Origin of the sequence: Streptomyces olivoverticillatus, assembly GCF_014203555.1 — a bacterium.
Lineage (GTDB): Bacteria > Actinomycetota > Actinomycetes > Streptomycetales > Streptomycetaceae > Streptomyces > Streptomyces olivoverticillatus.
This window is the reverse complement of record NZ_JACHJH010000001.1, coordinates 711800-822307: the sequence shown is the minus strand read 5'-3', so window position 1 is coordinate 822307 and position 110508 is coordinate 711800. Positions and strand designations below refer to the sequence as shown.

Below are 110508 nucleotides of genomic sequence, written 5' to 3'. Positions count from 1 at the left end.
ATCCACGTCGACGGGGTGTGGCGTGCCGCCGCGTCCGGCGCTCAGCGGGAGGTGCTCGACCCCGCCGACGCCACGGTGCTGGCGGAGGTGTCCGAGGGCGGATCCGACGACACCGACGCGGCCGTCGCCGCGGCCCGCAGGGCGTTCGACGGCGGCGCGGGCCCCTGGCCGTGCACGCCCGTGGCCGAGCGCGCCGCGCTGCTGCGGCGCGTGGCGGACCTGCTGCAGCGCGACCGCGAGCCGCTCGCGCTGATCGAGAGCCGCGACACGGGCAAGACGCTGGAGGAGGGCCGGGTCGACGTCGACGACGTCACGAATGCCTTCCGCTACTTCGCGGACCAGATCCTGGCCGAGGGCGGCGGCCGCGTCGTCGACGCGGGCTCGCCGGACGTGCACAGCGTGGTCGTCCACGAGCCGGTCGGCGTCTGCGCCCTGATCACCCCGTGGAACTACCCGCTGCTCCAGGCCAGCTGGAAGATCGCCCCGGCGCTCGCCGCGGGCAACACCTTTGTCGTCAAGCCCAGCGAGGTCACCCCGCTGTCGACCGTCTACCTGATGCGGCTGCTGGGCGAGGCCGGGCTCCCGGCCGGCGTCGGCAACCTGGTGACGGGCGCGGGCGACCCGGTCGGCGCGCGCCTGACCGAGCACCCGGACGTGGACCTCGTCTCCTTCACCGGCGGCCTCGCCAGCGGCACCAAGGTGATGCAGGCCGCCGCGCCCAGCGTGAAGAAGGTCGCCCTCGAACTCGGCGGCAAGAACCCCAACGTCGTCTTCGCCGACGCCTGCGCCACCGAAGAGGACTTCGACACCGCCGTCGACCAGGCCCTCAACGCCGCCTTCATCCACAGCGGCCAGGTCTGCTCGGCCGGCTCCCGGCTGATCATCGAGGAGCCGGTGCGCGACCGGTTCGTCGCCGAACTCGCCCGCCGCGCCGAGCGCATCAAGCTCGGCCGCGGCACCGAGCCCGGCGTCGAGTGCGGTCCGCTGGTCTCCGCTCAGCAGCTCGTCAAGGTCGAGGCGTACGTGGCCTCGGCGCTCGCCGAGGGCGCGGCCCTGCGCTGCGGCGGCAAGCGGCCCGAGCCGAACGCGGTCCGCCCGGCGGACGGCTACTTCTACGCCCCCACCGTCCTGGACCTGTGCCACGGCGCGATGACGGTCGTCCGCGAGGAGACCTTCGGCCCGATCCTCACCGTCGAGACCTTCCACACCGAGGACGAGGCCGTGGCGCTGGCCAACGACACCGAGTACGGGCTCGCGGGCGCCGTGTGGACCAAGGACGCCGGGCGGGCGCGCCGGGTGGCCGGACGGCTTCGGCACGGCACCGTGTGGATCAACGACTACCACCCCTACCTGCCGCAGGCGGAGTGGGGCGGCTTCGGCAAGTCCGGGATCGGCCGCGAGCTGGGCCCCTCGGGCCTGGCCGAGTACCGCGAGGCCAAGCACGTCTACCAGAACCTCGACCCGAAGCCGGTGCGCTGGTTCGCCGGCTGATCGCGGCCCGCCAGCGAAGAACGTCCCCTGCCGCAGAAGGAGTTCACCCCATGCCCGTCTACGACTACGTTGTCATCGGCGGCGGAACCGCAGGCTCAGTCATCGCCTCCCGCCTCACCGAGGACCCGGACGTCACCGTCGCCGTCATCGAGGGCGGCCCCACCGACGTGGACCGCGAGGACGTCCTGACGCTGCGCCGCTGGCTGGGCCTGCTCGGCGGCGAGCTCGACTACGACTACCCGACCACCGAGCAGCCGCGCGGCAACTCCCACATCCGGCACAGCCGCGCCCGGGTGCTCGGCGGCTGCTCCTCGCACAACACCCTGATCTCCTTCAAGCCGCTGCCCGGCGACTGGGACGAGTGGGCCGAGGCGGGCGCCGAGGGCTGGGACGCGGCATCGATGGACCCGTACTTCGCCCGGCTGCGCAACAACATCGTCCCGGTGGACGAGAAGGACCGCAACGCCATCGCCCGCGACTTCGTCGAGGCCGCGCGGACGGCCGCGGACGTGCCGCGCGTCGAGGGCTTCAACAAGAAGCCCTTCCACGAGGGCGTCGGCTTCTTCGACCTCGCCTACCACCCCGAGAACAACAAGCGTTCCTCCGCCTCGGTGGCCTACCTCCACCCCTTCCTCGACCGCCCCAACCTCCACCTCATGCTGGAGACCTGGGCGTACAGACTGGAGCTGGACGGGCCCCGGGCCACGGGCGTGCACGTACGGACCAAGGACGGCGAGGAACTGCTCGTCGAGGCCCGGCGCGAGGTGCTGGTGTGCGCGGGCGCCGTGGACACGCCCCGGCTGCTGCTGCACTCCGGCATAGGCCCCAAGGCCGATCTGGAGGCGCTCGGCATACCCGTCGTCCTCGACCTGCCGGGCGTGGGCGAGAACCTGCTGGACCACCCCGAGTCCGTCATCGTCTGGGAGACGGACGGGCCGATCCCCGAGAACTCGGCGATGGACTCCGACGCGGGCCTCTTCGTCCGCCGCGATGAGGACAGCCGCGGCCCGGACCTGATGTTCCACTTCTACCAAATCCCCTTCACCGACAACCCCGAGCGGCTCGGCTACGAAAAGCCCGAGCACGGCGTGTCGATGACCCCCAACATCCCCAAGCCGCGCAGCCGTGGCCGGCTCCACCTCACCAGCGCCGACCCCTCCGTCAAGCCCGCCCTGGACTTCCGGTACTTCACGGACGAGGAGGACTACGACGCCCGCACCCTCGTCGACGGCATCCGCCTCGCCCGCGAGATCGCGAAGACGGAGCCGCTGGCGGGCTGGCTCAAGCGCGAGGTCTGCCCCGGCCCGGAGATCACCTCCGACGAGGAGATCAGCGAGTACGCGCGCAAGGTCGCGCACACCGTCTACCACCCGGCGGGCACCTGCCGCATGGGTGATCCCACCGATGAACTGGCCGTAGTGGACCCGCAGTTGCGCATTCGGGGGCTCAAGAGTATCCGTATCGCGGACGCGTCGGTGTTTCCGACGATGACGGCCGTGAACCCGATGATCGGCGTGCTGATGGTGGGGGAGAAGTGCGCCGAACTGTTGGCCGAGGCCGCGACCCTAGGGGGTGAGGCATAAAAATGCCCACTGTCGATAAGAACGACGAGACTCCCGTTTTCTCCGTCCGCAACCTGTGGAAGGTCTTCGGCCCGAAGGCCGACCGCGTGCCGGGCAGCGAGCTGGCCGGCCTCTCCGCCGCGGAACTGCGCGAGCGGACCGGCTGCACGGCCGCCGTGCGCGACGTCTCCTTCGACGTCCGGCCCGGCGAGTGCTTCGTGGTCATGGGCCTGTCCGGCTCCGGCAAGTCCACGCTCGTCCGCTGCCTGACCCGGCTCATCGAGCCCACCGCCGGCACCATCGCCATCGACGGCGAGGATGTGTGCGGCATGGGCAAGGGCGCCCTGCGCGATCTGCGCAGGCACCGCGCCGCCATGGTCTTCCAGCACTTCGGGCTGCTGCCGCACCGCACCGTCCTGGACAACGTCGCCTACGGCCTGGAGATCCAGGGCATGGGCAAGGGCGAACGCCGCGCCAAGGCCGCCGAAATGGTGGAGAAGGTGGGCCTGACCGGCATGGAGGAGCGCCGTCCGGCCCAGCTCTCCGGCGGTCAGCAGCAGCGCGTCGGCCTGGCCCGCGCCCTGGCCGCCGACCCCGAAGTGCTCCTCTTCGACGAGCCGTTCAGCGCCCTCGACCCGCTCATCCGCCGCGACATGCAGGAAGAGGTCGTCCGGCTCAACCGCGACGAGGGCCGCACGATGGTCTTCATCACCCACGACCTCAGCGAGGCGCTGCGCATCGGCGACCGCATCGCGCTGATGCGCGACGGCCGCATCGTGCAGTGCGGCACCCCCGAGGAGATCGTCGGCTCCCCGGCCGACGACTACGTCCGCGACTTCGTCCGCGACGTGCCGCGCGAGCAGGTTCTGACCGTGCGCCGCGCCATGCGGCCCGCCCGCGCCGGCGAGGCGGACGCCGGCCCCGCCCTCGACCCCGCCAGCACCGTCGCCGACGCCATCGAGGCCGTCGCCCGTACCGGCGGCTCGGCCCGCGTCGTGGACCAGGGACGCTGCGTCGGCGTCGTCGACTCCAAGTGCCTCCTGGGCATCGTCGCGGGCCTGGACCGCGACGGCCCCGCCGACGGGGTCCGCACCGTCGAGAAGGCAGCCGCATGAGTTCCAGTACCACCAGCCCCGCCAGCTCGACCGTGGCCCTGCCGAAGACCGGCATCACCGTGCCCGTCGCGGCCCGCAAGCTGATGCTGCTCGTCGCCCTGACCGCCGTGGCGGCGCCCCTCGCCGCCGCGCGCTGGGGCAGCGGCAGCTGGCCGGAGGCCCTCACGGTCTCCCTCAAGGGCCCGCTGACCACGGCCAACAACTGGATCATCGACAACCGCGACAGCCACTGGGTCTTCCTGTACTTCTTCGGGCACATCAGCAACGCCATCATCTCGGCGGTGCGCGGTGTGTACGTGGTGCTGCTCGCCCTGGGCTGGGCGGGCGTGACGGCCGGTGCCTCGCTGCTCGCCTGGCGCCTGGCCGGCGTACGGGCGGCGGTCACCGCGCTCGCCTCGTTCGCCGTGTGCGGCGCGCTCGGCATGTGGGTGCCGACCATGCGCACCCTCGCGCTGATGATCGTCGCGGTGGCGGCGTCCGTGGCGGTGGGCGCGCTGCTGGGCCTGGCGGCCGGGCTGTCGGACCGGACCTTCCGGGTGCTGCGGCCCGTCCTGGACACGATGCAGGCGCTGCCCGCCTTCGCCTATCTGCTGCCGGTCGTGCTCGTCTTCGGCATCGGCGTGGCCCCGGCGGTGCTGGCCACGGTCGTCTACGCGGCCCCGCCCATGGCCCGGCTCACCGCGCTCGGACTGCGCGGCACCGACAAGGGCGTCCTGGAAGCCGTGGACTCCCTCGGCGCCACCGCCCGCCAGCGACTGCTGACCGCACGGCTGCCGATGGCCCGGCGCGAACTGCTGCTGGGCGTCAACCAGAGCATCATGATGGCCCTGTCGATGGCCGTCATCGCCTCGGTCATCGGCGCCGACGGCCTGGGCGACCGCGTCTACCAGGCCCTGTCGACGGTGGACGTGGGCGCAGCCCTGACAGCGGGCATCCCGATCGTCCTGCTGGCGATAGTCCTGGACCGCACGACATCGGGCCGCGGCCCCCGGTTGTGGGCAGGCGTTCCGCAGGCTGGGGGCACCCCCGGCCGGAGGCTGGGGGAGGGTGGGCACAACCGACCGCGCAGCCGCACCCGAACGGCAACCACGTGGGCGGTAGCTGCCGCCGCGGTCGTGGCCCTGGGCCGCCTGGCCGGCACCTCCTGGCCGGACGGCTGGACCGTGGCCATCGCCGCGCCCGTCAACCACGCCAAGGACTGGATGGTCGACCACCTCTACAGCGGCATCCCCGGCATCGGCGGCTCCGCCGACTGGGCCGCCCACTACACGGGATGGATCCTCGACCCCCTCCGCAACGGCCTGCAGGCACTGCCCTGGTGGGGCACGATCGTGATCGTCGCCGCCCTCGCCTGGCTCATCGGCACCTGGCGCACCACCCTGACCGCCGTCCTCTCGCTCGCCGCGATCGGCGTGCTGGGCCGCTGGGACCCGGCCATGGACACCCTCTCCCAGGTCCTGGCCGCCGTCGCCGTCACCCTCGTGCTGGGCTTCGCCGTGGCCGTCGCCGCGGCCCGCAGCCCGCGCGTGGACCGGCTGCTGCGGCCCGTCCTGGACGTCTTCCAGACGATGCCGCAGTTCGTCTACCTGATCCCCGTCGTCGCGCTCTTCGGCGTCGGCCGCGCCCCCGCGGCTGCCGCGGCGGTCGTCTACGCGCTGCCCGCGGTCGTCCGGATCGTCAGCCAGGGCCTGCGCCGGGTGAACCCGGGCGCGCTGGAGTCCGCCCGCTCACTGGGCGCCACCGGCGGCCAGCAGCTGCGGCAGGTCCAGTTCCCGCTCGCCAGGCCCGAGTTGCTGCTGGCCGTCAACCAGGCCGTGGTGCTGGTGCTGTCCGTCGTCATCATCGGCGCCCTGGTCGGCGGCGGTGCGCTCGGATACGAGGTCGTCTTCGGCCTCGCCCAGGGAGACCTGGCCACCGGCCTGGTGGCGGGCACGGCGATCGCCTGTCTGGGACTGATGCTCGACCGGGTGACCCAGCCGGTGAAGGCGAAGGCGAAGGAGGCCTGAGATGGCACGCAGAAAACTGATCACCACCGTGGCCGTCACCGGCCTGCTGGCCGCCGCGGCCACCGGCTGCGGCGCGGCCGACATGACCAAGCAGGCCTCGCCCTACGCCAACGCGGCGGGCGCCAAGACCGTCACCCTCTCCGTGCAGTCCTGGGTGGGCGCCCGCGCCAACGCGGCCGTCGCCCAGTACTTGCTGGAGCACCAACTGGGCTACCGCGTGGACACCGTGCAGGTCGACGAGGTCCCCGCCTGGGACGCGCTCAGCCAGGGCCGCGTGGACGCCATCCTCGAGGACTGGGGCCACCCGGACCAGGAGAAGCGCTACGTCCACGACAAGAAGACGGTCACCGACGCCGGCCCGCTCGGGGTCACCGGCCACATCGGCTGGTGGGTCCCCAAGTACTTCGCCGACGCCCACCCGGACGTCCTCGACTGGAAGAACCTCAACAAGTATGCGGCGCAGCTGCACACCCCCGAGAGCGGCGGCAAGGGCCAGCTCCTGGACGGCTCCCCGTCCTACGTCACCAACGACAAGGCGCTGGTGAGCAACCTCAAGCTCGACTACCAGGTCGTCTTCGCCGGTTCCGAGGCCGCCCAGATCACCCAGATCAAGCAGTTCGCCAAGGACAAGAAGCCGTTCCTCAGCTACTGGTACGAGCCCCAGTGGCTCTTCAACGAGGTGCCGCTGGTGGAGGTGAGGCTCCCCGAGCACACCCAGGCCTGCGACGACAAGGGCACCAAGGACCCGTCGACCGTCGACTGCGCCTATCCGACGACCCCGCTCAAGAAGTTCCTCAACACCGGCTTCGCCGACAAGGGAGGCAAGGCGGCCCGGTTCCTGGAGAAGTTCCACTGGACCAAGGCCGACCAGAACGAGGTCTCCCAGATGATCGCCGAGGACAAGCTGTCCGCGGACGAGGCGGCGAAGCGGTGGGTGCAGCGCCACCCCGACGAGTGGAAGGCGTGGATGCCGTAACCAGGCCTTAGGACAGGTGGCCCACGGGCGTCCGCAGCGTCACGTTGATGCGGTTCCACACGTTGATGACGGAGATGAGCGGGATCAGCCGGGCCAGCTCCGCCTCGGTGAAGTGGGCGGCCGCGCGCTTGTAGACGGCGTCGGGCACGAAGCCGTCGGTGAGGACGGTGACGGCCTCGGTGAGGGCGAGGGCGGCCTGCTCCTTCGGCGTGTAGACGTCGCCCGCCTCCTCCCAGGCGTTGAGCAGGTAGATACGCTCCTCGCTCTCGCCCGCCTTGCGGGCGTCCTTGACGTGCATGTCGATGCAGAACGCACAGTGGTTGAGCTGCGAGGCGCGGATCAGCACCAGCTCGATCAGCGCCGGGTCGAGGCCCTTCTTCGACGCCTGGCTGAGCTTGATGATCGCCTCGTAGACGTCGGGAGCGTGCTTGAGGAAGCTGCCGCGGGGACCGTGCGCGTGGCCGGTGGACTCGGTGTTCATGGGGTGAGCCTAAGCGCCCGGTAGCCCACCGGTATGGTCCATTTCCATGCCGGAAAAGCGGGCCACTTCCCGGGCCGTCCCAGGGGTCGACCTCCACCTCGACCTGCGTACCGGCCCGTGCGGGCGGCGCGCCACCCTCGTCCGCGCCCTGCGCGAGGCCGTCCGCTCAGGACGGCTCGCCCCCGGCACCCGGCTGCCCTCCTCCCGCGCTCTCGCCGCCGACCTCGGCCTGGCCCGCAACACCGTCGCCGACGCCTACGGCGAGCTCGTCGCCGAGGGCTGGCTCACCGCCCTCCAGGGCTCCGGCACGCGCGTGGCCCGCCGCGCCGCGCCCCGCCCGCCCGCGCCCCGCCCGGCCCCCGCCCCGGATGCCGCCCGTCCCGCCCACGACCTGCGCCCCGGCGCCGGCGACGTCTCCACCTTCCCGCGCGCCGGCTGGCTCTCCGCCGCCCGCCGCGCCCTGGCCGCGGCCCCGCACGAGGCGTTCGGCTACGGCGACGGGCGAGGCCGCCCCGAGCTGCGGGAGGCCCTCGCCGACTACCTCGCCCGCGCCCGCGGGGTGCGCACCGACCCTGGGCGGATCGTGGTGTGCGCGGGCTTCATCCAGGGCCTCGCACTGCTGGGCCGGGCCCTGCGGCGGCGCGGCGTGCGCGAGCTGGGCATGGAGTCGTACGGCCTCTGGTACCACCGCGACACCGTCGAACGGTCCGGCCTGCGCTCGGTGCCGCTGACCGTCGACGGGCTCGGCGCGGACGTCGGGCAGCTGGAGGGGCTCAAGACCGTCAAGGGCGTGCTGCTCACCCCCGCCCACCAGTTCCCCACCGGCGCCCCGCTGCACCCCGCCCGCCGGGCCGCGGTCGTCGACTGGGCCGCCCGCACGGGCGGTGTGATCGTGGAGGACGACTACGACGGCGAACTGCGCTACGACCGCCAGCCCGTGGGCGCCCTCCAAGGGCTGGCCCCCGACCTCGTCGTCTACTGCGGCACCGTCAGCAAGTCGCTCGCGCCCGGCCTGCGGCTGGCGTGGCTGGTGCTGCCGGAGGACCTCGTCGCGGACGTACGGGCGGTGAAGGCCACGGGGGAATGGACCTCGGGCGCCCTCGACCAGCTCACCCTCGCCGAGTTCATCACCGGCGGCGGCTACGACCGGCACGTACGCTCCGTGCGCCTGCACTACCGGCGCCGCCGCGACCAGCTCGTCGCCGCCCTCGCCGAGCACGCCCCCCACATCCGCGTCACCGGCATCGCCGCCGGGCTGCACGCCGTCCTCGAACTGCCGCCGGGCACCGAGGAGGCCACCCTCCGGGCCGCCGACCGGCAGGGCCTCGCCCTGGAGGGCCTGGCCCCCTTCCGCCACCCGGCCGCATCCGGCCCGGCCGCCCCCGACGGCCTGATCGTCAACTACGGCTCCCCGCCCGCGCACGCCTTCTCCGGCGCCCTCGACTCGCTGCTGCGGGTGCTGCCGCCCGCACCCGCGGACACGCCCTAGATCCGGTCCAGCCGCCACAGCCGCCAGATGCCCGTGCCGTCCGACAGGTACTGCGTGCCGGAGATCGACGACTTGCTCAGCACGTAGTCCTTCTTCTGCCACAGCGGCACCATCGGCACGTCCTCCGCGACGATCTTCTGGATGCTGCGGAAGTCCTCGGTGACCCGGCTGCGCTGGTCGTTCTGCTGCGTGGCGCGGATGAGGCGCTCGATGCGCGGGTCGGAGTAGCCGGAGTGCAGGGCGTTGCCGTTGCCCACCAGGGGCGTGGTGAAGGTGTCCGGGTCGGGGAAGTCCGCCACCCAGCTGACGCAGTACGCGTCGTACGCACCCTTGGCGTAGCCCTCCTGGAACTCCTGCCAGCCCACCCGGCGGGTGGTGATCCTGAACAGGCCCGTCGCCTCCAGCTGCTTCTTCAGCAGCGCCGCCTCCTCGTCCGTGGCCGCGCCCTGCGAGTAGGCGATGCCGAAGCGGACGGGCAGGGGGATGCCGGCCTGCTCCAGCAGGCGCCGCGCGCGCTCGGGATCCGGCTGCGGGTAGGCGTCGTAGAAGGAGGTGGTGTGGCCGGTGAGGCCCAGCGGGATGAGGGAGTAGAGGGGTTCGACCGTGCGCAGGTGCACGTCGCGGGCGATCGCCTCGCGGTCGACGACGGCCGCCACCGCCTGCCGTACGGCCGTCTCCTTCAGCGGGGAGCCGTCGCGCACGTTGAAGACCAGGGAGCGCGTGTTGGCCGCGGTGGTCTCGCTGACCCTGACGCCGGAGTCCGAGGGCGAGAGCTTCGCCAGGTCGGCCGGCGGCATCGAGCGCGCCGCCACGTCCACCGAGCGCTGCCGCCACGCCTCGCCCAGCCGGTCGGGGTCCGCGTAGTAACGGACCGTCACCGCCCCGCCGACGTCCTTGACCGCGCCCTCGTAGCGGTCGTTGGGCTCGAGCTCGGCCAGCGCGCCCGGCCGGTAGTCCTTGAGCGTGTACGGACCCGAGCCGTCCGCGTCGTGGCCGGTGCGCAGCCGGTCCGCCGGGTAGCGCTCGCTGTCCACGATCGAACCGGCGCCGGTGGCTATCTTGAACGGGAACGTCGCATCCGGCACCCGCAGCCGGAACGTCACCTCGTCCTCGCCGGACACCTCCACCTTCGCCAGCGTCTCCAGCAGCGGCGCCGGGCCCTGCTGCGAGTGGATCCGGGTGATCCGGTCGAAGGAGAACTTCACGTCCTTCGCCGTCAGCGCATGCCCGTTGCCGAACTTCAGCCCCGGGCGCAGGGTGCACACGTACGTCCGTAACCCCTCGCCCCGGAAGCCGCAGCGCCGCGCCGCGTCCGGCACCGGCGTGCTGGAGCCGGGGGTGAAGGTCAGCAGGGACTGGTAGACGTTGCCGTACAGCGCCCAGGAGCCCGCGTCGTAGGCGCCCGCCGGGTCGAGCGCAGTGACCGTGTCCGTCGTGCCGACCTCGATCGGCTCCCGGTCATCCCCGGAGGTCAGCCGGCAGCCGCCGGCCCCCGCCGCGAGCACCGCCAGACACACCGCACCCGCCACACCCGCACGTACCCGGACCCCACGCATCCCCGTGCCCCTCCCGCCCAGTGATGCGCATCACCGTAAACACGCGAACGCGCGTACGTCCCGGAAATCGGCCAAGTGATCGCGGGAGAAATGACCGAACTCGCCTATGAGGTACGCCGCAACGCCCGAACGCCACGCAACCCGATCAAGCCGACGCCCGTCCCCAGAAGAAACGAGGTGATCGCGAGCAGCAGGTGCACCCAGAAGTACGCGGTCGGGTCACCCGCGTCGTCAAAGGCGAGCCCACTGCCGTCCTTCCATAGATTCTTGACGAAAGTGACCCAAATGACCCAGCTCCAGACGCCGAACGCGAGCAGGAACCAGGACACGGGGCGCGAGAGGGTCGCGGCGGCCGGAGGGGTTGGAGGGGTCGCTTCCCCGGAAGAATTCACCATGGGTTTCAGTATGCGTTCGGGGTCCGGGACTGGTCCTATCGGGTCCTCGCGGTCCGCCCGCCGTGAGGCGCCCTCCTCCGGGCAGGGGGGTGGCGGTACGTTCACCTCCGTGCCGACGACGACATCACACTTCACCCGGTACTCCGCGACGCGCCGCCGGGGCGCGGCGGCGCTGCTGGCCGGCGCCTCGCTGCTGCTGCCCCTCGCCACGGCCGCCCCCGCCCTCGCTGCGCCCGCACCCGGCCCGGCCGCTTCGAAGAGCCCGGGCGCCGACGCCAAGGGCAAGCCCCCGATCCAGCCGCCCGCCCACATGTCCACCGTGGGCGGCGAGCTGCTGGGCAAGCCCGGCACCCAGGTGCAGCTCGGCCCCGGCGCCCCCGACCTGCCCAAGGAGCTCAGCGGCAACTCCTGGATCGTGGCCGACGCCGAGTCCGGCGACGTGCTGGCGGCGCACAACGCCCACTGGAAACTGCCCCCCGCCTCCACGCTGAAGATGCTCTTCGCCGACACCGTGCTGCCGAAGTTCCCCAAGGACAAGGAGCACAAGGTGGCCCCCGCCGACCTGGAGGGCATGGGCGAGGGCAGCAGCCAGGTCGGCATCAAGGAGGGCTCGACCTACAGCGTCCACGACATGTGGCTGGGCGTCTTCCTCAAGTCCGGCAACGACGCGGTGCACGTGCTCTCCGCCATGAACGGCGGCGCCTCACAGACAGTCCAGGACATGCAGGCCCACGCCGATGCGCTCCAGGCCCGCGACACCCACGTCATCACCCCCGACGGCTACGACGCGGAGGGCCAAGTGTCCAGCGCCTACGACCTCACCCTCTTCGCCCGCTCCGGCCTGCAGAAGGCGGATTTCCGCGAGTACTGCGCGACCGCCACCGCCCAGTTCCCGGCCGAGGAGAAGAAGGGCAAGAAGCGCGAGACCTTCGCCATCCAGAACACCAACCGGCTGCTCACCGGCCAGGGCGTGCCCGCCTACAAGGGCATGGCGGGCGTCAAGAACGGCTTCACCACCAACGCCGGGAACACCTTCACCGGCGTCGCCCAGCACGACGGGCGCAAGCTGCTGGTCACCGTCATGAACCCGCAGAGCAACGAGGGCTACGACGTCTACAAGGAGTCCGCCCGCCTGCTGGACTGGGGCTTCGAGGCGGCGGGCCACGTCAAGCCGGTCGGCGTGCTCGTCCCGCCGGAGGGCGGCACCGACAAGCCCGGCGCCGACGGCGGCCAGGGCGGCGGCGCGGGTGCCCAGGCGTCGGCTGCCGGCGGCGGTGACGACGGGATGTGGACGGCGGTCGGGATCACGGCCGGGGCGCTGGTGGCGCTGGCCGCCGCGGGCTTCGTGGTGCACCGCCGTCACCCTTTGCCGGAGCTGGTGCGGCGTCGCCCGAAGGAGTGAGCTCGTCGTCGCGGTGCCGCGTGGCCGTCCACGCGGCACAGTAGAGCAGCAGCTTGGTCATGAAGTTGATCCACAGCAGCAGCGCCACGGGCGTGCCGAACGCCCCGTACATGCTCTTGGCCGCGACGCCCCGCAGATAGCCGCTCATCACGAGCTTGAGCGCTTCGAAGCCGACCGCGCCCATCAGCGCCGCGACCAGCAGCCGGCGGCGCGGCGGCAGCACGCCGGGCAGCCGGGACAGTACGTAGAGCATCAGCAGGAAGTCGGCCAGCACGGCGGCGCAGAACCCCGCCGCCGCCAGCAGCACGCCCCCGGCGCCGCCCTGCGGGATGCCCATCTCCTTGGCGGCCCAGTCCACCGCGGCCGAAGCGAACGCCGAGCAGCCGGCCGACAGCACCGCGACCGCGCCCAGGCCCACCAGCACGGCGGCGTCCTTCAACCGCAGCAGTATGGGGTTGCCCGGGCTCTCCTCCAGCCCCCACACCGCCCTCAGGCACTCCCGCAGCGACCCCACCCAGCTCACGCCGGTGAGCAGCAGCAGGGCGCCGGCCACCAGGGAGATCGTCCCCGCGTTGTCCACCAGCGCGCTCAGGTTCAGGCCGGCGGCGATCCCGGGCACCTGTTCGGCCATCCGGTGCTCCAGCTCCCGGGTCTGGCTGTCGCTGAGCACGGACGCGGCGACGGCCGCGCCCAGCGTGAGCAGCGGGAAGAGCGCGAGGAAGCTGGTGAAGGTGATCGCGGCGGCGAGCCGCGTCCACTTCACACGATCGAGGGTCTCGTAGGAGCGCCAAGCGTGCGTGCGCATGCCGCGGGCCACGGCGGGGCCGATCAGCGGCAGGCGGGTGAGCCAGTCCATGGCCCTACGACTACCCCATATTCCGAGGTTGAGGGGGCCGGGGCCGGGGTCGCGCGGTTACTGGAGGGGACCTGAAAGGGGGAGGGACACCCCGCCCTGCCGCGGCAGGGCGGCCGGCTGCGCGGTCACGTCCGGCCCGCTCCCAAAGGGAAAGTCGCGCTCGAGGCGCCAGATACCGTCCTCTCCCTGCTCGTACAGCGCGAAGCCGTCGATGGTCCAGGACGCCTCGTACCCGGCGAGCTCCTCGAAGGCCCGGTCCATCGCCTCCTCGGCGATGCCGTGCGCCACCGTCACGTGCGGGTGGTAGGGGAACTGCAGCTCCCGGGCCACCGGTCCCGAGGCGTCCCGCACCCGCTTCTGCAGCCAGGCGCAGGAGGCCGCGCCCTCGACCACGTTCACGAAGACGACGGGGGACAGCGGCCGGAACGTGCCCGTACCCGAGAGCCGCATCTCGAAGGGCTGCCCCTGCGCCGCCACCTCGGCCAGGTGGGCCTCGATCGCGGGCAGCGAGGACGACTCCACCTCGGTCGGCGGCAGCAGGGTGACGTGCGTGGGAATCCCGTGTGCGTGCGGGTCGCCGAAGTCCTCACGGCGCTTCTGGAGGAAGCTGCCGTACGGCTCCGGGACCGCGATCGAAACGCCGAGCGTTACGGTCCCCACTGCGTTCTCCCTCCTGTGCGCCTGTACGTCCCCGTGGTCAGTGTGGCGGCTGGGCCGCGTCCGCTGCCAGGTGCCCTGGTCCCCGGCCCGCGGGACCAAGGGCCCGCGCGCCGGGAAGACTGCCCGAACGGCTCAGTGCTTCGCGGGCAGGAAGCCCACCTTCTCGTAGGCCCGGGCCAGCGTCTCCGCGGCGACGGCACGGGCCTTCTCCGCGCCCTTGGCCAGGACCGAGTCCAGCGTCTCGGGGTCGTCCAGGTACTCCTGGGTGCGGGCGCGGAACGGTGTGACCCACTCCACCATCACCTCGGCGAGGTCGGTCTTGAGCGCACCGTAGCCCTTGCCCTCGTACTTCTGCTCAAGTTCCGCGATTGTGGTGCCGGTGAGCGTGGAGTAGATGGTCAGCAGATTGCTGACGCCGGGCTTCTTCTCGGCGTCGAAGCGGATCACCGTGTCGGTGTCGGTGACCGCGCTCTTGATCTTCTTCGCGGAGACCTTGGGGTCGTCCAGCAGGTTGATCAGACCCTTGGCCGTGGCCGCCGACTTGCTCATCTTGGCGGACGGGTCCTGCAGGTCGTAGATCTTCGCCGTCTCGCGGACGATGTGCGCGGCCGGCATGCGGAAGGTCTGGCCGAAGCGGCCGTTGAAGCGCTCGGCGAGGTCGCGGGTCAGCTCGATGTGCTGGCGCTGGTCCTCGCCCACCGGCACGGCGTCGGCCTGGTAGAGCAGGATGTCGGCCACCTGCAGGACCGGGTAGGTGAACAGGCCGACGGTGGTGCCCTCGGCGCCCTGCTTGGCGGACTTGTCCTTGAACTGCGTCATGCGGGAGGCCTCGCCGAAGCCGGTGAGGCAGTTCATCACCCAGGCGAGCTGCGCGTGCTCGGGCACGTGGCTCTGGATGAACAGCGTGCAGCGGTCCGGGTCCAGGCCCGCGGCCAGCAGCTGCGCGGCGGCGATGCGGGTGTTCGCCCGCAGCTCCTTCGGGTCCTGCGGGACCGTGATCGCGTGCAGGTCGACGACCATGTAGAAGGCGTCGTGGGTCTCCTGCAGGGCCACGTACTGACGGACGGCACCGAGGTAGTTCCCGAGGTGGAACGAGCCTGCGGTGGGCTGGATACCGGAGAGAGCGCGCGGACGATCAAGGGCCATGCACACATTCTCTCAGGTGCGGAATCCGGACTCGGTCCAGCCGTGCGGATCGGGGTGTAGAAAGGCGGACGGCAGCATGCCCCGACACGAACGGAGCACACGTTGACGTCCACGGAACGCAGCATCGCCGCAGCCGAGCAGCACAGCGCACACAACTACCATCCGTTGCCGGTCGTCGTGGCGACCGCACAGGGTGCATGGATGACCGATGTCGAGGGGCGCCGCTACCTCGACATGCTCGCCGGGTACTCGGCGCTGAACTTCGGGCACGGCAACCGCCGCCTGGTGGCCGCCGCGAAGGCGCAGCTGGACCGGGTGACCCTGACCTCGCGGGCCTTCCACCACGACCGGTTCGCGGAGTTCTGCACGGAGCTGGCGGCGCTGTGCGGCATGGAGATGGTGCTGCCGATGAACACCGGCGCGGAAGCGGTCGAGACGGCCGTGAAGACCGCCCGCAAATGGGGCTACCGCGTCAAGGGCGTGCCGGACGGCCGGGCGAAGATCGTGGTCGCCGAGAACAACTTCCACGGCCGCACCACGACGATCGTCAGCTTCTCCACCGACCAGGAGGCACGGGCCGACTTCGGCCCCTACACCCCCGGCTTCGAGATCGTCCCCTACGGCGACCTGGCGGCGCTGGAGGCGGCGGTCGACGAGCACACGGTCGCCGTCCTCCTCGAACCGATCCAGGGCGAAGCGGGTGTCCTGGTCCCGCCGCCCGGCTACCTGGCGGGCGTCCGGCGCCTGACCACCGAGCGGAACGTGCTCTTCATGGCCGACGAGATCCAGTCCGGGCTGGGCCGCACGGGCCGGACGTTCGCCTGCGAGCACGAGGACGTCGTGCCCGACGTCTACATCCTGGGCAAGGCCCTGGGCGGCGGCGTCGTCCCCGTCTCGGCGGTCGTCTCCTCCCGCGAGGTGCTGGGCGTCTACCAGCCCGGCGAACACGGCTCGACCTTCGGCGGCAACCCGCTGGCGTGCGCGGTGGCCCTGGAGGTCATCGCCATCCTCAAGTCCGGCGAGTACCAGCAGAAGGCGGCAGAGCTCGGCGAACACCTCCACCGCGAACTGGCCCTGCTGGCCGGCGCGGGCCTGGTCACCGCGGTCCGCGGCAGGGGCCTGTGGGCGGGCATCGACGTCCCGCCGGCCGTGGGCACGGGCCGCGAGGTCTCGGAACGCCTGATGACCCAGGGCGTCCTGGTCAAGGACACCCACGGCGCCACGATCCGCATCGCCCCGCCCCTGGTCATCACCAAGGAGGACCTGGACTGGGGCCTGGCCCGGATCCGGGAGGTACTGGAGGGCTGAGCCGCCGGGGCGGGGTGGCACCCGCCCGTTTGACGAGCCGGGTGGCCGGCACCGTCTCGGCCTCCCGGACCCCGGGCAGGGCGCCGATGCGGGTGGCCAGGTAGTCGTACAGGGCGTCGGCGTCACGGCAGACGACGTACGCCACCATGTTGGCCGCACCGCTGACCGCCCCGGCGAAGGCGACCTCGGGGTGGCCGGCGAGCGCCGCCGCCACCCCGTTCAGCTCGCCGGGGGCGACCTTCAGCCACAGGACGGCCTCGCACGTGAAGCCGTACAGCAGCGGGTCGACGTCGACGTCGAAGTACAGCAGCCCGCTGCGGCGCAGCTCCTCCAGGCGGCGCCGCACGGTCGACTCGGACCAGCCCGTCGCGGCCGCCAGCTCCGCCGCGGCCGCCCGGCCGTCCCTGGCCAGCACCGGCAGCAGCAGCCGGTCCGCCGCGGTGAGCCGGGCGGCGCGGCCCGGACCGGCCGGGCGGGCCAGGGCCGCGGCCTGCTCCGGATCGAGCCCGGTCAAACGGCCGGGCCAGCCGGACTCACCGGCGACGATCCGCAGCAGGCACTGGGCGGTGACCGCGGTGATCCGCGAGGTGCGGGGCAGCTTCGGCAGCAGCAGGCTGCCGCGCACGGGGCCCGCGTGCGCCCGCATGACACAGGTGATCTCCGTGCCGCCGCTCGCCAGGCCCACCCACGAGGTGTCCTCCCGCTCCACCAGCGCCGCGGCCACGGCCGGCGCCGCGTCGGGGGTGCACCGGATCCGTACGAACCAGTCGGCCATCCCGATCTTGCGGGCATCCGGCAGCCCGACGACGCGCAGCACCCCCGCCGACCTCAGCCGGTGATAGCGGCGGGCGACCGTACGGTCCGAGGCGCCCACGACCTCGGCGACGCGGCTGAACGGCACCCGGCCGTCGATCTGGAGCGCGTGCAGCAACTGCCGGTCGAGTGCGTCCAGTTCGACGGCTTCCGTTTCGTCGGATTCCATCAGAACACCGTACTGCGTGCCGGAAAACGCCGAAGCAGCCCGATCCTGTGCCGTGGGCGCCCCGCATCGGCGAGTGTCGTCCTCACAACGGCACCCACCACCGAACGGAGCCCGTCCGATGCCCTGCACCCTCGACCCCGTCGCCCGTACCGCCCGGCTGACCGCAGCCCTGCGCGCCCGCGAATCCGCCCGCCCCGACCGCCTCTTCGACGACCCGCTCGCCGCCTCCCTGGCGGGCGACACCGGCCGCGCCCTGCTGGACGAGTTCGGCGACGTCCCCGCGATCGCGGTCCGCACCCGCTTCTACGACGACGCCCTCACCCGGCTCTGCACGGCGGACGACGGCCCACGGCAACTGGTGCTCGTCGCCGCGGGCATGGACTCCCGCGCCTACCGGCTCGACCTGCCGGCCGGCACCACCGTCTTCGAGCTCGACCGCCCGGAACTCCTGGCCGTCAAGGAAACCCTCCTGGCCGACGCCGGTGCCCCTCCCGCCCGCTGCCCGCGTCACCCGGTCGCGGTCGACCTCGCCGCCGACTGGACCGGCCCCCTCCGAGCCGCGGGCTTCCGCGCGGACCGGCCCACGTGCTGGCTGGCGGAAGGGCTCACCCAGTACCTCGAAGAGCCCGCTGTCCACGGCCTCTTCGACAGGATCACCGCACTCTCCGCACCGGGCAGCACGCTCCTCACCGACTTCGTCGGCCGCTCGATGCTCGACGCCCCCTGGGCGCGCCCGATGCTCGGCCTCCTCGCCGAGTGGGGCTCGCCCTGGCACTACGGCACGGACGACCCCGCCCCCCTCTTCACCGGCCGCGACTGGCAGGTGGAGGTGACGGCCTTCGAGACCGTGGCAGCCGACCTCGGCGTCCGCTGGCCGTTCACGCCCGCACTCGGTACCGCGGGCGGCTCGATCGTCGAGGCGCGTCGCCGGTCGTAGCGTCCACGTTCGTTGACGGATCCGGCGGCGTCAGAGGATCACGTGCGGTACGAACCGTGCGTACTCGTCGGTGACCAGGCCCGCCGACTCCCTGATGCCCAGCCCTGCCGCCTCGTCCTCGACCACCCAGGCGCCCAGCACCACGTGGTTGCCGTCGAAGTCCGGCAGGGGGGCCAGTTCCTGGTAGCAGCAGGGCTCGTCGCGGAGGGTGGGGGCGGTGCCCGGCGGGTGCAGGGTGACGCCCGCGCCTTCCCGGCCGAGCAGGGGCTTCGCCACATAGCCGTTCGTGCGGGCCAGCTCCCTCGGGCCGTCCAAGTAGGCGGGCAGCAGGTTCGGGTGGCCCGGGAAGAGCTCCCACAACACGGCCAGCAGCGCCTTGTTCGACAGCAGCATCTTCCACGCGGGCTCGATCCACAGCGTGGACCCCGTGCCCCCGCCGTTGTCCAGCGTGTCGAGCACCTGCGGGCCGAAGTCGTCGGTGGCCAGCCACTCCCACGGGTAGAGCTTGAAGCAGGCCCGGACGAAACGGAGCCGGTCGTCCACGAAGCGGCCGGCGAGGCGGTCCCAGCCGATGTCCTCCACGGAGATCGCCTCCGTGGCGATCCCCGCCTGCTCGGCGGTCTCGCGCAGGTAGGCCACCGTCATCAGGTCCTCGCCGAGCTCGTCGCCCACCGAGTGGGCGAAGTGCACGGGCGCGCCGGGCGGCAGCAGCGCGGCCTGCCGCTTCCAGGCCTCGACGAGCCGCTCGTGGAGGGAGTTCCACTGGTCGGCGTGCGGCACGTCCGCGAAACGTTCCTCCATCCAGAACCACTGCGCGCTCGCCGCCTCCACCAGCGAGGTCGGCGTGTCGGCGTTGTACTCCAGCATCTTCGCCGGGCCGCCGCCTGGCCGCCCGTCGTAGTGCAGGTCGAAGCGCCCGTAGAGGGAGGGGAGTTCGGCGCGCCGCCGCCAGGACTCGGCGACCAGGGCCGCCAGGCGGCGGTCCGTGATGCCGAGGTCCGCGAAGCGGTCGTGCTCCACGATGTGCTCGGCGGCCGCGAGGCACAACCCGTGCAGCTCCTCGACGACCTCTTCGAGCGCCTCGACCTCGGGGAGAGTGAAGGAGTAGTACGCGCTCTCGTCCCAGTACGGGCGCAGCGACCCGTCCGGGTGCCGGCACAGGGGGTAGATCAGGCCCTGCTCCTCGACGGTGTCCTGCCAGCCGGGGCGCGGGGTGGTGCGGTGGCGCTGCACGGCGGGCTCAGCCGCCGCTCGAACCGGAGTGGCTGCTGGAGGAGGAGCAGCCGAAGCCGCCCCGGGAGACGGCCTTGTTCTTCTCGAACGTGCCGCTCTTGGCGTAGCCACCGCCGTTGTCCGAGCCGTAGTACCAGGTGCCCGGCGCGACGCCGCCGCTCTTGTTCGAGCAGGACTTGGAGTCGAGGATCTTGTAGCCGCGGGCCGCGTCGTAGCTCCTGCCGTCGACGCAGCGCTTGTCGGGCTCGGATCCGCAGGAGGTCAGGGCGGCGGCGAGGACGCCCATGCCGCCGAGTATCACGGTGCTCGAACGCAGCCGTCGCCGGGTTTGTGGTGCTGTTGGTGCTGTTGGTGCCATGTGCGTGACGCCCCCGTCGGTGGAAAGTCCGTACACCCTAAACACGCCCGCTGTGGGCCCTACAGTCGGGACCGTGATCCTCGGCATGCTCTGCGCGCTCGGCTCGGCGGTCAGCTACGGCACCGCAACCGTCCTCCAGGCCGTCGCCACCCGGGCCACCGCCCCGGGCGGCGGTTCGGGCGTGGACCCCCGTCTGATGATGCGGGCGATGCGTCAGTGGCGTTATGTGGCGGGGCTGGGGCTCGACGGGCTGGGCTTCCTGCTGGAGCTGGTCGCCCTGCGCTCGCTGCCCATCTACGTGGTCGGCGCGGCCCTCGCCGCGAGCCTGGCGGTGACGGCGGTGGTTGCCTCCTGGGCGCTGCGGGTCCGGCTGAGCCGCGTGGAGTGGCTGGCGGTGGGCACGGTCTGCGGCGGGCTGGCCATGCTGGGCCTGGCCTCGGGTGCGGAGGGCGCCGGTACGGGCTCCATGGCGCTGCGCGTGGGGGCGCTGTGCACGGCGGTGGGCGTCTTCCTGTTCGGCGCGGTCGCGGGCCGGCTGCCGGGCCGGGCCCGCGCGGCGGCGCTGGGCCTGGGGGCGGGCATCGGCTTCGGGGTGGTGGAGGTGTCCGTCCGCCTGGTCGACGGCCTCTCGCCCGGCGCGCTGCTGGCCAACCCCGCCGCGTACGCCCTGCTGCTCGGCAGCGTCGCCGGCTTCCTGCTCCTGACGTCCGCCCTGCAACGCGGCTCGGTGACGGCCGCGACGGCGGGCATGGTCATCGGCGAGACCCTGGGCCCGGCCTGGGTGGGCGTCCAGTGGCTGGGGGACCGCACGCGGGAGGGCCTGATGCCGCTGGCGGTGGTGGGGTTCGTGCTGGCGGTGGCGGGCGCGCTGGTGCTCGCGCGCTTCGGGGAGGCGCCGGAGGATCAGACGGCGGAGTGACCGCTTCTGGCAGATCTCGCGGACCTTGCGGTCAGGGGCGGGGGCGGCGGGACGACCTTGACATCCTTGCGGGCTCGGCGCCGCTCGGTGGATATCGCGGTGCGTATTTCGCCGACGAGGATCGACGCCATGTAGACGATGGCCATGGCCCTCATCAGGAAGGGCGTGTGCGTCCTTCCCATGAGAAGGACCGCCAAGAGGATCTTCGCCGTGTTTTCCAGTATCTCGCCCGCCACATACGCATAACGGAACCTGCCGGGGCTCGCGATCTCGCCGGGCAAGCACGGTTCCAGGCTTGCGATGAACGGTTCGATCTGGTGGCGGACCATGGCACGGTTCCGTCTGCGCGGCCCGCCCGCCTCGGAGGCGGGATCGAAGGCGGTGAATTCCCCTTTCCATGTGTCGTCGAATTGCACGACGCCCCGGAGGGGATGCCGCCACTGCGAGCCGGACATGGCAGGGTGATCGGGCAACACCGGCAGCGTCAGCGCTGGTTCGCCCACACCGATCAGCCGCTTGGACCGTTCCTCGAACGCTTCGGCGGCCGCGTCACAGAAACGCCGGTAGTCGTCGGGGCTGCCGCAGACCAGCAGGAGCAGCCGGGAGGGCGGCAGCAGCCGCACGGCCTCCGTGAACTCCCACAGAGTGCCGCCGGCGCTCTTCGCGTTCTCGCCGATGCCCGCCACGAGCAGGACGAGGCGGGCGCTGCGTATGCCGTTGCTGACTTCCTGTTTCCAGCCGTCACCGGGCAGGTAGAAGCGTTTCGCTCCGGGAAAGGCGAATTCCTCGCCGGGCCGGCCGACGGCGACGACCTCGCCGCGCGGGCGGAAGAGCCCGACGATCTGCTCCTCCCAACTGTCCTCGGTGTCCGCGAAATCGCCGAACCCCAGCATCCGCGCGTAGGGGAGGCCGGCTCTGTCGCCCACGAGCGGATCGATCGCCGACAGCCTGCTGTCCTCGGCGAACGGGCGGAGGTAGAGCAGGTACGTCATGGCGTGGAAGTGCCGGAGCGAGGGCAGCACCGGCTGGTCCTGCCGCCTGGCCGTCGCGATGTGCCGCCGGGCCGTCCACAGCGCGATCAAGAAGCCCAGGACCGACAGGGGAACGAACAGCATGGACACCCAGTCGCCGTCCAAGGCGAGCCCGATGCCTGTCATCGCGAAGCTCATGGAGTTGACCGCGAGAATGACGGCAACCCAAGCGGCAAGGGTGTACTTGATGCGCCTTCGTCTCCCGGAAGCCGCACCGGACGCTGGAGCGGTCAATTCTTCCCGGACCCCCATGAATTCCGAAGCGCTGGTTCCGAAATGCCGATCCGCCTCATATGTGAATATGAGCGTCGCTACTGTAGCGCCCTCACTGCGCCCCTGCCGCCCTTTCGCTCAGTTGCCGTGCTCGCCCGCCCCCGCCCCCGTGCGCCGCATGATCAGCGCCTCCAGCCCGTCCAGGATCCGCTCCAGACCGAAGGTCAGCGCCTGGTCCTGCCCCTGGCCCTGCGGCCCGGCGGATGACGTCATCGCGGACACCACGGACGGGTAGGCATCGCCGTGTTCGCGCAGCACCTTGCCCAGGGCCGCCACGAACTGGGCCTCGGGCCCTTCTGCCCCGGCCGCCGCGCGCGACTGGAGGGCGATGCCGCGTACGTGGCTGGTCAGCAGGACCACCGCGTCCATGCGTTCGGTGCCCGTGAGGCCCGTGCCGTCCAGTGCGGCCAGGGCCTGTTCCATCCAGGCCAGCTCGTTCGGGCCCAGCAGGCGGGCGCCGACCGTCGCGTCCAGCAGCCAGGGGTGGCGGGCGAAGACCTCGGCGAGGGCGTGTGACCAGCCCGTCAGCCGGGTGCGCCAGTCGCCGGCCACCGGCTCCGGCGGGGTGGTGATGGCCGTCTCCACCATCAGCGCGACCAGTTCCGCCCGGCCCGGCACGTAGCGGTACAGCGACATCTTGGTCTTGCCGAGCTGCTCCGCCACCCGCTGCATCGACAGAGCCGCGAGGCCCTCCGTATCCGCGATGCCGACGCCCGCGCGTGCGATGCCGCCCCGGCTCAGCGCCGGCTTGGGGCCGCGCTTGGGCTGTGGATGCGGGCCCCAGAGCAGCTGCATCAGTTCGTCCGCCATGACCTCTCGACCTCTCCGCTTGCCAAGTCCAGAAACTGTGTCTACCGTACACAACAAGAAACCGCGTCCGACGGACGCAATTACAAAGAGGGTGGGTCTCATGGGTCTCAAGGGCAAGAAGGTTCTGATCTCGGGTGCGAGCATCGCCGGTCCCGCGCTGGCGTACTGGCTCGGCCGCCACGGCTTCGAGGTGACTGTCGTCGAGCTGGCCCCGAGCCTCCGCGAAGGCGGGCAGGCCGTCGACTTCCGCGGGGACACGCACCTGACCGTGCTGGAGCGCATGGGCGTCCTCGACGACCTCCGCCGGCTGCGGACCGGCGGCAGCCCCATGGTCTTCGTCGACGAGCAGGGGAAGACCGGGCTGCGCCTGCCCGCCGACTTCGCCGGCGGCGACATCGAGGTGCTGCGCGGCGACCTCGCCCGCGTCCTGTACGAGCACAGCCTGCCGTACGCCGACTACGTCTTCGGCGACTCCATCAGCGAACTCCGGCAGGACGCCGACGGCGTCCACGTCCGCTTCCGCAGCGGCGGGGCCCGCACCTTCGACCTCGTCATCGGCGCCGACGGGCTGCACTCCAACGTCCGCCGGCTCGCCTTCGGGCCCGAGGAGCAGTACGTCAGCCACCTCGGCTACTACGCCGCCACCTGGAGCCTGCCCAACTACCCCGGACTCGGCTTCGGCGAAGGCTCCGTCGGCGTCAACGTGCCCGGCCGCTACGCGAGCGTCGGCACCGACAACCGCAACCCGGAGACGGCCCGCGCCTTCTGCGTCTTCGCCGCCGACCGGCTGACGTACGACCGCCACGACCAGGAGCAGCAGAAGGCGATCATCGCCGAGGCCTTCGCCGGCGTCGGCTGGGACGTACCGCGGCTCCTCGCGACCCTGAACGACGCGGACGAGCTGTACTTCGACTCCATCAGCCGGGCCGACGTCCCGAACTGGTCCAACGGCCGCGTCGCCCTGGTCGGCGACGCGGCCTGCGGGGCCACCATCGGCGGCATGGGCACCGGCACCGGCATCGTCGCCGCATACGTGCTCGCCGGCGAACTGGCAGCGGCCGACGGCGACCACGCCACCGCCTTCGCCCGCTACGAGCACGTCCTGCGCGAGTACGCCCAGGGCTGCCAGAAGGGCGGCGACCGCACGGGCAAATTCCTCGCCCCCGGCAAGCTCGGCATCCGCATCCGCAACTGGATGCTCAGCCGCCCCCGCATCCTCAACTGGATGCTGGAGGAGGGCAAGAAGGCCACGAGCCTCGACCTGCCCGACTACCGGCTGCCGCGGCCCGCTCAGCCGTCGAAGTCGGTCCCCCTGCTCACCGCCTCCCAGCTGTGAGCCTCCTCGCGGGCGGCGTCGTACGCCGTCGTGATCGCGTCGAGCGCATCATTGCCCAGTGCGAGCCTCAGCGGGGTCCTCTCCGCGTCCAGCGCGGCCAGGATCGCGGCCGCCGCCTTGGCCGGGTCACCGGGCTGCTTGCCGTCACTATCCGGGAGCCCGGTGCGAACGGCGCCGACCGTGTCCGCGTACGCATCGAGGGCACCGGTCTGCTGCAGCGCCCCACCACCGGCGAACCCGGTCCGGAAGGCTCCGGGCTCCACGATCAGCGCCTTGATACCGAACCCGGCGACCTCCTGGGCGAGCGCCTCGGTCAGCCCCTCCAAGGCGAACTTGGTTGCCGAATAGGCCCCGACGCCCGGGAGCGACATCCGCCCGCCCATGCTGCTCATCTGCACGATGGCCCCGGACTTGCGGTCGCGCATGTGCGGCAGCACGGCCCGCGTGAGCGCGGCCGGTCCGAAGAAGTGCAGCTCCATCAGGTCGCGCAGCTCGGCATCGGTCGTCTCCTCGACGGCGCCGACGAGACCACGGCCCGCGTTGTTCACCAGCACGTCGATCCGGCCGAACCGCTCGACGACCTCGTCCACGACGGCTCTGATACGCGCCGCATCGGTGACGTCCAGGGCGACCGGCACCAGACGGTCGGGGTGCGCGGTGACCAGGTCGCCGAGCACCTCGGGCCGACGAGCGGCGGCCACCACCGTGTCTCCGGCGCCGAGGGCGGCTTCCGCGATGGACCGCCCGAAGCCGGACGTCGCACCGGTAATGAGCCAGACGCGGTTGTTCTCGATCGTCATCGCAACTCCATTGCTGGGGGCTGTCACGCGGTGGTCCGCCGCGCGTAAACCTCGATCTCGATCTTCATGTCGGGGTCGGCGAGGCCGCACACGAGCATCGTGGCCGCCGGACGGACCTCGCCGAAGCAGCGACGCAGGACCGGCCAGCAAGGCTCGAAGTCGGCCCGGTCAGGCAGCAGATACCGTACGCGCACGACATCGGCGAAGGTGCACTCCGCCTCGGCCAGCGCGGCCTCGATGTTGCGCAGGCACTGCTCGGCCTGCTCCACCACGTCGTCGGAGATCGTCATGGTCGCGTAGTCGTAACCGGTCGTCCCGGACACATGCACCCAGTCGCCGTCGACCACAGCACGGGCATAGCCGATCTGCTCCTCGAACGTCGATCCGCTGAGAATGGCACGTCGCTCTGTCATGCGCCGAACGTAAGTGGCCGGAACAGGTACGTCTAACTCCACTTCCGCCCCGGGAGCCTGGGCGCTTACCCGCAGTCGCCCAGGACCACCCTCGACGCGGCCGACGAGTACGTGGCGTACAGCGTGATCAACTCCATCGGAATCGTCAGCACATTGAGCCACACGCCGATGCAGGCGACCAGCCCCGGCTTCGTCTCCCGCAGCCGGACGCCGTACCGCCGGCGGATTCGCTTGGCGAGCAGTACGTATACAACCACTGCCGTGACGCCGAGGGCCGCGCCTGCCCACGCGGCGGCGTATTCCGTCTTCGGAAAGGGCATGTGCCGGCATGCTTCCTGCTGCCGGTGGGCCCAGTCGAGTTCGACGTCCTGTACGTACCAGGGGCTGACCGCGCCGGCAACGGTCACGAGCGGTACCAGCAGCGCCACGACCACTGCGCCGGGCGTGAGGGGGCGCTTCTGCGTGGTGTCGTCGGACGTGGCGGAAGAGGGTGGGGTAGCCATCAGTACCAATTCGGACTCGGTCGGACGATGCGGATGCGCTGCTCACCGTGGTTGTTGGTGGCGACGTGCTCCCTGGCGGCCAGGCTCACGTTCTGGAACGAGCTGGTGTGCTGGGTCAGTTTGATGTCGCCGTCAGGGGTGACCGAGGTGACCACGGCAGCGTGATGGGACTCGCCCTGGGCCGTCTCATGGTCGGGAGCCACCTGCTCGTAGAAGACGATGTCACCGGGGCGCGCTTCCGACCTCGGGACCTCCTTGCTGCCGTTGTGCAGCAGGAAGTTTTGCAGGCCTTCGGCCCGTGCCCATGACTTGGAGTGGTACGCGTGCTTGTCGGCCCAATCCCACCCGATGCCCAGGCCGGACTCCCGGCCCCAGGTGTTGTCGCCGAGCAGGCCCAGCCAGGGGTCGATTTTCTTCTGCATGCCGCCGGCTTCGAGGCTCGACGACACGAAGTTGGTGCAGTTGCCGACCGGCCCGTAGTCCAGTTCATCCTTCTTGTTCCAGTGGTCCAGCGCGTAACGCACCATCTCGACCCGGTCGATCTTCCCGTCGAGCCCCCGGAGCTCCTTCCCGACGTCCGGAGGGAGCCCCTTGAGGTCGGCGATGGTCACGGGATCGGCCCGCATCAGGGCCTTCTGCTGCTCGGACGTCAGCCCGTCCCACCACGCGCGGACGAGGTGGGGGTCCTTCCCGACCGGGATGTCCCCTCTGAGGATGTCGATTTCGATGTGGGCGGTCTCGGTCTCGATGTCGTTGTGTGCCTGGCTGGGACTGGCGACGTTGATCGTCTTCGCCAGCTTGGCCAGCTCGGCGGAGGCCTTCGCATCCGCCTGGGAGGCCTGCCGCAATGATTCCTCGATCAGACCGTCGACCTCGGATATGTGTGCCGACTCCTTGGCGTAGGCGTCGCGTACGTTCTGCGGGACGTTGGGGCCCGTGGGGGCGGCGCCGGAGTACGCGCCGATGGCGCGGCCGTCCTGGATGCGCAGGCCGTATTCTCTCGCCAGCTCGGCTGCGTGGAACAGGGTGCGCTGGGACCACTCCATGGAGTAGGCCAGTGCGTCGAGCACCATGGCCACGCCCTTGATGATGTCGCCCCCGGCCTCCAGACGGTTGGCGATGTCCTCCAGACGCTTGCCGGCCTTTTTGCCGGTGGCGTCCGCCCAGTGTTCGTCGAGCGGCATCTTGCCCTGCGCGCGTACGTCGTCGGCGGCGGCGAGGGAGCGCCGGGAGAGGGCGATCCAGTCGTCGGCCGCCTTCTTCCACTGGTCGACATGGCAGCCGTACAGGTCGTGATAGGAGACCACGGTCAGTTCCTGCCGAAGTCGGAGAGGCCGTGCTGGAGCCTGCTCATGGCTTCCTTGGCCTGATGGTCCGTGGTGTCGTAGGCGTTCGCCGAGCCGTGAAGGTTCTCGGCCATGGTGTTCATCTGCTTCGCCAGGTCGACCATGTGGTTCTCCCAGGCGGTCGCGCACTGCTTCAATGCCGCTGCCGAGGCCCAGCCGTGGTGACCGTCGGCGGCCGTGTCGCTTGAATCGAGGGATCGGCGGAGGTTCTCCAGCGCTGCCTCGGCAGCCGACTGGGTCCCCCCGGCGCCTTGCCGCACGTATTCCGTCTTGATGTTTATGTCCATCAAATCCCCCCTGAGTTGCCCGAACAGCCTAGTCGGACATCAATGGTGAGGGGTCAGCGGCGAGCGGCGGGCGGCCTACCCCCAGCAAGTGCGGCGACATGACCGAAGGCACCCACGGCGACGACGCTGCGTGTCGTGACCAGCGGCGAGCGTGGGCTGGTCATCGGCGGTCTAGCTGCCGAACCCCGCTATCCCGTAGCCCTCCTTCGACCTTGCCTGGCGCATCCAGCCCACGCACGACTCGATCGCCTCCAGCACCTCAAAATCGAGCCGCTGCCGCTGCTCATCCGTGCTCGCCTCCCACTGGGCGAGGCCCTGGGCGCACTGCTCCGGGGTCCATTCGCCGTAGCCGGGCAGTTCCGCCCGCGGCAGCGGGCGCGGCAGCGAGTACATGAACGGGCTCACCGACACTGCCGTCATGCCGAGGCTCGTCAGGCCCTCGTCCACGTGCATCAGCCAGGCGCTGCGGAACGGGCTGAAGCTGTTGCCGTCGAGCCGGTCACCATACGCCTCGCAGATGCGCTTGTACGCGTACCCGTACTGGAACGCGTGCTCCTTGTCGAACGGACCGCCCTCTACGACCGCCCGCAGGGCCTCGTGGCCGGTGGGGGCGCCCTTCGCGATCTCGTAGGCGAAGTACTCGTCGTCCCGCGTGATGTGCTGCCCGTACGTCTTACCGATCATGTCCAGCAGCTGCTTGCTTCCGCACCCGATGGCACCGCGCGCGAGGGTCAGGTCGACGGCGTAGAGGCTCAGTCCGTAACTCATGCCCTTCACGGTAGGGGCAGCCACTGACAAGACGAGCGTGGTGCGCCTAGGCCATTCTCAAGGCCGCCCGCACCGCCGCCATTCCCCGTTCCGTGGCCGCGACCGCGCCCGACGTGTCGTGGACTGCCGCCGCCGACTCCCGGCGGCACTCACGACAGGCCGTTTCGTCCGCCACGGGGCGGATGATGCGCCCGCAGCCGCCCTCGCAGGCGCGCAGTGGCTGAGGGCGAGGCCGCGGCTCCGGGGCCGGGTCCGGGTCCGGAAGTTTGCGCAGGAGGCGGTTGCGCAGCAACCCCCGCGCGGAGCGCACGGGTTGGGGCAGATCCGCGGTCAGCGCCTCGCGGAGGTCCATCAGCGTCGCACCGCGCTGCAGCCACTCGGCCGCCAGGGGCGCCAGGGCGCTGACGTCCCGGCTGCTCAGCCGCAGCCGCCGTTCGCCCCGCGTCACCGCCGTCAGCGCCTGTGCGGCGCGGTCAGCCAGTGGATGGTGGGGAGGGTGGGAAGTGTTCTCCCCAGTCTTTTCTTGGGAGCGGCCGACCGCCGGAGGGGTCGGGGCACCGATGGCCGGGGCGTCGACGGTCGGCGGCGTGGGCGCCGGGGGTACGGGCACAGGCGCCCGGCCCGCTTCGCCGGCGCCGTCGCGTACGGCTCGGGCCTCTTCGGCCGTCAGGGGGACGTTTGAGATGAGCTGGGTCGTGGCCCAGCGGCCGCCGTTGGTCTGGCGACGCCACTCGTGTACGTAACCCTCGGCCCTCAGCTCGTTCTTGGCGCGGCCGAAGGCGGTCTTCTTGATCCCGGCTCGGCCGGCGGCCTCGGAGAGCGACAGGTCGACGCCGGGCGGAAGCGCGAGCTGGAAGAGAAGGAGGCCCTTCGCGGCGAGGGAGAGGCGAGGGTGGCGGATGATCTCGTTCGGGATCTGGGTGAACGAGCGCGCGGGGGCGATAACATGCTTCAACATCTTGCTGAGGTTCCTTGATCCTTGACCTCGCGGGTGTAGACCCCCTTCGCCGGTTGCAGCCGACGTCGGGGGTCGCCTCGTTTACGCACGAAGCAACCCGATGTCGCGCACGCTACTGCATGCACAGGACTTGTGGAGGGCGCTTCACACCTCCAACACCCGTGCGATTACCGGGCTTTAGCGGCAAGCACACCCGTGCGGGTGAGTGATCCCCCGAACCGCCCCGGAGGGCACCCCGCCTCGCGCACCATGCCGCACGTGACGAACTGCCAGGTGTGCCGCAATCCGATGTGGTGGGACATGACACCGCCCTACGCGCCGATCTGGTACTGCGCAGTCTGCAACCACCCGCCCGAGCGCCGGATCAACTCCGCCGCGACCCCGCCCCCATGCCCCGCGGGCTGCTCGAAGCCGGTCACGGACATCCTGCGGGACGGGACGCGTCGGTACATCTGCCACTAGCGGCCACCGGCGCTCACGTGCCCGGAATGAGCTGCGCGGCCGTGAGGCTGTTGTAGACCTCTTCGAGGTGGGACGTCTCGGTCCGGGCCGGGTTGGCGCCCTTGGAGACGGGGACGATGACACCGTCCAGCGGATTGTCGTCGCGCGGCTTGTCCAGGGTCAGCACCTCCCCGAAGCCCGGGGCCGCATCGTCACGTGCGGTGAGCGGGGGCACGCCCCAGCGCTGTTCGACCGTCTTGAGTATCGACGTGTGGTCCAGCGGCACGCTGCCGTCGGGGACGCGGAAGACGGTTCCGGGCGCGATGAGCGGGGAGACGAGCACGGTGGGCACCCGCACCCCGAACCGGGTGTAGTCGAAGCCGAAATCCACCACCTTGTCGTCGGGCGGCGTCGCACCGGCGGGCGGAGCCACGTGGTCGTAGCAGCCGCCGTGTTCGTCGTAGGTGATGACCAGCAGGGTCTTGTCCCAGTCCGGCCCGGTGCGCAGCGCGTTGTAGACATCGCAAATGAGCTGCTCGCCCAACGCCACGTCGTGGTTGGGGTGCTGGCTGTTGCTGGTGGTGGACCAGCCCGGTTCCAGGAAGGTGTAGGCAGGCAGGGAGCCGTTGGTGGCGGCGTTCTTGAAGTCGATGAACTGGCCGAAGTGGTCCGTGGAGGCCTGCTGGGTGTCGGGGAAGTTGCCGCTGGTCAACGGCGCCTGGTGGTACCCGTAGATCATCCAGGGGACGTTGCCGTCGCTCAGCCGGCCGAAGATGCTGGGCGTGTCGAACGTGTGCGCCGTCTTGTCGAGCAGGTGGCCAAGGCTGGTCCCGGCGCAGACGAAGGCCCGGTTCGGCATGGTCTGGGTCGGCACCGAGCAGTACCAGTGATCGCACACCGCATAGCCCCGGGCCAGCCCGGACAGCACCGGCAGTCCTTCCGGAGTGAAGCAGCCCATGATGTCGCTCGGGACGACGCCCGGGGAATTGCCTCTCCTGGTCGGAATGATCTGCGTGTAATCCGCGACGAATCCATCGTTGGTCGGGGCCGGGGCGGGTATGGATACATCAGTCGTGCCGAACAGCTGGATATTGACCTGCCGGTATTCCTCACCGGGGATGGAGCCGGGCATGAAGTACGCGCCGGTTTCGGCCGGGTCGATCCGGAAGACGGAGACCTTGCTGCCATTCCCGTCCGGATTGGATTCGTCGCCGGTCAGGCCTTCGAAGGGCTGGCCGGACGGGGAGCGATTGCCCTGGTCGGTGTAGAGGAATCCCAGCATGGTGTCAAGGGAGCGGTTTTCGAGCATCAGAACCACGAGGTGGTCTATCCGGTCCATGGGTGTGGCGGCCGATGGCATTTGGCACCTCCCGCAAGTTGTGCGACTGGGGGAGCGGGGCCCTGGCGCATGGCCGGGCCCCTTCTCCCACCGTAGGCCGGAGCCCCCTACCTTGCTCGGCGGCGTCATGCACCCCACATTTCCGCCCCCGCCTGTGCGCCATGCTGGCGAATCGCGCCCGCGGACCGGGAGATCCGCACCGCCCCGTGGGACGGAGAGCGATATGGGAAATCACGCCTGCTTCTGCACCATCGTCCCGCCCCACATGGTCGACGCCCTGGCCCAGGCCGACGACCCCGAACTCCGCGAGATGGGCCTGCAAACCCAAGAACTCTCCCACCAGCAACGGCAGCAACGGGTCCAGACGGTCCCCGCCGCGCCCACCGTAGCCGCGATGGAGGCCGCGACCGACCGGCCCGACCGCACCGTCTTCGACGCCCGCCAGGGCTCGGACCTGCCCGGCAACCGCATCAGAGGCGAGCAGGACCCGCCGTCCGCCGACCCGGCGGACAACCAGGCGTACGACAGCCTGGGGGCTACTTTCACGTTCTACTACGAGGTCTTCCAGCGCCGCTCCATCGACAACGCCGGACTGCCGCTCAATGCCACCGTCCACTACGGCCAGAACTTCAACAACGCCTTCTGGAACGGCGAGCAGATGGTTTTCGGCGACGGGGACAGGCGCACCCTGCAGAACTTCACCGGATGCCTGGACGTCATCGCGCATGAACTCACCCATGGCGTCACCCAGTATTCCGGGGGCCTGGACTACGAGGGCCAGGCCGGTGCGCTCAACGAGTCGATCTCCGACGTCTTCGGCTCCCTGGCCAAGCAGTACGCCCTGCGCCAGACCGCCGACCAGGCCGACTGGCTCATCGGAGCAGGCGTTCTCGGACCCGGCATCAAGGGCGTGGCACTGCGCTCCATGAAGGAGCCCGGCACCGCCTACAACGACCCGCTCTTCGGCAAGGACCCCCAGCCCGCCGTAATGGCCCACTACGTGAACACCGAGCGTGACCACGGCGGCGTGCACATCAACTCGGGAATTCCCAACTACGCGTTCTACCTCGTGGCCGACGCGCTGGGCGGATTCGCCTGGGAAAAGGCCGGACGGATCTGGTACCAGACCCTCACCTCGGGCAGCCTGCCTTCCAGCGCCGATTTCGCGACGTTCGCCCATGCCACCACGGAATGCGCCCACTCCCTGTTCGGAGCGGGAGCCGAGGAGGACGCGGTACGCAAGGCTTGGGCGCAGGTCGGTGTCAACAACAACGGCTGACCCCGGACGCCCGCACGGCCCGCTCGGAGAATTCCCATGCGCATCCGCCTGACCCGGAGCGGCGGCTTCGCGGGCCTCACGCGGCACGCCGAACTGGACACCGCCGACCATCCGGACGGGGCCGAACTGGAGCGCCTGGCGACGGAGGCGATCGCCGCCGGGCACCCCAAGCCGCCTTCCGGTGTGCCCGACGGCTACCAGTACGAGCTCACCGTGGACGACCACACCGCGCACTGCGCGGACCCGCACCTCACCGGCGCCCAACGCCAACTGATGGAGCGCCTGCTCCAGGAAGGGGCCTGATCACACCGATTGACGGTTTCAGAGCCCGTGCCGCTCCAGGAACGACAGGATCAGCTTGTTCCACTCGGCCGAGCGCTCGACCATCACCGCGTGCCCCGAATCGATCTCCGCGTACTCGGCACCGCGGATGCCCGCCGCAAGGATGCGGGAGTGGCGCGGGGAGACCAGAGCGTCGCGGGTGGTGGATATGACGAGCGTGGGGACCGTGATGCCGGGAAGGTCCTGCGTCGTGTCCGCCCCCGCCGCGCGGATCACCTCCGCCTGGTCCCCGGCGCCCGCCGGGACGCCGCGGGCCACGATGGAGAGGAAGCCGCGGACCTGGCCTTCCGGAATGCTGTTGAAGTAGTCCTCGGAGAAGCCGTTGAGGACGACGAAGCGGGCGAACATCTCCAGGTCGCCGTCGTCCAGCAGCTTCCGCCAGAGGTCGAGCGAGGCGCGGAGCCGGTTGTCCGGCCGGGCCAGACCCGCGGTGAGGACGAGGCCGCGTACGCGCTCGGGGTGCCGGGCCGCCGCGCGTACGGCCACCATCGTGCCCATCGAGTAGCCGAGGACGGTGAAGGTCTCCGCCCCGGCCGCCGTGGCCGACTCCACCAGGGCGTCGGCCAGGCCGTCCAAGGTCAGGGGCTCGGTCGCACGGGGGGTCTTCCCGGAGCCGGGGTAATCTGGAGCGACCACGGTGTGGTGTTCGGCAAGGGCGGCGATGGTCAGCCCGTAATTGCCGGCGATGCTGCCGCCCGCGCCATGCGCGAGCAGGACGGCGGGGCCGGAGCCGGTGACAGTGGTGGCGAGGTTCGCGGATATCCGTGTCATGGCCAAAGATTGTCAGCCGCCACCCGTGCGAGGGCCCGAGGGCCATGACTCGGAGGGGATTCACCACAGTGTCCGTAGAGCGCGACGCCGCCATATCCGACCGGACCCGCCTCGACCTGCAAGGCGACTGCGGCAACTGCTTCGGGCTGTGCTGCGTGGCCCTGCCCTTCGCCGCCTCGTCGGACTTCGCGGCCGACAAGGCCGCGGGGAAGCCCTGCACCAACCTCCAGCAGGACTTCCGGTGCGGCATCCACACCCGGCTGCGCGAGCGCGGATACTCCGGCTGCACCGTCTACGACTGCTTCGGCGCGGGCCAGAAGGTGTCCCAGGTCACCTTCGGCGGCCGCGACTGGCGGAGCGCGCCGGACACCGCCCGGCAGATGTTCGACGTCTTCCCGGTCGTCCGGCAGCTGCACGAGCTGCTGTGGTATCTGGCCGAGGCGCTGGCGCTGCCCGCCGCGGGCCCGCTGCACGCCGAGCTCCGCCGCGTCCTCGACGAGACCGAGCGCCTGGCCGGGCAGTCCCCCGACGCCCTCCAGGACGTGGACGTGGCCGCCCATCGGCAGGTCGTCAACGTCCTGCTGCTGCGCACGAGCGAGCTCGTACGGGCGGAAGTGAAGGACCGGTCTTCGGAGAAGCCGGCCCGCCCCGCCAAGGGCGGCCGCGGCAAGCGCGGCCCCAAGATCCGCCCCGGCGCCGACCTCACCCGCGCCGACCTCTTCGGCGCGAGCCTCAAGGGCGCCGGACTCCAGGGCGCCACCCTGCGCGGCGCCTGCCTGATCGCCGCCGACCTCACCGGCGCCGACCTGCGCACCACCGACCTGATCGGCGTCGACTGCCGCGACGCCGACCTCGCGGGCGCCGACCTCACCGGCAGCTTCTTCCTCACCCAGCCGCAGCTCAACGCGGCCAAGGGCGACGCGGCCACCAAGCTGCCGCCGTCCCTGACCCGCCCCTCCCACTGGGCGGCCTGAGGAACGCCCGTACCGGCGTCCACCAGTACGGGCACCGGCTGCGGTGACCTCTTTCGGCGACGAGCGTTAGGCCGCCCGACGTACGTACAAGGTCTGCTTTTCCGACCGTAGACGCGACGTCGACATAGCCCGTAGCTCCACTCCCTCAAAGGAGTCGCAATGACGCTTGTCGTCCGACGCGCGGCCGCCGCCGTCGCCGGTGCCGTCTGTCTCACCCTCGGCAGCCTGACCGCCGCCTACGCGGCGCCGTCAGTGGCACACGACCACGCACACGACCACCAGCAGCACCACAAGCACGCCACCGTGCTCACGCTGGACCTCGCCAAACAGTCCCTGCTGGGTACCCACCAGGTGCTGCGCGCCTACCTGACGGACGCCAACGGGGAGCCGGTCCGCGGGGCGCGGATCCACATGTTCACACCGGGGCACCAGAACCTCTGCTCGCAGTCGACCGACGCCAACGGCGAGGCGGTGTGTGACGCGCCGCTCGCCGCCCCGACCGAGGTCGCCAACGAGGTGGTCAACGGCTTCGACGCGCGCTTCGACGGTTCGGACGAGCTGCTGCCGTCACAGGCCCACGCGCCCTCGACGCTGGTGGTCGGCGACATCTGATCCACAACGCGAAAGCCCCGCTTCCCGGAAGGGAAGCGGGGCCGTCGTGCGTATCCGTGAGGCGATCAGAAGCGGCGCGTGATCAGCGCCCGCTTCACCTCCTGGATCGCCTTGGTGACCTCGATGCCACGCGGGCAGGCGTCCGTGCAGTTGAACGTCGTGCGGCAGCGCCACACGCCGTCCTTGTCGTTGAGGATCTCCAGGCGCTGCTCGCCCGCCTCGTCACGCGAGTCGAAGATGAAGCGGTGCGCGTTGACGATCGCCGCCGGGCCGAAGTACTGCCCGTCGTTCCAGAACACCGGGCAGGACGACGTGCACGCGGCGCACAGGATGCACTTGGTGGTGTCGTCGAAGCGCTCGCGGTCCTCGGCGGACTGCCGGCGCTCGCGCGTCGGCTCGTTGCCCTTGGTGATCAGGAAGGGCATGACGTCGCGGTAGGCCTGGAAGAACGGCTCCATGTCGACCACGAGGTCCTTGAGGACCGTGAGGCCCTTGATGGGCTCGACCGTGATCGGCTTGCCGGGGTTCAGGTCCTTGATCAGCGTCTTGCACGCCAGCCGGTTGCGGCCGTTGATGCGCATCGCGTCGGAGCCGCAGATGCCGTGCGCGCAGGAGCGCCGGAAGGTCAGCGAACCGTCCAGGTCCCACTTGATCTTGTGCAGGGCGTCGAGCACGCGCTCCTTCGGGTCGATCTCGACCTCGAAGTCCTGCCAGGTCGCCTCGCCCGAGACCTCCGGGTTGAACCGGCGGAGGCGGAAGGTCACCTTGATGTAGGGAGAGGCCTGGGAGTTGGCCTCGACCTTGTCGAGAGTCGCGGTGCTCATCAGTACTTACGCTCCATCGGCTGGTAGCGGGTCTGCACGACCGGCTTGTAGTCGAGTCGGATGCTGTCCTTGCCGGAAGCGTCCGTCTCGCGGTACGCCATGGTGTGCCGCATGAAGTTGACGTCGTCGCGGTTGGGGTAGTCCTCGCGGTAGTGACCGCCGCGGGACTCCTTGCGCGCCAGCGCGGACACGGCCATCACCTCGGCCAGGTCGAGCAGGTTGCCCAGCTCGATGGCCTCCAGCAGGTCGGTGTTGAAGCGCTTGCCCTTGTCCTGGACGGACACGTTCTTGTAGCGCTCGCGCAGCTCGGCGATCTTCTCGACGGCCGTCTTGATGGTCTGCTCGGTGCGGAAGACCATCACGTTGGCGTCCATGGTCTCCTGCAGCTCCTTGCGGAGCACGGCGACCCGCTCGGTGCCGGTGGAGTTGCGCAGCGCCTCGACCTGGTCGACGACGAACTGCGCCGGGTTCTCCGGCAGCTCGACGTAGTCGGCCTTGTCCGCGTACTCGGCGGCGGCGATGCCCGCGCGCTTGCCGAAGACGTTGATGTCGAGCAGCGAGTTGGTGCCCAGGCGGTTGGCGCCGTGCACCGAGACGCAGGCGACCTCGCCGGCGGCGTACAGGCCGGGGACGACGGTGTCGTTGTCGGACAGCACCTCGCCCGCGACGTTGGTCGGGATGCCGCCCATGGCGTAGTGCGCGGTGGGCTGGATCGGGATCGGGTCCGTGTAGGGCTCGATGCCCAGGTACGTCCGCGCGAACTCGGTGATGTCGGGCAGCTTGGCGTCGAGCTGCTCCGGCGGCAGGTGGGTGAGGTCCAGGTAGACGTGGTCGCCCTCGGGACCGCAGCCGCGGCCCTCGCGGATCTCCGTGTAGATGGAGCGCGAGACGACGTCACGCGAGGCGAGGTCCTTCATGACGGGCGCGTACTTCTCCATGAAGCGCTCGCCGTCCTTGTTGCGGAGGATGCCGCCCTCACCGCGGGCGCCCTCCGTCAGCAGGATGCCCATGCGCCAGATGCCCGTCGGGTGGAACTGGAAGAACTCCATGTCCTCCAGGGGCAGGCCGCGGCGGTAGCAGGCGGCCTGGCCGTCACCGGTCAGGGTGTGGGCGTTGGACGTCACCTTGAAGAACTTGCCGGTGCCGCCGGAGGCGTAGATGACCGACTTCGCCTGGAAGACGTGGATCTCGCCGGTGGCCAGCTCGTACGCCACCACACCGGCCGACTTCTTGACGCCGTCGACCTCGGTGATCAGCTGGTCGAGGACGTAGAACTCGTTGAAGAACTCCACGCCCTCCTTGACGCAGTTCTGGTACAGCGTCTGGAGGATCATGTGGCCGGTGCGGTCCGCGGCGTAGCAGGACCGGCGGACCGGGGCCTCGCCGTGGTTGCGGCTGTGACCGCCGAAGCGGCGCTGGTCGATGGTGCCGTCCGGGGTGCGGTTGAACGGCAGGCCCATCTTCTCCAGGTCGAGGACCGCGTCGATGGCCTCCTTCGCCAGGATCTCCGCGGCGTCCTGGTCGACCAGGTAGTCACCGCCCTTGACCGTGTCGAAGGTGTGCCACTCCCAGTTGTCCTCCTCGACGTTCGCGAGGGCGGCGGCCATGCCGCCCTGGGCGGCGCCGGTGTGGGAGCGGGTCGGGTACAGCTTCGTCAGGACCGCGGTGCGGCTGCGCTTGGTGGACTCGATGGCCGCACGCATGCCCGCGCCGCCGGCGCCGACGATGACGGTGTCGTACTTGTGAATCTTCATCAGTGGATTACCTCAGCCCCGGGCCTAGCGGATGTTCGGGTCGAAGGTGAAGATCACCAGCGTGCCCAGCAGGACGGTGAACACCGTGGCGGTGTAGAGCAGCATCTTCAGCCAGAAGCGGGTGTTGTGCCGCTCCGCGTAGTCGTTGATGACCGTGCGCAGGCCGTTGGCGCCGTGCAGCATCGCGAGCCACAGCATGATGAGGTCCCAGGCCTGCCAGAACGGCGAGGCCCAGCGACCCGCCACGAAGGCGAAGCCGATCTTGCTGACGCCGCCGTCGAGGACGAGCTGGATCAGCAGGTGGCCGAGGACCAGGACGACCAGCACGATGCCGGACAGCCGCATGAACAGCCAGCCGTACATCTCGAAGTTGGTGCGGGTCGCCTTCGGGGTCTTCTTGGTGCGCTTGCGCGGCGCCTCGATGACCGGGGCCGGGTTGTCGACGTCGTAGAGCGAGACGTCGTTCACGGCTGCGGGGGTGGTTTCAGAGGACATCTCGCGACTCAGCTCCCGAACAGCGTGCGCAGCGAGTGCTGGAGCACGGGGTAGAAGGCGCCTGCCATCAGCACGACCCAGATACCGACAACCGACCAGAGCATCTGCTTCTGGTAGCGCGGGCCCTTGGACCAGAAGTCCACCGCGATGACGCGGAGGCCGTTGAGCGCGTGGAAGAGGATGGCGGCGACGAGGCCGTACTCCATCAGGTTGACGACGGGTGTCTTGTACGTCGCGACGACCTTGTCGTACGCCTCGGGGGAGACGCGGACGAGAGCGGTGTCGAGGACGTGAACGAACAGGAAGAAGAAAATGAGGACGCCGGTGACTCGGTGAGCCACCCAGGACCACATGCCTTCCCGGCCGCGGTACAGCGTTCCAGCCGGCACGGAAAACCCTCCGGGAGCGGGATTGGGGCCTGCCGGCTTCTCTGTCGGTCGGGCCCGGCCGGGTACGGTCCACCGGCCCCGGCCATCGTAGCGACGCCTTGTCGGTTCGGTCCCGCGGGGTCTGTCAGGTGTGATCAAACAGGCACGTACGGGCTAGGGGGCTGTGCGCCGGGCGGGGTTCGGACGCCCGGCGCGCCCCGGTGTGTCCGTTGCGTCCTGGGGTAGTACGGGCGGAATTCAAAGCCTGTACCCCATTTGCGCCCTGGGCGAGGCTCGATGGAGGGCCGAGCGCCGAACCGGTCCCGCTTCTGTCCAGTCGATGCATGAAATTCACCCGTACGAGAGACATTTCGGGCGTGCAGTCGACGGGCGGGCAAGAAAGGGCAATACCTTCGCCCTAAATAGGAGGTTTGCTCCATGGGACTGCCTGTAAGGATCACCCGCTCGGCCATCCGGGGGACCGTTGCGGGCTGCGCCCTCCTGGTCACCATGACGCTGATGGGCTGCCCCGGCAAGGAGGCCACCACCGGCGTCCGCAAGGCCGGTGACGACTCGCGCTCCCCCCAGGCCGCCTCGTCGTCCACCGCCCCACCCTCGTCCGCCGCCGCCGGAACCTCCGCCGCCGCCCCCGTACCGCAGGCCGAGCCGCGCACCGTCCCCTCCGTGCGCAACTGGACCGGCCGCCCCGGCCCCGGCTGGCGCCCCGCCCCCGGCGCCCGCGTCGTCGCCGACCCCGGCGGCCCGCTCGCCGACGAGGCCCACAGCCTCGCCGACGGCCTGCGGCTCCCCTTCGCCCCCGCCCCCGCCCACCCCGGAGACGTGGAACTGGCCCTGCGCCCCGGCCAGGCCGGCGGCCCCGAGTCCTACGAGCTGATCACCGCCGACCGCAAGGTGCTGATCACCGCCCCCGACGAGGCCGGCGCCTTCTACGGCACCCGGACCGTCCTCCAGGCCGTCCGCACCGGCGGCGGCCTTCCCGAAGGCGTCGTCCGCGACGCCCCCGACCGCCCCCGCCGCGGCCTCAACATCGACATCGCCCGCAAGCACTTCCCCGCCGACTGGATCGAGGCCCGGCTGCGCGAGATGGCCGACCTCAAGCTCAACGAGCTCGGCCTGCACTTCTCCGACGACCAGGGCTTCCGCATCCAGAGCGACAGCCACCCCGAGGTCGTCTCGCCCGACCACCTCACCAAGGACGAGATCCGCCGCATCGTCGTCCTCGCCTCCTCCCTTCACATCACCGTCGTCCCCGAGATCGACTCGCCCGGACACCTCGGCGCGGTCCTCGGCCCCCACCCCGACCTCCAGCTGCACGACGCGAGCGGCACCGTCTCCCGCGGCGCCGTCGACATCGGCAACCCCGCCGCCGCCCGCATCGTCGACGACCTGATGCGCGAGTACGCCCCCCTCTTCCCCGGCCCCTACTGGCACCTGGGCGCCGACGAATACCGCGCCCTGATGGCCCGCGACCCGCAGGCCTCCTACCCGCGCCTGGCCCAGCTGGCCCGGCAGAAGTACGGAACCCAGGCGCGCGTCCAGGACCTGGCCACGGGCTGGCTCAACGACCGCGCCGCCGTCGTCCGCTCCCTCGGCAAACGCCCCCGCGCCTGGAACGACGGCTTCTTCCGGGGCGGCACCATCAGCCCCGACAAATCCATCGAGGTCGAATACTGGACCGGCAAGGAGCTCGGCGCGCGCGCCCCCCAGGAGTACCTGAACGAGGGACGCACCCTCGTGAACCTCAACGACGAATACCTCTATTACGTACTCGGCGAGCCCAACCAGTTCCGCTACCCGACCGGCGAGCGCATCTACCGCGAGTGGACCCCCGCCGTACTGCGCGGCACCACAGCCGTACCCGGCCCCGCCGCCCTGACCGGACCCGCCCGCGTCGTCGGCGGCAGGCTCGCCATCTGGTGCGACAGGGCCACGGCCCAGACCCCGGACCAGGTCGCCGCCGGCATCCGGCTGCCGCTCGCGGCCCTCGCCCAGAAGCTGTGGGACCCGCGCCCGCCCCGCCTCGCCTGGGCGCAGTTCACCGCACTGGCCCGGCAGGTCCGCGGCTGAATCGACCGGGTGTGCCCGCAGCCCCCTGGGCTACCCTCCCCCGGAGAACCGCTGCGCGCCCGGCGCGCCCCGCGCATCCGAACGAGGGCCCGATGAAGATCGAATTCCTGCTGCACAACGCGTACGGCATCGGTGGCACGATCCGCTCCACCGTCAACCTCGCCACCGCCCTCGCCGACCGGCACGAGGTGCGGATCATCAGCGTCAACCGCCCCGTGGACGAGCCCGAGCTGGCCATCGACCCCCGGGTGACCCTCACCCCGCTCGTCGACATGCGCGAGGGCACCGACGGCGACGAATACGCGGACCCCCTCAACCAGCAGCCCAGCGAGATCTTCCGCGACGAGCGCATCGACAACGGCCGGATGGCCGCCACCGCCCTCACCGACCGGCGCGTCGCCGCCCACCTCGCCGCCACCGACGCCGACGTCGTCATCGCCACCCGCCCCAAGCTCATCGGCTACCTCGCCAAGTACGGCGAGGGCCGCCCCTTCCTGCGCCTGGGCCAGGAGCACCTCACCCACGAGGCGCACGTGGCCGAGCTGCACGCCGTGATGGACCCGGCGATCTCCGCCCTCGACGCCTTCGCCACCGTCTCCGAAGCCGACGCCGGGCACTACCGCGACGCCCTGCCGGACGCCGAGGCCCGCATCCTCTGCATCCCCAACGCCGTCCCCGCCCCGGCCGCCGCCCCCTCCGACGGCACGTCGAAGACGATCGTCTCCGCCGGCCGCCTCGTCGGCGTCAAGCGCTACGACCGCCTCATCGCCGCCTTCGCCAAGGTCGCCGCCGAACGCCCCGACTGGAACCTGCGCATCTACGGGCGCGGCCCCGCCAAGCCGAAGCTGCGCAAGCAGATCGAGGCGCTCGGCCTCTACGAGCGCATCACGCTCATGGGCGCCCGCTCGCCCATCGAGACCGAGTGGGCCAAGGGCGCCGTCGCGGCCGTCGCCTCCGACGCCGAGTCCTTCGGCATGACCATCGTCGAAGCCATGCACGCCGGCCTGCCCGTCATCGCCACCGACTGCCCCTACGGCCCGCGCGAGATCCTCACCGACGGCACCGACGGCATCCTTGTCCCCCTCGACGACGCGGACGCCGTCGACGCCTACGCCGACGCACTGCTGCGCGTGACCGGCGACGCCGCCCTGCGCGAGCGCCTCGCCGAGGCCGCCCGCAGCGCCGCGCACCGCTACGAGCCCGCCGCCATCGCCGGGCGCTACGAGGAGCTCTTCGAGGAGCTGCGCCCCGGCTCGACCGCCGCCGCCCCCGCCAAGAAGGGCGGCCTCTTCCGCGGCCTCTTCGGCGGCGGCCGCAAGCAGCAGACCGCGGCTCCCCGCCCGCAGCGCAACGCCGCCCACCCCGAGGCCCGCTGCTCCGTCGAGGCCGACGGCTCGCTGACCGTCCGCATCCGCGCCGAGCAGCTCACCGCCGCCGACACCCACGTCCTGCTCCGCCACCGCGGCAGCAAGGGCAAGGAGACCGTGCGCGCCGCACTGCCGCAGGGCGGCCGCGAGCCGGGCACTTGGGTGGAGGCCCGCATCGACCGGGCCGCCCACGAGATGTCGGAGGGCCGCTGGGACACCTACGCCGAGCGCTCCGGCGACAAGTCCCGGCGCCGCCTGACCGCGGCCCTCGTCGAACAGAAGGCCCTGCTCGGCCTCTCCCTCGGCCACACCGCCAAGGGCGTGACGGCCTGGGTCCCGTACGAGACCACCGACGGCTTCCTCGCCGTGCGCACCTGGCTGCGCCCCCAGCACGCGGAGGCCGCCGAGGTCCGCACCGGCAAGGACGGCGTGACCGTCACGCTGACCGCCCACGGCTTCACCTTCGGCGAGGGCGCCGAACTGATCGCCCGCCTGCGCGGCGCCGACGGCTCCACCGCCGACGTGCACGGCCTGCTGGAGAACGGCACCGGCTTCCTGCCGTACGAGCCGATGGCCCGCCGCATCAACACGGGCGAGGAGCAGGACCTCTGGGACCTCTACGCCCGTCCGTCGTCGGGCGCGGCACTGGTCCGGGTCGGCCGCATCGCGGGCGACTTCGCCGACCGCAAGGGCGTCGACACCTTCCCGGGCGCCGTCCGCGGAGAGGTGCGGCTGCGGCCGTTCTTCACGGTGACCAACGACCTGACGGTCACGGTGAAGGACGTGGCGACGGAGGACTAGGGCGTGTCCTAGCGGAATCGGACGGAGGACGGCCGGGGCCGCCACCCCCCACAGGAGAGGCCCCGGCCGCCGTCCGATGCGAACCCTGGTGGGGTACGCACTACCTACAGCGCCGGGAATCGAAAATCCGTCACACCCACCGCCGCCGGGCCGCCGTCACCACGGCCGCGTAGTATCACCGGCTCAGCGTCGATTTCCCGCGGCCGGGGTCAAGGCCACCACATTGGGGGGTTCACCAGAGATGTATCCGTGCGGTCATTGCCGTGCCAGCGCCGTGGGCCCGGACGGGCGCTGCGCCGCGTGCGGCTCTTACCAGCGGCCGCAGCCGCAGCCCATGGGTGCGCCGCTGCCGCCCATGCCGCCGATGCCGCAGTACGGATACGCCGGACCGGGGATGCCCGTCGGCGGTGTGGACCTGCGGCGCGGGGTGCGGATAGCCCTGACGGTGATGCTGTCGGTGACGATCGTGACGATGCTGGGGCTGGTGGGGGCTCTCGGCGAGGAGCGGTCGGCACTCGAGGACGTGCTCGGTGGCAACGGCAGCCACGCCGACGCCGTCCAGCGGGTCGACGACGCGGCCTCCTTCTACAGCAGCATGAACGTCCTGTACCTCCTCTCCTTCCTCGCCACGGCGATCCTGTGGGTCATCTGGTTCCGCCGGGCGCGGCTCAACGCCGAGCTCTTCGCGCCCGGTACGCAGCGCTTCGGCAGCGGCTGGGCGGTCGGCGCGTGGGTCACCCCGGTCGTCAGCTTCTGGTTCCCCAAGCAGATGGCCAACGACATCTACCGGGCCAGCGCCCCGGCCGGCCCGCAGAGCGCCCCCAAGGGCCTGCTCAACGGCTGGTGGGTGCTGTGGAACGCGGCGACCGTGGTCAGCTTCGTCGGCACGGTGTCGGAGCGGATCATGGAGGTGAAGATCAAGAAGGCTGCCGAGTCCGGCGTCTACGGCGGTCCCGAGTGGCACGACGCCGTCGATGCCGCGAAGGGCGCCATGTCGCTCAGCGCCTTCGCGATGCTGCTGTACATCGCCGCCGGGGTCCTCGCCATCCTGGTCGTACGGCAGCTGACGCGGATGCAGGAACAGCGCGCGATGGCCGGACCGGCGGGGGTGCCCATGGGCGCTGGGCCGTACGGCAGCGTCGCGCCGATGCCAGGGATGCCGGGTATGCCGGTGCCGGGGATGCCGGGTGCGCCGGGTTCGGGCTATCCGCCCGCACCTCCTTACGGCGCCCCGCAGAATCCTTTCGGCAGCGGTCCGGCAGGCTACTGACCCGCAGGTTCGGTACGTGGTGCAGGATGAGAGCGTGCAGGGGGACGACGCTGAGCTGACCGTCGCGGTACGTGCGGCGCAGGACGGGGACGAGACGGCATTCCGTACGGTCTACCGGTCCGTGCATCCCCGGCTGCTCGGGTACGTGCGCACGCTGGTCGGCGACGCCGAAGCGGAGGACGTGGCCTCGGAGGCGTGGTTGCAGATAGCCCGGGACCTGGAGCGGTTCTCCGGCGACGCCGACCGCTTCCGCGGCTGGGCGGCCAGGATCGCCCGCAACCGGGCCCTCGACCACATACGCATGCGCGGCCGCCGCCCGGCGATCGGCGGCGACGAGAGCGAGCTGGCGGCCAGGCCCGCCGACACGGACACGGCGGGCGAGGCCCTCGAAGCCCTCGGCACCGGCCGCACCTTCGCCCTCATAGCCCAGCTCCCGCAGGACCAGGCCGAGGCCGTCGTGCTGCGCGTCGTCGTCGGCCTCGACGCGAAGAGCGCCGCCGGGGTGCTCGGCAAGCGGCCCGGCGCGGTGCGCACCGCGGCCCACCGGGGCCTGCGGAAACTGGCGGAACTGGTGACCGCGGGCGGCGGCACCGGGGCCACGACGGGCATGACGGACCCCGGACCGCACGACCGAGCACAGGGCGGCACCGGATCGGGCACCGGAGCGAGCGGATCGAGCGCTTCTGCCGGTGTGACGCAATTGCGCGCGCAGACGCAGAAGGACATGTGATGGCGGACGACCACCGGTACGACTGGCTGGATGACGACGCCGTGGAGCGGCTGCTGCGCGGCGAGCGCGTCGCCGACGACACCCCGCCCGCCGGAGCCGAAGAGCTGAGCGCGGCGCTGCTGTCCCTCACCGCCCACGAGCCGTCGCCCGGCAGCCCGCTGCCCGGCGAGGAGGCCGCGCTGGCCGCCTTCCGGCAGGCGCGCGCCCAGGCCCCCGCGCCTCGGGCGCGGTTCGGCGCGCGCGCCGGTGCTTTTGGCGAGCGCGCCGGTGCCGCCCGCTCCTTCCTCCGCCTGCCCGTCAGGACGGCGCTGGCCCTGACGCTTGCCGGATGCGCGGTGGGCGGCGTCGCCGTCGCCGCCGGCACGGGCGTGCTGCCCGGCCCCTTCGGCCGCGCCGGACGCGAGCCCGCACCCGCCTCCAGCGTGGCCGCGGCCGAGGACTCCGGTACGGAGACGGTGGCCCCCGGCACCGCCGGACCCGACGCCACCCCGTCGGGCGGCGCCACCGGCAGTGCCCGGCCCAGCGGGCGCCCGGACGCGCACACCACCCCCGGCTCCGGCCACGGCTCGCCCAGCGGCAAGGCGAGCGAGCCCGGCACCGGCCCCTCGGCGACCCCGCGGCACGACGGCGACGGCACCACCGGCAACGGCCACGACGGCCACGACGGCGACAACGGCACCGCCACCGGCACCGTCTGGGCCAAGCTCTGCCGCGACTACCTCGCCACCAGCCGCCAGGGCGGCACCGTCAACGAGGACGACGAACGCACCCTGGAGCGCACCGCGGGCGGCGGCCCGTCCGTCGTCCGCGAGTTCTGCGAGCGCCTGTTGGCCGCCCCCGACGGCAAGGGCGCCGCGGGCGGCGGCGGCACGGCCAGGGACGGCGGCGTCAAGCGCGACGGTTCCGGGATCCTGCCGCGCACGAGCAGCAGCGGCCTGCTCGTCCTGCCGGACGTCGCGACTCTTGGGGACCCCGGGAACGGCGCCGCGGCGACACCCGGGACCACGGGTGTGGCGTCGGGTGTGACGTTTTCGGGAGCGGTGGCGCTGTAAGAAGTGAGCCGACTGGTCATCGGCTGCGCAGGAGCCGGAGTTCCCCCCCATACAGCCGGCTCCCCGCGCATCCGGCGCGGGCGGGGCTCTTCCCCCGGCCCTGCCCGCGCCGCCCCTTTCCCTTGACGAGACCCTCGGTGCCGACGGCCGCCTTTGAGCGTGTGCCCGGCCCGTCCCCCGCCCCCGCCGCTACAGTCCGACATAGCGGAAACGAATCCGGCGGGAGGCGTGAACCATGACGCAATCAGCGCGAGGGGCACGGTCGACCGAGTCCGGGCTGCCCATCGAGCCCGTCTACGGACCGGACGCGCTGATCGGCTGGGAGCCGGCCGACAAGCTGGGCGAACCGGGCTCGTACCCCTACACCCGCGGCGTCTATCCGACCATGTACACCGGGCGCCCCTGGACCATGCGGCAGTACGCGGGCTTCGGCACGGCCGCCGAGTCCAACGCCCGCTACCGGCAGCTCATCGAACACGGCACGCACGGCCTGTCCGTCGCCTTCGACCTGCCCACCCAGATGGGCCACGACTCCGACGCGCCCCTGGCGAGCGGCGAGGTCGGCAAGGTCGGCGTGGCCGTCGACTCGGTCGAGGACATGCGGGTCCTCTTCGACGGCATCCCGCTCGGCGAGGTCTCCACCTCCATGACCATCAACGCCCCGGCGGCACTGCTGCTGTTGATGTACCAGCTGGTGGCGGAGGAGCAGGGCGTCCCGGCGGAGCATCTGACGGGCACCATCCAGAACGATGTCCTCAAGGAGTACATCGCCCGCGGGACGTATATCTTCCCGCCCCAGCCGTCACTGCGGCTGACCGCCGACATCTTCCGCTACTGCCGCACCGAGCTGCCGCGCTGGAACACCATCTCCATCTCCGGCTATCACATGGCCGAGGCCGGCGCCTCGCCCGCGCAGGAGATCGCCTTCACGCTCGCGAACGGCATCGAGTACGTCCGTACGGCCGTCGCCGCCGGCATGGACGTCGACGACTTCGCCCCGCGGCTCTCCTTCTTCTTCGTCTCCCGGACGACGCTGCTGGAGGAGGTCGCGAAGTTCCGCGCGGCACGCCGCATCTGGGCCAGGGTGATGAGCGAGGACTTCCGCGCGCGCAACCCCAAGTCGATGATGCTGCGCTTCCACACCCAGACCGCGGGCGTGCAGCTCACCGCCCAGCAGCCCGAGGTCAACCTGGCCCGCGTCACCGTCCAGGCCCTTGCGGCCGTCCTCGGCGGCACCCAGTCCCTGCACACCAACTCCTACGACGAGGCCATCGCCCTGCCCACGGACAAGGCGGCCCGCCTCGCCCTGCGCACCCAGCAGGTGCTGGCCTACGAGACGGACGTGACGGCCACGGTCGACCCGTTCGCGGGCTCGTACGCGGTGGAGTCGCTGACCGACGACATGGAGTTCGCCGCCCTGGAGCTGATGGACGAGGTGGCCGACCGCGGCGGCGCGGTCGCCGCCATCGAGCTGGGCTTCCAGAAGTCCGAGATCGAGCGCAACGCGTACCGCATCGCCCTGGAGACGGACCACGGCGACCGCGTCGTCGTGGGCGTCAACCGCTTCCAGCTGGCGGAGGAAGAGCCCTACGAGCCGCTGCGCGTGGACCCCGCCATCGAGGCCCGCCAGCGCGAGCGCCTGGCCCGGCTGCGGGGGGAGCGCGACGGCAAGGCGGTGACCGCAGCTCTGTCCGAGCTGAGGCATGCGGCGGAGGGCACCTCGGAGAACGTCCTCTATCCCATGAAGGAAGCCCTGCGGGCAAGGGCGACGGTGGGGGAGGTGTGCGGGGTGCTACGGGGGGTGTGGGGGAGCTACGTGCCGACGGAGTAGGCCAAACTGGTGATATGTCCTCTCCCCGCCGAACCTGCCCTGTCTGCGCCCGCGAGATCGCCGTGGTCGGCGGCCGCTACGCCCGCCACGACCCCCCGGGCCGCCGCGTCTCCTACGACCTGGTCTCCTGCCCGGGCTCCCGCCGCTCGGCACCACTGCTGTCGACGGCACCGAGGTTGTTCGACCCGGAGGAGCCACCTATGGAGGGGCAGGGGCAGTTGTTTTAACGGGGGCGCGAAAATCAGCCCGTCCGGCGATTGAGGACCGGGGGTCCGGGGGCGGAGCCCCCTTGGGGGCACCTCCCAGCGGTAGCTGGGGGAGGGAAGGGGCGGGGCTGGGGAATGAACCGCCGGAGGCGCCTACCCCCGGCAGAGAGTGTCCCGCTCCGGCCGCTTCCCAGTGGTGAGGAACGTAGTGACCGCCTCGTCCCCGCAAGCATTCTCGCCCGCCAGATAGACCCCGTGCCCGCCGGAGTCGACGCTGACGAGCCGGGCCCGATCGCCGAAGGCCTCGCGCATCTTCAACGCCCCGCGATAAGGCGTAGAAGGATCCCGCAAGTTCTGAACCATCAGCACATTCGACGGCCCCGCATCCGTAATCCGCACCGGCTTCTCGGCAGGCGCAGACCAGAACGCACACGGCGTGACGTTGACCGGCTGCCCGGCAGTGAGCGGATGCGCCACCCGGTCGGCGGCCACGGCCCGCGCGTAGGACGGGACCGACCGCGGCCACTCCACGTCGTTGCAGAGCACCCCCATCGTGATGGCGGCGTCACTGTCCGGGAGGATCACCGGCGAGCCGGGCGCCTCCTTCCCGTCCCGCACTGCCGCGATCAACTCCGCCAGCCCGGCGAAGGAACGGTCGCCGTAGAGGGCATGCTGCAGCGCCTGCCTCAGGTGGTTGCCGTTCAGCGGCTGCCCGCCGGCGAACTTCCCCGGCGTCCGGTCGAGCTTCGCGGCGAGACCGAGGACCATCGGCCGTACGTCCTCGGCGCGCTCGGCGAGCCGGTGCCCCGCGTCCCGCGCCGGGTCGGCGGCCCACGCGGCGAAGTCGGGGAACCGGTCGTCCGCGCCGCCCGCCATGTTCGCCATCCACCCGCGCTCGACCCGCGCCGGGTCGGGGTCGCCGCTGCTGTCCAGCACCCAGCGGTCGGTGTGCTCGGGGTACTTCTGCGCGTAAACGGCCCCGACGTACGTCCCGTACGACACGCCCCAGGCGGACAGCTTCTCCTCGCCGAGGGCCTGCCGGAGCCGGTCGATGTCGCGGACCTCGTTGGCGGTGGAGAACGACCGCAGCACGTCGCCGCCGTTGCGCAGGCACGCTTCGGCGGTGCGGCGGGAGCGTGAAACGTTGTCGTCGATGTGGCCGTCAGCGCTCGGCCACTCCAGCAGATGCGTCAACTCCCGGTCGTCGTCGTTGAGTCCGCACTGCGCACGGGTGCTTCCGCCCGCGCCCCGCGGGTCGAAGCTGACGATGTCGTACGCACCGTGGGTGGCATCACGGACGGCCTGCCCCTGCTCGGCCAGCTCGTCCCGACCGGAACCCCCGGGCCCGCCGGGTATGAGGAGGAGGGTGCCGCGCCGGGCCTGCGCGTTGTTGCTGCGCAGCCGGGAGACGGCAAGCGTGAGGTGGCGGCCGCCGGGCTTGCGGTAGTCGAGGGGGACGGTGAGGTCGGCGCACTCGCGGTCGGATGCGCCGACGCAGGGTTTCCAGGCGAGGGAGGGCGCGGGGGTCGTGGGGGTCGAGGCGCGGGCGGGCGCGGCGAGAGTGGCGGCGACGGCGGCGGTGGCGAGGGCGACGAGGATGGACTTGCGGCTTCCATGTGACATGGGCGCAAGGATGGTTGAGGCCTACCGCCTTGCCCATCCGGCAGACCGTTCCCCTAAGGGTGGGGATAACCCGAGGCCTCGCGCACAGGGACCGACTGATGGGGCGACCGGGGACATGTGTCGGCCGGCCGCCCCGCGCAGTGCTGCGCTGGCGGCTACTCGCCGCCCTCGTCGAGCGGACGCACGAACTCCAGGGTCCAAGTCTCCTGGAACTCGGGCTTGGGCGGGACGAGTTCAATCTGAGCGCCACGGTGCCCGGCACGCAGAGCGAGCCCCTTCTCCGACAGGATCTTGACCCCGCCGATGACCGGTTCGAACGTGAACTTCGCCCACTCGGGGCGCGGAATACCGTTGACCCAGAGCCTGTCTTCGGGAATGACGAGCCCCGCCGACTCGTGGTAGGCGAGGTGGATCACATACGGCGATCCGGGCACGGGCTCGGCGGGCACGATGGCCCACTCCTGCTCGATCGGCAGCGGGTTCATACGGTCGACGATGACGGGAGCGCCGTATTTGACGGCGTGCTCGGTGGCCGTCACCAGGGCGCTTGGCCCGATGATGTGGGCGTGGATCTTGTAGACGCCAGGCTTTACCGGGATCGGAGGCATGTGGGGGACTTCCTCTCGCTCGGCTCACTTGAACCGGCGGCGGGTCACCGCCGGTACGGGTCCCACCCTTACCGTCGGTACGGCTGCCGCACAGAGCGGGATATCGCCAAGTCGAGTACGGCTTGGACCGCTCGTCCACAGTTGCGAATCCGGCTCCCTCATGCCCGTAATCTGCCGCCTTTTATGCTGTCGAGGAGCGAGGCCCAGGCGGGCTGGGTGGTGGCGATGACGGTGCGGGGGCGGTCGCTCTCACGGAGGCGGATGTGGTGGGTGGGGGTCGGGGAGACTTCGACGCAGGCGCCCTCTCCGCCAGCGCTATATGAGGACTTGCGCCATGCAAATTGAGGCATTTCATTCCTGTCGCAGTTCGTACAAGACGTGTTGAAGCAAGCTCAGTGAGTCCTGGGTTTCCTGTCGCTCAGGGGCAGCCTCCGGGTCGATCGGGGCGAGAGCCTGGGAAGCGAGTCGCTCAAACATTCTTGCGTAGTCCGTGATGCTGTCGCCATCGTCAATGAAGTCAGCGTTGGTCGGATGCTCACGGTACAAGGTGTCCAACTCAGGTGTCGGGCCGTCGAAGAGGATGAAGCTACGGGCGTACGTTGAGTACGGACCCATCTCGAACGGGAAGACCTGCAGTGTCACGTTGGGAAGGCGGGCCATCTCGATAAGCCTGAGCAGCTGCTTGCGCATGATCTTCGTGTCACCGACACGCATACGCAGGGCGGACTCGGGAATCACGGCATGGTAGTTCTGCAAACCGGCTAGGACTTGCTGGCGATCGAGTCTGAACTTCACCCAGTGCTCGACGAGTTTATGATCCGGGTCGATATTAGAGATCACAGCACGAGCGTAATCCTCGGTTTGGAGCATGCCCGGGATCAGCGAGGATTCGTGGGCGCGAATGCTGGTAGCCCGCGACTCCAGCTCTGCAAGGTCGAGTGTCCTGCGTGCCAGCGTGTCCCTGTAGCTGTCCCACCAGCCCTTGCCTCGGTCATGAGCCATGGCCATCAACGCTTCGAAGAGCGGACCGTCCTCGCAGCCGTAAGCACGTAGCAACTTGTATAGGCCGTTGCGCGGCACGTCGACACGACCGGCTTCGATGTGGCTGACCCGAGAGCGGTCGGCTTCCAAGAGCGCAGCTACATCGTCTCCGGACATCCGTGCGCGTACCCGAAGTTTCCGCAACTCCGCGCCGAGGCGGCGCTGCCGTTCGCTTGGTGTGGTCCTCGGTGGCATGTGTCCTCCGTAAGGGGTTTGGGCGCAGTGTTTCGCTGTGGCGCCATGCCGGTCCACCGGGTCGTTCGAACGTCACTCTTGCGGGGGGCTTTCGGCGGACAAGGTTGGAACAGTGTCACTGCTGCCCGTACCGTCGAGGAGCGGAAGTGCACCAGTCCCAAAGACAGTTGAGGCTGGCATTGACACCGCACACGCCCTCGGGCGCCCGGACACTCGCCGTCCCCGGGAGGACGCGCATGAACACACCCGCCACCCCCGACTGCTCCCTGGTCTTCCCGCCGGACCCCGCATGGGTGAGGGCAGCCCGCGAGGCGGTGAGGAGCCTGCTGGCGGCAGCACACAGAACTGAGCTGACGGACACGGCACTGGTACTGACCTCGGAGGTGGTCACGAACGCGGTCAACGCCTGCCAGGCGCAACATTGCAACGCGCCGGTGAGGCTCAACGCGGAGTGGACGCAGCGACAGCAGCTCCACGTGCTCGTACACGACAAGGCCCCCGGATTGCCGATGCGCCGCGGCGCCAGTTGGCCGCCCGACGCGGAATCGGGCCGGGGCCTGACGCTGATCGCGCACAGCGCGGACGCATGGGGGGTGTGCGAGAGCGGTGGAGACAGGGGCAAGGCGACCTGGTTCGTATTGGGCGTACGACCGGCCAAGGCGAGGTCGCTCGTAGGGTGCACGGACTGCAAGAAGCTGGAGACAGCGCGGCGCAGAGCAGTGGCAAAGGGCGAAGAGACCCGCATCGTGGAGGCGACGATCGCGGTGCGCAGCCACTTCCGCCACGCGCATCTGATGCGGGGCGAGCTGTGGTGACCGACTGCCGGCATGGCGCGAACTGGCGGCACCGGGCGGGCGAATCCCGCTGCGAGGCGTGTGGGACGCGCCGCTTCACCGACTACGCAGCGCTGCGCCCGCCGGGCCTGCCGGAAGCTGTCGGCCGACTGACCGTGTCACCGGTCCGTCATGCCGGTGTCGCGGTTCTGTATGGGCGGACTGGTCATGATCATGACGCTGGTAGATTCCAGCCGCCGGGTTCAAGATCAAGTACTCGGTGGACCATGTTTTTGAGGAGCAACAAGTGAGTTCTGCAATTCGGGGGAAGAGCGTGGGCAAGCGCACAGCTGCCGTGGCCGGAGTGCTGGTGGCCGCGGCGATCGGCGCGGGGGCCCTGGCGGCCCCGGCGTACGCCGACGACGTCTACGGCCACTGCACGGGTGAGGGAGTCCGCATCCGCGCGGCGGCCAGCACCTCCAGCTCGGTGGTCGGCCTTTGCTACAGCGACCACCGCCTGGCCCACCGGGACGTCTCGGCCGACGGCCAGTGGGACAAGATCTACGACGTGAACACGGGCACGTCCGGCTGGATCTCGCACGGCTACTGGAGCTGGTAAACACTGAGGCGGGGCCACGGATTTCCGTGGCCCCGCGACTCGGTTACTCCACAAAGTCGTTGGGGTCGGGCGGATACATGTCGGCGTAGGGACAGGGCTCCCCGGTACTGGTGTCGAGCCCGGCAAAGTACCGCCGTTGCTGCTCACGCCAGTGGACGAACGGCCGGACACGGCCCCAGAGGCTGTCGTCGCTGAGCGGATTCTCATCGATCTCGGCGAGCATCAACCGCCGTAGGAACTCCGCCATGCCACACCGGTAGAGCCGCCAGTTCGGATCCCCGTCCACAGCCCACACGATGACAGGCCACTGATCGGGATCGCTCCCGTCCCTCAGCCATCCCAGCAGACTCCCATTGCAACCGGTACCCCAAGCGAGCACGGCCTCAGCTGTGAGCGGGCTACCGACCACCTCACCACCCCGGTCCATGTCCCACATCTCCTGCATGGTGGGCGTCTCATCGGCGAAGGTGGCTATCCACTGCACACGTTGCTTCTTGTAGAGGACGGGCCGCAAGATCCCGAGCTCGTAGATGGCACCGCAGCCGTAGAGGCCCATGAACGCGCGATAGTCGCTGGGCAGCCGCATACCCAACTCGACCTCGACGGCGCCCCAGTCGAGCTCCTCATCCCTGCCGAACTCGGTCGGAAGGATCCGAGCGAGCGCATCGATGTCGGGGTGAGTGAGCATTGGGGGTCCTGGTTGTGTGAGCGAGCGGGATGAAACGCCTACTTGAAAGGCAGGTTGAGCCATGGACTACTGGGATCAGTGACCAGGATCCGATGGGCTTCGAGCATGTCTTGGTACCAGCCGCCGAACTCCTCCTCATCGAAGTGGAGGCAGCGGCCGAGGATATAGCCAGCGGAGAAGTCCTCCCATGAGGAGTAGCTGACCTGGGCGGCCCGCCCGGCCCGGACCACAGCGTTCTGAGCCTCGGCCGGGTCGCAATAGCGGGCTCCCAAACCCCAACGCGCCATCTTCGATGCCCGGCCGAGATGCCAGGCTGCGACCGAGCGCACCTGCTTGCTTTCCCCAAGAAGTCCGTCGGCGCGGAACCGCGCTTCGTAGCGCGCTATTCGGCCAACGAGTTTGTGTAGTCTGCCGACTTCGGCACCGGCGTCCTTCTCGCCTTCACGGTGGCGAACCACGCGCTCGATCACCTCGCGCCAGTGTGACGGCTCGACCATGCCTCCGTACTCCCGCGCAATGGCCCGCCGCACCTGGAGTACGAACTCCCAGGCAGACTGAGAGACGTTCGTCTGCAAAAGACCCTCTATCGCCTCCAGCCAGTCCGCACGTGAGGCGATGCCCCACCACTCCTGTAGGCGCTCCCGTTCGCGGGGAAACCCCGTGCCGTGCCAGCCCATGGCGTTCCACAGCGAGCCATTGCTGACGCACAGCAATGCACCACAGGCCAGTCCGTGGGCAACGAGTCCATGCAGCGGACCGCCCACCCACAGTGTGCGTAGTGCCCCCGAGCAGTCATGCGACACCCTTTGGGCATGCTGCTGCCACATGAACCGGTCTTGGGGGCGGGCAGGAAAGTAGGCCTCGCATGGAGAGCCGGGATTGATGGCCAGCCAAGCGGCGGGGTCGGCCCACTTGTCAGCGGTCGCGGCGAGGTCGGTCCGGAAAAAGACCGGGTCGGACACTGGTGGGGGCAGCATGCCGTCGGTCAGAAAGGTATAGCAAAGCCTGCCAGCCTGGCGCTGCCAGTATGGGGTTCGAGTAACGTACCCGGGATTGGCTTCCGCGAAGCCTCGAGGCATCGCGTGATAGAGATGCGCGTCAGCGAGGACGTCAAAGTACGAGGCCCAGTCGCCGCGCATCTTCGCCTCGTACAGCCGATGCTCGACATCGGTAGGCGCCTGCCACGGTGGAAACGGTGGCGGCTTCGGTATCTCCATGGGGAAACTCTATGTCGGCGGGGATGCGGCACTCTTGGCTGGTCAGGCCCTCCGCCGCCGAGCGAACAGCACCCCGCCGACGATGGTCAGAACCACCGCTGCACCGGCACCGGCTACGAGTACGTTGCGTTGCGAAAACAGGCTGGAATCGTGGTGTTTGGTTGCCTTGGATGCGCTGTCGCCTCTCAGCCTTGACGAGGAACCGTCGGACTCCGCAAGTGGGTTCACATCCGGGGGACCAGGATCCCCAGGATTCTGCAGGGCGATACGCGGCCGGACCACGCCGTACCCGACGGTGTCGCTGCGCTTTTCGCCACTCTTCGGCCCACCGGCGGTGTTGATGAGAACGCGAAGCACTTGGTTGGCGGTCCAGGTGGGGTGCACGGACCAGACGAGGGCGGCGGAGGCGGAGGTGAGGGCGGTGGCGTCACTGGTGCCGTGACTTTTGCAGAGCTGGGTGCCGCCTGCGCAGGAGGTGACAATTTCGTCGCCAGGTGCAGCGAGGTCCACTTGAGGGCCTCGTTCTGATTCCTTGGTCGCTGCGCCAGTTCGATCGACTGCTGCAACGCCTACGACCCCAGGCAGTGCCGCCGGGTACTCAACCGGGTTCCCCTCTTCTCCGCTATTTCCGGCACCTGCGAAGATAAGTTTGCCCTTCTTCAGTGCATATTGGACCGCGGTTGAGACCTGTTCGCTTTCCTCTGGGTTTGCCAGTGAGATGTTGAGGATCTTTGCGTCAGTGTCAGCCGCATATCGGATCGCATCACTCAGGGTTGCCGTAAATTCCTGCGATCCTTCGGCTTGGTTCCTGGCCACAGAGCCGTCAGCCACTCGTAGGGGGAGAATCTTGGCTCCTGGTGCGAGACCAAATGCGCCATTTCCGTCGGCCCGCTTTCCGGTGCCAGCGATAAGTGTTGCCATCTTCGTGCCGTGATTGAAGGCATCGGCATGTGCACCACCAGCCTGGTGCGAGAAGTCTCGCCCTTCAAGTACCTGACCTTGAAGGTCTGCCAGCGACGTGTCCACCCCCGTGTCGATTACTGCGACGGTGATGCCCTGACCGGTGCTGATCTTCCACATTGCGTCTGCCTGCATCACGTCGAGATGCCATTGCCGAGAGCGGATCGTATCTGCCTGAGCGGGCGTGACCGACGAGGTGATTACGACCACGCTTGCAGCGGCAGTAATGACACTGGTCCACCGACCGAACCTACGGCGGGTACTGCTATGCATGCCGTATTCCTTCTAGACGTTGGGATTTCAGTCGATGACTCCTGGTACCACTCGTCCGCTGCCCTGCGACCAAGTCTCCTCGTCTTCAACTAGGTAGTCGGGCCGCTGGCCACCACGCCCGCGCCGAGAGGATGAACTGCCGCCAGACGGTGGTACTGGAAACGCTTGTGGCTGCATGCCGCCTTGCCTGAGCAAGTCACTGCCAGACGTGGGGCGGTTCCGAACCAATCCCGTTCCACCAGGGGTGAAGGGTCTGTCGTCGGACGCACCAGGGCGCTGCATAGTCCGGCCTCCGACAACCCCGCCGGGCTCGCTGACCAAACGCCGTCCGCTACCTGTGCCTGACCTGCTGCCTCCCGGACCGGCCGAGCTGCCGAAAGCAGGCCCGGACCCCATTGGTAGACGTCCTTGGGCTTGACCTCGGCCTGGATCTTCGCCAATGACTGTGCCACGCGGAATCTGACCGGCAGGTCGTTCCGACTGGGGAGGAGCCGGGCGCCCGCCGACAATGCCCGGGTCGGGTGCTTGAGGTATTGCTGGGCCAGGCCGTGCTGCACCAATCCCCTGCCTCGTCGGAATGGACGGGGAAGTCGGCGGGTTTACCCGACGGCCGGCGGTCGGCGGTGTGACCTTGGTTGCCCCGGATCCCCCCAGGGGCGGCACGGGAAATGTCGGCAGTGGCACCTGACCATTAACCCTCCCACTGCCAGACGGGTCACTCACGTGACTTGCGGGCGGATTGGAAGGAAGTGTCGGCAGCGGAGTGGCGCTGTCGATCTCAGTGCCAGCCCTCCGTCTGGGCAGTGCTTCACCACGGTCCTCGGCCAGCGGAACCAGTCTTCCTGCCTCGTGGTCACGGCCGGACTCGGCTGGACTCGCTGTAGCAGCGCTCGAACCGCCGTTGCTGGTATCGGCCTGAGGGCTGCTGCTCCCGGCTGGCTGAATGTACCCAGAGCCATCGACGGGATTACGGGGATCCGGTGCCACAATCTGACCCGGCAGCGCCTTGAGCGTAGGCCGCTCCGCCACCCCAATGTTGTGCGCCGACCAAGAATACGACTCGGCAAGCTTCTTCATGAGCTGTGCTGCACGGGTGCGATCCGTCTCCAGCTGCTGCTGGGCCTCGTACGCCTGCTTCTGCGTAGGGCCACCGCTCTGCAGCGTGCTGCCGCTCTGGTCACCTTGCAGCGGCGGAGCAACAGCTCCCACCTGCCCCTTGTGATTGTTGAGGTAGGCGTCGAGCGTGGCGCGCGCCGAAGAGGACACCTCGGGCATCTGCCCGTGGACTTCGTGCAGCGTCTGAACGGCGTGGCCCATCCACTCACCAGCCGTACCACTGAGCTTGCCCACGCGCAGGATGGCGTTGACGAAGTCAGCGCTCCATGTGCGGAATGCCTCGCCGCCTTCACCCTCCCACTCGACCTGGCCCATGTGGACCCTGAGGGCCTCAGCAGCCTTGGTCAGAGCGGCGTCGGCCGCATTGAGCTTGAGCCCCAGGACAGCCGCCTTTTCGGGGTCCGCGTGCTCGACCATGGCGCGTAGCTGCTCATGCGACATCGACTCGAAGTTCGAGTTGGTGAACAGCCCGCTGGCCGGCAGCGGATTGATGAGAGGGCTGACAGGGTTGTTGGACGGGCTCGCAGGCCCCCAAGGCGTGGCCATCAGAACTCCACCTGGCTACTGCGGTTGCAGCGCTGGGTGTGCGAGTCGCTGGGCGATCCGAAGAGCTCCTGCGTACGGCGCTGCACCGCCCACATGCGTTCCTTGACCTCGATGTCGATGTTCTCGTAGCCCACCCGGGCACCGTGGACCGCCGTGCCCAGCGCTTCGATCATGTCGCTCAGGAGCTGGGAAAGAGTCTCCAGCTGTGAGTGAACGTTGTTGTACGCGCTGTGGAGAGAGTTGACCTCGGCGAAGTTCACGCCCATGAGGCCGGCCTCCAGCCGAGCCTCGGAGACTCGTGACGGCGCCGCCTCGGAGTCACCCAGCTCCGTCAGGACCTCATCGACCCGCCCCTTGAAGATCTTGAGCGACTGCAGCTCCGCGTACAGCTTGTCGCCCGCGCCCCCACCCGTACCCACGCTTGTCCCCTCCCGACTGGCTCAGTCCCATGCGTTGCCCCCGGGCTAAGGCTACTAACTGCCCATGACACACATCGCCCAGTTCCCCCGCGACACGCTTGACGGAGACAGGTCACCTGCCGAGCGCATGGAGACGGATCGGCGTCCTTAACGGAGCGGCAACAGCCAGTGGGCTTCGGACCGGTAGTCCGCCGGGGTGCAGGTGAAGTCCAGGGCGGTCGAGTCCGGTGGGGCGTTGATGTGCATCTTCACCGTCACCTTCTGGTGGGGCGCAAGCTCGTCCGGGAACCAGGGGTGATGGCGGTCCCACTCCGGGCTCATGGGGCCGTCGGGGGTGAGATCGCCCGGCGTGATCTTCTCTTTGCTACTGATGCCGTTCCAAGCCAGCTGAACGGACTTCTTCTGATCATTGACGTACGTCACCGTGAACTCGTACGTCACCTCGCCTTTCACCAGGGCCAGGTCGCCAGGGAGGTTCGGGATGCGACGGGCCGTGCCCACCGTCACTTTCACACCGTCCCGGTAGCGCGCCGTTTCACCCGGGCTCAGCGGAGCCTCGTACGCGCCGCCCTTCGAGACCAGATCCTCGGGCCTGTCGTTGACGTGAGACATCGCGTCGATGAACCACACCGTCAGGCCGAGGCAGACAGCTGCCGTGGGCGCGCCCAGAATGAGACCGACGAGTGCCGGGATGCGTCCATCTGTCTTGCCCTGCCTTACCTTCCTCCATCCGATCACGCCGCAGACCGTGGCGGCCAGACCCAGCAGGCCGGCCAAGGGAATGCCCCAGAGTGTGCCGGCGACCAGCACAGCCATCACGGCCAGCACCAGTGCCGCCATGCCGACGCCATTGAGCGGCTTGGGCATGAGGTCGGGGAGGTCCGGCAGCGGCTTCGTCTTCATGAGGTGATCACACCCCGCGACAGGTCGTCCCCGGGACCGCCCGCTCACTCAGGCGGCCTGAGTAGCCGTACTCAATCGGACCTCCACGACCGGAGCTCCGCTCACCCGGCCTCGTCGAAGGTCTCGCTGATGGCCTCAAGGAGTGCGGTGACGGTGTCGTTGTGAGGAGTGGGGACACCCACTCGGACGCCCGCGCGGACCACGGCGCCATTGCGGGCGTCGTATTCGAGCGGGCGGCCTGCGAGGCGGTCCCAGAGCATGCTGCTGCCGGACTCCGGCGGCATACGGAGGAGTCGTTCGATCACCCGGTCAGGGAGGTCGTCGGGCAGCCGCGCGCCCGACGCGTTGCCGACCAGCCACGCCTCTTCGACCAGCGCGCGGCCCAGGCGAGCGACACGGGGGTTGGCGAAGACCCGCATCCGGCGTGTGGTCAGGGCCGTGACGGCGCCGTTGGCGGCATTGAGGCACAGCTTCGCCCAGGCCGCCGGGGCCCCTGAGACCGTCACGCGCGCCGACCGGGATCCGCGTACCGCCGACAGGGCGGAGGCCCGGAACGCCTGGAGGGGCCTCGTTGTCAGGCCCGCCCGGTAGCGACCGAGGTCACGCGGCCGTGCCCCTCTTCACCCTATCGGGGACGGCACCAGATAAATCGCCCAACTCCCCGTCCGCAGCGCACTATTGTGACCTGTGGCGCACCTCGTGCGCCCCCTCCCACGAGGACGTGGATACATCTCCGGACGCTCGCCCCAGGGCGCCCGGCATGGGCGTCCTCCGGAGCACTCCCGGACAGGGTGCGCACGTAGGGAGGGGGCGCCCATGGGACGCCACCGGAAGAAGCCACTTCGCGAGCGGGTCTACGCGGTAATCCGCGAGTTCGGGAGGTGGTTGACCGGGCGGTGACCGGCAGTCCTCAAGGACACTGAGGGCTGACGGCCACACAGCCGTCCGATCTCTTTCGGTGGCCCTCGTCGCGGACTGTCCTCCGTGGCGGGGGCCTTCTCACGGCCGGGCGCCCAGCCGCTTGGACATCAAGTTAGCACCGGTGCAGCGCGTACCGCACCCATAACCGGGCATCGTCCAGTGCGCGATCGGCTCTGGTGCGCTCATAACGGCTGCTGTCGAATACGCAGGCGGGTTCGGGGCCGGGGCAAGCCCCAGCGGGTCCGCCGTCGTGTATCGACCCGTCTCTGGGTCGTAGTGGCGGTGGAAGTTGTAGTGGAGGCCTGTTTCTTGGTCGAAGTATTGGCCTGCGAAGCGGAGGGGGTACGTCGTGCTGTCCCTCGACCATGCCGTCGTGCCTCATAGTGTGGCGCGCGTACGCCACGCCGCTGTGCCTTGCTCGTCTATTTTCTAATCGAACTGATGGGAGACGACCCAATAGTCGTATTCCTCTGTCGTAACGCCGCAGATGTGCTTCCCGTTCAAGGACATTGCCACAAACTCGGGGTCGCCATCACTCTGGGGGTTCGAAGCCAAATCGGCACTATCGGACCATTTAACGGAAGTCCAGCCAATTTCCCGGCTTCCTCGTCCGGCGATGCTGATGAGAAAGCTTCCGTCGTCGGTGAATAGGGAGTTGTTAGACGCCTGAGTCAGCCATTGATGGTCCACTTCGGCAAAGGCGTGCGGAGATTTCTGGCTAATTGTTGCGGCTGGCGCGGTTTCCATGCCGGCCATGACCTTCCATGCTTGCTCCACTGTCGGGAGTTCTGGCCATGGAGTCGTGCCAAGCACCGTTAGGCCGCTGCTTGAAATGATCTGTAGCAGATATTCCCGGCTCGGCTCTGCCATTCTTGGGTCCCTCGCGCGCATTTGTAGTGGCTGTCGTTCAACTAAAGCCGTCCCGATAGCGATCCCCCCACGGGTTGGCTTACCCGGGCCCACGGTGCTCTTTTGCCACCCCTGACTGATCCGCCAACATATACAGCAAAGGTTATTCAAATCCTCTGCGCAATACGCGGTCTGGGGCAAATCCCGATTCTGTGAGGAAGTCCTCCAGTATGCCCTGGAGTTCCTTCTGCCCGATGACTGTCAAAATGTATCCCGGGGTTGGCGCATTTTCGACTTCCCGCACCAAGGCGGCCAGGAAGCCGCTGTCCAGGGAGAATGCGAAAGTGAACCATGGGCCGAGGTCATCCATGGATATGTCACGCGGCCCCCACAGTGATTCCAGTTCTTCGGTGGTTACATCCAGCTCCGCGATGTAATTTTGAGGCTTTCCGTGAAAGTCGGGAACGGCAATCCTTCTCACTGTGGCTTCGCCTTCAACAGCTCAGGCTGGATTCGTAACATGGGATGGCTCATGTGCTGGGGGCCAGGTTGCGCGATTCCATGCCTCTTCGAACTGACCGGGAGAAATGAGCGAGGCTGAAAACTCCTCGGGCCGCCAGGCCCGCGCCACGTGCCCCACGCGCGGCCGACGCAGCAGGTAAACTGCACGGTGTGCGGCGGACCCTGTTCGACCCGCACCAGCTCAATCTCCACGCCAGTCCTTTCTGGCCGTCATCGGGGCAGCACCAGGGCCTCTCTTTCCCCTTATTTTGCTTGAGGCCCCGCGCCAGGGTTGTCGCGAAAATTAAGCATCCTGCCCACCGCAAGGGAGAGTTCAAGCAACCGAGTGCGGGGCACGTCCGGAACCTTGAACTGTTTCTCCTGCATAAACTTCAGAAACTCCTCGGGGAGTCTGATCGAGTATCGAGTTACGTAGGAGGAAAGGTCAGTTCGCCATACGAACTCCCCGTCAGTCATGACGGATGAGCCCCCTGGAACTCGGAAAACATTCCCAATTACGTCGACAGTCGACTCCATGATGTCGAAAATTGGATGCCCCCCGTCCAGATACCGGGCCACATCCTCCCTTGCGTAGGAGACGTCACACTGCAAGGAGTCCTTGATTGGTTCCTTGAAGGTGCTCGGGTTATCGGGTTCCAGCTCACGGAAGAAGCCCACCGATTGCATGCTGTTCCTTTAGTAACATGGGGAGATATGTTCGCCAGTACCCACCGTCTGCGATTTGTGGTACTTGGCCGGGTCCGAGGACCGGATTGGTGCCGACTTTGTTTGTTGGCGCTCTAACAGTTACCCCCATCTCGTTGGCCAGTTGCTGGGCAATGCCAGATGAATCGGCTCCGGAATGACAAACCATGAGCCGCAATGGTCCGCCATTGTAGTGGGGGTTGTTCCTGACGGCGTCGACCAACTGACCTCCATTCACTTCACCCCCGGGTAGGTCCAGGAAGCCCCCTCTTGTGCCGTGGGCTACGACGTCGTGTTCACCGGCGTTGAGGACGTTCTGGAAGTTTCGCGTGCTGGCGCCGTCCGAGCCGATCAGTGTGCCTGTTTCGCCATGTGTAACGGGAGCGCCAGCAGGGATGCTGCTGTGCTCCATATAGTCCATCTGGCCCCCGCCGGGGCTAAGGCATGGAGACAATCCCAGTGGATCCGCCCACGTCAGCGGATTGTGCACATACGTCGCCGGGTTCGGGGCCGGGGCGAGCCCCAGCGGATCAGGGGACGTGTACCGACCCGTTTCTGGGTCGTAGTGCCGGTGGAAGTTGTAGTGCAGCCCCGTTTCTGGGTCGAAGTATTGGCCTGGGAAGCGGAGGGGGGTGTACGTCGTGCTGTCTCTGGACCAGGCCGTGGTGCCCCAGAGGGTTGAGCGGGTGTGCCACGCCTGCGTGCCCGACTCGTCTATCAGGTCCGTCGGGGCGCCGACCAGGTCCGTGACGATCGCGAAGAAGCGGCTGTCTATCTCGTGTTGCGGGGCGTCCGATGCCGATATGCGTTCGGTTTGCGAGATCGGGCGGAGGCCGTCGTGGTCCCACGTCAGCGTGACCAGGTTTGGCAAGGATCCCGTCGTCGTCTGTTCCGTCAGCGTTGCGCCGTCCCAGGTGAAGGTCACCTCCTCCGCCACATCACCCGCATCCGTCAGGCGCTGCTTCGCTATTCGGCGGCCCAGCGGGTCGTACAAGTAGCGCCACGTCACCCCGTCCGGCGTTACCACCGACCTCAGGCGGTCCTCCGCGTCCCACTCGTAGCGCCACGTGTCGGGCTTGCGGGACAGGCGGACCTTCTGGCGCAGGACCACCCGGCCCTGCGCGTCGTGTTCGTAGCGGACCGTTCCCGCGCGCTTGAGCAGTGTGCCGGAGTACGCGCGCGTGCCCTGTGCCTCCGTGCCCGGGTGTTCGGTCGGCCAGCTGGCCTGCGTCTGGTTGCCCGCCGCGTCGTAGGCGTACCGTTCCTGCCACCCCGGCGCGTCGACGGCCGTCACGCGGCCCGCCGCGTCCAGTTCGAAGCTGCGGTCGTTCATCGCCGTCAGGTAGCCGTCACGGCGGTAGGTGTAAGAGCGGTGCTGCAAGCGGTCCGCACCTGCCATCACCGACTGGGAGACCACCCGGCCCGCCGCGTCCCAGTCCGTCGTCAGGGTCAGGCCCTCGCCGAAGCCGAAGTGGCGGGCCACCTCCCTTCCCGCCGCGTCGTGTTCGACGTCGAACGTGCGGCCCGACGCCGTCAGCGACGTTCGCCGCCCCGCCGCGTCGTACGTCCACGTGCTGAGCGACCCGGCCGGAGTCACCCGCCGCGTCCGGCGGCCCAGCTTGTCGTACGCGAACGTAAGCGTCCGGCCGTTCGTCGTCTCGGACTTGGCGCGGCCGAGGCGGTCGCGGCCGTACACCAGCGTCGCGTCCGGGCCCGCGGCCTCCAGCAGGCGTCCGGCCGGGTCGTGGGCGTACATCGTCACCGCGCCGTCGGCGTTCTTCGCCACTACCCGGCCGAGCACATCGTGCTCGTAAGTGATCGTCTGGCCGAGCGCGTTCGTGCGGGCCGTCAGGCGGCCGGCCGCGTCGTGGGCGTAGGTGAGCCTCCGGCCGTCGAAGTCCGTCTCCGCAATCAGCCGCCCCGCCGGGTCGTAGTCGTACGACCATGCCAGGCCCTGGGGGTTGGTGACCCTCCGGAGCTGGAGCCGGTGGTCGTGGGTGAACTCGTGGCGGACGCCGTCCGGGCCCGTGCGTGCCGTGAGGAGGTCGAAGTCCGTGTACTCGAACGTCGTCACGCCGCCCAGGGCGTCGGTGTGCGCCGTGCAGTTGCCCTCACCGTCGTACGTCCACGTCTCCTCCGCGCCGTCCGGTGCGATGCGACGGGCGAGTCTGCCCTCGACCGTCCAGGAGAGGCGGGTCGTGTTGCCGACCGGGTCGATGACGGTCGTCACGCGGCCGAAGGCGTCGCGCCGGTAGCTGGTCACGCCGCCCAGCGGGTCGGTGATCTCCATGGGGAGGCCGGCCGCGTTGCAGCGGACGCGCGTGACGTTGCCCAGCGCGTCCGTCACCGCGGCCGGGTGCCCCAGGCCGTCGTACGCGTACGTCGTCGTCACGCCCGCCGGGTCCGTGACCGAGGTGCGGTTGCCCGCCGCGTCGTACGTCTGGTGCCAGGTCGCGCCGTCCGGGCCGGTGAGCGTCTCCGGCAGGCCCAGGTCGTTGTACGCCACCGTGCTCTCCCGCCCGTCGGGGCGGACGACCGCGACCGGGTTGCCTTCGGCGTCGTAGCGCAGCTCCGTCGTGTGGCCGAGGGGGTCGGTGCGGGAGAGGAGGCGGTCGTGGCGGTCCCACTGCGTGACAACCGTGGACCCGGTGGCGTCGGTTTCCGACACGAGCTGGCTGCGGGCGTTGAAGACCGAGCGGGTGGTGTCCCCGAGGGCGTCGGTCAGTGTGGTGACGCGCAGGCCCGTCTCGGGGTCCGGCTCCCCGTACTCCAAGGTGCAGCGCATGTGCCCCTCGGTGCCGGTCTGGAAGACGCAGCGGTCGAGGTCGTCGTACACATACCGGTAGCCGCGGCCGTTCCGGTCGGTCCAGGACGTGATCCGGCGCCGGTCGTCGTAACCGAAACGCAGCGGCAGGGACGACGAGTTGACGACGTCCGTCAGGTTTCCGTCCGTGTAGCCGTAGCGGATCAGCTCGGCGTCCGAACCGTCGGGGGCCGCCGAGGCGAGGTGGAGGGCGGTGATGCGCCCCGACTCGGTGCTGATGCGGATGCGGTAGCTGGCGCTGTGCGTCAGGGCGAGCGGGGTGCCGTGGTCGTCGTACTCGTAGGTGATCCAGTGGCCGTTGCGGTCGGAGACCTGCTCCAGCAGCGCCACCTCGGGGCGGCTGCCGGGCGCGAAGTGCCAGGTGAGTCCCCGCTGTGGGTCCTTGATGACGTACCCGCCGTCCTCGGCGGGCTCCAGGGGCCAGCGAGGACCGTGGGACGGGAGGGTCGGAACGCCGGGGGCCGGGTGCGGATAGGTCAGCAGCCTGCCGTCCTCGCAGACGAACACCACGCCCTCGGAGTCGACTTCGAGCCGCTGGTCCGCCGTGCTCGCCCACGAAGGGCCGAACCAGCGGCCCGCCGCATAGCCGGACTGGGCCCGGCGGGAGAAGGCCAGCGGCAGCGCCGCGGGCAGATGGGCGTCGGTCTGGGGCAGGAACATGTAGCCGGTGGCCAGGTCGACAGGGTCGGTGCCGTTGGTGCACTTCTGCCCGTCCGACTGGCCGGCGCTCTCCGGGTTCTTCTCGGCCTGCTGCCTCGCCGCCCCCTTCTCCCCGGAAGCCGCCCCCTTCTCCACCCCGGCAGCCGCCCGTTCCCCCGCCGCCGCCCCCTCCCGCGCCGCCGTGCGTTCCGCCGCCGACGCCGCGGCCGTGCTGCCGCCGCCCGTGGCCACGGCCAGGAGGACGGTGCCGGCGAGCTTGCCCGCCGCTTCCGAGGGGTCCGAGCCCCAGCCGGTGCCCAGGAGCGCGGCGGGGGCGCGTTCCGGGTGGGAGGCCAGGGAGAGCATGCCTGCAACAGAGTTGTTCAGACCGCCCAGGTAGTCCGCGGGGTGGGTCATGTTGTACGGGTCGGCCGGGTTCATGGAGCGGGCCATCTTCTCCATGTCCGTCGCCGCGCGGATGCCGCCGCCCGCGGCGTGCAGCAGCTCAAGCGAGCCGCCGTCGGCGAGGTCCAGGGCGTCGCCCTTCATCCGGTCCGAGAAGGAGGGCTTCGCCGGGGCGTGCGCGACGGCCGCCGCCACCTTCGAGCGGGCCTCGCCCGCCGCCGTGTCGCGCTGCTTGCGCGCCTCGGTCAGGATGCGCCGCGCCTCGTGCACGTCGGCCTCGCCGACCTTGCCCGGCTTGTCCGGCTTGGGGCCCGGGTCCTTGCCCTTCTCCAGCGTCAGGTTGTAGACGACGACCTTCGCGTTGTACGCGTCGACCGCCTTCTTCTCCGCCTCCTTGGCCTTCTTGTACAGGCGGACGGCCTCCTTGGCCTGACCCTGCGCCCACTCGACCGTGTGCGCGTACGCCTCCAGCGCGCCCGCGGCCGCCTCGCAGGCGTCGGCCGCATGTGCCCACTGCTGCGGGTGCTCGACGAACTTCGTGGTGAAGGCGTCCGCGCCCTCGCCCTTCCAGTCCGTCGCGCGGATGCGCTGCAGGTTTCCGTGGATGCCGTCGAACGCGGTGTGGAAGCTGCGCAGGTGCTTGGCGGTGGCGTTGATCTTCTTGACGTTGCCGTGGACGAGCTCCTCGGCCTCCTCGCTCTCGCCGAGCTGCCGCTCACCGACGTGGGCACCGAGCGCGGAGGCCGCCCCGTCGCCCCAGTCCTCGACCGTGTCGGCCGCGCCGTGCGCACCGGCCGCGTCCAGGACGTCGCCCACGGCCTCGGTGCCCGCGTGGACGGCCTGGCCGAGCTTCTTCTTGCCCTGTTGGAGCTTCTTCTCGCCCCACTCACCGGCCGAGTTGAAGGCGTGTGCGGCCCCGCTGAATATGTCGCTCATCAGTCCTTGTCACTCACTCGAGCCGCGCGCCTGCCGGTACGCCATGCCGAACGGGGTCACCCCGCCCGTCTTCGCGCTGTCTTCCAAGTCCTTCGCCGTCTGCGACCACACCTTCTTCGCCTGCTCGCCCTGCTTCACGAAGGAGTCGGCGCTGAAGTCGGCATCGCGGGCCTGCGTGTACGGGTTGTCCGCCAGCACATCGCCCCACGAGGTCTTCTCCACCTGGTCGTCCGACAGGTGCGGATTGCCGAAGGTGGCGTTGGCGGCGACCTTGAGGGTCTTGGAGATGTAGACGTCGCGCTCGTGGTAATAGCCCGCCGCCAGGCCCACCCGCTCCGCGAACTGCTCGGCGTCGCGCATCAACGCCCGTACACCCCACTCCCAGCGGTCGCAGAAGTCATTGAAAGCCGAGGTCAGGCCGTCGTGGCCGGTCTCCACGCCGGTCAGCGACAGCTCCGAGAAGCCGCGGCCGACCGCAGCCTCGCCCGGGGTGCCGAGCGATTTCAGCTCGCCGATCGCGTCGTTGATGCCGTTCTTGATGCCGTTCAGCGATTCGTTGTCCGCCTTGAGCTGCTTGCCGCTCACCGCGCCCCCTCCTCGTCCACGTGCGCGTACACGTTGTCCGGGTCGTCCAGCGCCACCGCCTCGGGCACCACACCCGTCACGGGCGGGAAGAGCATCGGATGCGGACTGCCCACGTCCAGCGCCACCCCGGCCGGGACGCCGAGGGCCGGTACGACCACGTCCAGCAGCCGCGCGCCCCACACGGAGCGGTACTCCCACTCGCGGCGCGCGTCCGCCTCGCCGCGCGCCGCAGCGAACCGGCCCAGCGCCGCCTCGTCGGTGAACGCGCACACCCATCGGATGCCGTCCTGCACGACCGTCCACAGCCCGCCCGCCTCGTCCAGCGGTACGAGCACAGCCGTCCGCCGGAACTCGCCGATGAGGGCGGACGGATTGCCCCGCGCGGCGTGCACCGCGGCCACCTCTTCCGTCAGCCGCCACGCCGACACCGGCACACCACTCGCCTCCCCGGCCCCTCGCCCCGCTCCATGCCGCCCGGCAGCGTATCGAACAACATGGCGACAACATGACTGCAAATCGCACCGATTTCGACTGTGAAGCGAATGTCCGTGCCGTTACCGTGAGTTCTGTTCGACCATCACGACCGGGGGATCTGATGACGGAACAGCAGCAGCAACAGCACGTGCAACAGCAGTCGCAGGCCCCGAGAGGCCTCGCCGAACAAGCCCTCGCCCTCGCCCGTGGCGACGTCACCTCCCGCGCCCTCGTCGAGGACGCCCTGCGCCGCATCGCCGACACCCAGCCCACGCTCAACGCCTTCCGCCGGGTGCGGGCCGAGGCGGCGCTGCGCGAGGCCGACGAGGCCGACCGGCTGCTCGCCGCCGGGGAACGCGGTCGGCCGCTGCTCGGCGTGCCCCTCGCGGTCAAGGACGACATGGACGTGGCGGGGGAGCCGACCGCGTTCGGCTGTGCCGGGGACTTCCCGCCGCAGCACGCCGACAGTGAGGCCGTACGGCGATTACGGGCCGCAGGTGCCGTGATCGTCGGCAAGACCAACACGCCCGAACTGGGGCAGTGGCCCGTCACCGACGGGCCCGCCTTCGGGATCACGCGCAACCCCTGGAGCCTGGAGCACACACCGGGCGGCTCGTCGGGCGGGTCCGCGGCGGCCGTCGCCGCCGGGCTCGTGCCGGCCGCGCTCGGGTCGGACGGGGCCGGGTCGATCCGGATCCCCGCCGCCTGGACGCACCTGGTCGGCATCAAACCGCAGCGCGGCCGGGTCTCGACCGCCCCGGCGCGCGAGGCCTTCCGGGGGCTCACCGCCGACGGCCCGCTCGCCCGTACGGTCGCGGACGCCGCCCTGCTGCTCCACGCCGTCGCCGGTTCGCACCGCGGTGATCTGCACCGGCCGCCGCCCGTCGACCTGCTCGCCGCGGCCCGGCGCGAGCCGCGCCGCCTGCGTATCGCGCTCTCCTTCCGGCCCGCCTTCGCAGCCGTACGGCACCGGCTCGACCCGGTGGTGCGGGATGCGACCGTCCGCATGGCCGAGCGGCTGGAGTCGCTCGGGCACGAGGTGGTCGAGGAAGAGCCGCGCTACGGGCTGATCGGCCTGTCGTTCGTGCCGCGCTCGATGGCCGGGGTGCGCGAGTGGACCCGCCGGACGCCGGACCGGGCCCTGCTGGACCCCCGTACGCACGTCAACGCGCGCGGCGGCCTGCTCTTCGGCGGCGAGGTGCTGCGCGCGGCCCGCGCCGCGGAGGGGCCGCTGCGGCGCCGGGTGGGGGAGCTGTTCGGCCGGTACGACCTGGTGCTCACCCCCACGACCGCCTGTCCGCCGCTGCGCGTCGGGGAGTTGACGGGGCTGGGCAGCCGCGAGACGAACGAGCGGATGATCGCGGCGTGTCCGTATGCCTGGCCGTGGAACGTCCTGGGGTGGCCGGGCGTGAGCGTGCCGTCCGGGTTCACGGCCTCGGGGCTGCCGCTGGGCGCGCAGTTCCTCGGGCCGGCTGGGAGCGAGCCGCTGCTCGTGTCGCTGGCCGCGCAGGTGGAGGCGGCGGAGCGCTGGTACGAGCGGTGGCCGGAGGGGTAGGGCTCCCGGGCGGCAAGGCCCGCCGCGGCCGGTTCGACGGCCGAGCGCAGCACGGTCGGCGAGCGCAGCCGGCGGGGGCGGTCGGGGCCCGCCGGCCGCCAGCGGATGACGCGCGGGTCGTAGACGTTCCACTCCTCGGCCGGCAGGACGGTCACGCCGACCCGTCGCCGGGAGGTGCGGGCTCTTGAATACGTCATACGTATGAGCTTCAGTGGGCCGCGAACAGCGAGGTCGACGGAGACGCCGACGGAGACAGCGAGGTGGGCGCGGCGATGACCAGCCGAGTCGTGGTGGTGATGGGCGTGGCCGGTACAGGCAAGTCCACGGTCGGCCCGCTGGTGGCGGAGGCGCTCGGCGTCCCGTACGCCGAGGGGGACGACTTCCACCCCGCGGCAAACGTCGCCAAGATGTCCGCGGGCATCCCGCTGGACGACGCCGACCGGGCCCCCTGGCTCGATGCCATCGGTGACTGGGCCCGCGGGCGGGCCGCCCTCGGTGAGGGCGGCGTGATCGGCTGCTCCGCCCTCAAGCGTGCCTACCGCGACCGGCTGCGCGCCGCCGTGCCGGGGCTCGTCTTCCTCCACCTCACCGGCGACCGCCTGCTGATCGCCGCCCGGATGGCCGCCCGCAAGGGGCACTTCATGACCCCCCGGCTGCTGGACTCGCAGTTCGCGGCCCTGGAGCCGCTGGAAGCCGACGAGACCGGTGCCGCCGTGGACGTCGCGCCGGAGGCGACGGTCATCGCGCAACGGGCCGTCGCCGCACTGCGGCGGCTGTGACCCGCTGACCTCCTGTATCCGACAGCCCCCTTCCACCTTCGAGGAACGCCCGTGAGCACTCTCAGCGTCGAGATGCTGTCCGCGGCCCCGCCGCCCTCCGTGGTGGGCGGGGGTTTGTGATGCTGCTGTCGGTGGTGGTGCAGGGGCCCGCCCTCGGTAGCGCCTGAGGGCGGGCGAGCCGCCGGCGGCGGAGATCAGACCCCGGCGAGCTCCGCCAAGTACGGCGCCACATCCGCCGGATCGTCCGTGGCCAGCCCCACGTATCCGTCCGGACGGATCAGGAACAGCCCCGTCCCGTACGCCTCCTTGATGTGCCCGTGCGCGTCGACGACCTCCGGCATGCGGATCCAGTCCGCTTCCGGCGCCTGCACCGGCGTCCCCGTCAGGTTCAGCAGCGTGAAGTGCGGCCCCCGGAAGGCGTCGAACAGCCGCATCGCCGCCCCCGCCGGGGTGCCGCACGGCGCGTCCGGCGCCCGGTCGCCCGCCTGCAGACCGCCCTCGGGGATCTCCCGGCGCAGCTCCCGGCTCAGCGGGCTCTCGCGGTAGCCCAGGGTCAGCTGGTGCGTCTCCTTGCCGCGTCGCTGCGGCCCGCGCTCCGGCACACGGTCCGAGGCGTGGATGCGGCTGCTCAGGCTCAGCACGTCGGCCGCGACCTTCGAGCGCTCGGCGTCGTAGGTGTCGATCAGGCTGTCGGGCGCGCCCAGGCGCAGCACGGCGGCCAGTTTCCAGCCGAGGTTGTAGGCGTCCTGGAGGCTGGTGTTGAGGCCCTGGCCGCCCGCCGGGGAGTGGATGTGGGCGGCGTCGCCGGCCAGCAGCACCCGGCCCGTGCGGAAGCGCTCGGCCATTCCCATGCGCGGCCGGAAGGCGGAGGACCAGCGCACCTCGCCCACCGTGAGGCGCAGCCCGGAGCGCTCGGCGACGAGGCGGCCGATGTCATCCGGGGTGAGGGCCTGTGCGGCTTCGAGGGCGCCCTCCGCATCCGGGAAGGAGGCCATGACCTGGGTGGTCTCCGTGCCTTCGAACGGCCGCAGGGCGAGCAGGCCGTTCTCGGCCCACATGTGCCAGTGGTCGCGGTCGATGTGGGGCCGGTCGGGGCCTTCCAGGATGACGTCGGCGACCAGCATCGGGTGCGGGTCCACCACCTGGGTGCCGGTCATGGGCACGCCGAGGGTCCTGCGTACGGTGCTGCGGCCGCCGTCGGCGGCGACCAGCCATGCGGCCCGTACGGTCTCGGCGGTGCCGTCGGCGCGCCGCAAGGTGGCCGTCACACCGTCCGCGTCGTGGGCGAAGCCGGTCAGTTCGGTGCGGAATTCCACGTGTCCGCCCAGCTCTTCGAGGTGGGCGGTCAGGACCTCGACGGTGCGCCACTGCGGGACCATCCACGGCACGGGGTAGGGCACACCCGGTGAGGCGTCGGCCGGCACGACGAGCTGACGGACATCGGTGCGCTCGGTGCCCCTCCAGTTCTGGACGAGCGGGACCGGGCCGCCGGCGGCCATCAGGGCCTCGACGGCGCCCAGGTCGTCCAACACCTCCAGCGTGCGCGGCTGTATGCCCGTGCCGCGCGAGCCGGGGAAGCCGCGCTCGGACTGGTCGACGATGCGGTGGCGTATCCCGCGGCGGGCCAGGTCGATGGCGAGGACGAGACCGGTCGGACCGGCGCCGGCGATGAGAACTTCCGTTTCCACGAGGGACCCCCAAGTGTGCTTAACGTTGTTAAGTTCGTGCTGTGCCCAGACTGAACTGAACGCCGTTAAGCTGTCAAGGTGGGAAATCGAATCGACCGTGCCCTGGTGGCCGAAACCGCACTGGGCCTGCTGAACGAGGTGGGCCTCGAAGGCCTCACCCTGCGCAGGATCGCCAAGGAGCTGAACGTCCAGGCACCGGCGCTGTATTGGCACTTCAAGAACAAGCAGGAGCTGCTCGACGAGGTCGCCACGGAGATGTTCCGGCGGATGTCCCGCCCGATCGTCGACGTCGGCCGCACCACCTGGCAGGAGTTTCTGGCCGAATACAGCCGCATGCTGCGCAGCTTCCTGCTCGGCTACCGCGACGGCGCCAAGGTCTTCAGCGGTACGCGCTTCACGGACGACAGCTACGCCGCACCGCTGGAGCGGATGATGACCGTTCTCGTGGACGCCGGATTCCCCCCGCGCGCCGCCGCCCACGCGTTGCACACCGCGCACACGTACACCGTCGGGCACGTCATCGAGGAGCAGTCCGTACAACCCATGCCCGGCGGTGAGCGCGACCCCGCCTACGACCTGGCCAACCGTGCACGCAAGTTGGAGGGCTACCCGCTGGCCGCCGAAGCCGGGTGGGCGTTCTTCGGCGACCTCGACGAGGCCTTCGAGACGGGCCTGCGCATCGTCATCGCGGGCATCGAGTCGACGCTGACGCCGACCGCCGCGCCCTAGTTACCCATTCGGGAGCCGCGCCCGTCCAGCGCCCGGCGCAGCACCGGCGTCAGCCGCCGCTCCACGCACACGTGCAGCGCCCACGCCAGCGCCAGCATCAGGGCGATCGTCAGCGCGAACGTGGCGGCCGACGGGATGCCCAGCTTCCGGTGCAGGCCGCCGATCACCACCCAGCCCAGGTGCTCGTGCACCAGGTAGAAGGGGTAGGTCAGCGCGCCCGCGAAGGGCAGCCAACCCCAGTTCGCCCAGCGGACCTTGCCGAGGGCGACGGCCGCCACGGCCGCGTAGCCCAGCGCGAGGACGGCGATGATGACGTAGGGGGAGCGGTAGGAGAAGTAGTGCGGGTTCGGCGGGTGCCACAGCCCCGCCACCGCGTAGTGCTGGCCGAGCAGGAAGCTCACGCCGACGATGCCCCAGGCGAGCGCGTCGTGCCCGAAGCGGTGGATCAGGTAGAGGCCGATGCCGCCGATGAAGTACGCCGAGTACTCGGGCATGAAGACCACCCGCAGAAACTCCAGGTGGGAGGCGGTGGTGACGACCGTCATCAGGGTCCACACCGCGCAGAAGAGGATCACCCGGTGCCGGGTGGCGCCGGGCAGCACGACGAAGAGCGCAAAGAGGGCGTAGAAGCGCAGCTCCGCCCAGAGCGTCCAGCACACCCCGAGCACCCGGTGGGCGCCCACGGGCTGCTGGAGCATGGTCAGGTTGACCAGCGTGTCGCTGGCGGAGACCGTCTTGTACGCCACCCACGGCAGCGCGAAGGCGAGGGTGACGAGCACGATGGCCGCCCAGTAGGCGGGGTAGAGGCGGGCCGCGCGGGAGGCGAAGAAGGAGCGCAGCGGGCGGCCCCAGCCGCTCATGCAGATCACGAAGCCGCTGATGACGAAGAAGATCTGCACCCCGAGGCAGCCGTAGGCGAAGGCCGTGGACAGGTGCGGGAATGCGTGCCGGGGCGAGACGCCCCACGCCTGGCTGACCTCGCCGTCCCGCCCGCCGTAGTGGTACAGCGCCACCATCAGCGCGGCGATCAGCCGCAGTCCGTCCAGGGCGCGCAGCCGGGTGTGCGACGCGCCCGGTGCCGGCCCGGTATGTGCCCGCCCGGCACCGGAGACGGCGGGTTTCGGGGGGTGGCCCAAGAGCGTCCCAGGGGTGTTCCCCTGCGCGGGCCTGGCGTCCTGCGGTGCGGCGGGGAGTTCCGTGTCGGGCCTCACTGCGGCCCTCCGTTCCGGGTCTGGGTGCCGCTCGGCCGCCGTGCGAGGCGCCGTCGCACCGCCCGCGCACGGCGGGCCACTCTGCGGACGGCGGGATTGCGCGGCAGGAAGGCGAGTTGGGAGGGGATCGCGCCGGGGAGGGCGAGCGCGGTGAGGCGGCGGCGCTTGAAGTAGCGCCGGGTGCGGGCGTTCAGGTGCGCGGCGAGGTAGCGCTCGGCGGCCTGGCGCAGTCCGGGGTGGATCTGCGGCTGCATCGCGTAGCCGACCGCCGTCAGCAGCCCGCTCAGGTGTGCTTCCGCGACCGGGGGCCGCTGCGGGTGGTCGAGGTCGGGCAGCAGTGCGTCGACGAGGGTGACGGGCACGCGGTTGCTGTTCTGGTACGGGGTGAGGCGCTCCAGCAGCAGTTCGGTGCCGCAGCGGGCGACGGGCAGGCCCTGGAAGGCGCGGGCGGTGAAGAGCGCGGTCGAGAAGCAGGCGACGACGAGCGCGGGCCGCAGCCGCTGGCACACCACTTCGGCCAGGACGGGCGTGTCGAGGACGGTCAGGGACGCGCCGAGCCGCTCCGCCTCCTCCTCCAGCAGCCGCGACCAGCGGGCGGGCGCGATGGGGTGCGGTTTGAAGATCACGTCGCGGTGGCCGCGGCGGACCGCGCCGCGCAGCATCCGGGCGTGCAGCCGCTCCTCCTCCTCGGGCGTGAGGATGTCGAGCGCCGACAGGTACTGCCCGAGCAGCAGCGCGGCCCCCTCGGGGACGTCCGGCAGCCGGCCGGCGGTGGCGTCGCCGAGCTCGGCCAGCACCTTGGTGAAGGCGTCGTCGGGGACGATCTCCGCCTCGACGCCGAACTCCGTGAGCAGCAGGGGCGCAAGGCCCGGCACCAGGTCGAGGTGGAGCAGGCGGCGCACGCGCGTGCCGACCAGCGGATCGAGCTTGCTGCGGGTGGGGCCGTAGCTCATCAGCCCGTCCGCGTAGACCTCCAGCGGGGCGTCGGGGAAGAGCTGGGCGACGGCGAGGGCGGGGTTGACCTGGATGGACTCCAGGACGATCTCCACCTCGTCGTCGCCGAGCCCCCACAGCAGCCGCAGGTGCCGCTCCCACAGCGGGACGTCGTCCGGGCGCGGGGACCAGCCGCCGGGGTGGAAGGGGCTGATCGTCTCGTTCCAGGACAGCACGCCGTCGAAGCGGGTGCGCAGCCGCTCGAAGCCGGGGGCCCGGTCGAAGGCCGGCGTGGTCTCGGGCGTGGCGGCGGTGTTGGCGACGAGCAGCAGTCTGCGGTCGGCGGGCGCGAGCAGCCCGGCGTCCAGGGCGGCGGCGAGCGTGGCCGCGCCGTAGAGGGTGGAGGCGAGGAGGATCTGGGTGCGGGAGCGGGCGCCCGGCGCGGCGGGCATCAGGCGGCCGCCTCGGCGGCCATGGGGCGGCGGCGCACTCGGCGCAGCCGGGCGGCGCGGTCGTCGTCCATGGAATTCAAGGCGTCCTTGAGGAGATCCTGCGGCATGCGTTTCATGGCTGCTGCACTCATCGAACGCAGTGTTCGGGCGACGGCCGGTTCGAAGCGCTCTATGGAGCCGAGATGGTGGGAAATGATGGCGCAATACGTGCGGACGGCTTTGGGGAGCAGCCGGTCGGCGTCCGGATCCCGCGAGGTCTCGTCGATCACCTGGTCGAATGCCCGGATGAAATCGAGTTGGCGTACGTCGCCGATCTGTGTGAGCGAGGAGGCGACGCCGCGCCGGTAGAAAACGCCGAGGAGTCCGGCGACCGCGAAGGAGCGCGCCTCGCGGTGCAGCCGCCAGATCCACGGCCGGTCCTCGGCGGTGCGCAGCCCGTGCCGGAAGTGCAGCAGGCCGTCGTCCAGCAGGCGCCGGTGGTAGATGCCCGCCCAGGCGTAGGGGTAGTCGACGGAGGTGGAGCGGTCCGCGGGCAGTATCGCCTCGCGCGGCCGGAGCACGACGCCCCGCCTGCCGGTGGGCACGCGGTGGATCGTGCGGGTGCGCCCGGTGCACTGCACGTGGTCGGTGCGCACGAAGTCGACGTCCAACGACTCGATGGCCGAAAGCAGTTGGGGGTAGTAGCCGGGCGCCAGCCAGTCGTCGCCGTCGAGGAAGGCGATGTACTGCCCGCGGGCCGCGTCCAGCCCGCTGTTGCGGGCGGTGGCCAGACCGCCGTTCTTCTCGTGCCGTACGAGCACGGCCCCCGGGAGCTCGCCCGCGGCGCGCTCCAGGATGCCCGGCGTCCCGTCCGTCGAACAGTCGTCGACGAGAATGAATTCGAAATCCTCACGCGCGTTCGCACGTAGACTTCGGAGTGTGTCGGGAGCGTATGTCTGTACGTTGAAGAACGGCACGATGACGGAGAGCTTGACCACTCCCGAGACCTTAGGCGGCGCCCCGGCATTCGTTCTGACGCCGGGCGTAAGTGAAGGTGAACGAAGCGCGGCGGAATGATGAACCGGCCCTGCGCGTCAACTGATTCGCCGATCGTCGGTGTGCTGTTTACCGGCTGTTGAGCTCGCGTTGGGCAACGAAACGGAATCCATTTCTATCGTCGGCGACGTGCCATCACGTACCGATTCCCCGCTGCGTATCGCGGTGCTCGCGGACTCCGACACCCGGTGGAAATGGGGGGCGCTCACCGCCCGCCGGCTCGCCCCCGGCGGGCCGCTGGACGGCTTCCTGCTGCGGGGGCGCGCCACCCCGACCGTCCGCCAGCTCGGCGAGGTCGGCATCCGGGCGGACTCGCTGCGCGAGGTCACCGGCACGGACTTCCTGCGCACGGCCGGCCGCGCCCGGTACGACGTCGTGGTGCTGGCCTGCGTCGGGGGCGCCGTCCAGGCCATGCTGCACGGCCTGGCCCACGCGTGGCGGGCCGAGGCCCGGCGGCCCGTTGTGGTCACCGGCTATGTGGGCGTCGTCTACGAGAAGCTCGCCGACGGCCTGCTGCTGCGGCACGGCGCGGACGTCGTCCTCGCCAACTCCCGTCACGACGCGGAGCGTTTCCGCGCCGTGTACGCCGGAGCGGGCGCCCCGCACGACAGCGTCACCGAGTGCGCCCTGCCCTTCCTCGGGGGCGCACGCTACGAGCCGGGGGTCCAAGGGCGCCCGTACGCCGTGGTGTTCGCCGCCCAGCCGTCCGTGCCCGAGACCCGCGCCGACCGGCAGTACCTGCTGGAGCGGGCCGTACGGCACGCCCGGCTGCACCCCGAGCGCGAGGTGCTCATCAAGCTGCGCAGCAAACCCGGCGAGCACACCACCCACATCGAAGAACTCCCGTACCAGAAACTCGCCGCCCGCCTCACCGGCGGCCTGCCACCCAACTGCCGCCTGTCATATGGGCACATGGGGGACGTGCTCGATTCCACCGACCTGCTGGTCACCGTCAGCTCCACTGCCGCCCTCGAAGCCCTGCACCGGGGCATCCCCACCGCCGTCCTCACCGACCTCGGCATCCGCGAGCCCCTCGGCAACCACCACTTCCTCGGCTCCGGCTGCCTCACCTCCTGGGACCGGCTCGACGCGGGCCTGCTGCCCGACCCGGACCCCGCCTGGACCGCCCGGCAGGGCGTCGCCGCGGACGGCACGTACGAAAAGGCCTTCGATGCCGCCCGTGAGCGCGTCGCCGCCCTCGCCGCGCACCCCGGCCTGCCGCCGCTCGCCCCCTGCTACACGGCCGGGACCGCCCCCGGCTACCTCCCCGCGATCCTTGCCCGGCACGGCCTCGGCCCCGACGGCCGCCCCCTGCCCGGACGCCGCGACCCCGACCGCGCGGAGAGCGCCCTGCGCCGCGCCACCCGCGGCGCCCTGCGCGACGCGGCCCGCGGCGCCTACCGGCACGGCGTCCAGCGCGTGGCGCCCGTCATCCGGCGGCTGGGGGAGCTGTGACGGCCGCCCCGATCGCACACCACCCCAAGGAGCACACCATGTCCGCACCGACCGCCGTGCTGGCCGTCATCCCCGCACGCGGCGGATCCAAGGGGGTGCCCTCGAAGAACCTCGCCGCCGTCGGCGGCATCCCGCTCGTCGCCCGCGCGGTGCGCGCCTGCCGCGCCGCCCGCCTCGTCACCGACGTCGTGGTCTCCACGGACGACCCCGCCATCGCCGAGACCGCCCGCGGCGCGGGCGCGGTCGTCGTCCACCGCCCCGCCGCCATCGCGGGCGACACGGCCACGAGCGAATCGGCGGTGCTGCACGCGATGGACGCGTACGAGGCGATGCACGGACGCACGGTCGGCACGGTCCTGCTGGTGCAGTGCACCAGCCCGTTCCTCACGGCGGAGGACGTGGACGGGGTGGCCTCCGCCGTCGTGGAGGGCGGCGCGGACAGCGCGCTGACGGTGGCGCCGTTCCACGGCTTCGTATGGCGGGACCCCGGGCACATTCAGCCCGTCCGGCGTTTGGGGACCGGGAGCCCGGGGGCGGAGCCCCCGGTTTCGGGAAGGGGCGGGACCGGGGAAGGAGCCGCCGGAGGCACCGGCGTCAACCACGACAAAGCCCACCGCCCCCGCCGCCAGGACCGCCCCCAGGACCTCCTGGAGACCGGCGCCGCCTACGCCATGGACGCCAATGGCTTCCGCACCGCCCGCCACCGCTTCTTCGGGCGGACCGAGCTCGTACGGACCGACGCCGCCCGGGTGCTGGAGGTCGACGACCCGCACGACCTGGCCCGCGCCCGGGCACTCGCGCCGCTGCTCGACAGCGGGCTCTCGGTCCTCCCCTCCCGCGCGGACGTCGACGCCGTCGTCCTCGACTTCGACGGCACCCAGACCGACGACCGCGTCCTCGTCGACGCCGACGGGCGCGAGCTCGTCGCCGTCCACCGCGGCGACGGCCTCGGCGTCGCCGCCCTCCGCCGGGCCGGGCTGGCGGTGCTGATCCTGTCGTCGGAGACCAACGCCGTCGTCGCCGCCCGCGGCCGCAAGCTCGGCGTCCCCGTCATCCACGGCAGCGAGCACAAGGACGTCGCGCTCAAGCAGTGGTGCGAGGAACAGGGCATCGCCCCCGAACGCGTGCTCTACGCCGGCAACGACGTCAACGACCTGCCCTGCTTCGACATCGCCGGCTGGCCGGTGGCCGTCGCCGACGCGCACCACGCCGTGCGCGGCGCCGCCCGGGCCGTGACCGCCACGCCCGGCGGCCACGGCGCCGTCCGCGAGATCGCCACCTGGCTGCTGGGCGCGGACCTCGCCTCCGACGCGCCCGTCCAGCCCGCCGTCCCCGCCCCCTCGCCGTCCCCGGACGGCGACCTCTGAACCGGCCCCTGCTTCCGCCCCTTCCCCTTCCCCCTCACTGAAGGAACAGCCTCCTCATGACCTTCGCCCCGCTCACCCGCACCCTCGGCGACCGGCCCGTGGGCCCCGGCCACCCCGTCTACGTCACCGGCGAGATCGGCATCAACCACAACGGCGACCTCGCGGGCGCCCTCGCGCTCATCGACGCGGCCGCCGACGCCGGCTGCGACGCGGTGAAGTTCCAGAAGCGCACCCCCGAGGTCTGCACCCCCCGCGACCAGTGGGACGTCGAGCGCGACACGCCGTGGGGCCGGATGACCTACATCGACTACCGCCACCGGGTGGAATTCGGCGAGGACGAGTACCGGGCCGTCGACGAGCACTGCGCCAAGCGCGGCATCGCCTGGTTCGCCTCGCCCTGGGACACCGAATCCGTCGCCTTCCTGGAGAAGTTCGACGTCCCGGCCCACAAGGTCGCCTCGGCCTCCCTCACCGACGACGAACTCCTGCGCACCCTGCGCGCCACCGGACGCACCGTGATCCTCTCCACCGGGATGTCCACCCCGAAGCAGATCCGGCACGCCGTCGAGGTGCTCGGCAGCGACAACATCCTGCTCTGCCACGCCACCTCGACCTACCCGGCCAGGGCCGCCGAGCTCAACCTCAAGGTCATCCACACCCTCCGGGCCGAATACCCCAACGTGCCCATCGGCTACTCCGGGCACGAGACGGGCCTGCAGACCACCCTGGCCGCGGTCGCGCTCGGCGCCTGCTTCGTCGAGCGCCACATCACCCTCGACCGCGCCATGTGGGGCTCCGACCAGGCCGCCTCCGTCGAACCCGGCGGCCTGCAGCGGCTGGTGCGCGACATCCGCGTGGTCGAGGAGTCCCTGGGCGACGGGGTGAAGAAGGTGTACGAGAGCGAGCTGGGACCCATGCGCAAGCTGCGCCGCGTGCCGGGCGTGGTGGCGGAGGCGGACGCGAACGCCGAGGGTCCGCAGTCCGGCGACCGCGAACCCGTCGCGGTCTGAGGGCCCCGGGCACCCCGGTGACCTCACCCGAGGGGCCGCCCGGCGGCCCGCCCCTGGAGGCGGCGGCCACTCCCGTCCGCCGGCTCCGGGGGCCCAAGGCCCCGACGGCCGACACCCTGGCCTTCGTCGAGAGCCCGGTGCAGCTGCTGAACGTCCTCGAATGGGCCCACCACACCGCCCATCGCCCCCCGCATCACCCTGCGCACCACCCGCCGGAGGAGCCCCGCCCCTTGCGTGACGGCGTGCCCCGCCAGCCCACCCACCGCGACATCACACCGCTCGCCACCGATCTGCTCGTCGTCGTCCTCGCCCCCCACGACCCGATGACCCGCGGACAGCTGCGGCGCATGGCCGAACTGGCCCGCGACCAGGGGCACCGGGTGCGCTGGCAGGAGGCCCGCGGCGGCCCGGGGGCGCCCGTGGGCACCATCGGCTCGCTCGCCCGGCCGCTGCGCCGGGCGCGACGCATCGTCATCGGGGACCCGTTCTCGCGGTACGTACAGCTGCTGCTGACCATCACCCGGGCGCGGGAGCTCGTCGTGGTGGACGACGGAACGGCCACCATGGAGTTCGTCTCCCAACTCGCCCGGGGGGAACGGCTGGTGCGCTGGCACCGGCACGGCGGGGGAGGGGCGTGCGATCTGCTCTTCGCGCCGGTGTCTGCTTCAACGCGCCGGATGCTCACCCCGAACAACCGGCGCAGCGTTCAGGTCTTCACCGCAATGCCCGTCGAAGCGCCCCCTGGCGTCACCGTCACCCCCAACGACTTCGCCTGGACCCGCGCCACCTACGGCCCGCCCCGGCTCACCCGCGGCACCGACCTCGTCGGCACCTCGCTGGTGGAGACCGGAGTCGTCGACCCCGAGCGCTACCTGGACGCCGTCGCCGCCCTGGCCGACGCCCACGGCGCCACCCGCTACTTCGCCCACCGCCGCGAACACACCGACAAGCTGCGCCGCATATCCACCGAGCTGGGCCTGGAGGTCGTACGCCCCGAACTGCCGCTGGAGCTCGTCGCCCGGCGCGGCCCCATCGGGCGCACCGTCCTCAGCTTCCCCTCCACCGTCGTGCACACCCTGCCGCTGGCCCTCGCGGGCACCGGAGTGGGCGTCGCCGTCTGCGACATCGACCCCGCCTGGCTCACCGAGAACGCCTCACCGCGCGCCGAGGGCTTCCTCTCCGGCGTGACCGGCACCGCGCGCGGCGTGCAGCGGCTGCCGCACGCCCCCCTCCCCGCGCCATAACCCGGAGCAACAGAGGTCGAAAACGGTCGCGGTTCGGAGCCTTCCGCAAAGGTACGCCGTAAATAGGGGTCATACCCCTTCGCCAACCCATCCATGCTGATGAACTTTTCTTGATCGAGCGGCAGTTGCCCCATTCGGGGCTCTACCCTTCGCAGGGTGAATCATCTGATGCCCTGCGAAGCCGAGCCCGACACCGTCGATGGTGTACTGCCCGGTGTGCTCCCGTCCGGGCTGCGCACCGAACTCATCGCCTTCCGGCGGGACTTGCACATGCACCCCGAGCTGGGGAACCGCGAGTTCCGTACGACCGCGGCGGTCCGGGCGAGGCTGGAGAAAGCCGGGCTCAGACCGCGCACCCTCACCACCGGCACCGGCCTCATCTGCGACATCGGCCGTGACGCCGCGTACGGCTCCGCGGGCCGCCGCCCGGTGCTCGCCCTGCGCGCCGACCTCGATGCGCTGCCCATCCCGGACACCAAGTCCGTCCCCTACCGCTCGACGGTCCCCAAGATGGCCCACGCCTGCGGCCACGACGTGCACACCACCGTCGTGCTCGGCGCCGGGCTGGTGCTCGCGGGCCTCGCCGAGCAGGGGCTGCTGCCCACCCCCGTCCGGCTGATCTTCCAGCCCGCCGAGGAGGTGCTGCCCGGCGGCGCCCTGGACGCCATCGAGTGCGGCGTGCTGGACGGGGTGGGCCGGATCCTCGCGCTGCACTGCGACCCCAAGGTCGAGGTCGGCCGCGTGGGACTGCGGGTCGGGCCGATCACCTCCGCCTGCGACCGGCTGGAGGTCAGCCTCGCGGGCGCCGGCGGCCACACCGCCCGCCCCCACCTGACCACCGACCTGGTGACCGCCGCCGCCAAGATCGCCACCGAGGTCCCCGCGCTGCTCTCCCGGCGCGTCGACACCCGCTCCGGCCTCGCCGTCACCTGGGGCCGCATCGAGGCCGGCCACGCCTGCAACGTGATCCCGCAGCACGCCGAGCTCTCCGGCACCGTCCGCTGCCTGGACCGGCACATCTGGCGGGAAGCTCCCGACCTGGTGCACGCCGCCGTCGACGAGATCGCCACCCTGCACCGGGCCAAGTCGGAGATCAACTACATCCGCGGCGTCCCGCCCGTGGTCAACGACCCGGAGTCCACCGCGCTGCTGCGCCGCGCCATGACGGCCCGCCTCGGGCGCTACGCGGTGGAGGACACCGAGCAGAGTCTGGGGGGCGAGGACTTCTCCTGGTACCTGGAGCACGTCCCGGGTGCCATGGCCCGGCTCGGAGTGCGCCCCGTAGGCGACAACACCCCCCGTGACCTGCATTGCGGTGATTTCGACGTGGATGAGGACGCCATTGCGGTGGGGGTGGAGCTCTTCACCGCCGCGGCTTTGCTCGACGGCAACCGAATGTAGGCAATCCGGTCGAGACTGGTTCGCGACGATCCGATAACGGCTTGCGAGCACCCCTTTTATCTGCATCTACGCGCGTTACGATGCCCGCGAACCAGCGCCAATGGAGGCGCTTCGAGTGAAGGGGCCCTCGTGCGCCGGGTATCCACAATCACTGTCGCGGGTGTGACCACCGCGGCTCTCGCATTCACCCTCACCGCTTGTGGTGAGTCCTCCACCGAGTCCGGCGGCGGCAAGAGCAAGGGTGTCGGCCTTGCTTTCGACGTCGGCGGCCGTGATGACCACTCCTTCAACGAGTCCGCCGCCCGCGGCGTGGACAAGGCCAAGAAGGAGCTCGGTGTCGACAACCGCCTCATGACCGCCAAGAACGGCGAGACCGAGGCCGACCGCGAGCAGCGGCTGAACTCCCTGGCCGAGGCGGGTTACAACCCGGTCATCGGCGTGGGCTTCAACTACTCCAAGTCGATCGAGAAGGTCGCGAAGGACTTCCCGAAGACCACCTTCGGCATCGTCGACTCCGTTGCCCCCGGCAACAACATCGACAGCATCACCTTCGGTGAGCACGAGGGCTCCTACCTCGCGGGTGTCGCGGCGGCGCTGAAGTCGAAGAACCACAAGGTCGGCTTCATCGGCGGTGTGAACAACGCGCTGATCCAGAAGTTCCAGGCGGGCTTCGAGCAGGGTGCGAAGGACACGGACTCCAATGTCCAGGTCACCTCGCAGTACCTGTACCCGAACAACGACAAGGGCTTCAACGACCCGGCGGCCGCCAAGGACAAGGCCAAGGGCATGCTCGACTCCGGCATCGACGTGATCTACACGGCGGCCGGCCTCTCCGGCAACGGCTCCATCGAGGCCATCGCCGGCCAGAAGGACGCCTGGGCGATCGGTGTCGACTCCGACCAGTACCAGCAGCCGGGCCTGGAGAAGTACAAGGACCACATCCTCACCTCCGTGGTGAAGAACGTGGACGTGGCGGTCTACGACCTCATCAAGAGCGTCAAGGACGGGAAGCCGCTCACGGGCGAGCACAAGTACCTGCTGAAGGACGGCGGCGTGTCGCTGGCGACCTCCGGCGGCTTCATCGACGACATCAAGGACAAGATCGAGGCCGCGAAGAAGAAGATCGTGGACGGCCAGGTCAAGGTCCACACCTCCCCGTGACACCGGGCCGGTCCTGACCGGTCCGCAGGAGACGGGCCCGGCGGCCTGGAGGACCCCCCTCCACCGCCGGGCCCGTACATACGAGCCAACGCTACGCGCGTAGCACGGCGTTGACGCGTGTAGCGTCGCCCCCGCCCAGCCGTACCCGGCCGACCCCCGCATGGCCGAACCCCGGCTTCCCCGCTCCCTTCCCCGAGGAGAGTGCGCCATCAAAGCGTCCACCAAAGAGCCCGGCACTGCCGCCCCCGCGGTAGAGCTCGCGGGCATCACCAAGCGGTTCCCCGGCGTCGTGGCCAACCACGACATCCACCTGACCGTCCACCGCGGCACCGTCCACGCCCTGTGCGGCGAGAACGGCGCCGGCAAGTCGACCCTGATGAAGATCCTCTACGGCATGCAGAAGCCGGACGAGGGCACCATCACGCTCGACGGCGAGCAGGTCACCCTGCACACCCCCGCCGACGCCATCGGGCGCGGCATCGGCATGGTGCACCAGCACTTCATGCTCGCCGACAACCTCACCGTCCTTGAGAACGTCGTCCTCGGCGCCGAGAAGCTCCACGGCATCGGCAACAAGGCCCGCGCGAAGATCAAGGAGATCTCCGACGCCTACGGCCTGGGTGTGCGCCCGGACGTCCTCGTCGAGGACCTCGGCGTCGCCGACCGCCAGCGCGTGGAGATCCTCAAGGTCCTCTACCGCGGTGCCCGCACGCTGATCCTCGACGAGCCGACCGCCGTGCTGGTCCCGCAGGAGGTCGACGCGCTCTTCGACAACCTGCGCGAGCTCAAGGCCGAGGGTCTGACGGTCATCTTCATCTCGCACAAGCTGGGCGAGGTACTCTCCGTCGCCGACGACATCACCGTCATCCGGCGCGGCACCACCGTGGGCACCGCGGTCCCCAGCGAGACCACGCCCAAGCAGCTCGCCGAGCTGATGGTCGGCGAGGAACTGCCCTCGCCGGAGACCCGCGAGTCCACGGTCACCGACGTCCCGATGCTGACCGTCGACGGTCTGCACCTGTCGGCCACCGACTCCGACGGCGTCGTCCGCGCCGTCCTCGACGGCATCGGCTTCACCATCCACAAGGGCGAGGTCCTGGGCCTCGCGGGTGTGGAGGGCAACGGCCAGGCCGAGCTCGTCGAGGCCATCATGGGCATGCGCACCCCCGACGCGGGCACCGTCACCCTCGACGACGCCGACATCACCAAGGCCCCCACGCGCAAGCGGCGCGAGGACGGCATCGGCTACATCCCCGAGGACCGTCACCGCCACGGCCTGCTCCTCGAGGCCCCGCTGTGGGAGAACCGCATCCTCGGTCACGTCACCGAGCGGCCCAACAGCAAGCGCGGCCTGCTGGACAGCAAGGCCGCCCGCCAGGACACCGAGCGGATCGTGCGCGAGTACGACGTCCGTACGCCCGGCATCGAGGTCACCGCGGCCTCGCTCTCCGGTGGCAACCAGCAGAAGCTGATCGTCGGCCGCGAGATGAGCCACCAGCCCAAGCTCCTCATCGCCGCGCACCCCACCCGGGGCGTGGACGTCGGCGCCCAGGCGCAGATCTGGGACCAGATCCGCGAGGCGCGCCGCGAGGGCCTGGCGGTGCTGCTGATCTCGGCAGACCTGGACGAGCTCATCGGGCTCTCCGACACCCTGCGGGTGATGTTCCGCGGCCGTCTGGTCGCCGACGCGGACCCCGCCACCATCACCCCGGAGGAGTTGGGCTCGGCCATGACCGGTGCCGCATCCGGCCACCTCGAGCACACCGAGGAGCCGACCGAGGACAGCAACGAGCGGGAAGGCGGTGACTCCGAGTGAAGCGGCTCGACAAGAACAAGCTGATCCTGGGCTTCGCCGCGCCGGTCCTCGCGATCGTCGCCGCCCTGGCGATCACCTCGATCATCATCGCGGCCACCGGCAAGGACCCGTTCCACGCCTACCAGGTCATGGTCGACTTCGGCTCGAAGAGCGACAGCCAGATCTGGATCGTCAACAAGGCGACGCCGTACTACCTGTCCGCGCTGGCGGTGGCCATCGGCTTCCGGATGAACCTGTTCAACATCGGCGTCGACGGCCAGTACCGCATCGCGGCCTTCTTCGCCGCCGTGGTCGGCGGGAAGCTCGCCTTCCCGGGCATCGTCCAGATCCCGGTGATCATCATCGTCGCGATGCTGGTCGGCGCGATGTGGGCCGGCCTCGCCGGCCTGCTGAAGGTCACCCGCGGCGTCAACGAGGTGATCAGCACCATCATGCTGAACGCCATCGGCGCCTCGGTGATCGGCTACTTCCTGCAGGACGGGCGGCTGGCGGTGAAGGAGGGCAACCTCATCCACACGCCCTACCTGCCCGACAGCGCGCACTTCTTCGAGATCCCGACCCAGCCCAAGCCGGTCTACGGCTTCGTGGTGGTCGCGGCCCTCGCGGGCGTCGCCTACTGGTTCGTCCTCAACCGGACCCGCTTCGGCTTCGACCTGCGCACCGTCGGTCGCTCCGAGTCCGCCGCGCAGGCCTCCGGCGTCAGCGTCAAGCGCATGGTGATCACCTCCATGCTGCTCTCGGGCGCCATCGCCGGCCTCGTCGGCATGCCGACCCTGCTCGGCGTCTCGTACAACTACGGCACCGACTTCCCCACCGGCATCGGATTCACCGGCATCGCCATCGCGCTGCTCGGCCGCAACAACCCCGTCGGCATGGCGCTCGCCGCCCTGCTCTGGGGCTTCCTGGAGCGCACCGGCACCCAGCTCGAGTTCGAGGGCTACGCCCAGGAGATCGTCGGCGTGATCCAGGGCGTCATCGTCCTGTGCGTCGTCATCGCCTACGAGATCGTCCGGCGCTACGGACTCAAGGCCCAGCAGCGCAAGGTCGGCGAGGAACTCGCCGCCCAGGCCGGCAACAGCGACAAGGCGGAGGTATCCGCGTGAGTACGACCTTCACCTCCGCCATCGCCGAGAAGCTGAGCGGAAAGAACAAGGGGGAGCGCCGCAAGCTCTCCACCCCCGTGGTGCTGCTGATCGTCGCCGGCGCGATGATCGTGCTGGCCGCCCTGCGGCAGATCACCGGCGCGGTCGACCTGACCTCTTCCGGCCAGTTCTCCGGCGCCCTTGCCGCCGCCGTGCCCATCGGCCTCGCCGGTCTCGGCGGCCTGTGGGCCGAGCGCGCCGGCATCGTCAACATCGGCCTCGAAGGCATGATGATGCTCGGCACCTTCTGTGCCGGCTGGATGGGCTGGCAGCACGGCCCGTGGATCGCCGCCCTCGCGGGCGTCGTCGGCGGCGCCGTCGGCGGCCTCCTGCACGCGATCGCCACCGTCACCTTCAACGTGGACCACATCATCTCCGGTGTGGCCATCAACATCCTGGCCCTGGGCGTCACCCAGTACCTGGCCAAGCTGTGGTTCGGTGCCGAGGGCAGCGCGGCCCAGCAGGCGGGCGGCAACGACAAGCAGTCGCCCGTCATGGCCAACATGCCGAACTTCTCCATCCCGGGGCTGTCCGACTGGCTGCACTCCATCGAGAAGCACCACTGGTTCCTCGTCTCCGACGTGGCGGGTGTCCTCGGCGGCCTGGTCACCGACGTCTCCTGGCTGACGATCGTCTCGGCGGCCCTGTTCGTCGGCACGTTCTACGTGCTCTGGCGCACGGCCTTCGGCCTGCGGCTGCGCTCCTGCGGTGAGAGCCCGGTGGCGGCCGAGTCCCTCGGCGTCAACGTCTACAAGTACAAGTACTGGGCCGTGATCGTCTCCGGCGGCCTCGCGGGCCTCGGCGGCGCGTTCCTGGCCATCGGCACGCACATGTACTCCGACGGTCAGACCGGCGGGCGCGGCTACATCGGTCTCGCCACGATGATCTTCGGTAACTGGCGTCCGGGCGGCGTCGCCATGGGCGCGGGCCTGTTCGGCTTCATGGACAGCCTCCAGCTGCGCTCCGGCGGCCCGACCGTCCACGCGCTGCTGCTGCTCGTCGCGGTGCTGGCGGCCGGCCTGGCGCTGTGGCGCTTCAAGCAGGGCAAGAAGAAGCCCGCGATCATCAGCGGCTCCTTCGCCCTGGCGCTCGTCCTCTGGTACGCGCTCACCAAGACCGTGCCGCTGGAGTTCGTCGACGCCACCCCGTACGTCGCGACGCTGCTCGTCCTCTCGCTCTCCGCGCAGCGGCTGCGGATGCCCAAGGCCGACGGCAAGCCGTACCGGAAGGGTCAGGGCAAGTGACCTCTCCCATCGACTGGGAGGAGCTGCGTGGGCAGGCCCGGGACGCGATGTCCCGGGCCTACGCCCCGTACTCCGACTTCCCCGTGGGCGCCGCGGCGTTCGTCGACGACGGCCGCATCGTCACCGGCTGCAACGTGGAGAACGCCGCCTACGGGGTCGCCCTGTGCGCCGAGTGCGGCATGGTCTCCTCGCTCGTCGCCACCGGCGGCGGCAAGCTGACCGCCTTCACCTGCTGCGACCGGCACGGCAACGTGCTGATGCCGTGCGGCCGCTGCCGCCAGCTGCTGTGGGAGCACGGCGGTCCGGAGCTGGCCGTGGACACGACCAAGGGCATCCGCCCGCTGGCCGAACTGCTGCCTGACGCGTTTGGGCCCGCCGACCTGAATCGTTGAAGATGTTCCCAAGCGCCGGACGGGCTGATGTTCAGCCCGTCCGGGTCACTTTCCGGCCCCGGGAAGACCTGAGGACTACGAACCTAAGGAAAATGTGCTGATGGACGCCATTTCCGTTATCCGCGCCAAGCGCGACCGCGGCCGTCTGACCGACGAGCAGATCGACTGGGTCATCGACGCCTACACGCGCGGCGTCGTCGCCGACGAGCAGATGTCCGCGCTCGCGATGGCCATCCTGCTCAACGGCATGGACCGTGCCGAGATCGCCCGCTGGACGGCTGCGATGATCAAGTCCGGCGAGCGCATGGACTTCTCCTCGCTCCCGCTGCCCACGGCGGACAAGCACTCCACCGGCGGCGTCGGCGACAAGATCACGCTGCCGCTCGCCCCGCTGGTCGCCGCCTGCGGCGCGGCCGTCCCGCAGCTGTCGGGCCGGGGCCTCGGCCACACCGGCGGCACGCTGGACAAGCTGGAGTCCATCCCCGGCTGGCGCGCGCTGCTGTCGAACGACGAGATGATGCAGGTCCTGCGGGACGTCGGCTCCGTCATCTGCGCGGCGGGCGACGGCCTGGCCCCGGCGGACAAGAAGCTCTACGCGCTGCGCGACGTCACCGGCACGGTGGAGGCGATCCCGCTGATCGCTTCGTCCATCATGTCGAAGAAGATCGCGGAGGGCACGGGCTCGCTCGTCCTCGATGTGAAGGTCGGCTCCGGCGCCTTCATGAAGAACATCGCGGACGCGCGCGAGCTCGCCTCCACGATGGTCGGCCTCGGCACCGACCACGGCGTCAAGACCGTGGCGCTGCTGACCGACATGTCCACCCCGCTCGGCCTGACCGCGGGCAACGCGCTCGAGGTCCGCGAGTCGGTGGAGGTCCTCGCGGGCGGCGGCCCGGCGGACGTCGTCGAGCTGACCCTGGCCCTGGCCCGGGAGATGCTGGAGGCGGCCGGCGTGAAGGACGCCGACCCGGCCAAGGCCCTGGCCGACGGCTCGGCCATGGACCACTGGCGCCGCATGATCATCGCGCAGGGCGGCGACCCGGACGCGACGCTGCCGGTGGCCCGTGAGCAGCACGTGGTGACGGCGACGGAGTCCGGCGTCCTCACCAAGCTGGACGCGTACGCGGTGGGCGTCTCGGCCTGGCGCCTCGGCGCGGGCCGCGCCCGCAAGGAGGACCCGGTGCAGGCGGGTGCGGGCATCGAGATGCACGCCAAGCCGGGTGACTCCGTCGTGGCCGGTCAGCCGCTGATGACGCTGCACACGGACACGCCGGAGAAGTTCGACTACGCGCTGGCGGCCCTGGAGGGCGGCGTCGAGATCGCGGCGGCGGGCACGGAGTTCACGGCGAACCCGATCGTGCTGGACCGGATCGCGTAGGCGGCTGTCTTAGCTCTTTGCATGACGGAAGGGACCGGCGGAATTCCGCCGGTCCCTTCCGCCGTCCGGCGCCGAGGGCCGCGCGCCGCCGGGGAACTCAGGAGGACGGCGTCGGCCCCTCCATCTGGTCGCTGATCCACTGCATTGGGGCCTCCATGTTCGAGAGGTACGTGCCCCCGTTGTGGGTGCCGCCCGGTATCTCCCAGGTCTTGGTGTGGACGGGGCCCTTGCCGTACGTGGCCGTGAACTTCTTGACGTCCGCGATCATCTTCGCGTTCTCCTTCGTGCCGTACTGGAAGGCGATGTAGACGTCAGGCCCCTTGGTGGCCGCCAGCTGCTTGGCCAGGACCTCGGGGTTGTTCTGCTGTCGTATGCTCTCGTGGCCGCGCCACAGCGGGGAGTCGGGCACGATGTCCGGACCGTTGGCGATGGCGGTCTTGAACTTGTCCGGGTGCTTGAGCACGGACTTGAGGCTGGCGAAGCCGCCGGTGGAGGAGCCCATGTAGCTCCAGCCGTCACGGGACTTGATCGTCCGGAAATTGGCCTTCATCAGGTCCGGGACGTCCTCGGTCAGCCAGGTGCCCATCTTGGGCTGGTCGGGGATGTCGCTGGCGTCCCAGTAGATGCCGTGGTCGTCCGGGCCGGGGTTGAGGATCGGCATGGCCAGCAGGAAGGGCTTGCTCTTGCCCTCGCTGTACCACTTGGAGACGCTCTTCTCCAGCGAGAGCTTGTCCGGGCCGAACTCACCGATCGACCAGTAGTTGCCGTCGTTGCCGGGCCCGCCGGGCAGGGCGATCATGACGGGGAAGCCGCTGGAGGCGAACTTCGGGTCGTCGGTGTACTCCTTGGGCGCCCAGACCCACACCTTGCCCTTGAAGCCGGACTTCTTGCCGTCCAGGGTGACGACGCTGACGTGGGTGCCGTCGGGGAGCGTCTTGGCGTTCTTGAAGTCGGCCTGCGGGCCGGTGGGCATCAGCGTCTTGGAGTCGGCGTTCTTCCCGCCGCCCGCGCCCCCGCCCCCGCCGTAGCTGACGGGGTCGCCCTTGTCGGTGAACGGCGGGATCTCGTAGTAGCTCATCACCGGCCAGGCGATCAGGCCGAGGGTGGCGACGGACGCCACGGCGATGAGCAGCCGTTTGGCGCGGGAGGCGCGGCGTCGGCCTGCCGACTGGTAGCCCCCGGTGGGTGAGTTCGTGATCATGCTTTGCTCGCTCCGGCTGGTGCTGCCCCACATGGACAAGACGGTCAGTTCCGTCTTTGCGGATGAGCGAGCGAGTGCCCCGGGTTCCAGAAATGGACCGGAAGCGCGTGCTTGGCACAAAACCATCATAAAAATGGGCCGCCGGGCTCCCGGGCGGCCCGGCGCGGGGTCAGGCCGGGGAGAACTTGGCGACGTACACGTCAAACGGCTCGATCCCGACCTCGGCGCGCAGGATGTCCATCCGCTCCGGATCTTCACAGGGCCAGGGGAGGGGCGCGCCGTCGCGCACTCCGGCGATCTGGGTGCCGTAGATCTGCTTGCGGCCTTCGTTGACGAGCGTCCGGTCGCGCAGGAAGGCCAGCTCGCGGGGGCTCGCCGCCCCCGCCGCCACGGCCTGCTCCATCAGTCCCAGCGCGCGCCGCTGCACGTCGAGCTGCCGGTCGGCGTGCTGAGCGATCAGCCAGGCGCTGCGCGCGGCGTCCTCGCCGACCGTCTCCGCCGTCGGCCACCCGTACTCGTCCATGATCGCGCCGAGCCGGTCACCGTTGCGTGCGGTCAGCCGCCGCCAGGCCAACTGCCCGGCCGGGTCCTCGCTGTTGGCCTGAGCCGAGGCCTGGTGATCCGCCGCGGCCATGCGGATGAGTTCGGCCGCGAGGGCGGCGATGTCGTGAGTCACTCTTTTCTCCAGGTCGGAATGGTGATTCGTGCAGGTCGCCTGGAACTCTAAAGCGGCAAACCGGCACAAAGATCGTTCTGGGGAACGGTGACAGGTGGGGAGGGGAGCGGCGATAATGGATCTACAGGCGAGGGGATGTCGTGCGAAGCGGCAGCCCTGGTGGCCGTAGCGCCCCGTACTCCGTGAAGCGGCGCACCCCGCAGCACTTGCAGCGCGATTCGCCACGGGTGTGCGTCCAGCCCGAGCGGTGCGGGCAGTTGGGCACCAGACGCCCCGCGGCGTAGCGCGTCACCACGTCCTCCCGGGCATGAGGTGCGCGTCGCGGAAGTGGCTGCGGACGGCGATGGTGGCGTCCACGATGCGCTCGCTGTCGCCGTGGGTAACGGCTTCTCGCCGCGCCGCCTCCAGCTCGGTGCACTCCGTACACCCGACTGGCGAGCCGGACCGGACCCCGCCCGTATCGCATTCGGCCCGCGTCGCCAGCCGCAGGGCCTGCGGGGGCACCTCCCACTCGCGGCCCCCGCCGGGCTTCCGCACTTGCACGCGTGGGCCGAGGGTGCCCATGACTTGCGCGAGCGTCGCGCTGCGGGTGTCGATCACGTACGCGCCTTCGCGGTACGTCAGGGTGTCCGGGTGCGGTCTGGGCTGGTCGTGCTGCATGGCAATCCCTTCCGGGGTGGAGTTCTCACGGACTGTGTCCGGATCGTTCCGGTGCGGAGCTATGGTTCGGAAGGGGGTTTGGCTCTCCAACGCGGGCGTCAAGGAGAGGTGTTAGTCATGGCCAACGACATTCGATCTCCGGAGGGGGCGACCGTGCGGAAGGCCTACGGGGAGGAGCTGCGGATCCGGCGCGAAGCTGCAGGACACACCCAGCAGTCACTCGCAGACGCGATGTTTTGCTCGGCCTCGATGATCGCCCACTTCGAAGCCGGACGACGAAAACCATCCGTTGAGGACGCAAGTCGGTTGGACAAGGAGTTGGGTACGGACGGCTTCTTCGTCCGCTTCCTTCCGACGCTGGGCACGGCGCGGTTCGCTGTGCACTTCACGCATGTAGCGGAACTGCAGGAGCAGGCTTCCTGCATTCAGGAGTACGCAGCAGCCCTCGTGCCAGGTCTGCTGCAAGTCGAGCCGTACGCCCGTGCAATCTTCCGTTTTGCGCTGACCAACCCGACGGCAGCCGAAATTGACAACCGAGTTGTGCAGCGCCTAGCGAGGGCGCGCATTCTCGAAGGGCCGGACGGGCCGGTGATGTGGGTGCTTCTCGACGAGCATGCGCTGCGTAGGGTAGTCGGCGGACCAGGCGCCATGGCCGCACAACTGCGCCACGTCTCTCAGCTGGCTGACAGCGGTCGCATCCGACTGCACGTTCTCCCCTTCAGCGCTGGCGCACACGCGCTTTCCCCAGGGATGCTGTCCTTGCTGAAGTTCGACGATGCACCTCCGGTGGCATACCTTGAAGGGGTCAGAACAGGGCACATCCATGACGATCCGGCGAGGGTTGCCCAGTGCCAGACTGCTTGGGACCTCGCATTGGGTGACGCGTTGTCTGCTGAGGCGTCGCTGGCCCTGGTCACTTCCGTGGCAGAGGAGTACGAGCATGGGCTCTGAGCACCGCATATCGACGTGGCGCAAGTCGAGCTACAGCGGCGCCGGTGACGGGCAAGGCGGGGACAACTGCCTCGAAGTCAACGACACCCGACCGCACGTCGTCTACGTCCGTGACTCCAAGAACCCCCAGGGCCCCGCCCTGGCTCTCCCCGCACGGACGTGGGCAGCGTTCGTCGACAGCATGCGCTGAATGACGGCGCGACCGCCGCCCCACACGAGGCGGCGGTCGTGGAAAGGCGTGACCGTACGGTCAGGCGCGCACCGTGTACCAGGCCCCGAGGCCGCTGCAGCCGCCCGCGTTGTATGTGGTGCTGCGGTAGCCGGCCGGAATGGGCGAGCCGGGGCAGGTCCAGATGCCGTTCCGGACCAGCTGGTGGTACCAGGCGCCGATGCCGTTGCATCCGCTGCGGTTGTAGTTGGTGACGACGTAGCCGGGCACGATCGGCGAGCCGGAGCAGGTCCAGATGCCGTTCCGGACCAGCTGGTGGTACCAGGCGCCGATGCCGCTGCACCCGGTGCGGTTGTAGTTGCTGATGACGTAGCCGGACACGATCGGCGAGCCCGAGCAGGTCCAGATTCCGTCCCGCACGGGCTCCTGGTACCAGGCGCCCGCGCCGTTGCATCCGCTGCGGTTGTAGTTGGTGATGACGTACCCGGCCGGAACGGGCGCCCCGGAGCAGGACCATCCACCGGCCCTCGAGGCACTGCTGGTCGCAGCGGTGGCCGTGCCGGTGAAGGCGGCCGCGATCAGCGCAACTGCTCCCACGACGGCGGCGAACCTGCTTCGGACGGCCGCCCGCGTCGTACCGCTCCACAGTTGACGGAAATGTCTGTCCAATTCACACCAGCCCTATTCGACATGCTCATTTCACGACTGTCGATGGCCAAGGACAGCGGATGGTGGAATGGATGTCACCCCGTTCGACCGCGATGTGAGAAGCGCGTCACAGCCGGTAAACGCCAACCAGAGGGCTGAGGGGCTGGTATGAGTGTGCGTCAGGTGAGAGGCGGCCTCGGTACTCGTACCCGAGGGGCCCGTATGGCTCGTATGGGTGAACGAGTCCGGTGGACCGCTGTCGGTCCCGTTCGGCATGCTGGGATCGGTGATGCACCGATAAGGAGACCGCCGTGAGCGCACTCACCGTCGATCACTCGGAAGGCTACGGCCACGAGTGGGACGAGCTGGTCCGGATCTGGGAAGAGACGGACGCCCCCGAGGGCTGCAAGGTGGAGATCATCGAGGGGATCATCACCGTGTCACCAGCGCCTGCCAACAGGCACAACGTCATCGCGGGAAAGATCCAGCGCGCGCTGTACACCGTGATCCCCGAGGACTGGGGTGTCTATCAGGCGCTTGCGGTTTCCGTGCCTTCTCGGAGCGGCCTCTTCATCCCGGACCTTGTGGTCGCGCCGGAGAGTGAACTGATGGAGCTGTCCGAGTCGGAGCAATTCATTCCGGCGATCGCCTCCACGTTCATCGCAGAGATCACCCCGAAGTCGAGCCTCCGCCATGACCGGATCAGCAAGCCCGCGGCGTTCGCGCATGCCGGAGCGCCGCTCTATCTCCTGGTCGACAGCTGGGCGCAAGGCGGGCCGACCATCACCCTCTATGGCGAACCGAAAGATGACGTCTACCGAGTGTTGCAGGCAGGCAAGTTCGGGGACGAGGTCCACCTTCCTGCGCCGTTCGACGTAACCATCGACACCGGGGTGTTCCCCGTCGACTGACGCCGAACGGCAGAGCGGCAGCCCGGCAGGGCGTGACACGCCGCCGCCGGGCTCGCGGGTGTGCAGGGACGGGTCAGGCCAGAGCCGCCCTCACGAGCGCGGCAGTCCGGGCAACCACCGCGTTGTCCGTCGGTGCGGTCGCCGTAAGGCCGGTCGACAGGACGGCCAGCACGATCGGCCGTCGGTGCGGAGGCCACACGACGCCCACGTCGTTGGCCACCCCGTAATCCTTTCCGCCGCCCGTCTTGTCCGACAGGGTCCAGTCCGCGGGCAGGCCCTTGCGGAAACGTTCGCCGTTGGTCGTGTTGGCGACCAGCCAGGCCTTGAGCCGGTCGCGGTCCCGGCAGGTGAGTGCCGTGCCGAGGAGGAGCTTCCGGTAGGTCTCTCCGATGGCCCTCGGGCTGGTGGTGTCGGTCTCGCGGTCCGGCTCCGCCGAGTTCAGCTCGGGCTCCCACCGGTCGAGCCGGGTCGTGCCGTCCCCGATCGAGCGGCAGAAGTCCGTGATCGCCTCGGGGCCCTTGTCGCCCTTGAGCTCACGCAGCAGCAGGTTCGCGGCGGCATTGTCGCTCTGGCCGACGGTGGCAGCGCACAGTTCCTCGACGGTCATGCCGTTGGCGAGATTCTCGGGCTTCCCGGTGACCGGCGCATAGCCCGATTTCCTGACCTGCTCCTCCGTGTAGCGGAGGCGCTTGCCCAGGAGCTCACCGTCCTTGTCCCGGTGCAGGACCGCCGCGGCGGCGAGCGTCTTGAACACCGAGCACATGGGGAACAGCTCGTCCGCGCGATACTGCACGGTGCCGCCCGTGGCCGTGTTGTGGGCGAACACTCCGAGACGGACGGAATGGGCCTTCTCCAGCTCCTGCAACTGCCCGACGATCTCATCCTCGTTGGGAGTTGAAGCAAATGCTCTCCCACCCGTGGAAACGGCCGCAAGCGCTGTGCCGGCACCGACGCCCAGTATCGCGCGGCGGGACGGTCGCGTTCCTGTGATACCCAAGACTTCTGTCTCCTTCTCACTCCGGATGGGACGTCATTCATGACGCCCCATTTGAGTGAGACGGTTCCGTTTAAGCCCGAGCAAGCCGCATCAGCGGCGCCCCACCACCAGCCGCTGCTCCACCATCGCCCGCCGCGTCGCGTACAGGGTGATCGAGGCCGCCGCCACCATCGCCGCCAGGCCCAGGACCACCGTGCCGTCCCAGCCGAAGCCCCGGAAGGCCAGGGCGCCCAGGGTGCCGCCCACGGAGCTGCCCACGTAGTACGCCGTCTGGTAGAGGGCCGAGGCCTGGGCGCGGCCCGTCTTCGCCGTGCGGCTCACCGAGGACGACGCCACCGCGTGGCCCGCGAAGAAGCCCGCCGTGATCAGGACCAGACCCGACAGCACCGCGGCCAGCGACGAACCGACCGTCAGCAGCAGGCCGGTGCCCGTCGTGCCCACCGCCAGGTACAGCGCACCGCGGCGGCCCATGCGGGCCACGAGCTTGCCGGCCGCGGCCGAGGACGCCGTGCCGACCAGGTAGATCAGGAAGACCGAGCCGACGACGCCCTGGGGCAGCGAGAACGGCTCGTCCGCCAGGCGGTAGCCGACCACCGTGTACACCGCGCCGAAGACGGTCATGAAGAGCGCACCGATCGCGTACAGCCGCCGCAGCAGCGGATCGGAGAGGTGGCCGGCGACCGTACGGGCCAGGGCCCGCGGCGAGACCGCGGTGGGGGAGAAGTGGCGCGCCTTGGGGATCAGCAGGCGGAAAGCGGCCGCGCAGACGACCGCGAGGACGCCGACCGCGGCCAGACCGGCCCGCCAGCCCCACGCCTGCGCCACCCAGCCGGCCAGGATGCGGCCGGTCATGCCGCCGATGCTGTTGCCCGCCACGAACAGGCCGATCGCGCCGACCAGCGCCTTGGGCCGGACCTCTTCGGCCAGATACGCCATCGCCGACGCCGGCACCCCGGCCAGCGCGGCGCCCTGGACGGCGCGCAGTGCCGTCAGCCAGCCCAGGTCCGGAGCGAACGGCACCAGGAGGGCGATGAACGCGGCCACGCACAGCGACACGGTCATCGTCTGACGACGGCCGTAGCGCTCGGAGAGGGCGCTGAGCGGGACGACCGCGAGCGCGAGCCCGCCCGTCGCGGCGGAGACCGTCCAGCTCGCCTCGTCCGCCGCCACGCCCAGGCCCGCTGAGATCGCGGGAAGCAGGGCCTGCGTGGAGTAGAGGAGGGCGAACGTCGCGACACCCGCGGCGAAGAGCGCGAAGCTCATCCGGCGGTAGCCGGACCCGCCGGGCAGCAGCCGGGTGTCATCGGAGTCGGAGGAGGACTGAAGGGACGACGCGGTGAAGGCACCCGGGCGCTGAACGACGACGGATGCCCCGGTATCGGCGGGAGGCATGCCTCAAACGTATGGGCGATGCATTTGATGCGTCCAATGCACAGAATGGCGATAATCGATCCACTGTTGCATCAACACAGGTCAGGAAGGCCCTTGTCACCGCACGGCAATGAAAAAGACATGCAGGCGCGCGCCGGTCTGGACGCGGACTCCTGGGCGGCGACGCTCACCCCGCGCCTCGCGCAGTTCGCCGCGGTCGCCCGGCACGAGCACGTCACGCGCGCCGCGCACCGGCTCGGCGTGCCGCAGTCCACGCTCAGCAGGTCGATGGCCCGCCTCGAACAGGACCTGGGCGTCGCCCTGTTTGCCCGGCACGGGCGCACCGTCTCCCTGACCGCCGCGGGCCGCGCCTTCCTCGGCACTGTCGAACGGGCCCTGGCGGAGGTCGACCGCGCCGCCGAGTCCGTACGGGCCGACGCCGACCCGGCGACGGGCAAGGTCGCCTTCGGCTTTCTGCACACCATGGGCTCGGAGACGGTACCCGAGCTCATAAGGGCCTTCCGCACCGACCATCCGCGCGTGCGCTTCCAACTCGTGCAGAACTACGGCGAGGCGATGCTGGAGGGGCTGCGCGACGGCGACCTCGACCTGTGCCTCACCTCGCCCGTGCCGGACGCGCCGGACCTGGTCGCCCGGCGGCTGGACGAGCAGAAGCTGCGCCTGGTCGTGCCCGACGACCACCCGCTCGCGGTGCGCAAGCGCATCCGGCTGGCGGAGGCCGCCACCGAGCTCTTCGTCACCCTGCAGCCGGGGTACGGGCTGCGGCGCATCACGGACGCGCTGTGCGCGGAGGCGGGGTTCACGCCGAAGATCGCGTTCGAGGGGGAGGACCCGGAGACGCTGCGCGGGCTGGTGGCGGCGGGGCTCGGGGTCGGGCTGCTGCCGCCACCGGCCGTGCCGCGGCCGGGCGTCGTCGAGCTGGCGGTCACCGCGCCGCGGGCGGTGCGGGAGATCGGGGTGGCGTGGCTGGACGGGCATCCGGACACGCCCCCGGTGGCGGCGTTCAAGCGGTTCCTGCTCTCACGCCGGGGGCAGCTCCTGCTGCACAGGTGAGTCAGTGATGCAGCGACTGCCCGAAGCCGGAGGCGAGCGGCATCCGCAGGCCCAGCGGCGGCGGAGCCGCCAGCGCGTCCGCCACCGGCCGCGCGAAGTGGTGGCCGAACAGAGTGCCGCGCACGAAGTCGACGACCAGCGCCTGCACTTCGGGACGGTGCTGCTGCAGGCCGTGCCCGTCCGAGTGGACCTCGAAGCGGCAGACATCGCGGTTGAGCTTCTTGGCCCGCTCGGCCAGCCGGTAGGACAGATCCGGGTCCGTGCGCTCGTCGTTGGTGCCGTGCACCAGCAGCACCCGCCGGCCCACCAGCTGCCGCACGGGGTCCGGGTCCAGCAGCGCTTCGGGCTCCGGCAGCCAGGGGGCGATGGCCAGCACCGCCGTGACGGCCGGATGCCCGGCGGCCCGCAGCGCGGCGCGGGCGCCCATGCCCGTCCCGATCAGGCACACGGGGACGTCGCCGTAGCGGCGTACGACCTCCTCGGCGGCCCACTGCGCGTCGTGGACCGGGTCGGCGGCGGGCCCGTTCCAGCCCCGGTGGCGGTAGCGGACCACGTGGACGACCAGGCCGTCCTCCTCGCCCGCGCGCGTCAGCCGGCGGGCCAGCGGGCGCTGGGCGGCCAGCGCCCGGAAGGACGGGCGCCGGGTCCCGGCCGCGCTGCCCGCGGGCAGCAGCAGGGCCACTCCGTGCACGCTCAGCCCCGAGCCGAGCGGCTTTCCGAGGCGGGCCGTTACTTCTGGATCTCGCTGCGGCAGCGCATGCTGAGTCACGGCAGACAACGATGGCAGAAGGACGGGTGGTGTCCACCCCGCCGATGGGTCACCGTTCCGTATCGTTCGCCGACATCTACGCGCGTAGGGGCTAGAGTGCCGAAATGACGAGCGAGACCACCCCCTCATCGAACTCTCCGACCCCCGAGCAGATCCGCAGCGCGCCCAAGGTGCTGCTGCACGATCACCTCGACGGCGGCCTGCGCCCCGGCACGGTCGTCGATCTGGCCCGGGAGATCGGCTACGACAAGCTTCCCGAGACCGACCCGGACAAGCTGGGCGTCTGGTTCCGCGAGGCGGCCGACTCCGGTTCGCTGGAGCGCTACCTGGAGACCTTCGCGCACACCTGTGCCGTCATGCAGACCCGCGAGGCCCTGGTCCGGGTGGCCGCCGAGTGCGCCGAGGACCTGGCCGAGGACGGCGTCGTCTACGCCGAGGTGCGCTACGCCCCCGAGCAGCACCTGGAGGCCGGGCTCACCCTGGAGCAGGTCGTCGAGGCCGTGAACGAAGGCTTCCGCGAGGGCGAGCGCCGGGCCCGGGCGGCCGGTCACCGCATCCGCGTCGGCGCGCTGCTGACCGCCATGCGGCACGCGGCCCGCGCGCTGGAGATCGCCGAACTCGCCAACCGCTACCGCGACTCCGGCGTCGTCGGCTTCGACATCGCGGGCGCCGAGGCGGGCTTCCCTCCCACCCGTCACCTGGACGCGTTCGAGTACCTCAAGCGCGAGAACAACCACTTCACCATCCACGCGGGCGAGGCCTTCGGCCTGCCGTCCATCTGGCAGGCCCTGCAGTGGTGCGGCGCGGACCGGCTCGGGCACGGTGTGCGGATCATCGACGACATCGAGATCGCGGAGGACGGTTCGGTCAAGCTCGGCCGGCTGGCGTCCTACGTCCGGGACAAGCGCATTCCGCTGGAGATGTGCCCGACCTCGAATCTCCAGACCGCCGCGGCCGCCTCGTACGAAGAGCACCCGATCGGGCTGCTGCGCAAGCTGCACTTCCGGGCGACGGTGAATACCGATAATCGCCTTATGAGCGGAACCAGCATGAGCCGCGAATTCGAGCACCTGGTCAAGGCTTTCGGGTACACGCTGGACGACATGCAGTGGTTCACCGTCAACGCCATGAAGTCGGCGTTCATCCCATTCGATGAACGTCTCGCGATGATCAATGACGTGATCAAGCCGGGTTACGCGGAGTTGAAGTCCGAGTGGCTGTTCCGTCAGACCTCGACGGGAACCGTCTGACCAGCAATTCCCGCAAAGGGGATGCCTGACGGCTGATCAGGTGCGAATAGCGTGAATGCGGCCGGGGCCTTCGGGTCCCGGCCGTGTCATTGATTGCGGGGCCGCCGGACTCGTGACTACTTTGCAGTGCCGCTCAAAATCCCCGTCACGAGGACAGAACTCATGAAGCAGGCAACCCTCAGGTCTCTTGGCGTCGCCGTCCTCGGTGCCGCCCTCGCCGCCGTCACGGCCGGCACCGCCTCGGCGGCCGGCACGCTGGAAGGGGCCACCACCACGGTCACGGGCGCGTCGAGGGGGCTCCCCCTCGAAGAGGTCGCACCCCTGCTGCCGGGCGGCCCGGTCGTCCAGGCCACCAAGCGGACGGTCGACTCCGGCGTCCTGGAGCAGTCGGCCAAGGCGGCCGACATGGCGCTCGCGCCCAACGTCCCCATGAGGGACAACAAGGGCAACGCCGGTCCTCTGGGGAGCGTGACCAAGCTCGTCCCGGCGAATGGTTTCTCGCTGCCGGGCCTCGGCACCGGGAACCGCTGACGACGGTACGCAAAAGGCGGGCCGCATCTACCCCTCACCAGGGGGCGTGCGGCCCGCCTTTTCGCGGTTCACCAATCGGCGACCGTCTTGCGGCTGCTGCCCTCGGCGGGCATCAGGATCCACAGCGCGATGTAGAGCAGGAACTGCGGGCCGGGCAGCAGGCACGACAGCAGGAAGATCACCCGCATCGTCGTGCGGGACATCCCGAACCGTTCGGCCAGGCCCGCGCAGACTCCGGCGATCATCCTGTGGTTACGGGGGCGGACCAGAGCGGACATGGCGGCGACTCCTGTTGTCGAAAGCATCGGCTTGTCGGAAGCATCGGCGGGAACGTTTTCCCGATGCCTCAAACGCTATGGCCGCGCCCGGGACAAAGCGTCACCCTACGGTGCGATCCCGACCCTCGGGATCGTCGGGGTCAGCCCCTTGGGGGCCTCCTCCCGGCGGAGGGGCCGGGTAGGGCCCCCGTCCGACCTGCGACGGAGTCGCGCCCTTATGGCGGGGACGACGGCGAGGTGGGCCAGCGTCACCCCGGACAGGTTCAGCAGCAGCCCGTCCACGTCCAGCACCTGGCCCGCCACCCCGCTCTGGACGACCTGCAGGGCCAGCGAGAGCATGGCGCAGGTGAAGACCGTACGGGTCAGCGAGCCCAGCGGCGAGACCGCGATGCGCCCGCCCGCCCACGGCAGCAGCACGCCCAGCGGTGCGAACGGCAGCACCCCGCCCCCTATGGTGCGCGCCGCCTCCCACGGGCCCAGCGCCAGATCGGCGCGGATCGTGGCCAGCGGCTCCAGGTGCGCGGCGGTCACCCAGGGTGCGGTCAGCGGCCGCAGGGCGAGCCAGCCGACCACGAGGAGGTGGACGGCCAGGAGGACACAGCCCGCCACGCGGTAGCGGTATCGGAGGGCGGGCGTACCGCCGTAGCCATGACGCTGCACGCCCCCCATGACGCCGCACGCGGGGCGCGCGGTTCCGCCGGTCGGGCACGGAGAGTCAGCGGCCCTCTCAGGAGACGGACGTGCCGGTGCTCTGTACGGTCTCCGGATGAGTGCGCGTGTCGTCGGAGCACGGATAGCTCTTGGGCGCCTCGCCGCCCGGCCCGCCGAGCAGCACCACCTGCCGCCCGTCGGCCGCGGCCGTGCCGACGTACGTGCACACGAGCTGCGCGAGCCCGACCGGAGGCAGCTCGTCCGGCGCCCTGTTCAGGCGCAGCGTCTCCGCGGGGTCGCCCTTGTGCGGCCCGTCGACGGCCAGCTGCCGGGGCACGTCGGTGGTGAAGCCCGCCTCTTCCTCGGCGGGCGAGGGCTGGCGCTGCAGCTCCGCAAGCAGGGCGCGGGCCACGGTCAGCGCGTCGGCGGAGTCGCCGGGGAGGGCGAGCGTCCGGGTCACGGGCAGTAGCTGGGAGCTGCACACGAGGTGGACGGACTGGGTCGCGAAGCCGGAGGCGGGCGGCGTGCCCTGAGCGCCGGGGCGTACCACGCACGCGGCGCGCGAAGGGGCGCTCCCGGCGTCCACGGGGACCGCGGTGCCGCGGATTCCGCAGCCGGTGAGCACGGTGAGGCCCGCTGCCAGGGCGGCGGTGCGCAAAGCGGTGGTGCGTCTCACTGCGTGCCCCCTTCCGCGGAGCCGGAGTCGGAGCGGTCCTCGCCGTCGGCCGGCCCGGACGCTTCTTCGGCCTCCGTCGGGGGTTCCGCATTGGGCAGGACGAGCGTGAAGACCGCACCGCCCTCAGGCGAGTTGGCGGCCGTGATCTCGCCGCCGTGGATGTGCGCGTTCTCCAGCGCGATGGACAGGCCCAGCCCGCTGCCCTCGGAGCGCGGGCGGGAGGCGCTCGCCTTGTAGAAGCGGTCGAAGACGTGCGGCAGGACGTCCTCGGGGATGCCGGGCCCGTGGTCGCGCACGTCGATGCGGAGCGAGTCGTCCTCGGTCCGCACGGAGACCCGCACGGGCGAGCCGCCGTGCTTGAGGGCGTTGCCGATCAGGTTGGCGAGGATGACGTCCAGGCGGCGCGGGTCGAGGCGGACCATGATGCCGCGCTCGGCGTCCAGTTCGACGGCGTCCAGCCAGGCGCGCGCGTCGATGCAGGCGGTGACCTGGTCGGCGACGTCCACGTCGTCCAGGACCAGCCGGGCCGTGCCCGCGTCGAAGCGGGTGACCTCCATCAGGTTCTCCACCAAGTCGTTCAGCCTGCGGGTCTCGCTCACCACGAGCTGCACCGCCGGGGCGATCATCGGGTCGAGGGAGTCCGCCTCGTCCTCCAGCACCTCGGTCACGGCCGTGATCGCCGTGAGCGGGGTGCGCAGCTCGTGCGACATGTCGGCCACGAAGCGGCGGCTGGAGGCCTCCCGCGCGCTCAGGTCCTCCACCCGCCGCTGCAGCGATTCGGCAGTCTTGTTGAACGTCCGCGACAGGTCCGCCAGCTCGTCCGTGCCCGACACCTCAAGCCGGGTGTCCAGCTTTCCCTCGCCGAGCCGCCGCGCGGCGTCGCCGAGGCGCTGTACGGGCCGCAGCACGGTGGAGGCGGCGGCCTGCGCGAGCAGGGCGGAGCCGATCAGGGCCAGGCCGGTGGCGATCCCCAGCGACCAGGCGAGCGAGTTGAGGTCGGCCCGCTCGTTCTCCAGGGACTTCAGCAGATAGCCGGTGGGCCCGCCGCCGATCACCTTCGCGCCGCCGACCAGGTACGGCTTGCCGCCGAGCGTGATCCGCTGCCAGTACAGGTGGTACGGGTACGGGTTCGACTCGTCGACCTTGCGTTCCCGGTTGACGGCGGTGACCAGCGTCTGCGGCACGACCTTGAGCGTGAACAGGTCGCGGTTCGAGGGCGCTTCGCAGTCGCCGCCCTTGACCTTGCCGATCAGCAGCACCTCGTACTTCTGCGAGGTGGCCGCCATCCGGTCCGCGGCCTCCTGCAGCTCCGGACAGGTCGGCATGAGCGGCAGCGAACCGGTGTTGTCCTGCAGGGACTTGCGGAAGTCGTCGAGGGCGGCGTTCTGGGTCCGGGTGAGGACCGCGTCGCGGTTGAGCCAGTAGGCGATGCCGGAGGCCGACACGGCGGCGGCGAGCGCCACCAGGGCGAAGACCAGCATCAGCCGCAGCCGCAGGCTGATCCACCGCACGCTCAGCTTCATGACGTTCCTGGCCGCCGCCCAGCCCCGCACCCGACCGGGCTCTTGTGTCACTGCGTTCTCTCAGTCCTGATGGTCGTCACTGCCCCTGCCGCAAGCCCCCGCGAAGTCACTGCGGGGCGTCGAGCCGGTAACCCACCCCGCGGACCGTACGGATCAAGGTCGGTGAGGACGGCACGTCCTCGACCTTGGCCCGCAGCCGCTGCACACAGGCGTCCACCAGCCGTGAGTCGCCGAGATAGTCGTGCTCCCACACCAGGCGCAGCAACTGCTGCCGGGAGAGCGCCTGGCCCGGGCGGCGGCTGAGCTCCAGCAGCAGCCGCAGCTCGGTCGGGGTCAGTTGGAGGTCCTGGCCGTTCTTGGTGACGGTCATCGCCGAGCGGTCGATCACCAGCGAACCGAACGAGGCCGAATCGCTCGACTCCCGCTCCCCGCGGCGCAGCACCGCCCGGATCCGGGCGTCCAGCACCCGGCCCTGCACGGGCTTGACCACGTAGTCGTCCGCACCGGACTCCAGCCCCACCACCACGTCGATGTCGTCGTTGCGCGCGGTGAGCAGGATGATCGGCAGCTGGTCCGTGCGCCGGATGCGCCGGCACACCTCGAAACCGTCGATGCCGGGCAGCATCACATCCAGCACGATCAGATCCGGCCGCTGCTCGCGCAGCAGCTTCAGGCCGTCCTCGCCCGTCGCCGCGGTCACCACACGGTGGCCCTGACGGGACAGGGAGAACTCGAGGGCCGTGCGGATGGCGTCGTCGTCCTCGATCAGCAACAGGAAAGGCACGGTGGCCATTCTGGCCTAAGAGTGGCCGGTAGTTCGACAGAAGGACTCCGCAGCGATCCGGCAACGGCGGCGGCACGGGCTGTTGCAGGGCTGTGACAGTCGGCGGACAGCGCGATGAAACTGGCCCGGCAGGCTTTGGTGCACCGGGCGAAACCGAGGTCCGGGTCACTGACGGACCGAGCTGGCTCCACCGACGGGGGGCGCGAGATGAACACACTGCACAGCACCACGAACAGCGCAGTTCGCACGCGCCTTCACGACACCGGCCGGAGCGCGGAGAAGTCCGGTGTCGGTGGGGGCACCTCCCTGCTCGAGCGAAGCCGAGAGCTTGGGGGAGGGCGGGGGTGCGCTCGCGGTACCGGACGTGGGCGGCCGCCGTACATGGTGGCCATCGACGCGATCGCGTACGGGGAGGCCGCAGGAGGCGCGGGGGGCGCCTCGGGGGCCACGGGGGACAAGGCTGTGAGCGTCTCGCGGACGGATGCGGAGTTCACCGCCTACGTCCAGGAGCGCCGCGCCTCCCTGTACGCGACCGCGTACCACCTCACCGGTGACCGGTACGAGGCCGAGGACCTGCTGCAGAGCGCGCTGTTCTCCACGTACCGCGCCTGGGACCGCATCACGGACAAGGCCGCGGTCGGCGGATACCTCCGCCGCACCATGACCAACCTGCACATCAGCGCCTGGCGCCGCAGGAAGCTGAACGAATACCCGACCGAGGAGCTGCCGGAGACGGCCGGCGACTCGGACGCGATGCGCGGCACCGAGCTGCGCGCCGTGCTCTGGCAGGCGCTCGCCCGGCTGCCCGAGCTCCAGCGCACGATGCTCGTGCTCCGCTACTACGAGGGCCGTACGGACCCCGAGATCGCGGACATCCTGGGCATCAGCGTCGGCACGGTCAAGAGCAGCATCTGGCGCTCGCTGCGCCGGCTGCGCGAAGACGAGGCCATCGGCTCCGGCCGGGGCATCGAAGAGTCCTTCGGCGAGCTGGTGGCCTAGAAGGAACTCGCAAGGGGGGGCACGGGGGAAACACGGGGGAGGAAACAGCGGGGGGAACACGGGGGAAAACGAGCGGGCCGGCAGTCGGGGGGACTTGCCGGCCCGCTTTCGTGTGTCCTGGGACACGCCCTAGACCTGCGCGGTCTCCCGACGGCCGGCGGCAGCGGCGGCGATCCGCCCCATGGCCGCGTCGTTGCCGCAGGGGAACGCGCCCAGCCCGCTCTGCCGGGCCACGATGCCCCGCTCGCTGCGCATCAGCCGCAGCCCCCGCCGCACCAGGTACAGCGCCGGCTTGCGGCCCTCGCGCAGGTCGCGGAGGAGCCGGCGGCGGAAGGTGGTCGAGGGGCGCCCGCGCAGGCACAGCGCGTCCGCGAGGTGGCCGAGGTCGCGCACGCGGTCGATGATGTCGGCGGCGAAGATGCCCTCCGCGATGAACAGTGGCGTACGGCCGATGTCCAGGGAACTCTCGCCGGTCCGCGAGCTGGTGGCGATGTCGTACACCGGCACGTTCGTGCGCGCCGTGCGGCACAGTGCGTCGATCGCGGCGACGGCCGCGTCCGCGTCCCACGACAGTGGCGAGTCCCAGTCGGTGCCGCCCTCCGGCAGCAGGGGCAGCGTCGGGTCGTCGCCCTCCTTGTAGAAGTCGTCCAGGTTGAGCACCGGCAGTCCGGTACGGGCGGCGAGGGACGACTTGCCGGAGCCGGACGGGCCGGTGAGCAGGATGACGCGCGCGGAGGGCAGGAGGGTGGTCACGGGATACCAGTGTGAGGCATTGGGCCACATGGGTGAGCCCCCTGGGTCGGGGCGTGCGCGAAGTGTGAGGAATCCACTACGTTGCGTTGTCGATTCCTTGGAAACCGATGGAAACCCACACACCGCTCCTCGATCCCGGCAGGTGGTCATGGCCTCCCACGCACGTCACGCACGCTCAGCGCCCGTCCCCCCTCCGCGCCTCAGGCGCACCCTGCGGCGAGTGGGGGTGACCGTGTCCGCCGGGGCCGCCCTCGTCGCGGCCGGCGCGGCGGAGGCCCAGGCCGCCCAGGGCCCGCAGGCGCCGCGCGCCCAGCTCGGCCGCACGGACATCGCCGCGGCCTTCCAAGGCACCGGCATCGCGCTGGAGAAGTCGGTGCAGGGGCTGTCGCCCGTGGTCAAGACCTTCAAGTACCACCCGCTGGCGGCCACGCCGGTGGACCCGGTGGACAACGGCATCGGCACCAAGATCGCCGACTTCAAGCCGATCAGCACCCAGGCCCTGACGAACCCGATCCACAGCACCGGCCAGCTGCGCGACCTCCCGCTGGTCGGCCAGCTGCTGGGCATCCTGCCCGGATAGCGGCCCCGGACGCACGATGGCGGCTTCCCCCCCTGAGGAAGCCGCCATCGTCTGCTTTGTGCAGCAGGGTCCGTCAGTAGGACGAACCGCCGGCGCCCAGCGACCCGGTGGGGTGCCAGACGGTCTTGGTCTCCAGGAACGCCATCAGCCGCTCCGTGCCCGGGTCGGCCGCCCAGTCCACAGGCTGTGGACGGAGAACCCGCTTGAGGTTGTCGGCCGCCGCGACCTCCAGCGCCTTCGCCAGCTCGGCGTCGGCACCGGCCAGGTCGATCGCGTTGACGTCCTGGTGCGCGGCGAGCGGCGCGGCGATCTCCGCGGTCTTGCCGGACAGCACGTTGACCACGCCGCCGGGCACGTCCGAGGTGGCCAGCACCTCGCCCAGCGACAGCGCCGGGAGCGGGGACCTCTCCGACGTGACGACCACGACGGTGTTGCCGGCGGCGATCGCCGGGGCGATCACGGAGACCAGGCCCAGGAGGGAGGACTCCTGCGGGGCCAGCACGGCGACGACACCGGTCGGCTCGGGGCTGGAGACGTTGAAGAACGGCCCCGCCACCGGGTTCGTGCCACCGGCGATCTGAGCGATCTTGTCGGTCCAGCCCGCGTACCAGACCCAGCGGTCGATGGCGGCGTCCACCTGGGCGGCGGCCTTGGACTTCGACAGCCCCTCGGCGTCGGCGACCTCGGCGACGAACTGCTCGCGACGGCCCTCGAGCATCTCGGCGACGCGGTAGAGGATCTGGCCGCGGTTGTACGCGGTGGCGCCCGACCAGCCGCCGAACGCCTTGCGCGCCGCGACGACCGCGTCACGCGCGTCCTTGCGGGAGGACAGCGGGGCGTTGGCCAGCCACTTGCCCTTTGAGTCCGTCACCTCGTACACCCGCCCGCTCTCGGACCGGGGGAACTTGCCCCCGACGAACAGCTTGTAGGTCTTGAAAACACTGAGCCGATCAGACATCGAGGTAAGCCTCCAGACCGTGACGGCCACCCTCGCGACCGAAGCCCGACTCCTTGTACCCACCGAACGGCGAAGTCGGATCGAACTTGTTGAACGTATTGGCCCAGATGACGCCCGCGCGCAGCTTGTCGGCAACCGCCAGCATCCGCGAGCCCTTCTCGGTCCAGATGCCGGCCGACAGCCCGTACTGCGAGTTGTTGGCCTTGGCGACGGCCTCGGCGGGCGTACGGAAGCTCAGCACCGACAGCACGGGGCCGAAGATCTCCTCGCGGGCGATGCGGTGCGCCTGAGTGACGTTCGTGAAGATCGTCGGGGCGAACCAGTAACCGGCGTCCGGCAGCTCGCACGCGGGCGCCCAGCGCTCGGCACCCTCGGCCTCGCCGCTGTCGGCCAGCGCGGTGATGCGGGCCAGCTGCTCGGCGGAGTTGATGGCACCGACGTCGGTGTTCTTGTCGAGCGGGTCGCCCACGCGGAGCGTGGACATCCGCCGCTTGAGCGCGTCCAGCAGCTCGTCCTGGATGGACTCCTGCACCAGAAGGCGCGACCCGGCGCAGCAGACCTGCCCCTGGTTGAAGAAGATCCCGTTGACGATGCCCTCGACGGCCTGGTCGATGGGGGCGTCGTCGAAGACGATGTTGGCGCCCTTGCCACCGAGCTCCAGGGACAGCCGCTTGTCCGTACCGGCGACGGTACGGGCGATGGCCTTGCCGACCGCGGTGGAGCCGGTGAAGGCGACCTTGTCGATCCCGTCATGCGCGACGAGCGCGGCACCGGCCGTGCCGTCACCGGTCAGGATGTTGACGACACCCTTGGGCAGCCCGGCCTGACGGCAGATGTCGGCGAAGAACAGCGCGGACAGCGGCGTGGTCTCGGCCGGCTTGAGCACGACCGTGTTGCCCGCCGCCAGCGCCGGAGCGATCTTCCACGCGAGCATCAGCAGCGGGAAGTTCCACGGGATGACCTGACCGGCCACGCCCAGCGGCTTCGGGTTCGCCCCGAAACCGGCGTGGCCCAGCTTGTCGGCCCAGCCCGCGTAGTAGAAGAAGTGCGCGGCGACCAGCGGGAGGTCCGCGTCGCGGGTCTCCTTGATCGGCTTGCCGTTGTCCAGGGTCTCCAGGACGGCCAGCTCGCGCGAGCGCTCCTGGATGATCCGCGCGATGCGGAACAGGTACTTGGCGCGCTCGGAGCCCGGCAGCGCGGACCACTTCTCGAAGGCCTTGCGGGCTGCCTTGACGGCCGCGTCGACGTCCTCGGCGGACGCCTGGGCGACCTCCGACAGCACTTCCTCCGTCGACGGCGAAACGGTCTTGAAGACCTTCCCGTCGGACGCCTCGCGGAACTCGCCGTCGATGAACAGCCCGTAGGACGGGGCGATGTCGACGACCGAGCGCGACTCGGGCGCCGGTGCGTATTCAAAAGCCATGGTCAGTCCACCGTCACGTAGTCGGGACCGGAGTAGCGCCCGGTGCTCAGCTTCTGGCGCTGCATCAGCAGGTCGTTGAGGAGGCTGGAGGCGCCGAAGCGGAACCACTCGTTGGTCAGCCACTCCTCGCCGACGGTCTCGTTGACCAGCACCAGGAACTTCATCGCGTCCTTGGTCGTCCGGATGCCGCCGGCCGGCTTCACGCCGACCTGCACACCGGTCGCGTCGCGGAAGTCGCGCACGGCCTCCAGCATCAGCAGGGTGTTCGCCGGGGTGGCGTTCACGGCGACCTTGCCGGTCGAGGTCTTGATGAAGTCGGCCCCGGCCAGCATGCCGAGCCAGGAGGCGCGGCGGATGTTGTCGTAGGTCGACAGCTCGCCGGTCTCGAAGATCACCTTGAGCCGGGCGGCGGACCCGTCGGGCCGGCGGCAGGCCTCCTTGACGGCCTTGATCTCCTCGAAGACCGACAGGTAGCGGCCGGCGAGGAAGGCACCCCGGTCGATCACCATGTCGATCTCGTGCGCACCGGCGGCCACGGCGTCGGCGGTGTCGGCCAGCTTGACCGGCAGCGCGGCACGGCCCGCGGGGAAGGCGGTGGCGACGGAGGCGACCTTGACGTCCGAGCCGCGGACGGCCTCGGCGGCGGTGGCCACCATGTCGGGGTAGACGCAGACCGCGGCGGTGCGCGGGGTCTCGCGGTCGGTGGGGTCCGGGTTGAGGGCCTTGGCGGACAGCGCCCGGACCTTGCCCGGGGTGTCCGCACCCTCCAGGGTCGTGAGGTCGATCATCGAGATCGCCAGGTCGATGGCGTACGCCTTCGCCGTGGTCTTGATCGAACGGGTGCCGAGTGCGGCGGCGCGGGCTTCGAGGCCGACCGGGTCGACGCCCGGCAGGCCGTGCAGGAAGCGGCGCAGCGCACCGT

109 protein-coding genes and 2 pseudogenes (2 of these 111 only partly in view) are annotated in these 110508 nt (G+C 70.4%); 49 read left to right on the top strand and 62 right to left on the bottom strand.

What is annotated here, in order from left to right; genetic code table 11:
* The 5 genes in view from FHS39_RS03820 to FHS39_RS03800 are tightly spaced (at most 50 nt apart) and all read left to right on the top strand, a layout consistent with a single transcriptional unit that may run on beyond the window.
* Positions 1 to 1491, top strand: partial view of an aldehyde dehydrogenase family protein gene (locus tag FHS39_RS03820; RefSeq protein ID WP_184346284.1) — the 3' portion only. The gene continues 18 nt to the left of window position 1, outside the view; only the last 1491 of its 1509 coding nucleotides appear in the window; the start codon falls outside the window, past its left edge; the stop codon is at positions 1489 to 1491.
* A gap of 50 nt (positions 1492 to 1541) precedes the next feature.
* On the top strand, positions 1542 to 3074 hold the full coding sequence (locus FHS39_RS03815; RefSeq protein WP_184346283.1) for a GMC family oxidoreductase: 1533 nt from the start codon (positions 1542 to 1544) through the stop codon (positions 3072 to 3074).
* 2 nt (positions 3075 to 3076) lie between these two features.
* A complete protein-coding gene (locus FHS39_RS03810; RefSeq protein WP_184346282.1) occupies positions 3077 to 4168 on the top strand; it encodes a quaternary amine ABC transporter ATP-binding protein in 1092 nt (363 codons plus the stop codon).
* Positions 4165 to 6174 (top strand): ABC transporter permease, encoded by a 2010-nt coding sequence (locus tag FHS39_RS03805; protein WP_184346281.1) that lies wholly within the window; start codon positions 4165 to 4167, stop codon positions 6172 to 6174. Before FHS39_RS03810 ends, FHS39_RS03805 begins: the two co-directional genes overlap by 4 nt.
* 1 nt (position 6175) lies before the next feature.
* Complete coding sequence (locus tag FHS39_RS03800; RefSeq protein WP_184346280.1) at positions 6176 to 7150, top strand: ABC transporter substrate-binding protein; 975 nt, start codon at positions 6176 to 6178, stop codon at positions 7148 to 7150.
* Between the two features lie 7 nt (positions 7151 to 7157).
* Here the strand turns inward: FHS39_RS03800 and FHS39_RS03795 are convergent, their stop codons facing one another.
* Positions 7158 to 7631, bottom strand: a complete 474-nt coding sequence (locus FHS39_RS03795) for a carboxymuconolactone decarboxylase family protein (RefSeq protein WP_184346279.1) — start codon at positions 7629 to 7631, stop codon at positions 7158 to 7160.
* Between the two features lie 46 nt (positions 7632 to 7677).
* On the opposite strand from FHS39_RS03795, the gene pdxR reads away from it, so the two are divergent.
* The gene (pdxR, locus tag FHS39_RS03790; protein WP_184346278.1) at positions 7678 to 9120 is read left to right on the top strand and encodes a MocR-like pyridoxine biosynthesis transcription factor PdxR; all 1443 of its coding nucleotides are present in this window, start codon (positions 7678 to 7680) and stop codon (positions 9118 to 9120) included.
* Here the strand turns inward: pdxR and FHS39_RS03785 are convergent.
* Both FHS39_RS03785 and FHS39_RS25260 read right to left on the bottom strand, forming a co-directional pair.
* Positions 9117 to 10676: an ABC transporter substrate-binding protein gene (locus FHS39_RS03785; RefSeq protein WP_184346277.1), complete on the bottom strand. Its 1560-nt coding sequence runs from the start codon at positions 10674 to 10676 to the stop codon at positions 9117 to 9119. The genes pdxR and FHS39_RS03785 overlap by 4 nt on opposite strands.
* A gap of 104 nt (positions 10677 to 10780) precedes the next feature.
* Positions 10781 to 11071, bottom strand: coding sequence for an SCO4848 family membrane protein (locus FHS39_RS25260; RefSeq protein ID WP_246469789.1), 291 nt, complete (start codon positions 11069 to 11071; stop codon positions 10781 to 10783).
* A 10-nt stretch (positions 11072 to 11081) separates the two neighbouring features.
* Between FHS39_RS25260 and FHS39_RS03780 the strand changes: the two genes are divergently transcribed.
* A complete protein-coding gene (locus tag FHS39_RS03780) occupies positions 11082 to 12473 on the top strand; it encodes a D-alanyl-D-alanine carboxypeptidase family protein (protein WP_425507735.1) in 1392 nt (463 codons plus the stop codon).
* Here the strand turns inward: FHS39_RS03780 and FHS39_RS03775 are convergent.
* From FHS39_RS03775 to trpS, 3 genes are all read right to left on the bottom strand, one after another.
* The gene (locus tag FHS39_RS03775) at positions 12376 to 13329 is read right to left on the bottom strand and encodes a YihY/virulence factor BrkB family protein (RefSeq protein ID WP_184346275.1); all 954 of its coding nucleotides are present in this window, start codon (positions 13327 to 13329) and stop codon (positions 12376 to 12378) included. The two genes, FHS39_RS03780 and FHS39_RS03775, sit on opposite strands and share 98 nt — an antisense overlap.
* A gap of 57 nt (positions 13330 to 13386) precedes the next feature.
* Entirely contained in the window at positions 13387 to 13989 is a 603-nt protein-coding gene (locus FHS39_RS03770) for a 2'-5' RNA ligase family protein (protein WP_184346274.1), read from the bottom strand.
* Positions 13990 to 14121: 132 nt separating this feature from the next.
* Complete coding sequence (gene trpS / locus FHS39_RS03765) at positions 14122 to 15135, bottom strand: tryptophan--tRNA ligase (protein ID WP_184346273.1); 1014 nt, start codon at positions 15133 to 15135, stop codon at positions 14122 to 14124.
* A gap of 102 nt (positions 15136 to 15237) precedes the next feature.
* Between trpS and rocD the strand changes: the two genes are divergently transcribed.
* A complete protein-coding gene (rocD, locus tag FHS39_RS03760; RefSeq protein ID WP_184346272.1) occupies positions 15238 to 16443 on the top strand; it encodes an ornithine--oxo-acid transaminase in 1206 nt (401 codons plus the stop codon).
* On the opposite strand, the gene FHS39_RS03755 is transcribed toward rocD, so the two are convergent.
* On the bottom strand, positions 16385 to 17425 hold the full coding sequence (locus tag FHS39_RS03755; RefSeq protein ID WP_184346271.1) for an Lrp/AsnC family transcriptional regulator: 1041 nt from the start codon (positions 17423 to 17425) through the stop codon (positions 16385 to 16387). The two genes, rocD and FHS39_RS03755, sit on opposite strands and share 59 nt — an antisense overlap.
* A 118-nt stretch (positions 17426 to 17543) precedes the next feature.
* Between FHS39_RS03755 and FHS39_RS03750 the strand changes: the two genes are divergently transcribed.
* On the top strand, positions 17544 to 18362 hold the full coding sequence (locus FHS39_RS03750) for an SAM-dependent methyltransferase (RefSeq protein ID WP_184346270.1): 819 nt from the start codon (positions 17544 to 17546) through the stop codon (positions 18360 to 18362).
* A gap of 30 nt (positions 18363 to 18392) precedes the next feature.
* Here the strand turns inward: FHS39_RS03750 and FHS39_RS03745 are convergent, their stop codons facing one another.
* Positions 18393 to 19595, bottom strand: coding sequence for a glutathionylspermidine synthase family protein (locus tag FHS39_RS03745; RefSeq protein WP_184346269.1), 1203 nt, complete (start codon positions 19593 to 19595; stop codon positions 18393 to 18395).
* A gap of 7 nt (positions 19596 to 19602) precedes the next feature.
* Positions 19603 to 19881: a hypothetical protein gene (locus tag FHS39_RS03740; RefSeq protein ID WP_343069341.1), complete on the bottom strand. Its 279-nt coding sequence runs from the start codon at positions 19879 to 19881 to the stop codon at positions 19603 to 19605.
* A gap of 157 nt (positions 19882 to 20038) precedes the next feature.
* On the opposite strand from FHS39_RS03740, the gene FHS39_RS03735 reads away from it, so the two are divergent.
* The gene (locus FHS39_RS03735) at positions 20039 to 20872 is read left to right on the top strand and encodes a hypothetical protein (RefSeq protein ID WP_184346745.1); all 834 of its coding nucleotides are present in this window, start codon (positions 20039 to 20041) and stop codon (positions 20870 to 20872) included.
* Here FHS39_RS03735 and FHS39_RS03730 read toward each other — a convergent pair.
* Positions 20857 to 22155, bottom strand: a complete 1299-nt coding sequence (locus tag FHS39_RS03730) for a hypothetical protein (protein WP_184346267.1) — start codon at positions 22153 to 22155, stop codon at positions 20857 to 20859. The two genes, FHS39_RS03735 and FHS39_RS03730, sit on opposite strands and share 16 nt — an antisense overlap.
* Positions 22156 to 22254: 99 nt before the next feature.
* Positions 22255 to 22986: a TetR/AcrR family transcriptional regulator gene (locus FHS39_RS03725; RefSeq protein ID WP_184346266.1), complete on the bottom strand. Its 732-nt coding sequence runs from the start codon at positions 22984 to 22986 to the stop codon at positions 22255 to 22257.
* Positions 22987 to 23086: 100 nt separating this feature from the next.
* Here FHS39_RS03725 and FHS39_RS03720 point away from each other — a divergent pair, with 100 nt between their 5' ends.
* The gene (locus FHS39_RS03720; RefSeq protein ID WP_184346265.1) at positions 23087 to 24322 is read left to right on the top strand and encodes an FAD-dependent monooxygenase; all 1236 of its coding nucleotides are present in this window, start codon (positions 23087 to 23089) and stop codon (positions 24320 to 24322) included.
* Here FHS39_RS03720 and FHS39_RS03715 read toward each other — a convergent pair.
* The 7 genes from FHS39_RS03715 to FHS39_RS03685 all read right to left on the bottom strand — a co-directional run bounded on the left by FHS39_RS03715 (position 24277) and on the right by FHS39_RS03685 (position 29397).
* Positions 24277 to 25122 (bottom strand): oxidoreductase, encoded by an 846-nt coding sequence (locus FHS39_RS03715; RefSeq protein WP_184346264.1) that lies wholly within the window; start codon positions 25120 to 25122, stop codon positions 24277 to 24279. The genes FHS39_RS03720 and FHS39_RS03715 overlap by 46 nt on opposite strands.
* A gap of 23 nt (positions 25123 to 25145) precedes the next feature.
* Positions 25146 to 25535: a RidA family protein gene (locus FHS39_RS03710; RefSeq protein WP_184346263.1), complete on the bottom strand. Its 390-nt coding sequence runs from the start codon at positions 25533 to 25535 to the stop codon at positions 25146 to 25148.
* A gap of 65 nt (positions 25536 to 25600) precedes the next feature.
* Positions 25601 to 26038, bottom strand: a complete 438-nt coding sequence (locus FHS39_RS03705) for a hypothetical protein (protein WP_184346262.1) — start codon at positions 26036 to 26038, stop codon at positions 25601 to 25603.
* A complete protein-coding gene (locus tag FHS39_RS25790) occupies positions 26038 to 27345 on the bottom strand; it encodes an amidase domain-containing protein (RefSeq protein WP_184346261.1) in 1308 nt (435 codons plus the stop codon). Before FHS39_RS25790 ends, FHS39_RS03705 begins: the two co-directional genes overlap by 1 nt.
* 2 nt (positions 27346 to 27347) lie before the next feature.
* Positions 27348 to 27671: a type VII secretion target gene (locus tag FHS39_RS03695; RefSeq protein ID WP_184346260.1), complete on the bottom strand. Its 324-nt coding sequence runs from the start codon at positions 27669 to 27671 to the stop codon at positions 27348 to 27350.
* A 171-nt stretch (positions 27672 to 27842) separates the two neighbouring features.
* On the bottom strand, positions 27843 to 28439 hold the full coding sequence (locus tag FHS39_RS03690; protein ID WP_184346259.1) for a DUF7691 family protein: 597 nt from the start codon (positions 28437 to 28439) through the stop codon (positions 27843 to 27845).
* 46 nt (positions 28440 to 28485) lie between these two features.
* Entirely contained in the window at positions 28486 to 29397 is a 912-nt protein-coding gene (locus tag FHS39_RS03685; protein ID WP_184346258.1) for a hypothetical protein, read from the bottom strand.
* A gap of 258 nt (positions 29398 to 29655) precedes the next feature.
* Here FHS39_RS03685 and FHS39_RS03680 point away from each other — a divergent pair, with 258 nt between their 5' ends.
* Complete coding sequence (locus tag FHS39_RS03680) at positions 29656 to 29859, top strand: hypothetical protein (protein ID WP_184346257.1); 204 nt, start codon at positions 29656 to 29658, stop codon at positions 29857 to 29859.
* A gap of 13 nt (positions 29860 to 29872) precedes the next feature.
* On the opposite strand, the gene FHS39_RS03675 is transcribed toward FHS39_RS03680, so the two are convergent.
* Entirely contained in the window at positions 29873 to 31198 is a 1326-nt protein-coding gene (locus FHS39_RS03675) for an alkaline phosphatase family protein (RefSeq protein WP_184346256.1), read from the bottom strand.
* A gap of 202 nt (positions 31199 to 31400) precedes the next feature.
* Between FHS39_RS03675 and FHS39_RS03670 the strand changes: the two genes are divergently transcribed.
* Together FHS39_RS03670 and FHS39_RS03665 are read left to right on the top strand one after the other, a co-directional pair.
* Positions 31401 to 32456, top strand: coding sequence for a M4 family metallopeptidase (locus FHS39_RS03670; RefSeq protein WP_184346255.1), 1056 nt, complete (start codon positions 31401 to 31403; stop codon positions 32454 to 32456).
* Positions 32457 to 32492: 36 nt separating this feature from the next.
* Complete coding sequence (locus tag FHS39_RS03665) at positions 32493 to 32759, top strand: protealysin inhibitor emfourin (RefSeq protein ID WP_184346254.1); 267 nt, start codon at positions 32493 to 32495, stop codon at positions 32757 to 32759.
* Positions 32760 to 32777: 18 nt separating this feature from the next.
* Here the strand turns inward: FHS39_RS03665 and FHS39_RS03660 are convergent, their stop codons facing one another.
* On the bottom strand, positions 32778 to 33569 hold the full coding sequence (locus tag FHS39_RS03660) for an alpha/beta fold hydrolase (RefSeq protein ID WP_184346253.1): 792 nt from the start codon (positions 33567 to 33569) through the stop codon (positions 32778 to 32780).
* A 68-nt stretch (positions 33570 to 33637) separates the two neighbouring features.
* Between FHS39_RS03660 and FHS39_RS03655 the strand changes: the two genes are divergently transcribed.
* Both FHS39_RS03655 and FHS39_RS03650 read left to right on the top strand, forming a co-directional pair.
* Positions 33638 to 34543 (top strand): pentapeptide repeat-containing protein, encoded by a 906-nt coding sequence (locus FHS39_RS03655; protein WP_343069339.1) that lies wholly within the window; start codon positions 33638 to 33640, stop codon positions 34541 to 34543.
* 159 nt (positions 34544 to 34702) lie between these two features.
* Positions 34703 to 35155 (top strand): hypothetical protein, encoded by a 453-nt coding sequence (locus FHS39_RS03650; RefSeq protein WP_184346251.1) that lies wholly within the window; start codon positions 34703 to 34705, stop codon positions 35153 to 35155.
* A 65-nt stretch (positions 35156 to 35220) separates the two neighbouring features.
* Here FHS39_RS03650 and FHS39_RS03645 read toward each other — a convergent pair whose 3' ends face one another.
* From FHS39_RS03645 to sdhC, 4 genes are read right to left on the bottom strand one after another with little or no spacing between them, the layout of a single operon-like run.
* The gene (locus tag FHS39_RS03645) at positions 35221 to 35979 is read right to left on the bottom strand and encodes a succinate dehydrogenase iron-sulfur subunit (protein ID WP_184346250.1); all 759 of its coding nucleotides are present in this window, start codon (positions 35977 to 35979) and stop codon (positions 35221 to 35223) included.
* Positions 35979 to 37733 carry a succinate dehydrogenase flavoprotein subunit gene (sdhA, locus tag FHS39_RS03640; protein WP_045933214.1) on the bottom strand — a complete coding sequence of 585 codons (1755 nt, stop codon included), beginning with the start codon at positions 37731 to 37733 and terminating at the stop codon, positions 35979 to 35981. Before sdhA ends, FHS39_RS03645 begins: the two co-directional genes overlap by 1 nt.
* A gap of 24 nt (positions 37734 to 37757) precedes the next feature.
* Positions 37758 to 38228 carry a succinate dehydrogenase hydrophobic membrane anchor subunit gene (locus tag FHS39_RS03635; protein ID WP_184346249.1) on the bottom strand — a complete coding sequence of 157 codons (471 nt, stop codon included), beginning with the start codon at positions 38226 to 38228 and terminating at the stop codon, positions 37758 to 37760.
* Between the two features lie 8 nt (positions 38229 to 38236).
* Positions 38237 to 38617 carry a succinate dehydrogenase, cytochrome b556 subunit gene (sdhC, locus tag FHS39_RS03630; protein WP_078847788.1) on the bottom strand — a complete coding sequence of 127 codons (381 nt, stop codon included), beginning with the start codon at positions 38615 to 38617 and terminating at the stop codon, positions 38237 to 38239.
* A gap of 417 nt (positions 38618 to 39034) precedes the next feature.
* Between sdhC and FHS39_RS03625 the strand changes: the two genes are divergently transcribed.
* From FHS39_RS03625 to FHS39_RS03595, 7 genes are all read left to right on the top strand, one after another.
* Positions 39035 to 40684 carry a beta-N-acetylhexosaminidase gene (locus FHS39_RS03625; protein WP_184346248.1) on the top strand — a complete coding sequence of 550 codons (1650 nt, stop codon included), beginning with the start codon at positions 39035 to 39037 and terminating at the stop codon, positions 40682 to 40684.
* A 92-nt stretch (positions 40685 to 40776) separates the two neighbouring features.
* Positions 40777 to 42852, top strand: coding sequence for a glycosyltransferase (locus FHS39_RS03620; RefSeq protein WP_184346247.1), 2076 nt, complete (start codon positions 40777 to 40779; stop codon positions 42850 to 42852).
* A gap of 364 nt (positions 42853 to 43216) precedes the next feature.
* Positions 43217 to 44122, top strand: coding sequence for a DUF4328 domain-containing protein (locus tag FHS39_RS03615; protein ID WP_184346246.1), 906 nt, complete (start codon positions 43217 to 43219; stop codon positions 44120 to 44122).
* 34 nt (positions 44123 to 44156) lie between these two features.
* Positions 44157 to 44852, top strand: coding sequence for a sigma-70 family RNA polymerase sigma factor (locus FHS39_RS03610; protein WP_184346245.1), 696 nt, complete (start codon positions 44157 to 44159; stop codon positions 44850 to 44852).
* Positions 44852 to 45904, top strand: coding sequence for a hypothetical protein (locus tag FHS39_RS03605; RefSeq protein ID WP_184346244.1), 1053 nt, complete (start codon positions 44852 to 44854; stop codon positions 45902 to 45904). The genes FHS39_RS03610 and FHS39_RS03605 overlap by 1 nt, the downstream gene beginning before the upstream one ends.
* Positions 45905 to 46139: 235 nt before the next feature.
* A complete protein-coding gene (locus tag FHS39_RS03600; RefSeq protein WP_184346243.1) occupies positions 46140 to 47735 on the top strand; it encodes an acyl-CoA mutase large subunit family protein in 1596 nt (531 codons plus the stop codon).
* 14 nt (positions 47736 to 47749) lie between these two features.
* Positions 47750 to 47962, top strand: a complete 213-nt coding sequence (locus FHS39_RS03595) for a hypothetical protein (RefSeq protein WP_184346242.1) — start codon at positions 47750 to 47752, stop codon at positions 47960 to 47962.
* 132 nt (positions 47963 to 48094) lie between these two features.
* Here FHS39_RS03595 and FHS39_RS03590 read toward each other — a convergent pair whose 3' ends face one another.
* From FHS39_RS03590 to FHS39_RS03575, 4 genes are all read right to left on the bottom strand, one after another.
* Positions 48095 to 49564, bottom strand: coding sequence for an alpha/beta hydrolase (locus tag FHS39_RS03590; protein WP_184346241.1), 1470 nt, complete (start codon positions 49562 to 49564; stop codon positions 48095 to 48097).
* 155 nt (positions 49565 to 49719) lie between these two features.
* Positions 49720 to 50172 carry a hypothetical protein gene (locus FHS39_RS03585; protein WP_184346240.1) on the bottom strand — a complete coding sequence of 151 codons (453 nt, stop codon included), beginning with the start codon at positions 50170 to 50172 and terminating at the stop codon, positions 49720 to 49722.
* A 158-nt stretch (positions 50173 to 50330) separates the two neighbouring features.
* Positions 50331 to 50522 carry a DUF397 domain-containing protein gene (locus FHS39_RS03580; protein WP_184346239.1) on the bottom strand — a complete coding sequence of 64 codons (192 nt, stop codon included), beginning with the start codon at positions 50520 to 50522 and terminating at the stop codon, positions 50331 to 50333.
* 1 nt (position 50523) lies between these two features.
* Positions 50524 to 51408: a helix-turn-helix domain-containing protein gene (locus tag FHS39_RS03575; RefSeq protein WP_184346238.1), complete on the bottom strand. Its 885-nt coding sequence runs from the start codon at positions 51406 to 51408 to the stop codon at positions 50524 to 50526.
* A gap of 236 nt (positions 51409 to 51644) precedes the next feature.
* Between FHS39_RS03575 and FHS39_RS03570 the strand changes: the two genes are divergently transcribed.
* The 3 genes from FHS39_RS03570 to FHS39_RS03565 are packed head-to-tail and all read left to right on the top strand — an operon-like array spanning position 51645 to position 52800.
* Entirely contained in the window at positions 51645 to 52223 is a 579-nt protein-coding gene (locus FHS39_RS03570; protein ID WP_184346237.1) for an ATP-binding protein, read from the top strand.
* Positions 52217 to 52492 carry a DUF6255 family natural product biosynthesis protein gene (locus tag FHS39_RS25945; RefSeq protein ID WP_221462282.1) on the top strand — a complete coding sequence of 92 codons (276 nt, stop codon included), beginning with the start codon at positions 52217 to 52219 and terminating at the stop codon, positions 52490 to 52492. The genes FHS39_RS03570 and FHS39_RS25945 overlap by 7 nt, the downstream gene beginning before the upstream one ends.
* Positions 52489 to 52800, top strand: a complete 312-nt coding sequence (locus tag FHS39_RS03565; RefSeq protein ID WP_184346236.1) for an SH3 domain-containing protein — start codon at positions 52489 to 52491, stop codon at positions 52798 to 52800. The genes FHS39_RS25945 and FHS39_RS03565 overlap by 4 nt, the downstream gene beginning before the upstream one ends.
* A 43-nt stretch (positions 52801 to 52843) precedes the next feature.
* Here the strand turns inward: FHS39_RS03565 and FHS39_RS03560 are convergent, their stop codons facing one another.
* Genes FHS39_RS03560 through mycP form a run of 3 tightly spaced genes read right to left on the bottom strand, consistent with a single transcriptional unit; the run spans position 52844 to position 55938 of the window.
* Positions 52844 to 53488, bottom strand: a complete 645-nt coding sequence (locus tag FHS39_RS03560; protein WP_184346235.1) for an SMI1/KNR4 family protein — start codon at positions 53486 to 53488, stop codon at positions 52844 to 52846.
* Between the two features lie 38 nt (positions 53489 to 53526).
* Positions 53527 to 54705, bottom strand: a complete 1179-nt coding sequence (locus tag FHS39_RS03555) for a DUF1266 domain-containing protein (protein ID WP_184346234.1) — start codon at positions 54703 to 54705, stop codon at positions 53527 to 53529.
* A gap of 42 nt (positions 54706 to 54747) precedes the next feature.
* A complete protein-coding gene (gene mycP / locus FHS39_RS03550; protein WP_184346233.1) occupies positions 54748 to 55938 on the bottom strand; it encodes a type VII secretion-associated serine protease mycosin in 1191 nt (396 codons plus the stop codon).
* A 1281-nt stretch (positions 55939 to 57219) separates the two neighbouring features.
* Between mycP and FHS39_RS03545 the strand changes: the two genes are divergently transcribed.
* A complete protein-coding gene (locus FHS39_RS03545; protein WP_184346232.1) occupies positions 57220 to 57480 on the top strand; it encodes a hypothetical protein in 261 nt (86 codons plus the stop codon).
* Between the two features lie 119 nt (positions 57481 to 57599).
* On the opposite strand, the gene FHS39_RS03540 is transcribed toward FHS39_RS03545, so the two are convergent.
* From FHS39_RS03540 to FHS39_RS03500, 9 genes and pseudogenes are all read right to left on the bottom strand, one after another.
* Entirely contained in the window at positions 57600 to 58019 is a 420-nt protein-coding gene (locus tag FHS39_RS03540) for a hypothetical protein (RefSeq protein WP_184346231.1), read from the bottom strand.
* Between the two features lie 147 nt (positions 58020 to 58166).
* Entirely contained in the window at positions 58167 to 58922 is a 756-nt protein-coding gene (locus tag FHS39_RS03535; protein ID WP_184346230.1) for a DUF4190 domain-containing protein, read from the bottom strand.
* Positions 58923 to 59023: 101 nt separating this feature from the next.
* Positions 59024 to 59428 carry a ketopantoate reductase C-terminal domain-containing protein gene (locus tag FHS39_RS03530; protein ID WP_184346229.1) on the bottom strand — a complete coding sequence of 135 codons (405 nt, stop codon included), beginning with the start codon at positions 59426 to 59428 and terminating at the stop codon, positions 59024 to 59026.
* Between the two features lie 616 nt (positions 59429 to 60044).
* Positions 60045 to 60269 (bottom strand): annotated as a pseudogene (locus tag FHS39_RS25940) (RHS repeat-associated core domain-containing protein); the annotation flags it as partial.
* A 3-nt stretch (positions 60270 to 60272) separates the two neighbouring features.
* Positions 60273 to 60713, bottom strand: a complete 441-nt coding sequence (locus FHS39_RS03520; protein ID WP_184346228.1) for a hypothetical protein — start codon at positions 60711 to 60713, stop codon at positions 60273 to 60275.
* A 142-nt stretch (positions 60714 to 60855) separates the two neighbouring features.
* Entirely contained in the window at positions 60856 to 61173 is a 318-nt protein-coding gene (locus tag FHS39_RS03515; RefSeq protein ID WP_343069338.1) for a hypothetical protein, read from the bottom strand.
* Between the two features lie 681 nt (positions 61174 to 61854).
* Entirely contained in the window at positions 61855 to 66702 is a 4848-nt protein-coding gene (locus FHS39_RS03510; protein WP_184346227.1) for a putative T7SS-secreted protein, read from the bottom strand.
* Positions 66703 to 66711: 9 nt separating this feature from the next.
* Positions 66712 to 67287, bottom strand: a complete 576-nt coding sequence (locus tag FHS39_RS03505; protein WP_184346226.1) for a hypothetical protein — start codon at positions 67285 to 67287, stop codon at positions 66712 to 66714.
* Positions 67284 to 67715: an SseB family protein gene (locus FHS39_RS03500; protein ID WP_343069372.1), complete on the bottom strand. Its 432-nt coding sequence runs from the start codon at positions 67713 to 67715 to the stop codon at positions 67284 to 67286. The genes FHS39_RS03505 and FHS39_RS03500 overlap by 4 nt, the downstream gene beginning before the upstream one ends.
* A gap of 167 nt (positions 67716 to 67882) precedes the next feature.
* On the opposite strand from FHS39_RS03500, the gene FHS39_RS03495 reads away from it, so the two are divergent.
* Positions 67883 to 69316, top strand: coding sequence for an amidase (locus FHS39_RS03495; RefSeq protein ID WP_184346225.1), 1434 nt, complete (start codon positions 67883 to 67885; stop codon positions 69314 to 69316).
* Here FHS39_RS03495 and FHS39_RS25245 read toward each other — a convergent pair.
* Positions 69265 to 69489 (bottom strand): annotated as a pseudogene (locus FHS39_RS25245) (GntR family transcriptional regulator); the annotation flags it as partial. The gene FHS39_RS03495 and the pseudogene FHS39_RS25245 overlap by 52 nt on opposite strands.
* 99 nt (positions 69490 to 69588) lie before the next feature.
* Here FHS39_RS25245 and FHS39_RS03490 point away from each other — a divergent pair.
* On the top strand, positions 69589 to 70095 hold the full coding sequence (locus FHS39_RS03490; protein ID WP_184346224.1) for a gluconokinase: 507 nt from the start codon (positions 69589 to 69591) through the stop codon (positions 70093 to 70095).
* A gap of 194 nt (positions 70096 to 70289) precedes the next feature.
* Here the strand turns inward: FHS39_RS03490 and FHS39_RS03485 are convergent, their stop codons facing one another.
* Complete coding sequence (locus FHS39_RS03485; protein ID WP_184346223.1) at positions 70290 to 71783, bottom strand: FAD-dependent monooxygenase; 1494 nt, start codon at positions 71781 to 71783, stop codon at positions 70290 to 70292.
* Positions 71784 to 71861: 78 nt separating this feature from the next.
* Between FHS39_RS03485 and FHS39_RS03480 the strand changes: the two genes are divergently transcribed.
* On the top strand, positions 71862 to 72512 hold the full coding sequence (locus tag FHS39_RS03480) for a TetR/AcrR family transcriptional regulator C-terminal domain-containing protein (RefSeq protein ID WP_184346222.1): 651 nt from the start codon (positions 71862 to 71864) through the stop codon (positions 72510 to 72512).
* On the opposite strand, the gene FHS39_RS03475 is transcribed toward FHS39_RS03480, so the two are convergent.
* From FHS39_RS03475 to FHS39_RS03465, 3 genes are read right to left on the bottom strand one after another with little or no spacing between them, the layout of a single operon-like run.
* On the bottom strand, positions 72509 to 73723 hold the full coding sequence (locus FHS39_RS03475) for an acyltransferase family protein (RefSeq protein ID WP_184346221.1): 1215 nt from the start codon (positions 73721 to 73723) through the stop codon (positions 72509 to 72511). The two genes, FHS39_RS03480 and FHS39_RS03475, sit on opposite strands and share 4 nt — an antisense overlap.
* Entirely contained in the window at positions 73720 to 75108 is a 1389-nt protein-coding gene (locus tag FHS39_RS03470) for a polysialyltransferase family glycosyltransferase (protein WP_184346220.1), read from the bottom strand. Before FHS39_RS03470 ends, FHS39_RS03475 begins: the two co-directional genes overlap by 4 nt.
* The gene (locus tag FHS39_RS03465; protein ID WP_184346219.1) at positions 75108 to 76085 is read right to left on the bottom strand and encodes a glycosyltransferase; all 978 of its coding nucleotides are present in this window, start codon (positions 76083 to 76085) and stop codon (positions 75108 to 75110) included. The genes FHS39_RS03470 and FHS39_RS03465 overlap by 1 nt, the downstream gene beginning before the upstream one ends.
* Before the next feature lie 187 nt (positions 76086 to 76272).
* Between FHS39_RS03465 and FHS39_RS03460 the strand changes: the two genes are divergently transcribed.
* The 11 genes from FHS39_RS03460 (at position 76273) to FHS39_RS03410 (ending at position 89753) form a co-directional block, all read left to right on the top strand.
* Entirely contained in the window at positions 76273 to 77598 is a 1326-nt protein-coding gene (locus FHS39_RS03460) for a DUF6716 putative glycosyltransferase (RefSeq protein WP_425507728.1), read from the top strand.
* Between the two features lie 38 nt (positions 77599 to 77636).
* Positions 77637 to 78965 carry an acylneuraminate cytidylyltransferase gene (locus FHS39_RS03455; RefSeq protein ID WP_184346218.1) on the top strand — a complete coding sequence of 443 codons (1329 nt, stop codon included), beginning with the start codon at positions 77637 to 77639 and terminating at the stop codon, positions 78963 to 78965.
* A gap of 56 nt (positions 78966 to 79021) precedes the next feature.
* A complete protein-coding gene (locus FHS39_RS03450; protein WP_184346217.1) occupies positions 79022 to 79975 on the top strand; it encodes an N-acetylneuraminate synthase family protein in 954 nt (317 codons plus the stop codon).
* A 53-nt stretch (positions 79976 to 80028) separates the two neighbouring features.
* A complete protein-coding gene (locus tag FHS39_RS03445; protein ID WP_184346731.1) occupies positions 80029 to 81219 on the top strand; it encodes a hypothetical protein in 1191 nt (396 codons plus the stop codon).
* A 168-nt stretch (positions 81220 to 81387) separates the two neighbouring features.
* Positions 81388 to 82620: a M20 family metallopeptidase gene (locus FHS39_RS03440; protein ID WP_184346729.1), complete on the top strand. Its 1233-nt coding sequence runs from the start codon at positions 81388 to 81390 to the stop codon at positions 82618 to 82620.
* 129 nt (positions 82621 to 82749) lie between these two features.
* Positions 82750 to 83781: a BMP family ABC transporter substrate-binding protein gene (locus FHS39_RS03435; RefSeq protein WP_184346216.1), complete on the top strand. Its 1032-nt coding sequence runs from the start codon at positions 82750 to 82752 to the stop codon at positions 83779 to 83781.
* A gap of 160 nt (positions 83782 to 83941) precedes the next feature.
* Positions 83942 to 85597 carry an ABC transporter ATP-binding protein gene (locus FHS39_RS03430; protein ID WP_184346215.1) on the top strand — a complete coding sequence of 552 codons (1656 nt, stop codon included), beginning with the start codon at positions 83942 to 83944 and terminating at the stop codon, positions 85595 to 85597.
* Entirely contained in the window at positions 85594 to 86700 is a 1107-nt protein-coding gene (locus FHS39_RS03425; protein WP_184346214.1) for an ABC transporter permease subunit, read from the top strand. Before FHS39_RS03430 ends, FHS39_RS03425 begins: the two co-directional genes overlap by 4 nt.
* Positions 86697 to 87983 carry an ABC transporter permease subunit gene (locus FHS39_RS25240; protein ID WP_184346213.1) on the top strand — a complete coding sequence of 429 codons (1287 nt, stop codon included), beginning with the start codon at positions 86697 to 86699 and terminating at the stop codon, positions 87981 to 87983. The genes FHS39_RS03425 and FHS39_RS25240 overlap by 4 nt, the downstream gene beginning before the upstream one ends.
* Positions 87980 to 88375, top strand: a complete 396-nt coding sequence (locus FHS39_RS25235) for a cytidine deaminase (RefSeq protein WP_184346212.1) — start codon at positions 87980 to 87982, stop codon at positions 88373 to 88375. Before FHS39_RS25240 ends, FHS39_RS25235 begins: the two co-directional genes overlap by 4 nt.
* A gap of 94 nt (positions 88376 to 88469) precedes the next feature.
* Entirely contained in the window at positions 88470 to 89753 is a 1284-nt protein-coding gene (locus FHS39_RS03410; protein ID WP_184346211.1) for a thymidine phosphorylase, read from the top strand.
* A gap of 97 nt (positions 89754 to 89850) precedes the next feature.
* Here the strand turns inward: FHS39_RS03410 and FHS39_RS03405 are convergent, their stop codons facing one another.
* The 4 genes from FHS39_RS03405 to FHS39_RS03395 form a co-directional block, all read right to left on the bottom strand.
* Entirely contained in the window at positions 89851 to 90954 is a 1104-nt protein-coding gene (locus FHS39_RS03405; RefSeq protein ID WP_184346210.1) for an alpha/beta hydrolase, read from the bottom strand.
* 169 nt (positions 90955 to 91123) lie between these two features.
* The gene (locus FHS39_RS03400; protein WP_184346209.1) at positions 91124 to 91630 is read right to left on the bottom strand and encodes a DUF6624 domain-containing protein; all 507 of its coding nucleotides are present in this window, start codon (positions 91628 to 91630) and stop codon (positions 91124 to 91126) included.
* 121 nt (positions 91631 to 91751) lie between these two features.
* The gene (locus tag FHS39_RS25935) at positions 91752 to 91895 is read right to left on the bottom strand and encodes a DUF6255 family natural product biosynthesis protein (RefSeq protein ID WP_425507734.1); all 144 of its coding nucleotides are present in this window, start codon (positions 91893 to 91895) and stop codon (positions 91752 to 91754) included.
* Positions 91896 to 91918: 23 nt separating this feature from the next.
* The gene (locus FHS39_RS03395; protein WP_184346794.1) at positions 91919 to 92290 is read right to left on the bottom strand and encodes a hypothetical protein; all 372 of its coding nucleotides are present in this window, start codon (positions 92288 to 92290) and stop codon (positions 91919 to 91921) included.
* A 117-nt stretch (positions 92291 to 92407) separates the two neighbouring features.
* Between FHS39_RS03395 and FHS39_RS03390 the strand changes: the two genes are divergently transcribed.
* Complete coding sequence (locus tag FHS39_RS03390; RefSeq protein WP_184346208.1) at positions 92408 to 93241, top strand: helix-turn-helix domain-containing protein; 834 nt, start codon at positions 92408 to 92410, stop codon at positions 93239 to 93241.
* Positions 93231 to 93431, top strand: coding sequence for a DUF397 domain-containing protein (locus FHS39_RS03385; protein WP_184346207.1), 201 nt, complete (start codon positions 93231 to 93233; stop codon positions 93429 to 93431). The genes FHS39_RS03390 and FHS39_RS03385 overlap by 11 nt, the downstream gene beginning before the upstream one ends.
* Before the next feature lie 60 nt (positions 93432 to 93491).
* On the opposite strand, the gene FHS39_RS03380 is transcribed toward FHS39_RS03385, so the two are convergent.
* Entirely contained in the window at positions 93492 to 94007 is a 516-nt protein-coding gene (locus FHS39_RS03380; protein ID WP_343069335.1) for a hypothetical protein, read from the bottom strand.
* 362 nt (positions 94008 to 94369) lie between these two features.
* Here FHS39_RS03380 and FHS39_RS03375 point away from each other — a divergent pair, with 362 nt between their 5' ends.
* Positions 94370 to 94969, top strand: coding sequence for a Uma2 family endonuclease (locus tag FHS39_RS03375; protein WP_184346206.1), 600 nt, complete (start codon positions 94370 to 94372; stop codon positions 94967 to 94969).
* A 73-nt stretch (positions 94970 to 95042) separates the two neighbouring features.
* Here the strand turns inward: FHS39_RS03375 and bla are convergent, their stop codons facing one another.
* Positions 95043 to 95966: a class A beta-lactamase gene (bla, locus tag FHS39_RS03370; protein ID WP_184346205.1), complete on the bottom strand. Its 924-nt coding sequence runs from the start codon at positions 95964 to 95966 to the stop codon at positions 95043 to 95045.
* Positions 95967 to 96056: 90 nt separating this feature from the next.
* Complete coding sequence (locus tag FHS39_RS03365) at positions 96057 to 97358, bottom strand: MFS transporter (protein ID WP_184346204.1); 1302 nt, start codon at positions 97356 to 97358, stop codon at positions 96057 to 96059.
* A 120-nt stretch (positions 97359 to 97478) separates the two neighbouring features.
* Between FHS39_RS03365 and FHS39_RS03360 the strand changes: the two genes are divergently transcribed.
* Positions 97479 to 98411 carry a LysR family transcriptional regulator gene (locus FHS39_RS03360; protein WP_425507727.1) on the top strand — a complete coding sequence of 311 codons (933 nt, stop codon included), beginning with the start codon at positions 97479 to 97481 and terminating at the stop codon, positions 98409 to 98411.
* A gap of 1 nt (position 98412) precedes the next feature.
* On the opposite strand, the gene FHS39_RS03355 is transcribed toward FHS39_RS03360, so the two are convergent.
* Positions 98413 to 99180, bottom strand: a complete 768-nt coding sequence (locus FHS39_RS03355) for an alpha/beta hydrolase (protein ID WP_184346203.1) — start codon at positions 99178 to 99180, stop codon at positions 98413 to 98415.
* A 104-nt stretch (positions 99181 to 99284) separates the two neighbouring features.
* Between FHS39_RS03355 and FHS39_RS03350 the strand changes: the two genes are divergently transcribed.
* Complete coding sequence (locus FHS39_RS03350) at positions 99285 to 100430, top strand: adenosine deaminase (RefSeq protein ID WP_184346202.1); 1146 nt, start codon at positions 99285 to 99287, stop codon at positions 100428 to 100430.
* 162 nt (positions 100431 to 100592) lie between these two features.
* Entirely contained in the window at positions 100593 to 100961 is a 369-nt protein-coding gene (locus tag FHS39_RS03345) for a hypothetical protein (RefSeq protein ID WP_184346201.1), read from the top strand.
* A gap of 68 nt (positions 100962 to 101029) precedes the next feature.
* On the opposite strand, the gene FHS39_RS03340 is transcribed toward FHS39_RS03345, so the two are convergent.
* The 5 genes from FHS39_RS03340 to afsQ1 form a co-directional block, all read right to left on the bottom strand.
* Positions 101030 to 101239: a PspC domain-containing protein gene (locus FHS39_RS03340; RefSeq protein WP_184346200.1), complete on the bottom strand. Its 210-nt coding sequence runs from the start codon at positions 101237 to 101239 to the stop codon at positions 101030 to 101032.
* Between the two features lie 105 nt (positions 101240 to 101344).
* A complete protein-coding gene (locus tag FHS39_RS03335) occupies positions 101345 to 101899 on the bottom strand; it encodes a VanZ family protein (protein ID WP_184346199.1) in 555 nt (184 codons plus the stop codon).
* A gap of 67 nt (positions 101900 to 101966) precedes the next feature.
* Positions 101967 to 102566: a hypothetical protein gene (locus FHS39_RS03330; RefSeq protein ID WP_184346198.1), complete on the bottom strand. Its 600-nt coding sequence runs from the start codon at positions 102564 to 102566 to the stop codon at positions 101967 to 101969.
* Positions 102563 to 104089, bottom strand: a complete 1527-nt coding sequence (locus tag FHS39_RS03325) for a sensor histidine kinase (RefSeq protein ID WP_184346197.1) — start codon at positions 104087 to 104089, stop codon at positions 102563 to 102565. Before FHS39_RS03325 ends, FHS39_RS03330 begins: the two co-directional genes overlap by 4 nt.
* Positions 104090 to 104195: 106 nt before the next feature.
* Entirely contained in the window at positions 104196 to 104873 is a 678-nt protein-coding gene (afsQ1, locus tag FHS39_RS03320) for a two-component system response regulator AfsQ1 (RefSeq protein WP_184346196.1), read from the bottom strand.
* 207 nt (positions 104874 to 105080) lie between these two features.
* On the opposite strand from afsQ1, the gene FHS39_RS03315 reads away from it, so the two are divergent.
* Positions 105081 to 105872 (top strand): SigE family RNA polymerase sigma factor, encoded by a 792-nt coding sequence (locus FHS39_RS03315; RefSeq protein WP_184346195.1) that lies wholly within the window; start codon positions 105081 to 105083, stop codon positions 105870 to 105872.
* 129 nt (positions 105873 to 106001) lie between these two features.
* Here FHS39_RS03315 and FHS39_RS03310 read toward each other — a convergent pair whose 3' ends face one another.
* The gene (locus tag FHS39_RS03310) at positions 106002 to 106655 is read right to left on the bottom strand and encodes an ATP-binding protein (protein ID WP_184346194.1); all 654 of its coding nucleotides are present in this window, start codon (positions 106653 to 106655) and stop codon (positions 106002 to 106004) included.
* Between the two features lie 190 nt (positions 106656 to 106845).
* Between FHS39_RS03310 and FHS39_RS03305 the strand changes: the two genes are divergently transcribed.
* Positions 106846 to 107205, top strand: coding sequence for a hypothetical protein (locus tag FHS39_RS03305; RefSeq protein ID WP_343069333.1), 360 nt, complete (start codon positions 106846 to 106848; stop codon positions 107203 to 107205).
* A gap of 73 nt (positions 107206 to 107278) precedes the next feature.
* Here the strand turns inward: FHS39_RS03305 and FHS39_RS03300 are convergent, their stop codons facing one another.
* The 3 genes in view from FHS39_RS03300 to deoC are tightly spaced (at most 2 nt apart) and all read right to left on the bottom strand, a layout consistent with a single transcriptional unit that may run on beyond the window.
* Positions 107279 to 108163: an aldehyde dehydrogenase family protein gene (locus FHS39_RS03300; RefSeq protein WP_184346192.1), complete on the bottom strand. Its 885-nt coding sequence runs from the start codon at positions 108161 to 108163 to the stop codon at positions 107279 to 107281.
* The gene (locus FHS39_RS03295; RefSeq protein WP_184346191.1) at positions 108156 to 109586 is read right to left on the bottom strand and encodes an aldehyde dehydrogenase family protein; all 1431 of its coding nucleotides are present in this window, start codon (positions 109584 to 109586) and stop codon (positions 108156 to 108158) included. Before FHS39_RS03295 ends, FHS39_RS03300 begins: the two co-directional genes overlap by 8 nt.
* Positions 109587 to 109588: 2 nt before the next feature.
* On the bottom strand, positions 109589 to 110508 hold the 3' portion of the coding sequence (gene deoC, locus FHS39_RS03290) for a deoxyribose-phosphate aldolase (RefSeq protein WP_184346723.1). The gene runs 73 nt beyond the window's last position; only the last 920 of its 993 coding nucleotides appear in the window; its start codon lies beyond the right edge, outside the window; it ends in the stop codon at positions 109589 to 109591.

What these genes read in the sequence shown, in the direction of transcription:
- FHS39_RS03815 (WP_184346283.1), top strand. Translation starts at nt 1,542, where the DNA reads ATGCCCGTCTACGACTACGTTGTCATCGGCGGCGGAACCGCAGGCTCA.
- FHS39_RS03810 (WP_184346282.1), top strand. Translation starts at nt 3,077, where the DNA reads ATGCCCACTGTCGATAAGAACGACGAGACTCCCGTTTTCTCCGTCCGC.
- FHS39_RS03805 (WP_184346281.1), top strand. Translation starts at nt 4,165, where the DNA reads ATGAGTTCCAGTACCACCAGCCCCGCCAGCTCGACCGTGGCCCTGCCG.
- FHS39_RS03800 (WP_184346280.1), top strand. Translation starts at nt 6,176, where the DNA reads ATGGCACGCAGAAAACTGATCACCACCGTGGCCGTCACCGGCCTGCTG.
- FHS39_RS03795 (WP_184346279.1), bottom strand. Translation starts at nt 7,631, where the DNA reads ATGAACACCGAGTCCACCGGCCACGCGCACGGTCCCCGCGGCAGCTTC.
- pdxR (WP_184346278.1), top strand. Translation starts at nt 7,678, where the DNA reads ATGCCGGAAAAGCGGGCCACTTCCCGGGCCGTCCCAGGGGTCGACCTC.
- FHS39_RS03785 (WP_184346277.1), bottom strand. Translation starts at nt 10,676, where the DNA reads ATGCGTGGGGTCCGGGTACGTGCGGGTGTGGCGGGTGCGGTGTGTCTG.
- FHS39_RS25260 (WP_246469789.1), bottom strand. Translation starts at nt 11,071, where the DNA reads ATGGTGAATTCTTCCGGGGAAGCGACCCCTCCAACCCCTCCGGCCGCC.
- FHS39_RS03780 (WP_425507735.1), top strand. Translation starts at nt 11,082, where the DNA reads ATGCGTTCGGGGTCCGGGACTGGTCCTATCGGGTCCTCGCGGTCCGCC.
- FHS39_RS03775 (WP_184346275.1), bottom strand. Translation starts at nt 13,329, where the DNA reads ATGGACTGGCTCACCCGCCTGCCGCTGATCGGCCCCGCCGTGGCCCGC.
- trpS (WP_184346273.1), bottom strand. Translation starts at nt 15,135, where the DNA reads ATGGCCCTTGATCGTCCGCGCGCTCTCTCCGGTATCCAGCCCACCGCA.
- FHS39_RS03755 (WP_184346271.1), bottom strand. Translation starts at nt 17,425, where the DNA reads ATGGAATCCGACGAAACGGAAGCCGTCGAACTGGACGCACTCGACCGG.
- FHS39_RS03750 (WP_184346270.1), top strand. Translation starts at nt 17,544, where the DNA reads ATGCCCTGCACCCTCGACCCCGTCGCCCGTACCGCCCGGCTGACCGCA.
- FHS39_RS03740 (WP_343069341.1), bottom strand. Translation starts at nt 19,881, where the DNA reads ATGGGCGTCCTCGCCGCCGCCCTGACCTCCTGCGGATCCGAGCCCGAC.
- FHS39_RS03735 (WP_184346745.1), top strand. Translation starts at nt 20,039, where the DNA reads ATGCTCTGCGCGCTCGGCTCGGCGGTCAGCTACGGCACCGCAACCGTC.
- FHS39_RS03730 (WP_184346267.1), bottom strand. Translation starts at nt 22,155, where the DNA reads ATGGGGGTCCGGGAAGAATTGACCGCTCCAGCGTCCGGTGCGGCTTCC.
- FHS39_RS03725 (WP_184346266.1), bottom strand. Translation starts at nt 22,986, where the DNA reads ATGGCGGACGAACTGATGCAGCTGCTCTGGGGCCCGCATCCACAGCCC.
- FHS39_RS03720 (WP_184346265.1), top strand. Translation starts at nt 23,087, where the DNA reads ATGGGTCTCAAGGGCAAGAAGGTTCTGATCTCGGGTGCGAGCATCGCC.
- FHS39_RS03715 (WP_184346264.1), bottom strand. Translation starts at nt 25,122, where the DNA reads ATGACGATCGAGAACAACCGCGTCTGGCTCATTACCGGTGCGACGTCC.
- FHS39_RS03710 (WP_184346263.1), bottom strand. Translation starts at nt 25,535, where the DNA reads ATGACAGAGCGACGTGCCATTCTCAGCGGATCGACGTTCGAGGAGCAG.
- FHS39_RS03705 (WP_184346262.1), bottom strand. Translation starts at nt 26,038, where the DNA reads ATGGCTACCCCACCCTCTTCCGCCACGTCCGACGACACCACGCAGAAG.
- FHS39_RS03695 (WP_184346260.1), bottom strand. Translation starts at nt 27,671, where the DNA reads ATGGACATAAACATCAAGACGGAATACGTGCGGCAAGGCGCCGGGGGG.
- FHS39_RS03690 (WP_184346259.1), bottom strand. Translation starts at nt 28,439, where the DNA reads ATGAGTTACGGACTGAGCCTCTACGCCGTCGACCTGACCCTCGCGCGC.
- FHS39_RS03685 (WP_184346258.1), bottom strand. Translation starts at nt 29,397, where the DNA reads ATGTTGAAGCATGTTATCGCCCCCGCGCGCTCGTTCACCCAGATCCCG.
- FHS39_RS03675 (WP_184346256.1), bottom strand. Translation starts at nt 31,198, where the DNA reads ATGCCATCGGCCGCCACACCCATGGACCGGATAGACCACCTCGTGGTT.
- FHS39_RS03670 (WP_184346255.1), top strand. Translation starts at nt 31,401, where the DNA reads ATGGGAAATCACGCCTGCTTCTGCACCATCGTCCCGCCCCACATGGTC.
- FHS39_RS03665 (WP_184346254.1), top strand. Translation starts at nt 32,493, where the DNA reads ATGCGCATCCGCCTGACCCGGAGCGGCGGCTTCGCGGGCCTCACGCGG.
- FHS39_RS03660 (WP_184346253.1), bottom strand. Translation starts at nt 33,569, where the DNA reads ATGACACGGATATCCGCGAACCTCGCCACCACTGTCACCGGCTCCGGC.
- FHS39_RS03650 (WP_184346251.1), top strand. Translation starts at nt 34,703, where the DNA reads ATGACGCTTGTCGTCCGACGCGCGGCCGCCGCCGTCGCCGGTGCCGTC.
- FHS39_RS03645 (WP_184346250.1), bottom strand. Translation starts at nt 35,979, where the DNA reads ATGAGCACCGCGACTCTCGACAAGGTCGAGGCCAACTCCCAGGCCTCT.
- sdhA (WP_045933214.1), bottom strand. Translation starts at nt 37,733, where the DNA reads ATGAAGATTCACAAGTACGACACCGTCATCGTCGGCGCCGGCGGCGCG.
- FHS39_RS03635 (WP_184346249.1), bottom strand. Translation starts at nt 38,228, where the DNA reads ATGTCCTCTGAAACCACCCCCGCAGCCGTGAACGACGTCTCGCTCTAC.
- FHS39_RS03625 (WP_184346248.1), top strand. Translation starts at nt 39,035, where the DNA reads ATGGGACTGCCTGTAAGGATCACCCGCTCGGCCATCCGGGGGACCGTT.
- FHS39_RS03620 (WP_184346247.1), top strand. Translation starts at nt 40,777, where the DNA reads ATGAAGATCGAATTCCTGCTGCACAACGCGTACGGCATCGGTGGCACG.
- FHS39_RS03615 (WP_184346246.1), top strand. Translation starts at nt 43,217, where the DNA reads ATGCCGCAGTACGGATACGCCGGACCGGGGATGCCCGTCGGCGGTGTG.
- FHS39_RS03605 (WP_184346244.1), top strand. Translation starts at nt 44,852, where the DNA reads ATGGCGGACGACCACCGGTACGACTGGCTGGATGACGACGCCGTGGAG.
- FHS39_RS03600 (WP_184346243.1), top strand. Translation starts at nt 46,140, where the DNA reads ATGACGCAATCAGCGCGAGGGGCACGGTCGACCGAGTCCGGGCTGCCC.
- FHS39_RS03595 (WP_184346242.1), top strand. Translation starts at nt 47,750, where the DNA reads ATGTCCTCTCCCCGCCGAACCTGCCCTGTCTGCGCCCGCGAGATCGCC.
- FHS39_RS03590 (WP_184346241.1), bottom strand. Translation starts at nt 49,564, where the DNA reads ATGTCACATGGAAGCCGCAAGTCCATCCTCGTCGCCCTCGCCACCGCC.
- FHS39_RS03585 (WP_184346240.1), bottom strand. Translation starts at nt 50,172, where the DNA reads ATGCCTCCGATCCCGGTAAAGCCTGGCGTCTACAAGATCCACGCCCAC.
- FHS39_RS03580 (WP_184346239.1), bottom strand. Translation starts at nt 50,522, where the DNA reads ATGCCTCAATTTGCATGGCGCAAGTCCTCATATAGCGCTGGCGGAGAG.
- FHS39_RS03575 (WP_184346238.1), bottom strand. Translation starts at nt 51,408, where the DNA reads ATGCCACCGAGGACCACACCAAGCGAACGGCAGCGCCGCCTCGGCGCG.
- FHS39_RS03570 (WP_184346237.1), top strand. Translation starts at nt 51,645, where the DNA reads ATGAACACACCCGCCACCCCCGACTGCTCCCTGGTCTTCCCGCCGGAC.
- FHS39_RS03560 (WP_184346235.1), bottom strand. Translation starts at nt 53,488, where the DNA reads ATGCTCACTCACCCCGACATCGATGCGCTCGCTCGGATCCTTCCGACC.
- FHS39_RS03555 (WP_184346234.1), bottom strand. Translation starts at nt 54,705, where the DNA reads ATGGAGATACCGAAGCCGCCACCGTTTCCACCGTGGCAGGCGCCTACC.
- mycP (WP_184346233.1), bottom strand. Translation starts at nt 55,938, where the DNA reads ATGCATAGCAGTACCCGCCGTAGGTTCGGTCGGTGGACCAGTGTCATT.
- FHS39_RS03535 (WP_184346230.1), bottom strand. Translation starts at nt 58,922, where the DNA reads ATGAAGACGAAGCCGCTGCCGGACCTCCCCGACCTCATGCCCAAGCCG.
- FHS39_RS03520 (WP_184346228.1), bottom strand. Translation starts at nt 60,713, where the DNA reads ATGGCAGAGCCGAGCCGGGAATATCTGCTACAGATCATTTCAAGCAGC.
- FHS39_RS03510 (WP_184346227.1), bottom strand. Translation starts at nt 66,702, where the DNA reads ATGAGCGACATATTCAGCGGGGCCGCACACGCCTTCAACTCGGCCGGT.
- FHS39_RS03495 (WP_184346225.1), top strand. Translation starts at nt 67,883, where the DNA reads ATGACGGAACAGCAGCAGCAACAGCACGTGCAACAGCAGTCGCAGGCC.
- FHS39_RS03490 (WP_184346224.1), top strand. Translation starts at nt 69,589, where the DNA reads ATGACCAGCCGAGTCGTGGTGGTGATGGGCGTGGCCGGTACAGGCAAG.
- FHS39_RS03470 (WP_184346220.1), bottom strand. Translation starts at nt 75,108, where the DNA reads ATGCCCGCCGCGCCGGGCGCCCGCTCCCGCACCCAGATCCTCCTCGCC.
- FHS39_RS03455 (WP_184346218.1), top strand. Translation starts at nt 77,637, where the DNA reads ATGTCCGCACCGACCGCCGTGCTGGCCGTCATCCCCGCACGCGGCGGA.
- FHS39_RS03450 (WP_184346217.1), top strand. Translation starts at nt 79,022, where the DNA reads ATGACCTTCGCCCCGCTCACCCGCACCCTCGGCGACCGGCCCGTGGGC.
- FHS39_RS03440 (WP_184346729.1), top strand. Translation starts at nt 81,388, where the DNA reads ATGCCCTGCGAAGCCGAGCCCGACACCGTCGATGGTGTACTGCCCGGT.
- FHS39_RS03430 (WP_184346215.1), top strand. Translation starts at nt 83,942, where the DNA reads ATGGCCGAACCCCGGCTTCCCCGCTCCCTTCCCCGAGGAGAGTGCGCC.
- FHS39_RS03405 (WP_184346210.1), bottom strand. Translation starts at nt 90,954, where the DNA reads ATGATCACGAACTCACCCACCGGGGGCTACCAGTCGGCAGGCCGACGC.
- FHS39_RS03395 (WP_184346794.1), bottom strand. Translation starts at nt 92,290, where the DNA reads ATGCAGCACGACCAGCCCAGACCGCACCCGGACACCCTGACGTACCGC.
- FHS39_RS03390 (WP_184346208.1), top strand. Translation starts at nt 92,408, where the DNA reads ATGGCCAACGACATTCGATCTCCGGAGGGGGCGACCGTGCGGAAGGCC.
- FHS39_RS03385 (WP_184346207.1), top strand. Translation starts at nt 93,231, where the DNA reads ATGGGCTCTGAGCACCGCATATCGACGTGGCGCAAGTCGAGCTACAGC.
- FHS39_RS03365 (WP_184346204.1), bottom strand. Translation starts at nt 97,358, where the DNA reads ATGCCTCCCGCCGATACCGGGGCATCCGTCGTCGTTCAGCGCCCGGGT.
- FHS39_RS03360 (WP_425507727.1), top strand. Translation starts at nt 97,479, where the DNA reads ATGCAGGCGCGCGCCGGTCTGGACGCGGACTCCTGGGCGGCGACGCTC.
- FHS39_RS03350 (WP_184346202.1), top strand. Translation starts at nt 99,285, where the DNA reads ATGACGAGCGAGACCACCCCCTCATCGAACTCTCCGACCCCCGAGCAG.
- FHS39_RS03345 (WP_184346201.1), top strand. Translation starts at nt 100,593, where the DNA reads ATGAAGCAGGCAACCCTCAGGTCTCTTGGCGTCGCCGTCCTCGGTGCC.
- FHS39_RS03340 (WP_184346200.1), bottom strand. Translation starts at nt 101,239, where the DNA reads ATGTCCGCTCTGGTCCGCCCCCGTAACCACAGGATGATCGCCGGAGTC.
- FHS39_RS03325 (WP_184346197.1), bottom strand. Translation starts at nt 104,089, where the DNA reads ATGAAGCTGAGCGTGCGGTGGATCAGCCTGCGGCTGCGGCTGATGCTG.
- FHS39_RS03315 (WP_184346195.1), top strand. Translation starts at nt 105,081, where the DNA reads ATGAACACACTGCACAGCACCACGAACAGCGCAGTTCGCACGCGCCTT.
- FHS39_RS03310 (WP_184346194.1), bottom strand. Translation starts at nt 106,655, where the DNA reads ATGTGGCCCAATGCCTCACACTGGTATCCCGTGACCACCCTCCTGCCC.
- FHS39_RS03300 (WP_184346192.1), bottom strand. Translation starts at nt 108,163, where the DNA reads ATGTCTGATCGGCTCAGTGTTTTCAAGACCTACAAGCTGTTCGTCGGG.
- FHS39_RS03295 (WP_184346191.1), bottom strand. Translation starts at nt 109,586, where the DNA reads ATGGCTTTTGAATACGCACCGGCGCCCGAGTCGCGCTCGGTCGTCGAC.